At 61.9% G+C, this 113,446-nt stretch carries 116 protein-coding genes, 2 tRNA genes, 3 rRNA genes and 1 pseudogene (1 of these 122 cut by a window edge); 88 read left to right on the forward strand and 34 right to left on the reverse strand.

The features are described 5' to 3' along the window. The 5 genes and pseudogenes from HX613_RS03910 to HX613_RS03930 all read left to right on the forward strand — a co-directional run. A pseudogene (locus tag HX613_RS03910) lies at positions 1-532 on the forward strand (hypothetical protein); the annotation flags it as partial. Beyond that, positions 529-1,551 (forward strand): hypothetical protein, encoded by a 1,023-nt coding sequence (locus tag HX613_RS03915; protein ID WP_235344171.1) that lies wholly within the window; start codon positions 529-531, stop codon positions 1,549-1,551. The pseudogene HX613_RS03910 and the gene HX613_RS03915, both read left to right, overlap by 4 nt. 16 nt (positions 1,552-1,567) lie before the next feature. Next, positions 1,568-2,296, forward strand: a complete 729-nt coding sequence (locus HX613_RS03920; RefSeq protein ID WP_235344172.1) for a response regulator transcription factor — start codon at positions 1,568-1,570, stop codon at positions 2,294-2,296. Beyond that, complete coding sequence (locus tag HX613_RS22510; RefSeq protein ID WP_235344173.1) at positions 2,293-3,915, forward strand: sensor histidine kinase; 1,623 nt, start codon at positions 2,293-2,295, stop codon at positions 3,913-3,915. Before HX613_RS03920 ends, HX613_RS22510 begins: the two co-directional genes overlap by 4 nt. Before the next feature lie 110 nt (positions 3,916-4,025). Then, on the forward strand, positions 4,026-4,538 hold the full coding sequence (locus HX613_RS03930; RefSeq protein WP_235344174.1) for a hypothetical protein: 513 nt from the start codon (positions 4,026-4,028) through the stop codon (positions 4,536-4,538). 96 nt (positions 4,539-4,634) lie between these two features. Here HX613_RS03930 and katG read toward each other — a convergent pair whose 3' ends face one another. Both katG and HX613_RS03940 read right to left on the reverse strand, forming a co-directional pair. Further along, a complete protein-coding gene (gene katG, locus HX613_RS03935) occupies positions 4,635-6,845 on the reverse strand; it encodes a catalase/peroxidase HPI (protein ID WP_235344175.1) in 2,211 nt (736 codons plus the stop codon). Between the two features lie 77 nt (positions 6,846-6,922). Continuing rightward, positions 6,923-7,399, reverse strand: coding sequence for a Fur family transcriptional regulator (locus HX613_RS03940; RefSeq protein WP_235344176.1), 477 nt, complete (start codon positions 7,397-7,399; stop codon positions 6,923-6,925). Positions 7,400-7,925: 526 nt separating this feature from the next. Here HX613_RS03940 and rpsL point away from each other — a divergent pair. The 27 genes from rpsL to map all read left to right on the forward strand — a co-directional run bounded on the left by rpsL (position 7,926) and on the right by map (position 25,324). After that, complete coding sequence (rpsL, locus tag HX613_RS03945) at positions 7,926-8,300, forward strand: 30S ribosomal protein S12 (RefSeq protein WP_101621017.1); 375 nt, start codon at positions 7,926-7,928, stop codon at positions 8,298-8,300. Then, the gene (rpsG, locus tag HX613_RS03950; protein ID WP_009883572.1) at positions 8,300-8,770 is read left to right on the forward strand and encodes a 30S ribosomal protein S7; all 471 of its coding nucleotides are present in this window, start codon (positions 8,300-8,302) and stop codon (positions 8,768-8,770) included. The genes rpsL and rpsG overlap by 1 nt, the downstream gene beginning before the upstream one ends. A 98-nt stretch (positions 8,771-8,868) precedes the next feature. Continuing rightward, positions 8,869-10,974 carry an elongation factor G gene (fusA, locus tag HX613_RS03955; protein ID WP_235344177.1) on the forward strand — a complete coding sequence of 702 codons (2,106 nt, stop codon included), beginning with the start codon at positions 8,869-8,871 and terminating at the stop codon, positions 10,972-10,974. A 115-nt stretch (positions 10,975-11,089) separates the two neighbouring features. Continuing rightward, on the forward strand, positions 11,090-12,283 hold the full coding sequence (tuf, locus tag HX613_RS03960; RefSeq protein ID WP_235344178.1) for an elongation factor Tu: 1,194 nt from the start codon (positions 11,090-11,092) through the stop codon (positions 12,281-12,283). A 497-nt stretch (positions 12,284-12,780) separates the two neighbouring features. Beyond that, positions 12,781-13,089 (forward strand): 30S ribosomal protein S10, encoded by a 309-nt coding sequence (gene rpsJ, locus HX613_RS03965; protein WP_009379191.1) that lies wholly within the window; start codon positions 12,781-12,783, stop codon positions 13,087-13,089. 11 nt (positions 13,090-13,100) lie between these two features. Further along, positions 13,101-13,775, forward strand: coding sequence for a 50S ribosomal protein L3 (gene rplC, locus HX613_RS03970; RefSeq protein ID WP_143921955.1), 675 nt, complete (start codon positions 13,101-13,103; stop codon positions 13,773-13,775). 5 nt (positions 13,776-13,780) lie between these two features. Continuing rightward, a complete protein-coding gene (gene rplD / locus HX613_RS03975) occupies positions 13,781-14,434 on the forward strand; it encodes a 50S ribosomal protein L4 (protein WP_235344179.1) in 654 nt (217 codons plus the stop codon). Beyond that, a complete protein-coding gene (gene rplW / locus HX613_RS03980) occupies positions 14,431-14,730 on the forward strand; it encodes a 50S ribosomal protein L23 (protein ID WP_101621022.1) in 300 nt (99 codons plus the stop codon). The genes rplD and rplW overlap by 4 nt, the downstream gene beginning before the upstream one ends. Before the next feature lie 30 nt (positions 14,731-14,760). Beyond that, entirely contained in the window at positions 14,761-15,597 is an 837-nt protein-coding gene (gene rplB / locus HX613_RS03985; protein WP_009883566.1) for a 50S ribosomal protein L2, read from the forward strand. Between the two features lie 15 nt (positions 15,598-15,612). After that, positions 15,613-15,894: a 30S ribosomal protein S19 gene (rpsS, locus tag HX613_RS03990; protein WP_009883565.1), complete on the forward strand. Its 282-nt coding sequence runs from the start codon at positions 15,613-15,615 to the stop codon at positions 15,892-15,894. Between the two features lie 42 nt (positions 15,895-15,936). Then, positions 15,937-16,323: a 50S ribosomal protein L22 gene (gene rplV, locus HX613_RS03995; protein WP_009883564.1), complete on the forward strand. Its 387-nt coding sequence runs from the start codon at positions 15,937-15,939 to the stop codon at positions 16,321-16,323. Beyond that, positions 16,323-17,144: a 30S ribosomal protein S3 gene (rpsC, locus tag HX613_RS04000; RefSeq protein WP_009883563.1), complete on the forward strand. Its 822-nt coding sequence runs from the start codon at positions 16,323-16,325 to the stop codon at positions 17,142-17,144. Before rplV ends, rpsC begins: the two co-directional genes overlap by 1 nt. Before the next feature lie 3 nt (positions 17,145-17,147). After that, on the forward strand, positions 17,148-17,564 hold the full coding sequence (gene rplP, locus HX613_RS04005) for a 50S ribosomal protein L16 (RefSeq protein ID WP_009883562.1): 417 nt from the start codon (positions 17,148-17,150) through the stop codon (positions 17,562-17,564). Between the two features lie 2 nt (positions 17,565-17,566). After that, the gene (gene rpmC, locus HX613_RS04010; RefSeq protein ID WP_009883561.1) at positions 17,567-17,818 is read left to right on the forward strand and encodes a 50S ribosomal protein L29; all 252 of its coding nucleotides are present in this window, start codon (positions 17,567-17,569) and stop codon (positions 17,816-17,818) included. Continuing rightward, on the forward strand, positions 17,818-18,105 hold the full coding sequence (rpsQ, locus tag HX613_RS04015) for a 30S ribosomal protein S17 (protein WP_235344180.1): 288 nt from the start codon (positions 17,818-17,820) through the stop codon (positions 18,103-18,105). The genes rpmC and rpsQ overlap by 1 nt, the downstream gene beginning before the upstream one ends. A 144-nt stretch (positions 18,106-18,249) precedes the next feature. Continuing rightward, positions 18,250-18,618 carry a 50S ribosomal protein L14 gene (gene rplN, locus HX613_RS04020; protein WP_009883559.1) on the forward strand — a complete coding sequence of 123 codons (369 nt, stop codon included), beginning with the start codon at positions 18,250-18,252 and terminating at the stop codon, positions 18,616-18,618. 2 nt (positions 18,619-18,620) lie between these two features. Continuing rightward, positions 18,621-18,989, forward strand: a complete 369-nt coding sequence (gene rplX / locus HX613_RS04025; protein WP_101621025.1) for a 50S ribosomal protein L24 — start codon at positions 18,621-18,623, stop codon at positions 18,987-18,989. After that, positions 18,989-19,558: a 50S ribosomal protein L5 gene (gene rplE, locus HX613_RS04030; RefSeq protein ID WP_096161012.1), complete on the forward strand. Its 570-nt coding sequence runs from the start codon at positions 18,989-18,991 to the stop codon at positions 19,556-19,558. Before rplX ends, rplE begins: the two co-directional genes overlap by 1 nt. A gap of 69 nt (positions 19,559-19,627) precedes the next feature. Further along, positions 19,628-20,026, forward strand: coding sequence for a 30S ribosomal protein S8 (gene rpsH / locus HX613_RS04035; protein WP_009883556.1), 399 nt, complete (start codon positions 19,628-19,630; stop codon positions 20,024-20,026). A gap of 16 nt (positions 20,027-20,042) precedes the next feature. Then, positions 20,043-20,579: a 50S ribosomal protein L6 gene (gene rplF / locus HX613_RS04040; protein WP_235344181.1), complete on the forward strand. Its 537-nt coding sequence runs from the start codon at positions 20,043-20,045 to the stop codon at positions 20,577-20,579. A 2-nt stretch (positions 20,580-20,581) separates the two neighbouring features. After that, positions 20,582-20,962: a 50S ribosomal protein L18 gene (gene rplR, locus HX613_RS04045; protein WP_009883554.1), complete on the forward strand. Its 381-nt coding sequence runs from the start codon at positions 20,582-20,584 to the stop codon at positions 20,960-20,962. Beyond that, the gene (gene rpsE, locus HX613_RS04050) at positions 20,959-21,660 is read left to right on the forward strand and encodes a 30S ribosomal protein S5 (protein ID WP_235344182.1); all 702 of its coding nucleotides are present in this window, start codon (positions 20,959-20,961) and stop codon (positions 21,658-21,660) included. Before rplR ends, rpsE begins: the two co-directional genes overlap by 4 nt. Next, entirely contained in the window at positions 21,660-21,842 is a 183-nt protein-coding gene (rpmD, locus tag HX613_RS04055) for a 50S ribosomal protein L30 (RefSeq protein ID WP_143921951.1), read from the forward strand. The genes rpsE and rpmD overlap by 1 nt, the downstream gene beginning before the upstream one ends. A 1-nt stretch (position 21,843) precedes the next feature. Continuing rightward, positions 21,844-22,296 (forward strand): 50S ribosomal protein L15, encoded by a 453-nt coding sequence (gene rplO / locus HX613_RS04060; protein WP_101621031.1) that lies wholly within the window; start codon positions 21,844-21,846, stop codon positions 22,294-22,296. Positions 22,297-22,582: 286 nt separating this feature from the next. Next, a complete protein-coding gene (secY, locus tag HX613_RS04065) occupies positions 22,583-23,884 on the forward strand; it encodes a preprotein translocase subunit SecY (protein ID WP_235344183.1) in 1,302 nt (433 codons plus the stop codon). Between the two features lie 40 nt (positions 23,885-23,924). Then, on the forward strand, positions 23,925-24,491 hold the full coding sequence (locus tag HX613_RS04070; protein ID WP_235344184.1) for an adenylate kinase: 567 nt from the start codon (positions 23,925-23,927) through the stop codon (positions 24,489-24,491). Then, positions 24,488-25,324 carry a type I methionyl aminopeptidase gene (gene map / locus HX613_RS04075; RefSeq protein WP_235344185.1) on the forward strand — a complete coding sequence of 279 codons (837 nt, stop codon included), beginning with the start codon at positions 24,488-24,490 and terminating at the stop codon, positions 25,322-25,324. The genes HX613_RS04070 and map overlap by 4 nt, the downstream gene beginning before the upstream one ends. Positions 25,325-25,338: 14 nt before the next feature. Here map and HX613_RS04080 read toward each other — a convergent pair whose 3' ends face one another. After that, positions 25,339-25,584: a hypothetical protein gene (locus HX613_RS04080; protein WP_235344186.1), complete on the reverse strand. Its 246-nt coding sequence runs from the start codon at positions 25,582-25,584 to the stop codon at positions 25,339-25,341. Positions 25,585-25,662: 78 nt separating this feature from the next. On the opposite strand from HX613_RS04080, the gene HX613_RS04085 reads away from it, so the two are divergent. After that, the gene (locus HX613_RS04085; RefSeq protein WP_235344187.1) at positions 25,663-26,547 is read left to right on the forward strand and encodes a PaaX family transcriptional regulator; all 885 of its coding nucleotides are present in this window, start codon (positions 25,663-25,665) and stop codon (positions 26,545-26,547) included. Between the two features lie 51 nt (positions 26,548-26,598). Here HX613_RS04085 and HX613_RS04090 read toward each other — a convergent pair whose 3' ends face one another. Then, a complete protein-coding gene (locus tag HX613_RS04090) occupies positions 26,599-27,744 on the reverse strand; it encodes a MalY/PatB family protein (protein WP_235344188.1) in 1,146 nt (381 codons plus the stop codon). 162 nt (positions 27,745-27,906) lie between these two features. Here HX613_RS04090 and HX613_RS04095 point away from each other — a divergent pair, with 162 nt between their 5' ends. The 7 genes from HX613_RS04095 (at position 27,907) to rplQ (ending at position 32,546) form a co-directional block, all read left to right on the forward strand. Then, the gene (locus HX613_RS04095) at positions 27,907-29,130 is read left to right on the forward strand and encodes an MFS transporter (protein WP_235344189.1); all 1,224 of its coding nucleotides are present in this window, start codon (positions 27,907-27,909) and stop codon (positions 29,128-29,130) included. A 275-nt stretch (positions 29,131-29,405) separates the two neighbouring features. Beyond that, a complete protein-coding gene (gene infA / locus HX613_RS04100) occupies positions 29,406-29,627 on the forward strand; it encodes a translation initiation factor IF-1 (protein WP_101574514.1) in 222 nt (73 codons plus the stop codon). A gap of 61 nt (positions 29,628-29,688) precedes the next feature. Beyond that, on the forward strand, positions 29,689-29,802 hold the full coding sequence (gene rpmJ / locus HX613_RS04105) for a 50S ribosomal protein L36 (protein ID WP_009884960.1): 114 nt from the start codon (positions 29,689-29,691) through the stop codon (positions 29,800-29,802). Between the two features lie 188 nt (positions 29,803-29,990). Beyond that, positions 29,991-30,359, forward strand: coding sequence for a 30S ribosomal protein S13 (rpsM, locus tag HX613_RS04110; protein ID WP_092102951.1), 369 nt, complete (start codon positions 29,991-29,993; stop codon positions 30,357-30,359). 51 nt (positions 30,360-30,410) lie between these two features. Then, positions 30,411-30,815, forward strand: a complete 405-nt coding sequence (gene rpsK, locus HX613_RS04115) for a 30S ribosomal protein S11 (RefSeq protein WP_009884958.1) — start codon at positions 30,411-30,413, stop codon at positions 30,813-30,815. Between the two features lie 151 nt (positions 30,816-30,966). Continuing rightward, on the forward strand, positions 30,967-31,965 hold the full coding sequence (locus HX613_RS04120) for a DNA-directed RNA polymerase subunit alpha (protein ID WP_143921942.1): 999 nt from the start codon (positions 30,967-30,969) through the stop codon (positions 31,963-31,965). A gap of 23 nt (positions 31,966-31,988) precedes the next feature. Beyond that, positions 31,989-32,546, forward strand: a complete 558-nt coding sequence (rplQ, locus tag HX613_RS04125) for a 50S ribosomal protein L17 (RefSeq protein ID WP_235344190.1) — start codon at positions 31,989-31,991, stop codon at positions 32,544-32,546. A 267-nt stretch (positions 32,547-32,813) separates the two neighbouring features. On the opposite strand, the gene putP is transcribed toward rplQ, so the two are convergent. Together putP and purU are read right to left on the reverse strand one after the other, a co-directional pair. Next, positions 32,814-34,334 carry a sodium/proline symporter PutP gene (gene putP / locus HX613_RS04130; RefSeq protein WP_235344191.1) on the reverse strand — a complete coding sequence of 507 codons (1,521 nt, stop codon included), beginning with the start codon at positions 34,332-34,334 and terminating at the stop codon, positions 32,814-32,816. A gap of 111 nt (positions 34,335-34,445) precedes the next feature. Next, a complete protein-coding gene (gene purU, locus HX613_RS04135) occupies positions 34,446-35,297 on the reverse strand; it encodes a formyltetrahydrofolate deformylase (protein WP_235344192.1) in 852 nt (283 codons plus the stop codon). Between the two features lie 168 nt (positions 35,298-35,465). On the opposite strand from purU, the gene glyA reads away from it, so the two are divergent. Together glyA and HX613_RS04145 are read left to right on the forward strand one after the other, a co-directional pair. Further along, on the forward strand, positions 35,466-36,740 hold the full coding sequence (glyA, locus tag HX613_RS04140; protein ID WP_328284894.1) for a serine hydroxymethyltransferase: 1,275 nt from the start codon (positions 35,466-35,468) through the stop codon (positions 36,738-36,740). Then, positions 36,740-37,627 carry a bifunctional methylenetetrahydrofolate dehydrogenase/methenyltetrahydrofolate cyclohydrolase gene (locus tag HX613_RS04145; RefSeq protein ID WP_235344193.1) on the forward strand — a complete coding sequence of 296 codons (888 nt, stop codon included), beginning with the start codon at positions 36,740-36,742 and terminating at the stop codon, positions 37,625-37,627. Before glyA ends, HX613_RS04145 begins: the two co-directional genes overlap by 1 nt. A gap of 107 nt (positions 37,628-37,734) precedes the next feature. Here the strand turns inward: HX613_RS04145 and HX613_RS04150 are convergent, their stop codons facing one another. Next, complete coding sequence (locus HX613_RS04150) at positions 37,735-38,223, reverse strand: GNAT family N-acetyltransferase (protein WP_143921936.1); 489 nt, start codon at positions 38,221-38,223, stop codon at positions 37,735-37,737. A gap of 84 nt (positions 38,224-38,307) precedes the next feature. Between HX613_RS04150 and HX613_RS04155 the strand changes: the two genes are divergently transcribed. Beyond that, a complete protein-coding gene (locus HX613_RS04155; protein ID WP_268826604.1) occupies positions 38,308-39,120 on the forward strand; it encodes an exodeoxyribonuclease III in 813 nt (270 codons plus the stop codon). Positions 39,121-39,143: 23 nt separating this feature from the next. On the opposite strand, the gene HX613_RS04160 is transcribed toward HX613_RS04155, so the two are convergent. The 4 genes from HX613_RS04160 to HX613_RS04175 form a co-directional block, all read right to left on the reverse strand. Continuing rightward, on the reverse strand, positions 39,144-39,476 hold the full coding sequence (locus tag HX613_RS04160; RefSeq protein ID WP_268826605.1) for a DMT family transporter: 333 nt from the start codon (positions 39,474-39,476) through the stop codon (positions 39,144-39,146). Beyond that, positions 39,473-39,910, reverse strand: coding sequence for a DMT family transporter (locus tag HX613_RS04165; protein WP_328284895.1), 438 nt, complete (start codon positions 39,908-39,910; stop codon positions 39,473-39,475). Before HX613_RS04165 ends, HX613_RS04160 begins: the two co-directional genes overlap by 4 nt. Before the next feature lie 108 nt (positions 39,911-40,018). Next, positions 40,019-40,261: a CstA-like transporter-associated (seleno)protein gene (locus tag HX613_RS04170; protein WP_235344196.1), complete on the reverse strand. Its 243-nt coding sequence runs from the start codon at positions 40,259-40,261 to the stop codon at positions 40,019-40,021. 45 nt (positions 40,262-40,306) lie between these two features. Continuing rightward, entirely contained in the window at positions 40,307-42,571 is a 2,265-nt protein-coding gene (locus tag HX613_RS04175) for a carbon starvation CstA family protein (protein ID WP_235344197.1), read from the reverse strand. Between the two features lie 191 nt (positions 42,572-42,762). Between HX613_RS04175 and trpS the strand changes: the two genes are divergently transcribed. Both trpS and HX613_RS04185 read left to right on the forward strand, forming a co-directional pair. After that, the gene (gene trpS / locus HX613_RS04180; RefSeq protein WP_235344198.1) at positions 42,763-43,761 is read left to right on the forward strand and encodes a tryptophan--tRNA ligase; all 999 of its coding nucleotides are present in this window, start codon (positions 42,763-42,765) and stop codon (positions 43,759-43,761) included. A 52-nt stretch (positions 43,762-43,813) separates the two neighbouring features. After that, on the forward strand, positions 43,814-44,863 hold the full coding sequence (locus tag HX613_RS04185) for an App1 family protein (protein WP_204234718.1): 1,050 nt from the start codon (positions 43,814-43,816) through the stop codon (positions 44,861-44,863). A 14-nt stretch (positions 44,864-44,877) separates the two neighbouring features. On the opposite strand, the gene HX613_RS04190 is transcribed toward HX613_RS04185, so the two are convergent. The 5 genes from HX613_RS04190 to HX613_RS04210 form a co-directional block, all read right to left on the reverse strand. Then, positions 44,878-45,867, reverse strand: a complete 990-nt coding sequence (locus tag HX613_RS04190) for an NAD(P)H-dependent flavin oxidoreductase (protein ID WP_235344199.1) — start codon at positions 45,865-45,867, stop codon at positions 44,878-44,880. A 150-nt stretch (positions 45,868-46,017) separates the two neighbouring features. Beyond that, on the reverse strand, positions 46,018-46,794 hold the full coding sequence (locus HX613_RS04195) for an enoyl-CoA hydratase (RefSeq protein WP_235344200.1): 777 nt from the start codon (positions 46,792-46,794) through the stop codon (positions 46,018-46,020). Further along, entirely contained in the window at positions 46,791-47,849 is a 1,059-nt protein-coding gene (locus tag HX613_RS04200; RefSeq protein WP_235344201.1) for an enoyl-CoA hydratase/isomerase family protein, read from the reverse strand. The genes HX613_RS04195 and HX613_RS04200 overlap by 4 nt, the downstream gene beginning before the upstream one ends. Before the next feature lies 1 nt (position 47,850). Beyond that, positions 47,851-49,017, reverse strand: coding sequence for an acyl-CoA dehydrogenase family protein (locus tag HX613_RS04205; protein WP_235344202.1), 1,167 nt, complete (start codon positions 49,015-49,017; stop codon positions 47,851-47,853). Between the two features lie 146 nt (positions 49,018-49,163). Next, the gene (locus tag HX613_RS04210) at positions 49,164-49,679 is read right to left on the reverse strand and encodes a MarR family winged helix-turn-helix transcriptional regulator (RefSeq protein WP_235344203.1); all 516 of its coding nucleotides are present in this window, start codon (positions 49,677-49,679) and stop codon (positions 49,164-49,166) included. Between the two features lie 52 nt (positions 49,680-49,731). Here HX613_RS04210 and HX613_RS04215 point away from each other — a divergent pair, with 52 nt between their 5' ends. From HX613_RS04215 to rrf, 4 genes are all read left to right on the forward strand, one after another. Then, entirely contained in the window at positions 49,732-50,406 is a 675-nt protein-coding gene (locus tag HX613_RS04215; protein ID WP_235344204.1) for an SOS response-associated peptidase, read from the forward strand. 609 nt (positions 50,407-51,015) lie between these two features. Beyond that, positions 51,016-52,549, forward strand: a 16S ribosomal RNA gene (locus HX613_RS04220). Between the two features lie 435 nt (positions 52,550-52,984). Continuing rightward, positions 52,985-56,099, forward strand: a 23S ribosomal RNA gene (locus HX613_RS04225). A gap of 160 nt (positions 56,100-56,259) precedes the next feature. Further along, positions 56,260-56,378, forward strand: a 5S ribosomal RNA gene (gene rrf / locus HX613_RS04230). Together the 16S, 23S and 5S rRNA genes form the textbook arrangement of a ribosomal RNA operon. Positions 56,379-56,501: 123 nt before the next feature. Here the strand turns inward: rrf and HX613_RS04235 are convergent. Then, positions 56,502-57,101 carry a GNAT family N-acetyltransferase gene (locus HX613_RS04235; protein WP_235344205.1) on the reverse strand — a complete coding sequence of 200 codons (600 nt, stop codon included), beginning with the start codon at positions 57,099-57,101 and terminating at the stop codon, positions 56,502-56,504. Positions 57,102-57,295: 194 nt separating this feature from the next. Between HX613_RS04235 and gdhA the strand changes: the two genes are divergently transcribed. Further along, positions 57,296-58,642, forward strand: a complete 1,347-nt coding sequence (gdhA, locus tag HX613_RS04240) for an NADP-specific glutamate dehydrogenase (RefSeq protein WP_235344206.1) — start codon at positions 57,296-57,298, stop codon at positions 58,640-58,642. 142 nt (positions 58,643-58,784) lie between these two features. Here gdhA and HX613_RS04245 read toward each other — a convergent pair whose 3' ends face one another. Continuing rightward, a complete protein-coding gene (locus HX613_RS04245; protein ID WP_235344207.1) occupies positions 58,785-59,300 on the reverse strand; it encodes a flavin reductase family protein in 516 nt (171 codons plus the stop codon). Between the two features lie 31 nt (positions 59,301-59,331). Here HX613_RS04245 and HX613_RS04250 point away from each other — a divergent pair, with 31 nt between their 5' ends. Both HX613_RS04250 and HX613_RS04255 read left to right on the forward strand, forming a co-directional pair. Continuing rightward, a complete protein-coding gene (locus tag HX613_RS04250) occupies positions 59,332-59,586 on the forward strand; it encodes a DUF3039 domain-containing protein (protein WP_096160529.1) in 255 nt (84 codons plus the stop codon). Further along, complete coding sequence (locus HX613_RS04255) at positions 59,587-61,368, forward strand: DEAD/DEAH box helicase (RefSeq protein ID WP_235344208.1); 1,782 nt, start codon at positions 59,587-59,589, stop codon at positions 61,366-61,368. Positions 61,369-61,478: 110 nt separating this feature from the next. Here the strand turns inward: HX613_RS04255 and HX613_RS04260 are convergent, their stop codons facing one another. Further along, positions 61,479-62,798, reverse strand: coding sequence for a nicotinate phosphoribosyltransferase (locus tag HX613_RS04260; protein WP_235344209.1), 1,320 nt, complete (start codon positions 62,796-62,798; stop codon positions 61,479-61,481). A gap of 52 nt (positions 62,799-62,850) precedes the next feature. Here HX613_RS04260 and clpS point away from each other — a divergent pair, with 52 nt between their 5' ends. The 10 genes from clpS (at position 62,851) to HX613_RS04310 (ending at position 72,748) form a co-directional block, all read left to right on the forward strand. Then, positions 62,851-63,156 (forward strand): ATP-dependent Clp protease adapter ClpS, encoded by a 306-nt coding sequence (gene clpS / locus HX613_RS04265; protein ID WP_143921017.1) that lies wholly within the window; start codon positions 62,851-62,853, stop codon positions 63,154-63,156. Positions 63,157-63,159: 3 nt separating this feature from the next. Beyond that, positions 63,160-63,735 carry a DUF2017 family protein gene (locus HX613_RS04270; RefSeq protein ID WP_235344210.1) on the forward strand — a complete coding sequence of 192 codons (576 nt, stop codon included), beginning with the start codon at positions 63,160-63,162 and terminating at the stop codon, positions 63,733-63,735. After that, a complete protein-coding gene (locus tag HX613_RS04275; RefSeq protein ID WP_235344211.1) occupies positions 63,732-64,553 on the forward strand; it encodes an MBL fold metallo-hydrolase in 822 nt (273 codons plus the stop codon). Before HX613_RS04270 ends, HX613_RS04275 begins: the two co-directional genes overlap by 4 nt. A gap of 103 nt (positions 64,554-64,656) precedes the next feature. Beyond that, entirely contained in the window at positions 64,657-65,379 is a 723-nt protein-coding gene (gene rph, locus HX613_RS04280; RefSeq protein WP_235344212.1) for a ribonuclease PH, read from the forward strand. Beyond that, positions 65,376-65,981 (forward strand): RdgB/HAM1 family non-canonical purine NTP pyrophosphatase, encoded by a 606-nt coding sequence (gene rdgB, locus HX613_RS04285; protein WP_235344213.1) that lies wholly within the window; start codon positions 65,376-65,378, stop codon positions 65,979-65,981. Before rph ends, rdgB begins: the two co-directional genes overlap by 4 nt. Positions 65,982-66,162: 181 nt before the next feature. Next, positions 66,163-67,665: an ABC transporter substrate-binding protein gene (locus tag HX613_RS04290; RefSeq protein ID WP_235344214.1), complete on the forward strand. Its 1,503-nt coding sequence runs from the start codon at positions 66,163-66,165 to the stop codon at positions 67,663-67,665. 13 nt (positions 67,666-67,678) lie between these two features. Continuing rightward, complete coding sequence (locus HX613_RS04295) at positions 67,679-68,626, forward strand: ABC transporter permease (RefSeq protein WP_235344215.1); 948 nt, start codon at positions 67,679-67,681, stop codon at positions 68,624-68,626. Then, positions 68,623-69,525, forward strand: coding sequence for an ABC transporter permease (locus HX613_RS04300; protein WP_235344216.1), 903 nt, complete (start codon positions 68,623-68,625; stop codon positions 69,523-69,525). The genes HX613_RS04295 and HX613_RS04300 overlap by 4 nt, the downstream gene beginning before the upstream one ends. Then, the gene (locus HX613_RS04305; RefSeq protein ID WP_235344217.1) at positions 69,518-71,296 is read left to right on the forward strand and encodes a dipeptide ABC transporter ATP-binding protein; all 1,779 of its coding nucleotides are present in this window, start codon (positions 69,518-69,520) and stop codon (positions 71,294-71,296) included. Before HX613_RS04300 ends, HX613_RS04305 begins: the two co-directional genes overlap by 8 nt. 51 nt (positions 71,297-71,347) lie before the next feature. Next, positions 71,348-72,748 carry an amidase gene (locus tag HX613_RS04310; protein ID WP_235344218.1) on the forward strand — a complete coding sequence of 467 codons (1,401 nt, stop codon included), beginning with the start codon at positions 71,348-71,350 and terminating at the stop codon, positions 72,746-72,748. 116 nt (positions 72,749-72,864) lie between these two features. Here the strand turns inward: HX613_RS04310 and HX613_RS04315 are convergent, their stop codons facing one another. Then, positions 72,865-74,526 (reverse strand): hypothetical protein, encoded by a 1,662-nt coding sequence (locus tag HX613_RS04315; protein WP_235344219.1) that lies wholly within the window; start codon positions 74,524-74,526, stop codon positions 72,865-72,867. 116 nt (positions 74,527-74,642) lie between these two features. Between HX613_RS04315 and HX613_RS04320 the strand changes: the two genes are divergently transcribed. Continuing rightward, entirely contained in the window at positions 74,643-75,917 is a 1,275-nt protein-coding gene (locus HX613_RS04320) for a cell division protein PerM (protein ID WP_235344220.1), read from the forward strand. 33 nt (positions 75,918-75,950) lie between these two features. Here HX613_RS04320 and HX613_RS04325 read toward each other — a convergent pair whose 3' ends face one another. Next, positions 75,951-76,397, reverse strand: coding sequence for a hypothetical protein (locus HX613_RS04325; RefSeq protein WP_235344221.1), 447 nt, complete (start codon positions 76,395-76,397; stop codon positions 75,951-75,953). Positions 76,398-76,504: 107 nt separating this feature from the next. Between HX613_RS04325 and purN the strand changes: the two genes are divergently transcribed. From purN to HX613_RS04345, 4 genes are all read left to right on the forward strand, one after another. Further along, positions 76,505-77,125, forward strand: a complete 621-nt coding sequence (purN, locus tag HX613_RS04330) for a phosphoribosylglycinamide formyltransferase (protein ID WP_235344222.1) — start codon at positions 76,505-76,507, stop codon at positions 77,123-77,125. Between the two features lie 49 nt (positions 77,126-77,174). Further along, positions 77,175-78,758 (forward strand): bifunctional phosphoribosylaminoimidazolecarboxamide formyltransferase/IMP cyclohydrolase, encoded by a 1,584-nt coding sequence (gene purH, locus HX613_RS04335; protein ID WP_235344223.1) that lies wholly within the window; start codon positions 77,175-77,177, stop codon positions 78,756-78,758. A gap of 136 nt (positions 78,759-78,894) precedes the next feature. Further along, positions 78,895-79,104: a hypothetical protein gene (locus tag HX613_RS04340; protein ID WP_235344224.1), complete on the forward strand. Its 210-nt coding sequence runs from the start codon at positions 78,895-78,897 to the stop codon at positions 79,102-79,104. A 139-nt stretch (positions 79,105-79,243) separates the two neighbouring features. Continuing rightward, on the forward strand, positions 79,244-79,426 hold the full coding sequence (locus HX613_RS04345) for an antitoxin (protein ID WP_235344225.1): 183 nt from the start codon (positions 79,244-79,246) through the stop codon (positions 79,424-79,426). A gap of 150 nt (positions 79,427-79,576) precedes the next feature. Here the strand turns inward: HX613_RS04345 and pcrA are convergent, their stop codons facing one another. Together pcrA and HX613_RS04355 are read right to left on the reverse strand one after the other, a co-directional pair. Continuing rightward, positions 79,577-82,063: a DNA helicase PcrA gene (gene pcrA / locus HX613_RS04350; RefSeq protein ID WP_235344226.1), complete on the reverse strand. Its 2,487-nt coding sequence runs from the start codon at positions 82,061-82,063 to the stop codon at positions 79,577-79,579. Between the two features lie 134 nt (positions 82,064-82,197). Continuing rightward, positions 82,198-82,617, reverse strand: coding sequence for a hypothetical protein (locus HX613_RS04355; protein WP_235344227.1), 420 nt, complete (start codon positions 82,615-82,617; stop codon positions 82,198-82,200). Positions 82,618-82,680: 63 nt separating this feature from the next. Between HX613_RS04355 and HX613_RS04360 the strand changes: the two genes are divergently transcribed. From HX613_RS04360 to pth, 6 genes are all read left to right on the forward strand, one after another. Continuing rightward, positions 82,681-82,752, forward strand: a tRNA-Gln gene (locus HX613_RS04360). Between the two features lie 33 nt (positions 82,753-82,785). Next, positions 82,786-84,243 carry a bifunctional UDP-N-acetylglucosamine diphosphorylase/glucosamine-1-phosphate N-acetyltransferase GlmU gene (glmU, locus tag HX613_RS04365; RefSeq protein WP_235344228.1) on the forward strand — a complete coding sequence of 486 codons (1,458 nt, stop codon included), beginning with the start codon at positions 82,786-82,788 and terminating at the stop codon, positions 84,241-84,243. Continuing rightward, a complete protein-coding gene (locus tag HX613_RS04370; RefSeq protein ID WP_101569600.1) occupies positions 84,236-85,207 on the forward strand; it encodes a ribose-phosphate diphosphokinase in 972 nt (323 codons plus the stop codon). Before glmU ends, HX613_RS04370 begins: the two co-directional genes overlap by 8 nt. 128 nt (positions 85,208-85,335) lie before the next feature. Next, positions 85,336-86,376, forward strand: coding sequence for an alpha/beta fold hydrolase (locus HX613_RS04375; RefSeq protein ID WP_235344229.1), 1,041 nt, complete (start codon positions 85,336-85,338; stop codon positions 86,374-86,376). Between the two features lie 158 nt (positions 86,377-86,534). Next, positions 86,535-87,170: a 50S ribosomal protein L25/general stress protein Ctc gene (locus HX613_RS04380; RefSeq protein WP_235344230.1), complete on the forward strand. Its 636-nt coding sequence runs from the start codon at positions 86,535-86,537 to the stop codon at positions 87,168-87,170. 173 nt (positions 87,171-87,343) lie between these two features. Then, complete coding sequence (gene pth / locus HX613_RS04385; protein WP_235344231.1) at positions 87,344-87,943, forward strand: aminoacyl-tRNA hydrolase; 600 nt, start codon at positions 87,344-87,346, stop codon at positions 87,941-87,943. A gap of 30 nt (positions 87,944-87,973) precedes the next feature. On the opposite strand, the gene HX613_RS04390 is transcribed toward pth, so the two are convergent. Both HX613_RS04390 and HX613_RS04395 read right to left on the reverse strand, forming a co-directional pair. Then, complete coding sequence (locus HX613_RS04390) at positions 87,974-88,726, reverse strand: rhomboid family intramembrane serine protease (protein ID WP_235344232.1); 753 nt, start codon at positions 88,724-88,726, stop codon at positions 87,974-87,976. A 106-nt stretch (positions 88,727-88,832) separates the two neighbouring features. After that, entirely contained in the window at positions 88,833-90,293 is a 1,461-nt protein-coding gene (locus HX613_RS04395) for an arylsulfotransferase family protein (RefSeq protein ID WP_235344233.1), read from the reverse strand. A gap of 85 nt (positions 90,294-90,378) precedes the next feature. Here HX613_RS04395 and mfd point away from each other — a divergent pair, with 85 nt between their 5' ends. From mfd to eno, 5 genes are all read left to right on the forward strand, one after another. Continuing rightward, complete coding sequence (gene mfd / locus HX613_RS04400; RefSeq protein ID WP_235344234.1) at positions 90,379-93,972, forward strand: transcription-repair coupling factor; 3,594 nt, start codon at positions 90,379-90,381, stop codon at positions 93,970-93,972. Between the two features lie 157 nt (positions 93,973-94,129). After that, complete coding sequence (locus HX613_RS04405; protein WP_143921044.1) at positions 94,130-94,324, forward strand: CsbD family protein; 195 nt, start codon at positions 94,130-94,132, stop codon at positions 94,322-94,324. 73 nt (positions 94,325-94,397) lie between these two features. Then, complete coding sequence (locus HX613_RS04410) at positions 94,398-94,904, forward strand: MazG nucleotide pyrophosphohydrolase domain-containing protein (RefSeq protein WP_235344235.1); 507 nt, start codon at positions 94,398-94,400, stop codon at positions 94,902-94,904. Continuing rightward, positions 94,901-95,716, forward strand: coding sequence for a tyrosine-protein phosphatase (locus HX613_RS04415; RefSeq protein ID WP_235344236.1), 816 nt, complete (start codon positions 94,901-94,903; stop codon positions 95,714-95,716). The genes HX613_RS04410 and HX613_RS04415 overlap by 4 nt, the downstream gene beginning before the upstream one ends. Before the next feature lie 82 nt (positions 95,717-95,798). Next, complete coding sequence (gene eno, locus HX613_RS04420) at positions 95,799-97,079, forward strand: phosphopyruvate hydratase (protein WP_235344237.1); 1,281 nt, start codon at positions 95,799-95,801, stop codon at positions 97,077-97,079. A gap of 193 nt (positions 97,080-97,272) precedes the next feature. On the opposite strand, the gene HX613_RS04425 is transcribed toward eno, so the two are convergent. Continuing rightward, positions 97,273-98,310 (reverse strand): DUF559 domain-containing protein, encoded by a 1,038-nt coding sequence (locus HX613_RS04425; RefSeq protein ID WP_235344238.1) that lies wholly within the window; start codon positions 98,308-98,310, stop codon positions 97,273-97,275. 572 nt (positions 98,311-98,882) lie between these two features. On the opposite strand from HX613_RS04425, the gene HX613_RS04430 reads away from it, so the two are divergent. The 5 genes from HX613_RS04430 (at position 98,883) to HX613_RS04450 (ending at position 103,607) form a co-directional block, all read left to right on the forward strand. Beyond that, the gene (locus HX613_RS04430; RefSeq protein WP_235344239.1) at positions 98,883-99,374 is read left to right on the forward strand and encodes an FtsB family cell division protein; all 492 of its coding nucleotides are present in this window, start codon (positions 98,883-98,885) and stop codon (positions 99,372-99,374) included. Continuing rightward, entirely contained in the window at positions 99,374-99,904 is a 531-nt protein-coding gene (locus tag HX613_RS04435) for a DUF501 domain-containing protein (RefSeq protein WP_235344240.1), read from the forward strand. Before HX613_RS04430 ends, HX613_RS04435 begins: the two co-directional genes overlap by 1 nt. A 9-nt stretch (positions 99,905-99,913) precedes the next feature. Beyond that, a complete protein-coding gene (locus HX613_RS04440; protein ID WP_235344241.1) occupies positions 99,914-100,861 on the forward strand; it encodes a Ppx/GppA phosphatase family protein in 948 nt (315 codons plus the stop codon). 101 nt (positions 100,862-100,962) lie between these two features. Further along, the gene (locus HX613_RS04445; RefSeq protein ID WP_235344242.1) at positions 100,963-102,153 is read left to right on the forward strand and encodes a S8 family peptidase; all 1,191 of its coding nucleotides are present in this window, start codon (positions 100,963-100,965) and stop codon (positions 102,151-102,153) included. Between the two features lie 80 nt (positions 102,154-102,233). Next, positions 102,234-103,607 (forward strand): NAD(P)/FAD-dependent oxidoreductase, encoded by a 1,374-nt coding sequence (locus HX613_RS04450; protein WP_235344243.1) that lies wholly within the window; start codon positions 102,234-102,236, stop codon positions 103,605-103,607. A 172-nt stretch (positions 103,608-103,779) separates the two neighbouring features. Here HX613_RS04450 and HX613_RS04455 read toward each other — a convergent pair whose 3' ends face one another. Further along, complete coding sequence (locus HX613_RS04455; protein ID WP_235344244.1) at positions 103,780-104,385, reverse strand: NAD(P)-dependent oxidoreductase; 606 nt, start codon at positions 104,383-104,385, stop codon at positions 103,780-103,782. A gap of 79 nt (positions 104,386-104,464) precedes the next feature. On the opposite strand from HX613_RS04455, the gene HX613_RS04460 reads away from it, so the two are divergent. Beyond that, positions 104,465-104,854, forward strand: a complete 390-nt coding sequence (locus HX613_RS04460) for a winged helix-turn-helix transcriptional regulator (RefSeq protein WP_235344245.1) — start codon at positions 104,465-104,467, stop codon at positions 104,852-104,854. Positions 104,855-105,159: 305 nt separating this feature from the next. Here the strand turns inward: HX613_RS04460 and HX613_RS04465 are convergent, their stop codons facing one another. Then, the gene (locus tag HX613_RS04465) at positions 105,160-105,756 is read right to left on the reverse strand and encodes a TetR/AcrR family transcriptional regulator (protein WP_235344246.1); all 597 of its coding nucleotides are present in this window, start codon (positions 105,754-105,756) and stop codon (positions 105,160-105,162) included. A 151-nt stretch (positions 105,757-105,907) separates the two neighbouring features. Here HX613_RS04465 and HX613_RS04470 point away from each other — a divergent pair, with 151 nt between their 5' ends. Both HX613_RS04470 and HX613_RS04475 read left to right on the forward strand, forming a co-directional pair. Beyond that, a complete protein-coding gene (locus tag HX613_RS04470; protein ID WP_235344247.1) occupies positions 105,908-106,846 on the forward strand; it encodes an NADP-dependent oxidoreductase in 939 nt (312 codons plus the stop codon). A gap of 403 nt (positions 106,847-107,249) precedes the next feature. Then, positions 107,250-107,504, forward strand: a complete 255-nt coding sequence (locus tag HX613_RS04475; protein ID WP_235344248.1) for a hypothetical protein — start codon at positions 107,250-107,252, stop codon at positions 107,502-107,504. A 15-nt stretch (positions 107,505-107,519) separates the two neighbouring features. Here the strand turns inward: HX613_RS04475 and HX613_RS04480 are convergent, their stop codons facing one another. The 3 genes from HX613_RS04480 to HX613_RS04490 all read right to left on the reverse strand — a co-directional run bounded on the left by HX613_RS04480 (position 107,520) and on the right by HX613_RS04490 (position 108,648). Continuing rightward, positions 107,520-107,981: a hypothetical protein gene (locus HX613_RS04480; protein ID WP_235344249.1), complete on the reverse strand. Its 462-nt coding sequence runs from the start codon at positions 107,979-107,981 to the stop codon at positions 107,520-107,522. Positions 107,982-108,039: 58 nt separating this feature from the next. Then, complete coding sequence (locus tag HX613_RS04485; protein WP_235344250.1) at positions 108,040-108,480, reverse strand: dienelactone hydrolase family protein; 441 nt, start codon at positions 108,478-108,480, stop codon at positions 108,040-108,042. 94 nt (positions 108,481-108,574) lie between these two features. Next, a tRNA-Leu gene (locus tag HX613_RS04490) sits at positions 108,575-108,648 on the reverse strand. A 143-nt stretch (positions 108,649-108,791) separates the two neighbouring features. Here HX613_RS04490 and HX613_RS04495 point away from each other — a divergent pair. Further along, on the forward strand, positions 108,792-110,048 hold the full coding sequence (locus tag HX613_RS04495; RefSeq protein ID WP_235344251.1) for an MFS transporter: 1,257 nt from the start codon (positions 108,792-108,794) through the stop codon (positions 110,046-110,048). 104 nt (positions 110,049-110,152) lie between these two features. Beyond that, positions 110,153-111,055, forward strand: coding sequence for a polyphosphate kinase 2 (ppk2, locus tag HX613_RS04500; protein ID WP_235344252.1), 903 nt, complete (start codon positions 110,153-110,155; stop codon positions 111,053-111,055). A gap of 84 nt (positions 111,056-111,139) precedes the next feature. Here ppk2 and HX613_RS04505 read toward each other — a convergent pair whose 3' ends face one another. The 3 genes from HX613_RS04505 to HX613_RS04515 all read right to left on the reverse strand — a co-directional run. Continuing rightward, positions 111,140-111,448 (reverse strand): hypothetical protein, encoded by a 309-nt coding sequence (locus HX613_RS04505; protein ID WP_235344253.1) that lies wholly within the window; start codon positions 111,446-111,448, stop codon positions 111,140-111,142. A gap of 322 nt (positions 111,449-111,770) precedes the next feature. Next, positions 111,771-112,820 carry a TIGR01906 family membrane protein gene (locus HX613_RS04510; protein WP_235344254.1) on the reverse strand — a complete coding sequence of 350 codons (1,050 nt, stop codon included), beginning with the start codon at positions 112,818-112,820 and terminating at the stop codon, positions 111,771-111,773. A 174-nt stretch (positions 112,821-112,994) separates the two neighbouring features. Beyond that, on the reverse strand, positions 112,995-113,446 hold the final stretch of the coding sequence (locus tag HX613_RS04515; RefSeq protein ID WP_235344255.1) for an AEC family transporter. It continues 475 nt past the right edge of the window; the window shows 452 of its 927 coding nt (coding positions 476-927); its start codon lies off the right edge, out of view; it ends in the stop codon at positions 112,995-112,997.

Consider the following 113,446-nt stretch of genomic DNA (forward strand, 5'->3'; position numbering starts at 1 on the left):
GTCACGCTCATGGTGGGTGCGGTGGTGGCGACCCAGCATGCGCTGCGTCGCCGTGGGCAGCACCCGAAGTCCCGCGAGGCGGGCCGCCATCCTTTGGCTTGCGCTCGCCGGCGTCGGTCTGGGCCTGGGCTTCCTCACCAAACAGTTCCAGGTGCTGCTCATCGTGCCGGGACTGGCAGCGGCCTGGATGTTCTTCGCCCGCTGCTCATGGCTGCGTCGGGGACTCCTGCTGCTGGTCCCGATCGTGTCGATGGTGATCAGCGCCGGTTGGTGGATCGCCCTCGTCGAGCTCACTCCTGCAGCGAATCGTCCCTATGTGGGTGGCTCACAGAGCAACTCCTTCCTCGAACTGACTTTCGGCTACAACGGATTCGGGCGCCTGACTGGCGATGAGGCCGGGTCCGTAGGCGGTGGCGGAGGAGGTCAGGGCGGCGGAGGCTGGGGAGAGACCGGATCGCCCGACTGCTCACCGGCAGCTTCGGTGCCCAGATCGCCTGGCTCCTGCCGACGGCTCTGCTCCTGCTTGCCGTGATCGTCGTTGTGCTCTGCCGCGCCGAGGTGGCCCGCCGTCGCCGCCCCCGCAGCACGCAGCTCCCGGTCGAGCCCAAATCGGGCAGCTTAGCAGCGGCCGTGGTGATGTGGGGTGCGTGGCTCATGGTGACCTGGCTGGTGCTCAGCACCATGAACGGCATCGTCCACGAGTACTACACAGTGGCTCTGGTGCCGGCGATCGCCGTGATCGTCGCCATCGGTGTTGCTCTGCTCCTCACACGCGGAAGCTATGGTGGCATGCTGCTGTTGGCGCTGGCTTGGGCGCTGACGGGTGCGTGGCAGTTCATTCTCACAGCCTCGATGAGCGGGATCCCAGGTTTCCTGCGCTGGAGCGTGCTCGCGGTCTCCATCCTGGGTGCGCTGTTCCTGATCGGAGCAGGTCACAGGCTGCGAGCAGGCCACGACGGCCAGCGTCCGCATCGACTCCTCATCGCGGCGATCGCCTCGGTGGCCATCATCGCCAGCTTGGCGATCTCGGCACAGCTGAGTGCGCGCACGATCGCCGGCTCGACTCAGGGTTCGATCGTCACGATCGCCGGAACGAGTTCGGGCATGGGCGGCCCTGGCGGGGGCGGCCCCGGTGGTGAAGGCGGTCCCGGTGGTGGAGGCGGCGGCATGGGCGATCTGCTCAACGGAGTGACCCCAACGGCTGAACTCACCGAGCTCCTCGGGGAGGATGCGCCCGATTACACTTGGGTGGCTGCGGCGACCGGAGCCAACCAGGCCGCCGGCTATCAGCTGGCACTGGAAGAACCTGTGATGGCCATCGGCGGATTCAACGGCACCGATCCCTCTCCGACTCTCGAGGAATTCAAACGGCTCGTCTCCGAGGGCCAGATCCATTGGTACATCGGCTCCGGAGCCGACGGTCAGGGCGGCGGACCTGGGGGAGGCGGAAACGGGTCGTCCACCTCGGCGGAGATCTCCGAATGGGTCGAGGCGAACTTCGAGGCCACGACCGTCGATTCCGTTTCGCTCTACGATCTGAGTGACGGATGAGGGGGATAATCGAATCATGAATCCAACAGCCATAGGCACTGAGGCACAGCCGGCCCGCGTGCTCATCGTCGATGACGAGGCCAATCTGGCCGAGCTCCTGGTCATGGCCTGTCAGGTCAAAGCCTGGGAGGCGGTGAGCGTGGGCACGGGCAGAGAGGCGGTGGCGCGGGCCAGGAGCGAGCACTTCGATGCGATCGTCCTCGACGTCATGCTGCCGGACCTCGACGGATTCGCCGTGATCGAAAAGGTGCGCGGCGAGGGCATCGACACCCCAGTTGTGTTTCTCTCCGCTCGCGACGAGGTCGATGACCGGCTCACGGGGCTGCGCCTCGGCGGGGACGATTATGTGACGAAGCCATTCAACCTCGACGAAGTCATTGCCCGAGTCGAGGCCAGGCTGAGGCGCAGCGCTCCCGTTGTGCCGAGCGGTGATGAGGATCTGCTGCGGGTAGGCGATCTGGAGCTTGATGCTCGTTCTCATGAGGTGATCCGGGCCGGTCACCCGATCGATCTCACGGCGCGGGAGTTCGAAGTGCTGCTGCTGTTCATGCGCAATCCGCGCGCCGTGCTGTCGAAGGCGCAGATCCTCGACCGCGTCTGGGACTACGACTTCGGCGGCAACGGAAACATTGTGGAGTTGTACGTGTCGTACCTGCGGAAGAAGATCGACGCCCCGTTCGAGGATCTTCCGAACCTCTTCCACACCAAGCGCGGGGCCGGCTACATCCTTCGGGCCGATCAGTGAAGGTCGCTTCTCCCGTGCGCCGGTGGCGGCTGCAGACCCGTCTGATTGTTCTCGCCAGTCTCGTCCTGGTCCTGGTGGGAGCCGGGATCGGCGCCGCCTCATGGTGGAGTGTTCGCGCCTCTCTGATGTCCGATCTCGACAGTCAGCTGGCCGGGATGACCCATCATGCCCGCGTCGATTTCGGACCCGGGCAGAAGCCGGGGGACAGGCCGGCCTCGGAGGAAGGTGCTGCAGATGGAGTCGGCGCTCCCGCAGGCGGGAATGATGATTCGTCCACCCCGGTCGACCAGGCGCTGCGCTACCTATTCCAGCCGGGCGTGGGCGACGGTGCGCTCGTGGTCGTCGGCACCGGTGACTCCGCGGAGGGTTTGATCGCCGAGGCTGGGCGCACACAGCCGCAGACACTTCCCGCGGGCGCTGTGGATGCACTCCTCAACGTCGAAGCGGTGACCGGGGGTGAGACATCCGGTGACGGGTTCAGCGGTGAGCCTGGCGATCCGGCGTCGGGCAGCCCGGCCTCGGGCCATCGCTCTGTCGATGTTCCCGGCTACGGCACCTATCGAGTCGCAGCCTTCGACGATGAGGGGACGACGACCGTCTACGGCGTGCCGCAGAACAATGTCGACTCGGCACTTGAGCGCACGGCCTACACCACCGCTCTTGTGGTGCTCATCGGTGTGCTGGCCACGGCTCTGCTCATGGCCGTCATCATCCATCGGCAGCTGCGCGATCTGAGAGATGTCGCCCGCACCGCACGAGAGGTGACGGACCTTGAGCTGGGGGAGGGCGAACCTGAACTGGCGCTGCGGGTGCCAGCCGATCTCGCAATGCCCGGCACCGAGGTCGGCGACGTCGGTGCGTCGGTGAACCGGATGCTCGACCACGTCGGCTCCGCCCTGGACGAGAGGTATCGGGGGACGGAGCAGATGAGACGGTTCGTCGCCGATGCCTCGCACGAGCTGCGGACACCGATCGCGACGATCCGCGGATGGGCGGATCTGACCAGACCGTATCGGGGCGAACTTCCCGCTGAGGTGCAGACTTCGCTGGGACGGATCGACTCGGGAGCGATTCGGATGTCCTCGCTCGTCGATGACCTGCTCCTCCTTGCCCGGTTGGAAGCCGGCCGACAACCGACCAAGGAGGATACCGTCGACGTCTCTGCGCTGCTCCTGGAACTCGTCGAAGATGCCCATGTGCTCAGCCCAGAGCATACGATCCATCTGGATCTGCCTCCGGACGCCTTGGAGATCCGCGGTGCCGGCGACCAGGTGCGACAGGCGGTCGCCATCGTGCTGACCAATGCATGTGTCCATACGCCCACGGGCACACGGGTCCATGTCGAGGCCGAACTTGGTGACGAAGCTGAGTCCGAGCAGACGGTGAGCATCCGCATCAGTGACGACGGACCGGGAATCCCCGAAGAGATCCGCGAGACCGTCTTCGACCGTTTCGTCCGCGGCGACTCAGCACGAACCAGGGCCGAGGGAGTGCGTGGAGGCTCCTCAGGTCTGGGACTGGCGATCGCAGCCGGACTCGTCGAACTCATGCACGGCGCGGTGTCGATGACGACCTCCGACGCCGGCACCGCGTTCGAGCTGCGATTCCGGGCGGCCTGAGGGTCTCCCATCGGACTCGAACCCAACTGCACAGGCTGGACACAGCCTCGACTGGGACTCGCTACAGCACAGCACACGAGAGTGGAATCACTGACAACCAAGGAGATTCCATGACAGACAACCAGAATCCGAACCTTCCCAACCCCAACTCCGATCAGAACCCCGATCAGAATCGGACCATCCCCGCCGAGGCAGGACCGAGGGATCCCGATCATCCGGGCAACGCCGGTGTGAGTGGCGCGAACGGTGGAACTGGTCGGAGGAGGAGGCGTGTTCCGCTGGTTCCGGCCATCCTGGCAGGAGCGGCCCTGTTCATCGTCGGCGGTCTCGCCGGGGGAGCAGTAGGAGCCTCAACGGTTCTGATGTCGAATGAGAGCGGCACGAGCCAGGGGCCGGGCTCTCCCGGTGGCCAACAGGGAGGCGGACAACAGGGCGGTGCAGGCCCGGACGGAGGGATGCCTCCGGACGGGCAGGCCGGAGACGGGCAGGCCGGAGACGGACAGGGATCGGGCGACCAGACCGACGATGCCACCTCGGCGACGGATGACGGCAGCGAGGAGAACGTGGCGCTCTTCGGCATGAGCTCTCTGCCGCATGCCGCAGTCCTCAATCGAGAGGACTGATCCCGAACGCGGCGCAGCTGCCCGATTCCATCCCGGATACGAGTGTGCCCCCACCACGGATCGTGGTGGGGGCACACTCGTGCGTTCTCAGATCGCTCAGCGGTGCAGGTCGAAGCGGTCTGCTTCGACGAGCTTGCTCCAGGTCTTGACGAAGTCGTTGACGAACTTCTCCTGGGCGTCATCGGAGGCGTAGACCTCGGCGATGGCGCGCAGCTCGGAGTTGGCTCCGAAGAGCAGATCGATACGGCTTCCGGTCCACAGCTTCTCTCCCTCTGGGGAGAAGCACTCGTAGACAGTGGCGGATTCGGACGGTCCGATCGGCTTCCAGACGTTGCCCAGTTCCAGGAGGTTGACGAAGAAATCGTTCGTCAGCTCGCCGGGACGGTCGGTGAACACACCGAGCTCCGAATCTTCATAGTTCGCACCGAGGACCCGCAGCCCACCGATGAGCACGGTCAGCTCCGAAGGGGTCAGACCGAGCAGGCTCGCCTTGTCCAGGAGGAGGTACTCGGCCGACAGAGGGAGGTCCTCGGTGAGGTAGTTGCGGAATCCGTCGTGAGTCGGCTCCAGGTAGGAGAACGAATCGACGTCGGTCTGCTCCTGGGTCGCGTCACCGCGGCCGGTCGAGACCGGAACGCTGACATCATGGCCGGCGGCCTTCGCCGCGGTTTCGATGCCGACGCCGCCGGCGATCGCCAGGACATCGGCGAACGTTGCTCCGGTGTCCGCTGCGATGCGTTCGAGGACTGTGATGACCTCGGCCAGCTTCGCGGGCTCGTTGACTTCCCAGCTCTTCTGCGGTTCGAGGCGCAGGCGTCCGCCGTTGACTCCGCCGCGGAAGTCGGAGACACGGTGGGATGATGCTGCGGCCCAGGTGGTTGAGACGAGCTGGGAGACGCTCAGTCCGGATTCGCGCACGGCCGTCTTGACGGCCTCGAGCTGGCTCGCATCGAGCGGTGTGCCGGCCGGGACCGGGTCCTGCCAGATGAGCTCTTCGCTGGGGACCTCGGGTCCGAGGTAGCGAGTGGATGGGCCCATGTCACGGTGAGTGAGCTTGAACCAGGCGCGGGCGAAGGCATCCTCGAAGGCCTTCTGGTCGTCCTTGAAGCGGCGCGAGATCTCACCGTAGATGGGATCGAAACGCAGCGAAAGGTCGGTTGTGAGCATGCGGGGCTCACGGCGTCCGTCGCCCTGAGCCATCGGAACCATGTCATCGCCGCCGCCGTCGACTGGGCGCCACTGCAGGTGTCCGCCTTCGTTCTCGAAGACCTCCCATTCGTAGGCGAAGAGGATGTGGAAGAACTCGTTGTCCCACCGGGTGGGGTGGTAGGTCCACGTGACCTCGATGCCGCTGCCGACGGTGTCATTGCCCTGGCCGGTGCCGAAATCGGACTTCCAGCCCAGGCCCTGCTCCTCGATCGGTGCGGCTTCCGGATCTCCGCCCTTGTGCGACTCGGGTGCTGCGCCGTGGGTCTTGCCGAAGGTGTGTCCACCTGCGATGAGAGCGACGGTCTCCTCGTCGTTCATGGCCATGCGTCCGAAGGTCTCGCGGATGTCGATGGCCGCGGCCAGCGGATCCGGCTTGCCCTCTGGGCCCTCAGGGTTGACGTAGATGAGGCCCATGGTTGTTGCCGCCAGCGGCTTCTGCAGTTCGCGGTTGCCCACATAGCGCTTGTCGGTGCCCAGCCATTCGGTCTCGGAGCCCCAGTAGACGTCATTGTCGGGTTCCCACACGTCCTTGCGGCCACCGGCGTAGCCGAAAGTTTTGAAGCCCATGGACTCGAGACCCACGTTTCCGGCGAGGATGAATAGGTCAGCCCAAGAGATCTTCTTGCCGTACTTCTTCTTGACCGGCCAGAGCAGTCGACGGGCCTTGTCAAGACCCACGTTGTCGGGCCAGGAATTCAGAGGCGCGAAACGCTGCTGCCCTTCGCCGCCGCCGCCGCGTCCATCCTGGACTCGGTAGGTGCCGGCGGAGTGCCAGGCCATGCGGATCATGAACGGGCCGTAGTGACCGAAATCGGCCGACCACCAGTCGGCGTTCGTCTTCTGCAGCTCTTCGATGTCGGCCTTGAGCGCGTAGTAGTCGAGGCTGGCGAACTCGGCGTCGTAGTCGAAGCCTTCGTCCATCGGGTCGCGGGCAGGCTGGTTCTTGGCCAAGATCTTGAGGTTGAGGCGATTCGGCCACCAATGCGAGTTGGCATCGCCCTGGCTGGGATCGACCAGCGAGTCGGCATCGGGCGCCGTCGCCTCTGCCGAGGTGGCGTGGGCGACTGGACAGCCGCCGGCGGTGGAAGTATCGGTCATAGTGTTCCTTTCACTTTCGAGTCCCGTTTGGACCCGGTTGAAGACAAAGGTGTGGCTTTGTCATTGGGTGGATCGGCTCAGACCGCCGAGGCGGGTTCGGTGCTGCCCGAAGGCGCTGCAGACTCAGCGCAGTCAGGGCACAGGCCCCAGAAAGTGACTTCGGCCTGTTCGATGACGAATCCAGCGTCGCGTGAAGGGGTCAAGCAGGGGGCCTGCCCGACCGCACAGTCGACGTCGACGATGAGATTGCACGAGCGGCACACGAGGTGATGGTGATTGTCCCCTATGCGTCTCTCGTAACGGGCCACGGACCCGGACGGCTGAATGCACCGCACGAGTCCGACCTCGGTGAGTGTGTGCAGCGAGTCGTACACCGCCTGATGCGATACGTCGGGGAGGTTCTCTCGAACAGCGCGGATGACAGTCTCGGTGTCTGCATGCTGGTGGTCGCACACAGCAGCGAGAACCGCGACTCTCTGTTTCGTCACGCGAAGGGAACTCTCCCGCAGTGCTGCGGTCGGTTCCGATTCGTGTCTATCCTTGTTCTCAGCCACAGCAACAGCTTGCCGCCTTTTCTTGAATGAGTCAAGGAAGCGATAGCCTCGGGTCCGCGAGGTTATCGGCGGCTGGCGGCCTCGGACTTCGGTCCGGGAAGAGCTCGGACTTCGGTCCGCGAAGAGTAGGTGCACCCGGGGAGTGGGTTCCCTGCGCCGGGGTGGCGGGGGTTGTGTCGTGCAACGCACAGCAGCTGGTTTTGACCAGATGCGGGAGACCGCGATATTCTAGGATGCGACTGATTGTGTTATCTGCGTCGGCGAACGACCATACCGGATGTTTTGTGAGATCCGGACCCATTGTGAGAATTCGCCAGAGGCAGGCCGCCGACGTGTCATTCTGCATAGGTTCTGTGTCATTGCGACACACCCGAGTGCAGGGTTCAGGCCGTCGCGCGAATACTGGCATCGGGCGTGAAGCTTCACCCGGTGTTCAGTCGGATATGTCCCACGGTTCACAAACATGGCTGATGCCATGGCCAACGTTGGGAATTAGGTTTATCGAGAAGCAAATGGAGAACGCTTAGTGCCGACAATCCAGCAGCTCGTCCGCAAGGGACGACATGTCAAATCCGCAGGATCCGACGCTCCTGCTCTGAAGAGCAGCCCGCAGCGTCGTGGAGTGTGCACCCGTGTGTACACCACTACACCCAAGAAGCCGAACTCGGCTCTTCGCAAGGTCGCTCGTGTCAAGCTTTCGAGCCAGATCGAAGTGACTGCCTACATTCCAGGCGAAGGACACAACCTGCAGGAGCACTCGATCGTGCTCGTGCGCGGTGGTCGTGTCAAGGACCTGCCAGGTGTGCGCTACCGAATCGTTCGCGGTTCGCTTGACACCCAGGGTGTCAAGGGCCGCCAGCAGGCACGCAGCAAGTACGGTGCGAAGAGGGAGAAGAAGTAATGCCACGTAAAGGTCCTGCACCAAAGCGACCGATCGTCATTGACCCGGTCTTCAGTTCGCCGATCGTCACGCAGCTGATCAACAAGATCCTGCTCGACGGAAAGCGTTCGACCGCTGAGCGCATCGTCTACGGTGCTCTCGAAGGTACCCGTGAGAAGAACGGCAATGACCCAGTTGTCAACCTGAAGAAGGCTCTCGACAACATCCGCCCATCCCTCGAGGTTCGCTCTCGCCGTGTCGGTGGCGCAACCTACCAGGTTCCGGTCGATGTCCGTCCGGTTCGTTCGACGACTTTGGCACTGCGCTGGCTCGTGGCCTACTCCCGCCAGCGTCGTGAGAAGACGATGACCGAACGCCTCATGAATGAGATTCTCGACGCGAGCAACGGCCTCGGTGCCGCTGTGAAGCGTCGCGAAGACACCCACAAGATGGCCGAGTCCAACAAGGCCTTCGCCCACTACCGCTGGTAATCGTTCTTCTCCGGCACCCTGGCCGGCAGGCGTCATGCGGCGTCTGCCGGCCGGGCAGCGGGGGAGCCGATCACATCATCGAGTGAGAGAGAGACACCGTGGCACTTGACGTGCTCACCGACCTGAATAAGGTCCGCAACATCGGCATCATGGCCCACATCGATGCCGGTAAGACCACCACAACCGAACGCATCCTTTACTACACCGGTGTGAACTACAAGATCGGCGAGACCCACGACGGTGCCTCGACGATGGACTGGATGGACCAGGAGCAGGAACGCGGCATCACGATCACGTCGGCTGCCACCACCTGCTACTGGCACGACAACCAGATCAACATCATCGACACCCCGGGCCACGTCGACTTCACCGTCGAGGTTGAGCGCTCACTGCGCGTCCTCGATGGCGCCGTCGCCGTCTTCGATGGCAAGGAAGGCGTTGAACCGCAGTCCGAGACCGTGTGGCGTCAGGCTGACAAGTACGACGTGCCGCGCGTGTGCTTCGTCAACAAGATGGACAAGCTCGGTGCTGACTTCTACTTCACCGTCGACACCATCCGCGAACGCCTCGGCGCCAAGCCGTTGGTCATTCAGCTGCCTATCGGTTCCGAGTCGGAGTTCGCCGGGGTCGTCGACCTGCTTGAGATGAAGGCCTACATCTGGCCTGATGAGTCCAAGAAGGGTCAGGACATGACCGAGATCGAGATCCCAGAGGATCTCCAGGACAAGGCCGCAGAGTACCGCACCAAGCTCGTCGAGGATGTTGCTGAAGCCACTGACGAACTCATGGAGAAGTACCTTGAGGGCGAAGAGATCTCGATTGCCGAGATCAAGGAGGGCATCCGCTCTCTCGTCGTCAACTCCACGGCGTTCCCTGTCATGTGCGGTTCGGCATACAAGAACAAGGGCGTCCAGCCCATGCTCAATGCCGTCATCGACTACCTCCCTTCGCCTCTTGAAGTTCCTCCCATGATCGGTGAGAACCCTCGTGACGAGGACGAGAAGCTGACTCGCAAGCCTTCCAAAGATGAGCCTTTCTCGGCTCTCGCGTTCAAGGTTGCCACCCACCCGTTCTTCGGCACGCTGACCTACGTCCGCGTGTACTCCGGACAGGTGAAGTCGGGCGAGGCCGTTCTCAACTCGACGAGCGGCAAGAAGGAGCGCGTCGGCAAGCTCTTCCAGATGCACTCCAACAAGGAGAACCCTGTCGAAGAGGCCATCGCCGGCCACATCTACGCGTTCATCGGTCTCAAAGAGACAACCACCGGTGACACGCTGTGCGATCCGAGCGCCCCGATCGCTCTCGAGTCGATGACCTTCCCTGAGCCGGTCATCTCTGTGGCCATTGAGCCCAAGACCAAGAGTGACCAGGAGAAGCTCTCGGCTGCCATTCAGAAGTTCGTCAGGGAAGACCCGACATACCGGGTCGAACTTGATGTGGAGACGGGTCAGACCGTCATCCGCGGAATGGGCGAACTTCACCTCGACATCCTCGTCGACCGTATGCGTCGCGAGTTCAAGGTCGAGGCGAACGTCGGCAAGCCGCAGGTCGCCTACCGCGAGACCATTCGCCGCACTGTCGAGAAGTACGACTACACCCACAAGAAGCAGACGGGTGGATCGGGACAGTTCGCGAAGGTCCAGGTCACCTTCGAACCTCTCGAGGTCGAAGGCGATACGATCTACGAGTTCGAGAATGCCGTCACGGGCGGACGTATTCCGCGCGAATACATTCCGAGCGTCGACGCCGGTATTCAGGACGCCATGCAGCTTGGTGTGCTCGCCGGTTACCCGATGGTCGGCGTCAAAGCCACACTCATCGACGGCGCCTACCACGATGTCGACTCTTCGGAGATGGCATTCAAGATCGCCGGCTCGATGGTCTTCAAGGAGGCCGTTCAGAAGGCGAAGCCGGTTCTGCTGGAACCGGTCATGGACGTCGAGGTGCGTACCCCAGAGGAATACATGGGAGACGTCATCGGCGACCTCAATTCCCGACGTGGCCAGATCCAGTCGATGGACGACGCTTCCGGTGTGAAGGTCGTCAAGTCTGTGGTCCCGTTGTCGGAGATGTTCGGTTACATCGGTGATCTGCGGTCGAAGACCCAGGGCCGTGCGGTGTACTCGATGACTTTCTCCAGCTATGCGGAGGTCCCCAAGGCAGTCGCCGAGGAGATCGTCCAGAAGATGCGTGGCGGAGAGTAATCTCCGGTCCCCGGTCGCCACGGTGAGCAAGAACATGTTCACCGAAATGAAAGATAACCAACAAAGGTCTAAGATATGAACCGCATATCTTTTGCCAACCACGAGGAGGAACCCAGTGGCAAAGGCTAGTTTCGATAGGACTAAGCCGCACGTCAACATTGGCACCATCGGCCACGTTGACCACGGAAAGACCACCTTGACCGCCGCAATCACCAAGGTGTTGGCGGACAAGTACCCAGATCTCAATGAGGCTCGCGCCTTCGACCAGGTGGATAACGCACCTGAGGAGAAGGAGCGCGGCATCACCATCAACGTCTCGCACGTTGAATACCAGACCGAGAAGCGTCACTACGCTCACGTCGATGCACCTGGTCACGCCGACTACATCAAGAACATGATTACCGGTGCTGCTCAGATGGACGGCGCAATCCTCGTGGTTGCCGCTACCGACGGTCCGATGCCGCAGACTCGTGAGCACGTTCTGCTCGCACGTCAGGTTGGTGTGCCTTACATCGTTGTCGCACTGAACAAGTCCGACATGGTCGATGACGAGGAGCTCATCGAGCTCGTCGACTTCGAGGTCCGCGATCTGCTCTCGAGCCAGGACTTCGACGGCGACAACGCTCCCGTCATTCCTGTGTCCGCTCTCAAAGCGCTGGAAGGCGACGAGAAGTGGGTTAAGAGCGTCGAAGACCTCATGCAGGCCGTCGATGACAACGTTCCCGAGCCGGAGCGCGACATCGACAAGCCCTTCCTCATGCCTGTGGAAGACGTCTTCACGATCACCGGTCGTGGAACCGTCGTCACCGGCCGTGTGGAGCGCGGCGTCCTGCTGCCTAACGATGACATTGAAATCGTCGGCATCAAGGAGAAGTCGTCCAAGACGGCCGTCACCGCCATCGAGATGTTCCGCAAGACTCTGCCTGACGCACGTGCAGGCGAGAACGTCGGACTGCTCCTGCGCGGAACGAAGCGCGAGGACGTGGAGCGCGGACAGGTCATCGTGAAGCCAGGTTCGATTACGCCTCACACCGGCTTCGAGGGCCAGGTCTACATCCTGAGCAAGGACGAGGGTGGACGGCACAACCCGTTCTACTCGAACTACCGTCCTCAGTTCTACTTCCGCACCACGGACGTCACCGGCGTCATCACGTTGCCTGAGGGCACCGAGATGGTCATGCCTGGTGACAACACCGATATGTCGGTCGAGCTGATCCAGCCGATCGCTATGGAAGAAGGCCTCCGCTTCGCTATCCGCGAGGGTGGACGCACCGTCGGCGCTGGTCGAGTCACCAAGATCACCGCCTGATATACCTTCGATCGCTGAGGCTTCGGCCTTGATTTCAGGCCTTCGGTCCTGAGAGATCGATTCGGAACCCCGGTCCAATGGGCCGGGGTTCTGTGCATTCACAACGGGGCCAGCCTCGGCGAGTGGCCTGCCTGCCTTGCAGCGGAAGGCTATCATGAGATGCCTCACAAGTGAGATGCCTGGAATTGCGCCGATGAAGTGCTATGTGACAAGATAGTGAAGTTGCGTTTTGGACGTTGACCCCTGCACTGCGGTAGAGATACTGCGAACAGTCCGGAACACTATCGGATCGATGAATCTGCCTTGAGCGGGTTCGGACCGAGCAGCCAATGAGTAGAAGCGCCGTCGGCCCTCAATGAGAATTGAAAGATTCTCCGCCAGGATTAGCCGACACGCCCGACCTCGGGGGTCGGTCATGGTCAGCCGGCACAGACCACAGAACATTTCGATCGACTGTTGGTTGATGGCCGGAAGTAACTAAAGAAAGAGACGACGCCATGGCGGGACAGAAGATCCGCATTCGGCTCAAGTCGTACGACCACGCTGTGATTGACAGTGCTGCACGAAAGATCGTGGACACCGTCACTCGCGCAGGTGCGACTGTTGTGGGCCCCGTGCCGTTGCCAACGGAGAAGAACGTTTACTGCGTCATCCGTTCGCCACACAAGTACAAGGACAGCCGTGAGCACTTCGAAATGCGCACGCACAAGCGTCTGATCGACATCGTCGATCCGACGCCGAAGGCAGTCGATTCGCTCATGCGTCTCGACCTCGCTGACGACGTCAACATCGAGATCAAGCTCTAAGGGAGGCAGACATGGCGAACAATCGTTCATCAGCTCTCCCTACGACCCGCAAGGTCAAGGGCCTTCTGGGAACCAAGCTGGGCATGACTCAGGTTTGGGATGAGCAGAACAATCTCGTACCGGTGACCGTAGTGGCCGCCGGCAGCAACGTCGTGACACAGATCCGCAACGAGGAAACCGACGGTTACCCCGCACTGCAGATCGCGTTCGGCGAAATCGATCCTCGCAAGGTCAACAAGCCCACTGCAGGCCACTTCGAGAAGGCAGGCGTGACACCACGCCGTCACCTTGTCGAGCTGCGCACCGCAGACGCTGCTGACTACGCGCTGGGTCAGGAACTCGGAGTCGATACGTTCGACGCCGGGATCAAGGTCGATGTGACCGCAAAGACCAAGGGTAAGGGAACCGCCGGTGTCATGAAGCGTCATGGCTTCCACGGTGTCGGCGCCTCCCACGGTTCGCACCGCAACCACCGCAAGCCGGGTTCAATCGGCGGAGCCGCGACCCCTGGTCGCGTGTTCAAGGGTATGCGCATGGCCGGCCGTATGGGTGCAGTCAAGCACACCACCCAGAACCTCACGATCCACGCCGTGGACACCGAGAACAACTTCCTGCTCATCAAGGGTGCCGTACCTGGCCCCAAGGGTGCAGTCGTTCTCGTTCGCTCGGCCGCGAAGGAGGGCTGAACGTAATGACTGATGTCAAGACAGTCGACGTCGTCGATGCTGCTGGTGCGAAGACCGGATCAGTTGACCTGCCAGCCGAGATCTTCGGCGTGCAGACCAACGTGCCGTTGATCCACCAGGTTGTTGTCGGACAGCTGGCAGCAGCCCGTCAGGGTACACACAAGACAAAGACCCGCTCCGAAGTACGCGGTGGCGGTCGCAAGCCCTACCGCCAGAAGGGTACCGGTAACGCCCGCCAGGGTTCGATCCGTGCTCCTCAGTACAACGGTGGTGGAGTCGTGCACGGGCCGGTTCCCCGCGATTACTCGCAGCGGACCCCCAAGAAGATGAAGACCGCTGCTCTGCGCGGCGCTCTCTCGGATCGCGCACGTCTCGATCAGGTCTTCGTTGTGAAGAACCTGATCACCGGCGAAGCACCGTCGACCAAGCAGGCGAAGCTCGCTCTGGCCAGCCTCTCCGATCGCAAGAACACCCTCGTGGTGCTCAACCGTGACGACGAGCTCACCGAGCGCAGCGTTCGCAACCTGCCTCACGTTCACGTGCTCACCTCCGATCAGCTCAACACATACGATGTGCTGATCGCCGATGACATCGTGTTCACCGAGTCAGCGCTGGAGACGTTCCTGGGCGGATACCGCAAATCGGAGGACGCATCATGAGTCTGAACTTCAAGGACCCACGCGACGTCATCGTCGCTCCGGTCGTCTCGGAAAAGACCTACAGCTTGATGGACGAGGGAAAGTACACCTTCATCGTCGATCAGGGGTCGAACAAGACTGAGATCAAGAACGCCATTGAATCGATCTTCAATGTGCAGGTTGCCAAGGTCAACACCCTGAATCGTCAGGGCAAGCGCCGCCGCACTCGCACCGGTTGGGGAAAGCGCAAGGACACCAAGCGTGCCATTGTCGCCCTCAAGGACGGATCGATCGACATCTTCGGTGGATCGCTCTAAGCGATCCTTCGTAAAAGAAGGACAAGACTCATGGGAATCCGTAAGCACAAGCCGACGACCCCGGGCCGCCGTGGCTCATCGGTCGCCGACTTCGTCGAAGTGACCCGGTCTACACCGGAGAAGTCACTTTTGCGCCCACTGCCTAAGCGCGGTGGCCGCAACAGCCAGGGACGCGTGACCACTCGCCATCAGGGCGGCGGCCACAAGCGTCAGTACCGTGTCATCGACTTCCGCCGCCATGACAAAGATGGCGTACCGGCGAAGGTCGCACACATCGAATATGACCCGAACCGCACTGCGCGGATCGCTCTTCTGCATTATGCAGATGGCGAGAAGCGCTACATCCTCGCCCCGCAGAACCTCAAGCAGGGCGCACAGGTGGAAGCCGGTCTGGGTGCAGACATCAAGCCGGGCAACAACCTTGCCCTGCGCAACATCCCAGTCGGTACCGTGCTGCACGCAGTTGAAATGCGTCCAGGCGGCGGTGCCAAGATCGCTCGCTCTGCCGGTTCTTCCGTGCAGCTCGTTGCGAAGTACGGCCGGTTCGCTCAACTGCGGATGCCTTCGGGCGAAATCCGCAATGTTGATGCTCGCTGCCGTGCGACGATCGGCGAGGTCGGCAATGCCGAGCAGTCGAACATCAGCTGGGGTAAAGCAGGCCGCATGCGTTGGAAGGGCAAGCGCCCATCCGTCCGTGGTGTCGTCATGAACCCGATCGACCACCCACATGGTGGTGGCGAGGGCCGTACTTCGGGTGGTCGTCACCCAGTCAGCCCGTGGGGTCAGTCAGAAGGCCGCACACGCCGGCCGAACAAAGAGAGCGACAAGTACATCGTGCGCCGTCGCCGGACCGGCAAGAAGCGCTGATTGGAGTACTGACTTATGCCTCGTAGCCTCAAAAAGGGTCCTTTCGTCGATGAACACCTGTACCAGAAGGTGGCTCGTCAGAACGAGAAGAACTCTAAAAACGTAATCAAGACATGGTCTCGTCGCTCGATGATCATCCCGGATTTCCTGGGACACACCATCGCAGTTCATGACGGACGCAAGCATGTTCCAGTCTTCATCACTGAAGCCATGGTCGGACACAAGCTTGGCGAGTTCGCACAGACACGGACGTTCCGTGGCCACGAAAAGGACGATCGCAAGGGTCGCCGCCGCTGACGCGGGGCACTCTTACGATCCTAGACAAGAGAGAAGGAAGCGATGGAAGCCAAGGCTAAGGCGCGTTACCTGCGCGTCACGCCTCGCAAGGCTCGGCGCGTCATCGACCTCATTCGTGGTCAGCAGGCGACCGAAGCACTTGCAGTGTTGAAGTTTGCAGAACAGTCGGCATCAGATCCGATTTACAAGCTCGTTGCCTCCGGAATCGCCAATGCGCGTACCCGGGCCGACGAGGAGGGCATTGCGTTCGACGAGAACGAACTGGTCATCTCCGAAGCATTCGTGGACGAGGGACCAACCATGAAGCGGTTCCGCCCGCGAGCTCAGGGTCGCGCTTTTCGCATTGAAAAGCGCACAAGCCACGTTTCAGTGGTCCTGGCCAGCGGTGACGACCTGCCTCAGCGCAAGAGCCGGAAGGGGAACCGTTAATGGGCCAGAAAATCAATCCGAACGGATTCCGACTCGGAATCACGACGGATCACAAGTCAAAGTGGTTTGCTGACTCGACTAAGCCGGGACAGCGCTACAGCGACTACGTGCTCGAAGATGTGAAGATCCGACAGATGATGACCAAGGGCCTTGAGCGCGCTGGCATCTCCAAGGTGAACATCGAGCGCACTCGTGATCGTGTCCGAGTCGACATCCACACTGCCCGCCCGGGCATCGTCATCGGGCGTCGTGGAGCCGAAGCCGATCGCATTCGCGGTCAGCTCGAAAAGCTCACCGGCAAGCAGATTCAGCTCAACATCCTTGAGGTGAAGAACGCTGAGATCGACGCGCAGCTCGTTGCTCAGGGAGTTGCCGAGCAGCTCGCAAGTCGTGTGGCCTTCCGCCGCGCGATGCGCAAGTCGATCCAGAGCGCTCAGCGTGCAGGTGCCAAGGGCATCCGCGTGCAGTGCTCCGGCCGCCTCGGCGGTGCTGAGATGAGCCGTTCCGAGTTCTACCGCGAAGGTCGTGTGCCTCTGCACACCCTGCGTGCGAACATCGATTACGGCTTCCACGAAGCACACACCACATTTGGTCGCATCGGCGTCAAGGTGTGGATCTACAAGGGCGATATGACCGACAAGGAGCTTGCTGCCGAGCAGGCGAAGGCTCCTGCAGCTCGTGGCCCCAAGGGCCGTGGGCGCGGCCGTGGAGGCCGTGGTCGTGGACAGGAAGGCGCAGCAGCACCGCGCCGGAATGACGCAGCGCCGAAGACCGAGAACAATGCCGAGGCCCCAGCGGCTGAGGCCGGATCGGAGGGCTGACACATGTTGATCCCTCGTCGGGTTAAATACCGCAAGCAGCACCACCCCAAGCGGGGCGGCGCAGCCAAGGGCGGCACCAAGGTGTCGTTCGGTGACTACGGCATCCAGGCCACAGAGCCTGCCTACATCACCAACCGGCAGATCGAGGCCGCACGTATTGCCATGACGCGCTACATCAAGCGTGGTGGCAAGGTGTGGATCAACATCTACCCAGATCGACCGCTGACGAAGAAGCCTGCCGAGACCCGCATGGGTTCCGGTAAGGGTTCGCCTGAGTGGTGGGTCGCCAATGTCAAGCCGGGTCGGGTCATGTTTGAACTCGCCGGTGTGTCCGAGGAAGTTGCACGCGAGGCGCTGCGTCTCGCGATCCACAAGCTTCCGCTCAAGGCCCGTATCGTGGCCCGCGAAGGTGGTGAGTGAGTATGGCAATCGGTTCGAAGAACCTTTCCATGGACGCACTTGACGGTTATGACAACGAGCGTCTGCTCGAGGAGCTCAAGAAGGCTAAGGCCGAGCTGTTCAACCTGCGCTTCCAGTCGGCCACCGGCCAGCTGGAGAGCCACGGTCGGCTCAAGGCCGTGCGTCGCGACATCGCTCGTATCTACACCGTGCTCAATGAGCGGGAATTGGACATCCGTCCGAACCCCGCTGACGCTAAGGAAGAGGACAAGTGATGGCGGAGACCACCAAGCCCGAGGCAAAGCCTGCGGACCGTAACTCCCGCAAAACTGCGCGTGGTTACGTTGTTTCCGACAAAATGGAGAAGACCATCGTCGTCGAGGTGGAGGAGCGCAAGACGCACCGCCTGTACGGCAAGGTTCTTCGCCAGTCGGTGAAGTACAAGGTTCACGATGAGGAGAACGCCGCTGGTGTCGGCGACCTCGTCCTCGTGTCCGAGACGCGGCCGGTTTCGTCCGCGAAGCGTTGGCGGCTCGTCGAGATCATCGAACGCGCCAAGTAAGCCGACGCCACCCCTCCCACCCGGTCCCGCCCACGGTCTCCAGCAGATCGTGGGCGGCTACCGGGAACGGGGTGAAATGTCATTAATCCGTTCCGCAAGGCTCATCCAATCGTGTGAGAACCGGCGCGACGACAGGAGAAAATAGTGATTCAGCAAGAGTCGCGACTCAAGGTCGCCGACAACACTGGTGCCAAGCAGATCCTGGCAATCAGGATTCTGGGTGGTTCCGGTCGGCGTTACGCCTCGATCGGTGACACCATCGTGGCAACCGTCAAAGACGCAATTCCTGGTGGAAATGTGAAGAAGGGTGACGTCGTCAAGGCTGTCATCGTTCGCACCGCCAAGGAACGCCGTCGTCCCGATGGTTCGTACATCAAGTTCGACGAGAATGCGGCAGTCATTCTCAAGACTGATGGCGAACCACGCGGAACCCGTATCTTCGGACCCGTGGGACGCGAATTGCGCGACAAGAAGTTCATGAAGATCGTCTCCCTGGCACCGGAGGTGTTGTGAGCATGGCGAACAAGCTCAAGATCAAGAAGGGCGACCTCGTCCAGGTGATTGCAGGCGCCCGTCAGTCACGAGGTGGCGATCGTGGGAAGCAGGGCAAGGTTCTTGCCGTGTATCCGGAACGCAACCGCGTCCTCGTTGAGGGCATCAACCGCGTGATCAAGCACAAGAAGGCAACGCAGACTCAGGCCGGCGGCACTGCCGGTGGCCGTGAGACTCACGAAGCCCCAATCCACGTGTCCAACGTGGCGCTCGTTGATCCTAAGGACAACAAGCCCACCCGCGTCGGATACCGCGAGGAAACTGTGGAGCGCGATGGTCGCGATAAGACCGTCCGCGTCCGCGTCTCGCGTCGCACCGGGGAGGAGATCTGATGACGGAAACAACAACGAGCCGTCCAGCGCCACGCCTCAAGCAGGTTTACCGCGATGACATCGTGGCCAAGCTGCAGGACGAGTTCAACTACGCAAACCCCATGCAGGTTCCCGGTCTGACCAAGGTCGTCGTGAACATGGGTGTGGGTGACGCAGCACGCGATTCGAAGCTGATCGAAGGCGCAATCAACGATCTCACTCTGATCACCGGTCAGAAGCCGATCGTGACTCGGGCGAGGAAATCCATCGCCCAGTTCAAGTTGCGCGAAGGTCAGCCCATTGGAGCCCACGTCACCATGCGTGGAGCCCGTATGTGGGAATTCGTCGACCGTGTCATCTCTCTGGCTCTTCCGCGTATCCGCGACTTCCGCGGCCTCTCGGATCGTCAGTTCGACGGGAACGGTAACTACACCTTCGGTCTCACGGAGCAGTCGATGTTCCACGAGATCGATCAGGACCGGATTGACCGCGTCCGGGGTATGGATATCACAGTTGTGACTACAGCGAACACCGACGACGAGGGACGTGCACTTCTGCGTCACCTCGGGTTCCCGTTCAAGACCAAATAATCGCTACGTTGCAGGTCCAAGCACGCATTGCGTGGGCGGAAACCGTAACGAGGAAGGGCTAGAGCCCAAATGACAATGACTGATCCAGTCGCAGACATGTTGACACGTCTGCGGAACGCCAACTCGGCTTATCACGAGGACGTCAGCATGCCGTTCTCGAAGCTGAAATCCAACATCGCTGAGATTCTCAAGAGCGAGGGATACATCACCGGTTGGAGCGTCGAAGACGCTCAGGTCGGTAAGACCCTGCTCATGGACCTCAAGTTCGGTCCCAACCGCGAGCGTTCGATCGCCGGCCTGCGCCGTGTATCGAAGCCCGGACTGCGCGTCTACGCGAAGTCGACCAACTTGCCTAAGGTCCTCGGTGGACTCGGCATCGCCATCCTGTCGACCTCGTCAGGTCTCCTGACTGATCGTCAGGCCGCCAAGAAGGGTGTGGGTGGGGAAGTCCTCGCCTACGTCTGGTAAGGAAGGAGAGAAGAATATGTCACGTATTGGCAAGAACCCGATCTCCGTCCCGAATGGCGTAGAGGTCAAAATCGATGGCCAGGATGTCGCCGTCAAGGGACCTAAGGGCGAGCTGTCCGTCACCATCGCCGAGCCGATCTCCGTATCGCTCGACGAAGGCGTCGTAACAGTGGCCCGTCCGAACGAGGAGCGCGAATCGCGTTCGCTGCACGGACTGTCCCGCACGATGATCAACAACATGATCGTCGGTGTGACCGAGGGCTACTCGAAGGCTCTCGAAATCGTCGGCACCGGTTACCGCGTGCAGGCCAAGGGGTCGAACCTCGAGTTCGCTCTGGGCTACAGCCACTCGATCACCGTTGAACCAGCTGAGGGAATCTCCTTCACGGTCGACGGACAGACCAAGCTGGCCGTTCACGGCATCGACAAGCAGCTGGTCGGAGAGACCGCTGCCAACATCCGGAAGCTGCGCAAGCCTGAGCCTTACAAGGGCAAGGGTGTTCGCTACGTCGGAGAAAATGTCCGTCGCAAGGTCGGAAAGGCTGGTAAGTAGAGATGGCCTTTGGCAAAAAGGAAAGCTACGGCAAGGGCAGGGCCGCGGCCCGCAAACGTCGTCACGCTCGTCTGCGCAAGCATGTCAGCGGTACGCCGGAACGCCCACGCCTGTCAGTGACTCGCTCCACGCGCCACGTCTTTGTCCAGGTCATCGACGATACCGTCGGCAAGACCTTGGCATCGGCCTCCACCATGGAAGCCGACCTGCGCACACTCGAAGGTGACAAGACCGGCAAGGCCCACAAGGTCGGCGAACTGGTAGCCCAGCGCGCCAAGGAAGCCGGCATCGAAGCCGTTGTATTCGACCGTGGCGGCAACGCCTACCATGGACGTGTACAGGCAATCGCCGAAGGTGCACGTGAAGGAGGATTGGCCCTATGAGCACTGAAGAGAACAAGGAACAGCAGCCAGCTGCTGAGACCCGTACCGATAACAACAGTGATCGCTCCTCACGTGGCCGCGGTCAAGGTGGTCAGGGCGGTCAGGGCGGCCAGGGCGGCCAGGGTCGTGGACGCGGCGAAGGCCGTGGACGCGGCGGTCGCGGTGACCGTGAAGAGAAGAGCCAGTTCATCGAGCACGTCGTGACGATCAACCGTGTGTCGAAGGTCGTCAAGGGTGGACGTCGGTTCTCCTTCACCGCCCTCGTCGTCGTCGGTGACGGAGACGGCATGGTCGGCATGGGCTACGGCAAGGCTAAGGAAGTTCCTGCAGCCATTGCCAAGGGTGTTGAGGAGGCGAAGAAGAGCTTCTTCCGCGTCCCCCGCATCCAGAAGACCATTCCGCACCCGATCCAGGGTGAGACCGCTGCCGGTGTCGTCATGCTTCGGCCTGCCGCTCCCGGTACCGGCGTCATCGCCGGTGGTCCGGTGCGTGCGGTCCTCGATGCTGCCGGTGTTCAGGACATCCTGTCCAAGTCGCTGGGATCAGCCAACGCAATCAACATCGTTCGCGCGGCGATCAAGGCCCTCCAGGGCCTCGAACGCCCAGAGCAGGTCGCGGCACGCCGTGGACTGCCTGTGGACGAGGTCGCCCCTCACGCATTGCTGCGGGCGGCTGCTGAAGGCGAGAGGAAGTCCTGATGGCAAAGCTCAAGGTAACCCAGCGCAAGTCCGATATCGGTGGCAAGCCGAACCAGCGCGCGTCGCTGCGTTCGCTTGGACTGAAGCGGATCGACGATGTGGTGGTGTGCGAAGATCGCCCGGAAATCAGGGGAATGATCAACGTCGTGCGTCACCTCGTGACTGTGGAAGAGGTGGATTGATATGTCGAATGACGACTCACTGAAGGTCCACGATCTCCGTCCTGCCCCCGGAGCAAAAACCGCCAAGACCCGTGTCGGTCGTGGTGAAGCTTCGAAGGGCAAGACAGCCGGACGCGGAACCAAGGGCACACGTGCCCGCTACCAGGTTCCTCACGGCTTCGAGGGTGGACAGACTCCGATGCACATGCGTCTGCCTAAGCTGCGCGGGTTCAAGAACCCCGCAAAGGTGACGTTCCAGGTTGTCAATCTTGACAAGCTGTCGGCCTTGTACCCAGAAGGCGGCGACGTCACTGTCGCCGATCTGGTTGCCAAGGGCGCCGTGCGTCCAAAGCAGCCCGTGAAGGTTCTGGGCACCGGTGAGATCACCGTTGCTCTGAACATCACTGCAGACAAGGTCTCGGGTTCAGCACTCGAGAAGATCATGGCTGCAGGCGGAAGCGTCAGCGAAGCCTGAACAGCACTCGCACAGCGGGTCTGAACTCTCAGGGTTCCTCAGAAGGGGCGGTCACACTGTGACCGCCCCTTCTTCGTACCCGAATTCTCGAGGCTGCGACCTGGGCGAAGACGCCTCAGAGTCGGTTTCGACACAGTCCCGACGATATCGGGCTTGAGTAGTCGTCCAAGCGGCCTCTCGGTTTCAGCCTGACGGTCATAGCCTGGTAGTCTTTTGCAGGTATTTGTCTCATTCGCCAGGTCGCATCTTCGACCCTGACTTTTTCATCCCCCAATGAGGAGGACGCTTGATCGGCGCAATTCGGAGGGCTTTCAGAACGCCCGACCTGAGGAACAAACTCCTCTTCACCCTGGGCATTCTTGTCATCTTCCGCCTCGGTTCGTTCATTCCCTCGCCGGGAATCGACTACACCCAGGTTCAGGAGTGCGTGGCGTCCCCGCAGCTGAATGAGGGCGGGTTCGCGATGATCAACCTGTTCAGCGGCGGTGCACTGCTGCAGCTGTCGATCTTCGCTCTGGGCATCATGCCCTACATCACCGCCAGCATCATCGTGCAGCTTCTGCGCGTAGTCATTCCGCGCTTCGAGTCGCTCCACAAAGAGGGAGCCTCGGGCCAGGCGAAACTGACCCAGTACACGCGCTACCTGACCATCGGGCTGGCCGTGCTCAATGCCACGACCCTCGTGTCCACCGTGCGCTCGGGAGCGCTCTTCGGCCAGATCGAAGGCTGCACCGACCTCATCACCAACGACACCTGGTGGGGCATCGCCGTCCTCGTCATCACTTTGGTGGCAGGCACCGGCCTCATCATGTGGCTCGGCGAACAGATCACCGAGCACGGAGTCGGCAACGGAATGTCGCTGCTCATCTTCACCTCGGTGGCTTCGGCCTTCCCCTCGTCGCTGGGAGCGATCTTCCGCGAACAGGGCATCGACATCTTCCTCATCGTCATCGCCGTCGGTCTGGTGCTCGTGGCACTCGTCGTCTTCGTCGAGCAGTCCCAGCGCCGCATCCCGGTGCAGTACGCCAAGCGCATGGTTGGTCGGCGGATGTTCGGCGGGACCTCGACCTACATCCCGATCAAGGTCAACATGGCCGGTGTGATCCCGGTGATCTTCGCTTCCTCGGTTCTCTACCTGCCGAGCCTGATCTCGCAGTTCTTCGATCCCGAGAGCAAGTGGGTGGAGTGGATCAACACCTACTTCACACGCGGTGACCACCCCATCTACATCGCCACCTACGCCGTGCTGACGATCTTCTTCGCCTACTTCTACGTCGCGATCACCTTCAACCCGGAGGAAGTCGCCGACAATATGAAGAAGTACGGCGGCTTCGTCCCCGGCATCCGGGCAGGAAAGCCCACAGCCGACTACCTGAGCTTCGTGCTCAGCCGCATCAACTTCCCGGGCTCGCTCTACCTTGCCTTCATCGCACTGATTCCGCTGATCGCGCTGGTTCTCATCAACGCGAACCAGAACTTCCCGTTCGGCGGCACCTCGCTTCTGATCGTGGTGGGCGTCGGTCTGGAGACCGTCAAGCAGATCGATGCGCAGATGCAGCAGCGCCACTACGAAGGTCTGCTGCGCTGACCGACCCCGACCGCGGAAATCCATTGGAAGGAAATACCTTATGAGCTCACGCATCATTCTGATCGGCCCCCCTGGTGCCGGCAAAGGCACCCAGGCCGCACGACTGTCCGAGGCGCTGAACATCCCGGCGATCTCGACCGGTGACATCTTCCGAGCGAACGTGAAGGGCGAGACCGAACTCGGCAATTTGGCCAAGCGCTACATGGACGCCGGCGAGTACGTCCCCGACGAGGTGACCAATTCGATGGTCGCCGATCGACTGGGCCAGGACGATGCCGCTGAGGGATTCCTCCTCGACGGCTACCCGCGCACCAGCGCGCAGGTGGACGAACTCGATCGGATTCTCGCCGCTCAGGGCCACGAGATCGAGAAGGTCGTCGAGCTCACCGCCGATTTCGACGAGGTCGTCGCCCGCCTCCTGGCGCGCGCTCAGACCGAAGGCCGCAGCGATGACAGTGAAGACGTCATCCGTCACCGCCTGGACGTCTACGCCGAGCAGACCCAGCCCTTGACTGACATCTACCGCGAACGCGGCCTGCTGCGCCAGGTCGACGGACTCGGTGAAGTCGCAGAGATCACCGACCGAATCCTCGACTCCATTCGATGATCTTCGGTCCCAGGATCGAGCTGAAGTCTCCTGAACAGCTGGTCACGATGCGCCGGGCAGGCCTACTCACCAACGAGGTGCTGAAGGCTGCTCGCGCAGCAGCAGTCCCGGGCGCCACCACCGCCGAGGTGAATGCAGCCGCCGAATCTGTGATCACCGCGGCGGGAGCTCAGTCCAACTTCCTGGGCTATCAGGGGTTTCCCGCCGTTGTGTGCATCTCCGTGAACGAGGAGATCGTGCACGGCATACCGGGCGAGCGGGTCCTCGAGTCCGGGGACCTCGTGTCCATCGATGGTGGAGCCATCGTCGATGGGTTCCACGGTGATTCCGCCTTCACAATGATCATCGGCGGAGATGCCGCTGGGTCGAAGGCGGACATCGCACTGTCCCAGGCCACGGAGAAGGCCATGTGGGTGGGCATTGCTGCGTTCGCAGCAGGGAGCAAAGTCAGTGACATCGGGGATGCCATCGACGATCACGTCTCAAGCGAAGCCCCCGATCTGGGCCTCGTGGAGGAGTTCACAGGCCATGGCATCGGAACGGCTATGCATATGCCGCCTGAGGTCCTCAACTATCGGGCGCGTTCGAACGGGCCCAAGATCAGATCGGGAATGTGCCTCGCGATCGAACCCATGCTCACTGCCGGCAGCAGCGAGACGATCACCCTGGCCGACGACTGGACCATCGTGACCGATGACGGATCACGTGCCAGCCATTGGGAGCACAGCGTCGCCAGACATGATGGGGGAGTCTGGGTACTGACAGCTGAGGATGGAGGAGTGGCTGGTCTTGCACCCTTCGGAATCACTCCTGTGCCTGCGGCTGGTGCTTGAGGAAGATCGCCGCTTCAGGTCTGCGGCGTCGGCCGCTTTCGCTTCAGGTCATTCGTCGTCACGATGTGCATGATGACGAACAGCGCCGAGGCTGACATGAGACTCAGTGCGAACATCCATGCCGCGGTCTCCTGAATCCCGAAGCCAGCGCTCATGAACGCGGCGAAGGTGATGAAGGCCGTGATCGCTCCGCTCAGCACCGCGGCGGTGCGTGCGGTCTGGAAGACCCGCTGATTCTTTTCGTACACTTTGTCGTCCATGACGCTGCTCCTCGTACTTGTGACCGTCTTTTCGGCCTGCTCGACAGGATCCTTGCGCTTTCACGTTAGGATCTGGGCATGACGGGTGTCCACGATCACACGAAACGTCGGGAAGATGTGGGCGATCGATATCGTCTGACCCGCATCGCCTTCGACGTCATCTCCGTCTTCGGCTGTCTGCGCGCTCAGGGCCTGCCCGGGCCCGTGATCGTCGGTATCCTCGCCGAACACGGCTATTCGTCCTCGAGCGTGCACAATCAGCTGGTGCGGATGGTTCAGCGCAATATTCTGACCAGCGAGAGACTCGGACGAGTCTCCATCTATCGATTGAGTCCGCGCATACTCTCCGGCTTCATGGACATCGCGGGCGACCGCGAGGAACCGACTTTTGAAGGCCGGTTCCACTGCGTGATGTACTCGATTCCCGAGTCAGCGCGGATGCAGCGTGACCGGTTCCAATACGTGAGCAGAATGCTCGGGTACCGCCAGCTGCGCCCTGGACTGCTTTTGTCCTTTGCGGATCTCTCATCTGCATTGTCGGCTCAGCTGCCGGCAGTCATCGAGCCGGGCTGGTGTGAATACGCCACGATGCAACCTGCGGATATCGCCTCCGCGAAGCGAATGACTGCGCGAGCCTTCGACGTAGGGTCCGCGACTCTTGAGCTTCCACCGCTTGAGAGCGAGCTGGCTGCACTGAGCCAGGATGGCAGCCAACCGGGTGGTGGACACCCTGAGTTGCCGTTGGTGAAGTTCTTCGACGTCTATTTCCAGGTCGCGCGAGCAGTCATGACGCATCCGATACTTCCATCGGAGCTGGTCGGATCCGACCAGCCTGCCCTGCGTTTCCGCAATCTCATGGACCGCTGCAACCTGGAGTACTGCCTGAGATTCGACCAGCAGATCCTGGAGTGTGCTGGTTCGAGTTCAGCCTTCGACCTCATCGAGTGGCTGCCGAACAGCTGAACCGACTGTGTCCGATGACAGCACTGTGCCGGATGAGGCCATTGTGCTCGATCAGAGGGCGGAGGCGATGCGCTCGATCGCGTCGGTGAGCAGGGGGCGCGGCAGTGCGAAGTTGAATCGGATATGACCTGCGCCGACTTCACCACACAGGCGCCCCTCGGTGATCGCGACGTGGGCCTGGGCATTGAAATGTTCGGAAAGACCGGTCTCGAGCCCATATCCGCGCATATCCAACCACGCCAGGTACGTGCCCTGGGGAGGGAGGAACGTGGCATTGGGCAGATGTGTGGCCACGAGGTCGGTCAGAAGCTCACGATTGCCCTTGAGATAGGCGGTGATCTCGGCCAGCCAGTCACCTGACTGGGTGTACGCCGCTGTGGTGGCTAGGATGCCGGGGTTCGAAGCCGCACCCGAGACGAAGTTGCCCTTCTTCGCCCAGATCGCGCGGTCGTCTGCACTGGTGAAGATCAGCTGCGCGCATTTGAGTCCGGGAATGTTGAACGCCTTCGACGCAGCCGTTGCCGTGACCGTATGGGACGCGGTGGTCTCATTCAAGCTCGCGTAGGGAATGTGACGGGCCGGTTCGTAGACCAGCGGTGCGTGGATCTCATCGGAGAACACACGTGCATCATTGCGCTCGACGACCTCGGCGAGCTCCAGAAGCTCACTCTCCGTGTACACCTTCCCGATCGGATTATGGGGATTGCACAGAACCAGGGTGGCCCCGGGCACCAGCGCGGCATCGACTGCATCGAGGTCGACGGACCAGCCTGTCTCGGACCGGATCATCGGCACCTCGATGAGCTCTCGTCCTGTGACCGCGGCGACATCGAAGAAGGGCATGTAGGCGGGCGTCGGAAGGACGATCGGGGTATCGGCCGGGGTCAGGTGGGTGAGGATGCCCAGGAAGCTTGCGATGACATCGCTGGCGAGCTCGACATGCTGCTCCGGGAACTGCCAGCCGTAGCGTTCGGCGCAGAACGCCGAGGTGGCCGACTTCAGGTCGGAGACGATCGACTGCGGTGCATAGCCGAAGAGATCGCGCTCATCGACCTCGCGCAGAGCCTGGCGCACGCCCGGTGCGACACCGAAGTCCATCTCTGCGATGAACGCGCCGAGGCTGCCCGGGAAGCTTGACCACTTGCGTCCGCCTTTGGCGATGAGTGAGTCTTCTGAGATCGAATCCAGGTCCTGCACGTGATGCTCCTTCGTTGGCCGTTGCGAGACTGTCCGGTTTCACGCTAGCAGGGCAACCGCCGCGTACGCGGTCCGTTCTGACATGCACGGTCACGGACTAAAGTGGACCTTGCAACAGGATCTGGGCCCAGTCATTGAGACAATTGAGAGGTGGTGGTCGCGATGTCTGCACCGCCGCAGTCGGTGTTCCGCCGGAATCAATGGGCTCTGAGCCTGGCGCAGCTGTTCTCCGGCATCGGCATCGCCACAGGGTTCGCCGTCGGCGGGATCCTCGCGGAGCGTCTGACCGGACGCACGGAGCTCGCCGGATTCGCGCAGACTGCGTCCATCCTCGGCGCCGGACTGCTTGCCGTTCCACTGGCGAAGCTGGCCGAACGCAGAAGCCGGCGCCTGGCATTGGCCATCGCCTACGCGATCGCGCTCTGCGGTGCCATTCTCATCGTGGCCGCGATCCTGTTCGGCATCGACATCGCCTTCTTCATCGGCATGGGCTGCTTCGGGGCGGCGACGGCCGCGGGGCTGCAGGGCCGCTATGCTGCCACGGATGCGGCTCCCGACCATCTCAAGGGCTCAGCGATGTCCGTGGTCGTCTGGGCCACGACGATCGGCTCCGTCATCGGACCCAACCTCTCGGGGCCCGGTGCCGGAATCGGCCGAGCCCTGAACCTCGACCCGTTGTCGGGTCCGTTCGTCATCGCGATCGCGGGCTTCGCACTTGCCCTTCTCAGCGTCCTCTTCCTGCGCCGACTCACACCTGCCACACGGGATGAGTCCTCGACGTCCCCTCGCCGAGGTGGCACCTGGCAGGCCATCAGACGTTCCCCGAGCGCGCTCATGGGGCTGTTGTCCGTGGTCACCGGGCACATGATCATGGTGGCGACAATGGTCATGACACCGCTTCACATGGACCACCATGGGCTCGGCCTCGAACTGATCGGCATCACGATCGGCGGGCATATCCTCGGCATGTACGGACTCTCCCCGGTCTTCGGCTACCTCACCGACAGATACTCCGCCGGTCGTGTGATTCTCCTTGGCCACGGACTGTTCGCCGTGTCCTTGGTCCTCGGGTTCATCGATGCTCTCGGCGAGTCGTCGTTCGCCCGGCTGTCGGTGGCGCTGTTCGTCTTGGGTCTGGGCTGGAGCGCTTGCCTCATCGCTGGATCCACCCTGCTGACCAAAGAGATCGATCCCGCGCATCGCATGTCGGTGCAGGGACTCTCAGACGCAGGAATGAACTTCGGGGCCGCCGCGTTGGCAGCGTTGTCCGGGCCGCTGCTGGCCTTCGGCGGGTTCGCATCGATCGCCCTGATGGGCTTCGTCGTGCTCGCGATCGCCGTCATTGTGAGCATCCGGGCCGGGTACGGAACTCGACGCGCGATCTGAACCTGGGACCGCCTCGGCGAGGGGGGAGGTCGATTGTAGGGGACTTCACTCCCGTAAGCCAGCACCGTGTGGAAGAATCTTCGGCCATAGTGTAGGGTTGTTGATTGGTCTGTTCTCACTCAACTCACCCTTTTTCAGTTGTGGGCGGCATTTGCCATCCGCAACTTTTCATGTGGTGAGGTGGGCCACGGACCATGGGGTCGTCGGGGTAAATCGACGATACACGATTACGTCGAACGCGAAGTTTTCGCGGGAATACGAGGTTAGCGAACGATATGGCCAAAAAAGAAGGGGTCATTGAGATCGAAGGCGCCGTTGTCGAAGCCCTCCCGAACGCATCGTTCCGGGTTGAGCTGAGCAATGGGCACAGGGTGCTTGCGCATATCTCAGGAAAAATGCGACAGCACTACATTCGAATTCTCCCTGAGGACCGGGTCATCGTGGAGCTGTCTCCATACGATCTTTCGCGTGGGCGAATCGTTTACCGCTACAAGTAAGGATCTTCGATCATTCGTACCCGCCCCTGCGCAGGGGTAAGGGTCGGAAGAAGGAAAAACCATGAAGGTTAAGCCAAGCGTCAAGAAGATCTGCGAGAATTGCCAGATTACCCGCCGTCACGGTCGGGTCATCGTCATCTGCTCCAACCCGCGTCACAAACAGCGCCAGGGTTGAGCAGCTCTTCGAGCAGACAGAGGCACCCGAAAGGGGCTTCAGCAGCACCACACCCGCGCAGACCTCGCCATCTGCACTGCCTTTAGGGCAGCGTCAGGACGATACCTTCGGTCGGGGGCCGAGGACCTTGGGAAACCAAGGACAGGTCTGCATCAGCACCTCCGGAACTACAACAGGAGATAGTACCTATGGCACGACTTGCCGGAGTCGACATCCCGCGTGAAAAGCGCGTGGAAGTCGCCTTGACTTATATCTACGGTGTGGGCCGCACCCGTGCGCGCCAGACCCTGACGGAAACGGGAATCAGCCCTGATACCCGTGTGAAGGACTTGAGCGATGCCGAGCTCGTCCAGTTGCGTGACTTCATCGAGGGCACATTCCAGGTTGAGGGCGACCTCCGACGTGAGGTTGCTGCCGACATTCGCCGCAAGGTGGAGATCGGAAGCTACGAAGGCCTGCGTCACCGCCGCGGTCTGCCGGTTCGCGGACAGCGGACCAAGACGAATGCGCGTACCCGCAAGGGACCGAAGCGCACCGTGGCCGGTAAGAAGAAGTAACATGCTCACCCGGTTGACCAGCATCAGCCACCTCGATCAGGAGTAAAACACATGCCTCCCAAGTCACGCGCCGCTACAGTGCGCAAGCCTCGCCGCAAGCTCAAGAAGAATATCGTTGCCGGCCAGGCACACATCAAGTCAACTTTCAACAACACCATCGTGTCGATCACCGATCCGACCGGTGCTGTCATCTCCTGGGCCTCCTCAGGTGAGGTCGGCTTCAAGGGTTCGCGCAAGTCGACCCCTTACGCCGCGCAGATGGCCGCGGAATCCGCTGCCCGTCGCGCACAGGAGCACGGCCTCAAGAAGGTCGACGTCTTCGTCAAGGGACCAGGTTCGGGACGCGAAACCGCGATCCGTTCGCTGCAGGCCGCCGGTCTGGAACTGGGCACCATTCAGGATGTCACTCCAGTTCCGTTCAACGGCTGCCGTCCCACCAAGCGCCGCCGCGGCTGATCCTTCCGTGTATCTGCGACCGATGACGGGGCAAGCCCCGGCATCAGTCGCAGAGCGGATTCCAAGATAAACCGAACCGTTCTTCATGGCTTCAGGCCATGACGTGCAGTGCGAACGTCATATAGCGGATGTTCGCTGAAAGGAAGCCCACGTGCTCATTGCACAGCGCCCAACGCTCACGGAAGAAGTCGTCTCCGAGAATCGCTCACGGTTCGCCATCGAACCACTCGAGCCAGGATTCGGCTACACCCTCGGCAACTCGCTTCGTCGTACCCTGCTGTCGTCGATTCCAGGTGCCGCCGTCACATCCATCCGGATCGACGGTGTGCTCCACGAGTTCAGCACCGTTCCAGGAGTCAAGGAGGATGTCACTGAGTTCATCCTCAACCTGAAGTCCCTGGTCGTGTCCTCGGAATTCGATGAACCGGTCGTTGCCTACCTGCGCAAGCAGGGCCCCGGCACCGTGACTGCCGCCGATGTCTCTGCTCCTGCCGGAGTCGAGATCCATAACCCAGATCTGCATATCGCCACGTTGAATGGTGAAGGCCGTCTGGACATGGAGCTGACCATCGAACGTGGACGCGGATACGTTTCGAGCGCTCAGAACAAGAATGCGGATGCAGAGATCGGTCGGGTCCCCGTTGACTCGATCTACTCGCCGGTTCTCAAGGTCACCTACAAGGTCGAGGCCACTCGTGTTGAGCAGCGCACCGACTTTGATCGCCTGGTGCTCGACATTGAGACCAAGCCGTCGATGACCCCACGCGATGCGATTGCATCTGCGGGTAAGACACTGGTCGAACTCTTCGGCCTGGCTCGGGAACTCAACGTCGAAGCCGAAGGCATCGAGATCGGACCCTCGCCGGTTGACGCAGCTCTGGCTGCCGATCTGGCACTGGCCATCGAAGATCTCGATCTGACCGTGCGCTCCTACAACTGCCTCAAGCGCGAAGGAATCCACACCGTCGGCGAACTCGTTGCCCGCAGCGAAGCCGATCTGATGGATATCCGCAACTTTGGTTCGAAGTCGATCGACGAAGTGAAGGCCAAGCTCAACGAGCTGGGCCTGAGCCTCAAGGACAGTCCCGCCGGGTTCGAACCCGGTCTCGTTGATGAGGACCAGTCCTACGTCGAAGACGAACAGTACTGATTAAGACCTAGGAGTAAGACACTATGCCAACCCCAACCAAGGGTCCTCGTCTCGGAGGCTCCCCAACACACGAGCGCATGATGCTCAACAACATGGCTGCGGCCCTGTTCGAGCACAAGAAGATCACCACGACCGTGACCAAGGCCAAGCGCCTGCGTCCGGTGGCGGAACGTATGATCACTCATGCCAAGAAGGGCGACCTCGCCGCCCGTCGTCGCGTGCTCGGAAAGATCGGCGACAAGTCGATCGTGCACGAGCTGTTCACCTCGATCGCCGAAACCATGGCCGAGCGTCCCGGCGGATACACGCGTATCACCAAGATCGGTCCCCGTGCCGGTGACAATGCGCCCATGGCCGTCATCGAACTGGTTCTCGAGCCCTACTCGCCGAAGCAGGCAACTGTGAAGGAAGCCGAGCAGGCCACCGAGACCGCAGCAACGGCGAACACGAGCGAAGAGGTCGTCGAAGAGGCTCCTGCTGAGTCCACTGAGGAAGCAGCCGACTCGGCCGCAACCGAAGAGGTCGCAACCGAAGAGGTCGCTGAAGAAGCAACCGACGAAAGCGCCGAAGAGACCAAGTAAGACTCTTCAGTCGCAACAACTCAGGCGGGCACCCGATGGGTGCCCGCCTGAAGTGTATTCACAGGAGAGTGGTCGTGTACGGGATGCAAGAGGAGTCTCAGCACCTCCCGTCAGGACCATGTCGCACTCACTAGTCGGGCAGCAACCACTCAGCGGCTATTCCTCCCGGTGCTGGTGGAGGAATAGCCGCTGAGTGTAGGGCATGATGAAGGTGGCGGACTCAGCTCGCCCGACGCACTTGAGTCCGTCAGGCGAGCCGTTGGTCCCTCACTTCACTCGTGAGAGTTCAACTGATTCGTCGAATTCGCGGTCTGTGTCCGCATTGGGCTTGTACGTGAACCTGCTGACCACGACCGCCACAATGAGGTTGATGGCGAAGCCGGGAATGATCTCGTAGATCGATTCTGTCAGCGGTGTGCTGACCTGTCCCCAGATGAACGCTACTGCAGCACCCGAGATGAGTCCGAACAGCGCGCCCCAGTTGCTGAGCTTCTTCCAGAACAGGGTCAGCAGCACGATCGGCCCGAAGGAGGCACCGAAGCCGGCCCAGGCGAATGCCACCAGATCGAGGATACTGTTCGACGGCGATATCGCCAACAGTACGGCGATGATCGCGACGACCAGGATGCCGAGGCGACCGAGGAGGACATAGGTCTTGTCCTGCAGGGTGCGCTTGGAACCAGTGCGCAGCGCCGCGATCTTGTAGAGATCCTCGATGAGAGCCGAAGAGGTGACGACGAGCTGCGATGAAATCGTCGACATGATCGCCGCGAGCACCGCAGCCAGGACCAGTCCCGCGATGAATGGGTGGAAGAGGATCTGAGCCAGATCCAGGAACACCGTCTCCGGGTCGGTTGGTTCCATATCGGCATGCTCGGAGAAGTAGGAGATCCCGACGATCGAGGTGGCGATGGCCCCGAGAGCGGAGATTCCCATCCACCCAACACCGATCCGGCGAGCCACTTTCGCATCCGCAGGAGTCCGCAGCGCCATGAACCGCACGATGATGTGCGGCTGGCCGAAGTAGCCCAGACCCCAGGCGAGAGCAGAGATGACAGCCAGGTAGGTGCCACCGGCCCAGAACGGTCCGCTGCCGAAGACGTTGAGCAGGCTGGGATCGATCTCCTTGACGTTGGAGATCACATGTGACGGACCGCCAGCGTTGACCACCGCGACGATCGGGACCGCGATGAGTGCGGCGAACATCAGCAGGCCCTGGGCAACGTCGGTGAGTGTGGCACCGAGGAATCCGCCGAACAGCGTGTAGATCATGGTGATGGCCGCGACGATGAGCATGCCGGCGAGATAATTCAGGCCGAAGCTCGATTCGAAGAACTTGCCAGCTGCCACCATGCCGGAGGAGACGTAGAAGGTGAAGAAGACCAGGATGATGACACCGCAGACGATGCGCAGCAGGCGGGTGTTGTCCTTCAGACGCTGCTCGAAGAAGCTGGGAATGGTGATCGAGTCACCGGCCTTCTCCGTGAATGACCGCAGACGAGGGGCCACGAACTTCCAGTTCACCCAGGCTCCGGCGGTCAGACCCACAGCGATCCAAGCCTCGACCAATCCCGCCGCGTAGATGGCTCCGGGCAGCCCCATGAGCAGCCAGCCGGACATGTCCGAGGCTCCGGCGCTCAGTGCGGCAACGCTGGGGCGCAGCCCGCGGCCAGCCAACATGTAGTCGTCGAGGCTGTTCTTGGTTTTGCGGTACGCGAACCAGCCGATGGCCAGCATTCCTGCAAAGTACAGGACGATTGCAATTGTGCGGAAAGTGGTTTCCGTCATTAAAGTCGTCTCCTTTTGTAAACCGGGGCGACTCTACAACGGATTGCGCAACGGGTGTGAATTGCCTAAGAGAATGGTCAAGGCTTATTCAGGGTCGCCGAGGTGCTCCGATCAGTTGAAGACGACCGTGCGGTGCCCGTCCATGAGGACACGTCCTTCTGCATGCCAGGCCACGGCCCGTGCGAGCACCGCTGCTTCGACATCCTGGCCGCGCTGGACGAAGTCGGCGATATTGCGATTGTGATCGACGCGAGCGACATCCTGTTCGATGATCGGCCCCTCGTCGAGATCGGGGGTGACGTAGTGGGCTGTGGCTCCGATGATCTTCACTCCCCGGGCGTGCGCCTGGTGATACGGTTTTGCGCCCTTGAAACTGGGCAGGAACGAGTGGTGGATGTTGATGACCCGGCCCTCGAGCCGAGCACACAGATCGGGGGAGAGGATCTGCATGTACCGGGCGAGGACGATGAGCTCGACGTCAAGCTCATCGACGAGTCCGCTCAGTCGCGCCTCAGCAGCATCCTTGGTCTCACGAGTGATCGGAATGTGGTGGAAGTCGTGGCCGTGGAATTCGGCCAGTGGCCGCAGGGAGTCATGGTTGCCGGCCACACCGACGATATCGATGGGCAGCTGACCCGAGCTCTGCTGGAACAGCAGAGTGTTGAGGCAGTGCGCGGCCTTCGACACGAGGACGAGAGTTCTCGTCTTCTTCTCCACCGGCTGGAGACTGAGCGTCATATCGAAACGGTGAGCCGCCTCGGCGAGTGAAGACTCCAGGGCATCGGCATCGCAATCGCGGTTCGTGACGAACTGGACGCGGAGGAAGAACTGGAGGGAATCGGGGGAGGAGAACTGCTGGGACTCGGTGATGTTGGCACCGAGTGAGGCGAGGACCCCGGTCACGGCATGCACGATTCCGGTTGCGTCCGGGCAGGTGACTCGCAGGATCCATTCTCGACTCATGCGATCGATTCTAATGGTCGTACCCGGTGTGGCCCGAAACCGGCCCGTCATCCGGATGACGAACGGCTCATCGGTGTGATCTGGTTCGCTGTTAGCATTGTTTCCGGGTGCTCGCGGAGCCGATCGCGGCGTCCCTCTCATCACTTTGGATGCCACAGGAGTGTATACATGACTGATAACACGATGCAGGCTTCGCTTGCAGACATCGATCCACAGATCGCGGAAGTCCTCGACCAGGAATTGGGCCGTCAGCGTTCGACTCTCGAGATGATCGCCTCGGAGAACTTCGTGCCGCGCGCAGTGCTGCAGGCACAGGGATCCGTGCTGACGAACAAGTACGCCGAGGGTTACCCCGGGAAGCGCTACTACGGTGGCTGCGAGTACGTCGATGTCGCTGAGACTCTCGCCATCGACCGGGCCAAGAGCCTCTTCGGTGCCGAATACGCGAACGTGCAGTCACACTCCGGTGCCTCGGCCAACGCCGCCGTGATGCACGCACTCGCCCGCCACGGTGACAAGATGCTCGGCTTGTCGTTGGCCCACGGGGGTCACCTCACCCATGGCATGAAGATCAACTTCTCGGGACGCCTCTACGACGTCGCCTCCTATGAAGTTGATCCCGACACCTACCGCATCGACATGGACAAGGTGCGTGAGCGAGCACTCGAGCATCGCCCCGAGGTCATCGTTGCAGGCTGGTCTGCCTACCCGCGCCAGCTCGACTTCCAGGCCTTCCGCGACATCGCCGACGAAGTCGGAGCGAAGCTCTGGGTCGACATGGCCCACTTCGCCGGACTTGTCGCCGCCGGCCTGCACCCCAACCCGGTGCCCTTCGCCGATGTCGTGTCATCGACGGTGCACAAGACCATCGGCGGTCCACGCTCAGGCTTCATCCTCGGCAAGGAGGAGTACGCGAAGAAGCTGAACTCCGCCGTCTTCCCGGGACAGCAGGGCGGACCGCTGATGCACGTGATCGCGGCCAAGGCAGTGGCGTTCAAGCTCGCCGCGTCCGAAGAGTTCAAGGCCCGCCAGGAACGGACCGTGCGCGGAGCCCAGATCTTGGCTGAGCGACTCTTGGCCGACGATGTCGCCAAGGCTGGGGCAACGGTCCTGACCGGCGGAACCGACGTTCACCTGGTCCTCGTCGATCTGCGCAACTCGGCCTTGGACGGCCAGCAGGCAGAAGACCTCCTGCACGAAGTCGGAATCACTGTGAACCGCAACGCCGTTCCGTTCGATCCCAGGCCGCCCATGGTGACCTCCGGTCTGCGTATCGGCACCCCTGCTCTGGCCACCCGCGGGTTCGGCGATGCCGAGTTCACCGAGGTCGCCGATGTCATCGCCGAGGCGCTGAAGCCCGGTGCGAACGTCGACGCACTCAGCGCTCGGGTCAAGAAGCTCAGCGACAACTTCCCCCTCTACGAAGATCTGGAGCAGTACTGATGGCGGCACAGATACTTGACGGCAAGGCCTGTGCAAAGGAGATCAAGGAAGAGCTGAGGACGGCCGTCGCGGACCTGGCCGAGCAGGGCATCATTCCCGGCTTGGCCACGGTCCTCGTCGGTGAGGATCCGGGGTCGAAGTGGTATGTGGCGGGAAAGCACCGTGACTGCGCCGAGGTGGGCATCCATTCCATCCGACGTGATCTTCCGGAATCGGTGAGCCAGGACGAGCTCCTGTCGGTCATCGACGAGCTCAACGCCGATGACGAATGCACCGGATACATCGTGCAGCTGCCGTTGCCGTCTCATATCGACACGGACACGGTCCTCGAACGCATCGACCCGGCCAAGGACGCGGACGGGCTGCATCCGACCAACCTCGGCCGGCTCATGCTCAATGTCAACCGGGAGATCACCACTCCGCTGCCGTGCACCCCACGTGGAGTCATCGAGCTGATGGCGCGCAACGGGGTCGAACTGGCCGGCAAGCATGTGGTGGTCGTCGGCCGTGGTGTCACCGTCGGCCGGTCGATCGGTGCGCTGCTGACCCGCCGCGAGTACAACGCCACGGTGACGCTGACGCACACCGGAACGACGAATCTGCCCGAGCTGCTGGCTCAGGCCGACATCATCGTCGCCGCCGCGGGCTCGGCTCGGATCGTGACCGCCGACGCGGTCAAGCCTGGTGCGGTCGTCCTCGATGTCGGAGTCTCACGCGAAGAGGACCCGGAGACGGGGAAGTCGAAGATCGTAGGAGATGTGGACCCTGCAGTCGCCGAGGTGGCGGCTTGGGTGTCACCGAACCCCGGCGGAGTCGGGCCCATGACTCGGGCGCTGCTTCTGAAGAACGTCGTCGACGTCGCTCAGCGGGCGGTCGCAGCCGCCTGAACGGTTCAAGTTCTCAGACCGACGGCCTCCCACATCAGTGTGTGGGAGGCCGTCGGTCTCGGTTCTGCTGGTCCGGTCTCTGTTCGCTGGTCAGGCCGGTGTGTTCGTCATTCCTCGAGGAGTTTGAGCTCGAAGAACACCCGTGGATCTCCGGCACCCGCATAGTCTTCGATGAGTTCACCGGTGAACCCGAGTGAGGAATGGAACGAGATCGCTGCGGAAGAATCCGGCAAGGTTGTGGCCTGCACCGATGAGACTCCCAAGGTTCGCGAGTGTTCGATGAAGTGCTGGTACAGGTGACGGCCGATTCCCTTATGTCGGAAATCAGATCGGGCGGCAACCAGGTGGATGTAGGAAGGGCCATCATGGGGGATGACGCCGAGCAGATAGCCGACGATCTCCGAACGGTATCTGGCCACCAGACCCGAGGTCACGAACTGGCGGAACCAGTAGGCATCGTGATCGCCGCTCAGGTCCCGGTCTCCCCAGAAGTTCTCCTGCGCACCGAGCAGGAACTCGCGCATCTCACGGGCGTCTACTTCGTCAAGCGGGCTGATGCTCAGCTGCTCAGAATCGAAAGTCTCGTCAACAGCCATTACGCCTCCTGAAATATGTTTCTTTCCATCACTCTATAACGCCCAAGCCCGTATGAGTAGTGCGCTCATGCCATGATAGAACACATGATTCGGATTGCATCAGTCAACGTCAACGGAGTTCGAGCGGCATGGAGAAAGGGGATGCCCACCTGGGTGGACAGCGCGAAACCTGACTTCATCACACTGCAGGAAGTCCGGGCCGCCAACGACATCGCCCTCAAAGTGCTCGAGGACACCGAGTACACCACGATCAGCCACGACGCCGAGGCGAAGGGACGTGCCGGAGTCGCCGTCATGGCTCGCACGGAGCCGGCCGAGGTACGCGAAGGCCTCGGTGCGGACGGGTACTTCGACCGCGCCGGTCGGTGGGTGGAAACGGATTACCGCCTCGGTGACGGGTCGCTGCTGACTCTCGTATCGGCCTACGTCCATTCCGGTGAGGTGGACACTCCCAAACAGGAGGACAAGTACCGCTTCCTCGACCGAATGACCGTGCGCCTGCCCGAACTCGCACAGCACGCCGATCACGTGCTGGTCACCGGTGACCTCAACGTCTGCCACACCGAACGCGACCTGAAGAACTGGAAGGCCAACCGCAAGAAGGCGGGATTCTTGCCCGAGGAGCGTGCGTACTTCGACGGCTTCTTCGGCGATGTCGGCTTCGTCGACGTACACCGGAAGCTCAGCGGCGACGTCGATGGCCCCTACACCTGGTGGTCCATGCGCGGACAAGCCTTCGACAACAACGCCGGTTGGCGCATCGACTATCAGATGGCGACACCGGAACTTGCCCAGGCGGCAGTCAAAGCCACGGTCGACAAAGCTGACAGCTGGGCCGAGCGCTGGTCCGATCACGCACCGCTCGTGATCGACTACGACCTCCCCGCACCGAAGTAGCTCAGGCTCGACTGGCTGGTCGTCTAGGTGTGTGAGGAGCCGAGTTCGATGAGCAGCACGCCGATGAGGATGAGACCGATGCCGAAGAGCATCTTCCGCGTCAGCTTCTCCTTGAACAGCGCGCGACCGGCCAAGGCCGTCAGCGCCACCCCGGTGGCGGCCCAGATCCCGTAGGCCACGCCTAAGGGGATGCCGGTGCGCAGAGTCAGGCTGAGCAGGCTGAACGAGACGAGGTATCCGGCGGCGACTCCTGCATACCACCATCTGCTGCCGCCGACCGATGCCATGCGCAGACAGATCGTGGCCGCGACCTCGAGGACGATTGCGGTGACGAGCAGAATCCAGCCGATGATCATGACTCGTCTCCCAGCTCGCTCGACTCTCTGGGCTCGTTCGACTCCTCTGTCTCGCTCTGTGGCGTGTTCGGGACGGACTGGTGTGCGTCGTCTTCGCGGTTGCCGACCTCGACGAGGATGACGCCGGCCATGATGAAGACGATTCCGGTGATCATGACGGGTGTGAGCGGTTCGGCGAAGAGGACGTGGGAGAGGATCGCGGTGAGCGCGACTCCCGCTGCGCCCCAGATTCCGTAGGCGATGCCAAGCGGCATACCGACGCGGAGGGTGAGGCTGAGGAAGACGAACGCTGCGGCATAGCCGAGGCCGACGAGGATATAGAGGGCGGGGGAGTCAAGAGCTCCCTTCAGCGCCAGGGTGCCGGTCACCTCGGCGATGATGGCACCCATCAGAAATAGCCATCTGCGCACATGACAATTGTCGGCCATGGTCATCCGGCAGGGAAATCGGGCAGCTTCTTTCTCCCGCGAAGAGGCCCGGGTCTGCGCGGAGGAATCTCCACACGGACCCGGGCCACACTCAGGGCTCATCGGCGCTGAACGTCAGCAACATCGAACCTTCGGATTGCGGTCCTGTTCATCGGTGAGGTCACGCCAGAACTCTTTCTCTCCCATGGCACCCTCGCGAGTGCCGTGGCGGCGCTCGTAGGACTCCATGTAATGGATGTAGGCGTTCTCACCCATGACCTCCTTGAGGTACCACAGGAGTCCTGCCGCGCCTCGGCGAAGCGATCCCCATGGGTCCCTCACGAGACGCTCGAGCGGATGTGTGCTTGCGCTGGTCATGGTGTCGCTCCTTTCCGTGCCGCCGTCACGGCACATGGAACACGGTTATGGTCGTCTGTGTGGGGAACGCTCGTCCCACTGGGCCTGGACCTCGCGTTCGGCCTTTCGTGCGATGAGACCTGCCGGAGCGAATATCTTGGTCTCCGTGTAAGGCTCCTCAGAGGTGGGCAGCGATCCCTTCCTGATGGCTTCGACGGACTTCCACACGGCCATGATGACGACCATGGCAACGAGCAGTGCGAAGACGATGGAGAGAGTGCCCTGCACAAAGGTGTTGCGGACGACGGCATTCATCGCCGCCACGCCTTCGGTGTTGCCCAGAGAAGTCTCGCCGGATGCCAAGGCATCCTTGTAGGCGAAGTGCTGCGCCCAGTATCCGAGCAGGGGATCCGAGGAGAAGATCTTCTGCCAGGAAGCAGCCATCGTGACCACGAGGTCCCACACGAGCGGTATGCCTGGGATCCAGGCCCACCGGGCCAGCCCCATCTTGCACACAATGGCGAAGACCACCGCCAGGGCTATGGCGGCCAACAGCTGGTTGGAGATGCCGAAGAGCGGGAACAGCGTGTTGATGCCGCCGAGAGGGTCGGTGACTCCCATCAACAGGATCGACCCCCATGCCGCGACCATGATCGCTGTGGTCAGCCACGCCCCCGGGGTCCACGAGGGGTCTCGGAACTTCTTCGAGAAGTTGCCCAGTGCGTCGCTGAGCATGAAACGGGCGACGCGGGTACCGGCATCGATGGTGGTGAGGATGAACAGTGCCTCGAACATGACTGCGAAGTGGTACCAGAAGGACATCCATGCTGGACCGCCGAAGACATTGTGGAGAATTTGCGCCATGCCCATCGCCAGAGTCGGGGCGCCACCGGTGCGGGATACGATGCTCTCCTCTCCGACGTTATTTGCTGCCTGTTGGAGCACCTCGGGACTCGTTTCGACCCCGGACATGCCAAGAGAGTTGTTGATGAAGTCTGAGGCGCCCTGTGTTGTTCCGCCGGTGAGCGGTTCGGCGGCGTTCATCGCGAAGTACAGCCCTTTGTCGAGGCAGATCGCGGCCACCAGAGCCATGATCGCAACGAAGGACTCCATGAGCATTCCGCCGTAGCCGATGAGGCGGGCCTGGGATTCCTTCTCGATCAGCTTCGGCGTGGTGCCTGAAGAGATGAGCGCGTGGAATCCCGATAGGGCCCCGCAGGCGATGGTGATGAAGAGGAACGGGAACAGAACTCCGGCGAAGGCAGGGCCTTCGGAGTTGAAGGCGAACTCGGTCACGGCCGGCATCTGCACACTCGGGTTGACGATGAGGATGCCGACAGCCAGGAGGATGATGGTGCCGATCTTCATGAAGGTCGACAAGTAGTCACGCGGTGCCAGCAGCACCCAGACCGGCAGCACAGCGGCGAGGAAGCCATAGATCATCAGGCACCAGGCCAGTGTCACCTTGTCGAGGTGGAAGAACTCCGACCACACGGGCGAGTTGTGAACCCAGCCGCCGGCGACGATGGCCAGGATCAGGAGGACGACGCCGATGACCGAGACCTCGACGACCTTGCCCGGACGCAGGTAGCGCATGTAGATGCCCATGAACACGGCGATGGGAATCGTCATGGCGATCGAGAAGACACCCCAAGGGCTCTCGGCCAGTGCATTGATGATGACGACGCCGAGGACAGCGATGAGGATCACCATGATGAGGATGATGCCCAGCGAGGCGATGATTCCGCCAGTGCGACCAAGCTCATCACGAGTCATCTGACCTAGAGAGCGGCCATTGCGGCGCATCGAGAAGAACAGCACCAGGTAGTCCTGGACGCCGCCGGCGACGATGACGCCGAGAACGATCCACAGGGTACCGGGCAGGTAGCCCATCTGCGCGGCCAGGATCGGTCCGACCAGAGGCCCGGCGCCCGAGATGGCGGCGAAGTGGTGGCCGAAGAGCACTCGGCGGTCAGTGGGTGCGAAGTCGCGTCCATTGTCATTGAGCTCTGCAGGAGTGGCCCGTTTCGGGTCGGGGCGGCAGATCTTCCATTCGATGAACTTGGCATAGAAACGGAACGCGATGAGATAGCTGCCCACGGCAGCGGCGACGAACCAGCTGGCCGACATCTCCTCTCCGCGCACGAACGCAACCATCGCCCATCCGGCGGCCGCGACCAACGCGATGACCACCCAGATGACGATCTTCACCGGAGTCCACCGCGGCTTCTCGACCACAGCCACCGGTGGCAGCCCCTCTTCGGTTCTGACGTATTCGACAGACAAGATTTCCTCCTCGTTGAGCTCGATGACTTCGCACCGAATATTCATTGCCCATGACCACCGGTCACCGGCCGAACAAGACTGTTGATCGAACCATGTGAGATACCTCGATGAATCATGTGATCTGCTTCGTCACTATACCGTTTGCCGGTGGCGCGTAGGTGGCTGAGATCACCTGAGTCCTCGGCTCGCACGGGGTGGTCTGCGATGACGCGGGGTTGAAGTGGCATTATGGTTCTATGATGACTTCTTCTCTGCCACGCACCGTTTCCGGCATCCAGGCCACCTCTGACTCACTGCACCTGGGCAACTACATCGGAGCTCTGCAGCAGTTCGTGGCGCATCAGGAGTCGCACGATGCCTTCTACTTCATCGCGAACATGCACGCGATCACCGTCGAGCAGGACCCCAGCGACCTGCGCGAGCGCACCCTGCGCACCGCTGCGCAGTTCATTGCGGCGGGTATCGACCCGGAGAAGTCGACGATCTTCGTCCAGTCACAGGTCCCGGCACACCCGCAGCTGTCATGGGTCCTCGAATGCACCACGTCGATGGGTGAGGCCAGCCGGATGACGCAGTTCAAGGACAAATCGGCCAAGCAGGAGCATGTGTCCCTGGGCCTGCTCACCTACCCAGCGCTGATGGCCGCCGACATCCTCCTCTACAATCCGCAGATGGTGCCCGTCGGCGAGGATCAGCGCCAGCATCTCGAGCTGACCCGAAACTTGGCCGAACGCTTCAACTATCGGTTCGGAGAGACCTTCGTCGTTCCTGAGGCACAGATCCTCAAGGCCACCGCGAAGATCTACGACCTGCAGAACCCTTCGTCGAAGATGTCAAAATCTTTGCCCAGCCCGCTGGGTCGCATCGACCTTCTCGACGACGCGAAGTCACTGACGAAGAAGATCAAGTCAGCCGTCACCGACGATGGCAAGGAGATCGCCTACGACCCGGAGTCCAAGCCCGGAGTCTCGAACCTGCTCACGATCTATTCCTCTCTGACCTCGCGTTCGGTCGATGACATCGTCGCAGAGTACGAGGGCAAGATGTACGGTCACCTCAAGGTCGATCTGGCAGAGATCGCCGTCGAAGCCCTCACCCCTGTGCGAGAGCGCACCAATGAGCTCCTGCAGGACCGGGCGCAGCTCCAGGCCATCCTCGATTCGGGTGCGGCGAAGGCCAATGAGATCGCCGAGGTGACCCTGCGAGAGGTCTATGACAAGGTCGGCTTCGTCTGAGCCGACTGCAACCCGATCCGACCTGACGTGCGATGAGTGTGAAGGAAGAACCGTGGCGAAGAAGAAACCCGAAGAGGGACCGCTGAACCTCACCCCGGACATGCTGCACACCGCGGCACGGATGGAAGACCGGCTCAACGGCTGGCTGCAGAACCGCGCCACCGATCACACCTATCAGCGCACAGTCATCGCCTATGACACCTATGGCGGCACCGGGTGGGTGAGAGTGCTCGGACGTTTGGTCCTGACCCCCACAGGTCAGCCTGCGGCGGACCTGCAGGCGAGCATTCGGGGATGGAAGTCCTTCGTCAGTGTGCCTCTGCCCAACGACACGGCCTGGGTCCGCGTCAATGACGAAGAGCACATGGTCACCGCTGACAGGGGCGGCATCATCGACACTGTCATTCCCGGTGACTTTCAGCCCGGTGAGACGGAGATCGAACTGTGGACCGATGGCTCGCTCGTCGATTCCGCTGCCGTGCGGATCATCGGCGAGGACACGACGTTCGGCATCATCTCCGATATCGATGACACGGTCATGGTCACCTCACTGCCGCGACCATTTCTTGCCGCGTGGAACACCTTCGTCCTCAGCGAGCATGCCAGGTCGCCTGTGGCGGGAATGGCTGTGCTCTATGACCGGATCACCTATATGCGCCCGAATTCTCCGATGGTCTATCTGTCGACGGGAGCGTGGAATTCGGCCCTGACGATCAAGAGGTTCCTCTCTCGCAACCTCTACCCGATGGGGCCTCTGCTGCTCACCGATTGGGGGCCGACGACGACTCGCGTCTTCCGTTCGGGTAAGGAGCATAAACGCAACTCTCTGGAGCGCCTGTCGCGTGAGTTCCCGTGGATGAAATGGCTGCTCATCGGCGACGACGGTCAGAAGGACGAAGAGGTCTACGGAGAGTTCGTGGACAACCACCCCGACAATGTCGCGGCGGTCGCGATCCGCCAGCTCACCGTCGGTGAAGCGGTCTGGGCAGGTGGTCGTTCGAAGCGCCACGGTCGCGGCCAGGGCGTGCCGTGGATCTATGCCCCGGACGGTGCAGGACTGTCTTCGCGCCTGACCGAACGGGGCATCATCTCCACGATCTGAGAGTTCGGTGCGGCTCAGCCGACGCCGACAGCCGTATTCAGGCGAGCGTCGAGCTCCGTCTTCGCGGCCTCGAACTGCGCGGTAAGACTGTCGACGAGTTCGGCAGCGGTGCTCTTCTCGTGGAGCACGCCGATGCCCTGACCCGAGCCCCAGATGTCCTTCCACGCCTTCGAGTCCGACCCCTCCTTCGTGCCGAAGTCCATCTTCGTCGGGTCAGCCTCGGGAAGATCGTCGGGGTCGAGTCCCGAGGCAGTGATGGAACCGCGCAGGTAGTTGCCCTTGACTCCGGTGAAGTAGCTGGAGTAGACGACGTCCTCGGCAGCGGAGTCGACGATCATCTGCTTGTAGTCTTCGGTGACGTTGGCCTCTGCCGTCGACAGGAAGGCCGAGCCCACATAGGCGCAGTCGGCGCCGGCGGCGAGTGCTGCGAGGACCGAGCGGCCGTGTGCAATTGCGCCCGAGAGCAGCACCGGGCCGTCGAACCAGGACCGGATCTCCTGGACCAGCGCGAATGGGGAGAGCGCTCCGGCATGTCCACCGGCACCGGCGGCCACGGCGATGACACCGTCGGCGCCCTTCTCCACGGCTTTGTGCGCGAACTTGTTGTTGATGACGTCATGGAGGACGATGCCGCCGTAGGAGTGCACAGCCTCGTTGACCTCTTCTCGTGCGCCCAATGACGTGATCACGATGGGCACCTGGTGGCGGACCACCTCGGCGAGGTCGGCTTCCAAACGGTTGTTCGAGCGGTGAACGATGAGGTTCACAGCGAACGGTGCCGCCGGACGATCGGGATTCGCTGCGGTGAACGCGGCGTTGCTCTCTCGGATCTCGTCGAGCCAGTCGGTGAGCATCGAGGCCGGGCGGGCATTGAGGGTGGGGAAGGAACCGATGATGCCGGCCTGGCACTGGGCCTTGACCAGGTCGGGGCCCGATGCGATGAACATGGGGGAGCCGAGCACCGGAAGTCGCAGCTGGGGGAGAAGATTGGCGAAAGAATTCATTGTGCCTCCTTTGGGTGGATGAACGTTTCCACTCTAACTGAACGATTGTTAAAAGTGATCATGTGACCGAATACGCCGATGGCGCAGACGAGTTCGCCTCGCCTGCGCCATCGTTGCAGCCGTGTGCGGGCTGCCGCGTCATGCGGTGATTCAGGAATCTGTGAAGTTCGCGTCCCGCTTCTCGACGAATGCGGCCATTCCCTCGGACTGGTCGTTCGTGGCCAGGGAGGAGTGGAAGAGGCGACGTTCGTAGCGCAGTCCCTGCTCGAGCGTCGTTTCGAATGCGGTATTGACCGCTTCTTTCACCATCGCCGAGGCGATGCGGGACTTGGACGCGATCGTCTGCGCGATCTCGTTGGCCGTTGCAAGAAGTTCCTCGGGTTCGACGATACGTGCGACGAGGCCCGAGCGTTCGGCCTCCTCTGCGTCCATCATGCGTCCGGTCAGGCACATGTCCATGGACTTGGCCTTGCCGATCGCGCGAGTCAGACGCTGGGATCCGCCCATACCGGGGAGGACGCCGAGGTTGATCTCGGGCTGGCCGAACTTCGCCTTCGTCGATGCGATGAGGATGTCGCCCATCATTGCCAGCTCACAGCCGCCGCCGAGTGCGAAGCCGTTGACCGCGGTGATGACCGGTTTGCGCACGTCAGTCAGGCGGGTCCAGCCGGCGAACCAGTCGGCCTTGAACGCGGTGGCGAAGTCGAGGTCGGACATCTCCTTGATGTCGGCGCCCGCGGCGAAGGCCTTGCCGCTGCCGGTGATGATGATCGCCTTGACCTCATCGTCGGCATCGAATGCGGTGGCTGCGTCGGTGACGTCGGTGAGAACCTGCATGTTCAACGCGTTGAGAGCCTTCGGGCGATCGAGCGTGATGGTGGCAACACCCTGGTCGACGGATGTGAGGATTGTTTCGTAGTCGCTCATGCGAACACCTTCTCTTCGTGATCGGTGGTGAGGATGTCGTTGACTGTTTCGTCGCTGACCTCGTCGAATGCGGACGGGGACCACTGTGGGTTGCGGTCCTTGTCGATGACCTGCGCGCGGATGCCCTCCTTGAGGTCGGGACGACGTGTCAGCGCGACGGCTGCGCGATAGTCCTGTTCGAGGACTTCGGCCAGGGACATGTCTCGGGCTTTGCGCACGGCGGCCAGTGTCACCTTCACCGAGGTGGGTGCCTTGGTCCCGATCAGCTTCCCGGCGGCATTGGCATCGGGGTTCGCATGCGCGGTCAGCGCTGCGACGATGTCCTCTGCCCGGTCCCTGCTATAGCATTCGTCGATCCAGCCTGCTGCCTCGGCGAGTTCGTTCTCCGGAGCATCGGCGGCGTAGCGGTCGATCACTGTTTCCACGTCGCCGCCTGCTTCGAGGTCGGCGATGAGTCCCGGCACTTCAGCGTCCGGCACGTAGTAGTCAGCCAGTCCCATGGCCAGCGCGGCTCCTGCTCCGACCGGCAGTCCGGTCAGCGCCAGATGGGTGCCGAGCTCGCCCGGCGCATTGGCCAGCAGATGTGTGCCGCCGACGTCGGGGAACAGGCCGATCCCGGTCTCCGGCATTCCGATCTTGGTGGAATCGGTGACGATGCGGTGGGAGCCGTGGCCCGAGATTCCGACGCCGCCGCCCATCGTGATGCCGTTCATGATGACGACATAGGGCTTGGGGAATTCGGAGATCTCATGGTTCATCTTGTATTCGCGATTCCAGAATCGGGCGTTCTCATCGGTGCCGGCGACAATGTCGTTGTAGACGGCCTTGATGTCGCCTCCGGCGCACAGCCCGCGTTCGCCGCGTCCGGTGACAAGGACGGCCTTGATCGCGTCGTCATCGCGCCAGCTCTTCAGGGCGTCATCGATGGCGCCCACCATCTGCTGGCTCAGTGCGTTGATCAGCTTCGGCCTGTTGAGCTCTATCCGGCCCACTCCGTTGGTGATCGAGGTGATCACCGATGCTTCCGTCGGCGGTGCCGCGGTCTCTGTCGTCATATCAGCCCACTCCTGTGCTCTTGCGCGAAATGATCACGCGCATGATTTCGTTGGTGCCTTCCAGAATCTGGTGGACGCGCAGGTCACGCACCAGCTTCTCAATTCCATACTCTGTCAGATAGCCGTAGCCGCCGTGCAACTGGAGTGCCCTATTGGCGACGTCGAAGCCCGAATCTGTGGCTGTCAGCTTCGCCATTGCCGAGAGCAATGAGGTGTTGGGATCGCCTGCGTCGTAGGCGTTGGCGGCACGCCACAGGAGGGAGCGAGCCGCTTCGAGCTTGGTCTGCATCTCCGCGACCTCGAATCGCAGAGCCTGGAAAGCTGAGAGCTCGGTGCCGAAGGCCTGTCGTTCGCCCATGTAGTCGATGGCCTTCTCCAACGCAGATTGCCCGCCGCCCAGCGAGCATGCTCCGATGTTGAGCCGGCCTCCGTCGAGTCCGGACATCGCGATCTTGAAACCCTGACCGGGTTCGCCGAGGAGGTTCTCCTTCGGCACGCGAACGTTTTCCATGATGACCTGTCGGGTCGGCTGAGCTCGCCATCCCATCTTCTGTTCGTTGGGGCCGAAGGAGAGACCCTCCATGCCCTTTTCGAGGATGAATGCGGAGATTCCGCGCGATCCGTCCTGGCCGGTACGCGCCATCACCAGGTACGTTTCGCTGGTGCCGGCACCGGAAATGAACTGCTTGACGCCGTTGAGGACATAGGAGTCAACGTCCTCCCTCGCCGAGGTGCGCAGAGCGGCAGCATCGGAACCGGCATTGGGTTCCGTGAGGCAGTAGCTGCCGAGGTGATCCATCGAGACGAGCTTCGAGAGGTATTTCTCCTTCTGTTCGGCATCTCCGTATTTGTCGATCATCCACGCCACCATGTTGTGGATGGAGATGTATGCGGCGACCGAGGGGCAGGCGGTCGACATGGCTTCGAAGATGAGGGCTGCATCCATTCGCCCCATCCCGGTGCCGCCGGCTTCTTCGCTGACGTAGATTCCGCCCATGCCCAGGTCGGCGGACCTCTTGATGACGTCGACGGGGAAGTGGTGGTTGGCATCCCACTCCAGAGCATGCGGTGCGATCTCGGAATCGGCGAATTCGCGCACCATGCCGGAGATTGTCTGTTGTTCTTCGGTGAGACCGAACGGCAGGGCAGCTGCTGTGCTGCGGGACATTGTTCCTCCACGGTTTGGGCTATCCACGATCGAGGCTTATCGGATTCGTGATGACGTTCACTACGATACGGAGAAATTACTTGGACGTCCAACTAATTTTGCGCAGTCTGTTCGCCTGAAAATCGGTCAGCAGAAGAGAAGCAGCCTCAGGCGTGGTCTTCGAGCTCGGAGCGCAGTGATTCAAGGTGGGGGAGGAGTCCGCCCAAATCGGTCCCGGCCAGCGCGGGGGAGGTGAAGACCTCTTCATTGAGGGCGGCGGTTGCCCGTGACGAGAGTTCACGGCCGGACTCGGTGAGCTCGACGAGCGTGGTGCGACGGTCATCGGGGTGGCTGCGTCTCTTCACGAGACCGGCCTTCTCGAGTCGATCGACCGAGTTCGTCGTCGATGTGGCGTGGACCTGCAGGCGGGCCGAGATCTTCGACATCGGCAGTGTTCCCGACTTGGTGAAGGACAGGAGGGTAAGGACTTCGTACCGTGAGAACGTCAGCGCAAAGGGTTTGAGTGCGGCATCGACTTTGGCGAGGAACAGCTGATGGACTCTCATCACAGAGATCACAGTCGTCATTCCATCGGTGGAATCGTTCCAACCGTGGGCGAGCCACTGTTTCCTGGACTCCTCGATCGGGTCGAGTCTGCTCGCTGATGCCTTTTCCGCCGCCATTGTCGACAGTGTAGTGAAGTGAGAAGATAAGCGCATGTGTGGTCGACTCAATATGTCTCTCGATCCGGCAGATCTCGCCGATGAGCTCCGTCTCGACGTCATCTCCTATGACTACACGCCCAGGTACAACGTGCCGCCGGGCTCCTTCGTGCCGATCGTCGTCGAACGACTCGACGACGAAGGACAGCTGACACGTCGACTGGAGACCGCTTCGTGGGGGTTGGTCCCTGGATGGGCGAAGGACGCGAAGATCGGCTTCAAGGCATTCAACGCGCGTTCGGAGACTGTCCTCGAAAAGCCGATGTTCAGACAGTCCATCAAGAGGCGTCGCTGTGCGCTTCCGATCCCTGGCTATTACGAGTGGGAGACAACTGAAGCCGGAAAGCAGCCATGGATGATGTCGGCTGCGGGCACCGACCCGCTTTTCATGGCCGGCCTGTTCGAGTTCTGGAAGCAGCCGGACCAGTCCTGGTTGGTATCGACGACGATCCTGACGATGGAAGCGGCGGGACATCTGCGTGATGTTCACCATCGGATGCCGGTCTTCCTCAGCCGTGGGGGTATCGATCAATGGATCGATCCAGCGGTGCCAAGTGCCGAGGTCCCTCCACTCTTGGAATCGACACTCTCGCAAGTCGACCCCGCGAGCGTGACGCGACATAAGGTCGGCCAGAGCGTGGGCAACGTTCGCAACGACGGCCCAGAACTCATCACTCCAGTGGGCTGACCAGCTTCCACACGGTCGCGCGGACCCCGGAAGGTATCCGGTTCGGCTCCTGCGGCACAGCGGTCGCCGCGAAGTCCTCAACAGCCGCTGCGGGTGAGTCGAACGGGTCAGCATCATGAGGTCTATGCGGCAGAATCCACTCGTTTTGCACACCCCGCCAGATGTGTGTAGTGTGTACCGAGTTGCCAGCCCGCAAGGAACGGCAACGGTCGCTCTGACCAGGTTTGATCCCAGCAAATTGAAGATGAACTTCAAGTTGCGAAGGTCCAAACAACACTGTAGAGTGGATATCCGCTGGTACGGCGGGCCGCAAGGCAGAATGTACACAATTGAAACTGACACCCCCGGTGTACGCCGCCATGTTTGATGGTGTGTGGTGACGGGTGAGTGTGTGTGGTTTGAGAATCCAATAGCGTATTTGTTTGAACAGATAGTGATGCCAGAAACATTATTTCTGGTAAGACAATCACATGTTCACACACAAGTCACGGCCCCCTCGCCGGGGTGGTGACGCCAGCGTGTGTGAACATGATTTTTTTAAGCTGACCGCGGTCACCCCGTGACCGTAGTGTTGGCTGTCTTGCTGGGATTCATTCGTAACATAATTTTTTTATGGAGAGTTTGATCCTGGCTCAGGACGAACGCTGGCTGCGTGCTTAACACATGCAAGTCGAACGCTGAAGCCCGCAGCTTGCTGTGGGTGGATGAGTGGCGAACGGGTGAGTAACACGTGAGTAACCTGCCCCCGACTTCGGGATAAGCCCGGGAAACTGGGTCTAATACCGGATATGACAACCGAAGGCATCTTTGGTTGTGGAAAGTTTTTTCGGTTGGGGATGGGCTCGCGGCCTATCAGTTTGTTGGTGAGGTAATGGCTCACCAAGACGACGACGGGTAGCCGGCCTGAGAGGGCGACCGGCCACACTGGGACTGAGACACGGCCCAGACTCCTACGGGAGGCAGCAGTGGGGAATATTGCACAATGGGGGAAACCCTGATGCAGCGACGCAGCGTGCGGGATGACGGCCTTCGGGTTGTAAACCGCTTTCAGCAGGGAAGAAGCCCCCTTGGGGGTGACGGTACCTGCAGAAGAAGTACCGGCTAACTACGTGCCAGCAGCCGCGGTAATACGTAGGGTACAAGCGTTGTCCGGAATTATTGGGCGTAAAGAGCTCGTAGGTGGTTGGTCACGTCTGCTGTGGAAACGCAACGCTTAACGTTGCGCGTGCAGTGGGTACGGGCTGACTAGAGTGCAGTAGGGGAGTCTGGAATTCCTGGTGTAGCGGTGAAATGCGCAGATATCAGGAGGAACACCGGTGGCGAAGGCGGGACTCTGGGCTGTAACTGACACTGAGGAGCGAAAGCATGGGGAGCGAACAGGATTAGATACCCTGGTAGTCCATGCCGTAAACGTTGGGCACTAGGTGTGGGGGACATTCCACGTTCTCCGCGCCGTAGCTAACGCATTAAGTGCCCCGCCTGGGGAGTACGGTCGCAAGGCTAAAACTCAAAGGAATTGACGGGGGCCCGCACAAGCGGCGGAGCATGCGGATTAATTCGATGCAACGCGAAGAACCTTACCAAGGCTTGACATACACCAGACCGGGCTGGAAACAGTCTTTCCCCTTTGGGGCTGGTGTACAGGTGGTGCATGGTTGTCGTCAGCTCGTGTCGTGAGATGTTGGGTTAAGTCCCGCAACGAGCGCAACCCTCGTTCTATGTTGCCAGCACGTGATGGTGGGAACTCATAGGAGACTGCCGGGGTCAACTCGGAGGAAGGTGGGGATGACGTCAAATCATCATGCCCTTTATGTCTTGGGCTTCACGCATGCTACAATGGCTGGTACAGAGAGATGCGAGACCGCGAGGTTTTAGCGAATCCCTTAAAGCCAGTCTCAGTTCGGATCGTAGTCTGCAATTCGACTACGTGAAGTCGGAGTCGCTAGTAATCGCAGATCAGCAACGCTGCGGTGAATACGTTCCCGGGCCTTGTACACACCGCCCGTCAAGTCACGAAAGTCGGTAACACCCGAAGCCGGTGGCCCAACCCTTGTGGAGGGGGCCGTCTAAGGTGGGACTGGCAATTGGGACTAAGTCGTAACAAGGTAGCCGTACCGGAAGGTGCGGCTGGATCACCTCCTTTCTAAGGAGCACACATCAGAACCCCAACAGCAGACACCGATTGTGTGTCTGGTTGGGTAGCTCAAGGGTGGAACATCCCTATCTTCGCTCATCCAGCCAGCGGCGTTGAGGCACATGCCTTGTCGACGAGGGTGATCGGTGGGCTAGAACATTTACGTTATTGGGTCCTGGAATCACAGGCCCCACACACAGCACAGTCCTTTGTGGCTGCGGTGGTGTGTGGTGTGGTGGTTTCAATCAACGGACCGACCCAGACCATACGTGCGCTGCTATGCAGGGTGGGTGTGGGTGGTGTTTGGTAGTGGTTTGAGAATCGTATAGTGGACGCGAGCATCAACAACACAACTTTGTTGTGTTGTTATGTAATGTGATTTTTCTTGTGAAATCCGAAAGTGTTTTTTTCGCGCACACAATCATCAACCAACATGGTTGGTTGGTATGAGTGTGTAAGAGCGCATGGTGGATGCCTTGGCATCAGGAGCCGATGAAGGACGTGGAAATCTGCGATAAGCCTCGGGGAGCCGATAAACGGGCTGTGATCCGAGGGTGTCCGAATGGGGAAACCCCGCCACATGAGAGTGTGGTGACCCGCATCTGAATATATAGGATGTGTGGAGGGAACGCGGGGAAGTGAAACATCTCAGTACCCGTAGGAAGAGAAAATAAAATATGATTCCGGGAGTAGTGGCGAGCGAAACTGGAAGAGCCTAAACCGTGTCAGTGTCAAGCGTGCTGGTATTGCTGACTCGGTGTTGTGGGGTATGCGTGTCTCATCCAGCATGGTGGGGACGTTGATGTGTGTTGCGTGTAGTCGAAGCTGGTGGGAAACAGTACCGCAGTGGGTGAGAGTCCCGTAGACGAAACATGTGACCCCGACGTTATGCATACACCCGAGTAGCACGGTACTCGTGGAATGTCGTGTGAATCTGCCAGGACCACCTGGTAAGGCTAAATACTTCCTGATGACCGATAGCGGATAGTACCGTGAGGGAATGGTGAAAAGTACCCCGGGAGGGGAGTGAAATAGTACCTGAAACCATGTGCTTACAATCCGTCAGAGCCTCCTTTGTTGGGGTGATGGCGTGCCTTTTGAAGAATGAGCCTGCGAGTTAGCGGTGCGTGGCGAGGTTAACCCGAGAGGGGTAGTCGTAGCGAAAGCGAGTCCGAATAGGGCGTCCCAGTCGCGTGTCCTAGACCCGAAGCGGAGTGATCTAGCCATGGGCAGGGTGAAGCGTGTGTAAGAGCGCGTGGAGGCCCGCACCCACTTCAGTTGAAAATGGAGGGGATGACCTGTGGTTAGGGGTGAAAGGCCAATCAAACTCTGTGATAGCTGGTTCTCCCCGAAATGCATTTAGGTGCAGCGTTGCGTGGTTCTTGCCGGAGGTAGAGCTACTGGATGGCTGATGGGCCCCACCGGGTTACTGACGTCAACTAAACTCCGAATGCCGGTAAGGTTCAGCGTGGCAGTGAGACAGTGGGGGATAAGCTTCATTGTCGAGAGGGAAACAGCCCAGACCATCAACTAAGGCCCCTAAGCGTGTGCTAAGTGGGAAAGGATGTTCAGTTGCGAAGACAACCAGGAGGTTGGCTTAGAAGCAGCCATCCTTGAAAGAGTGCGTAATAGCTCACTGGTCAAGTGATTGAGCGCCGATAATGTAGCGGGGCTAAGTACACCGCCGAAGTTGTGGCAGCATCCCTTTATAGCCGTAATGGTGGGGTGTTGGGTAGGGGAGCGTCGTGCTGGCAGTGAAGTCGCCGTGTGAACGAGTGGTGGAGCCGGTACGAGTGAGAATGCAGGCATGAGTAGCGAAAGACGGGTGAGAAACCCGTCCACCGGATGACCAAGGGTTCCAGGGCTAGGCTAATCCGCCCTGGGTAAGTCGGGACCTAAGGCGAGGCCGACAGGCGTAGTCGATGGACAACCAGTTGATATTCTGGTACCGACGCTCAACCGTCAATACCAAAACACATGATACTAACTTTCTGGCTCGTCCTTTGCGTCTTCGGATGTGATGTTGGCGAGTTGGTAAGGACCTGAGTGTGGAGTCGGTAAGCGCGAGGTGTGACGCAGGAAGGTAGCCAGGCCACGCGATGGTAGTCGTGGTCTAAGGTCGTAGCACGTGGGGGTAGGTAAATCCGTCCCCACACGTAGTGTGAGAGCTGATGGGCGCCCCATTTTGGTGGGGTGATCTGGTGATCCTATGCTGCCGAGAAAAGCATCGGCGTGAGGTTGTGTGTTGCCCGTACCCTATAACCGACACAGGTGGTCAGGTAGAGAATACTAAGGTGATCGAGAGAATCGTGGTTAAGGAACTCGGCAAAATGCCCCCGTAACTTCGGGAGAAGGGGGACCATCCTGGTGAAGCCAACGTGCTTGGTGATGTGCTGGTGGTGGTCGCAGAGGCCAGAGAGAAGCGACTGTTTATTAAAAACACAGGTCCGTGCGAAGATGTAAGTCGATGTATACGGACTGACGCCTGCCCGGTGCTGGAAGGTTAAGAGGACTCGTTAACCCTTTAGGGGTGAAGCGGAGAATTTAAGCCCCAGTAAACGGCGGTGGTAACTATAACCATCCTAAGGTAGCGAAATTCCTTGTCGGGTAAGTTCCGACCTGCACGAATGGCGTAACGACTTCTCTGCTGTCTCAACCACGAACTCGGCGAAATTGCATTACGAGTAAAGATGCTCGTTACGCGCAGCAGGACGGAAAGACCCCGAGACCTTCACTATAGTTTGGTATTGGGATTCGGTGTGGTTTGTGTAGGATAGGTGGGAGACTGTGAGACCTCGACGCTAGTTGGGGTGGAGTCGTCAAGTGAAATACCACTCTGACTATACTGGATTTCTTAACTTCGGACCCTGATCGGGTTCAGGGACAGTGCCTGATGGGTAGTTTAACTGGGGCGGTTGCCTCCTAAAGAGTAACGGAGGCGCCCAAAGGTTCCCTCAGCCTGGTTGGCAATCAGGTGTCGAGTGTAAGTGCACAAGGGAGCTTGACTGTGAGACGGACGTGTCGAGCAGGAGCGAAAGCTGGGACTAGTGACCCGGCCATGGCTTGTGGAAGCGTGGTCGCTCAACGGATAAAAGGTACCTCGGGGATAACAGGCTGATCTTGCCCAAGAGTCCATATCGACGGCATGGTTTGGCACCTCGATGTCGGCTCGTCGCATCCTGGGGCTGTAGTCGGTCCCAAGGGTTGGGCTGTTCGCCCATTAAAGCGGTACGCGAGCTGGGTTTAGAACGTCGTGAGACAGTTCGGTCCCTATCCGCTGCGTGCGTAGGAAATTTGTGGAGGCCTGTCCTTAGTACGAGAGGACCGGGACGGACGAACCTCTGGTGTGCCAGTTGTACCGCCAGGTGCATGGCTGGTTGGCTACGTTCGGGAAGGATAACCGCTGAAAGCATCTAAGCGGGAAGCCTGCTTCGAGATGAGATTTCCAACCCCATTTTGGGGGTGAGGTGTCCTATAGATTATGGGTTTGATAGGCCGGGTATGGAAGCACTGTGAGGTGTGGAGTTGACTGGTACTAATACGCCGATCACTCATACAACCATTTTGTTGGTTGGTGTGTGGGAGTAACGTTTACGGGTTTTATAAGGCTTAACGGGTCATGTTGCATGATGGTGTTCGCGTTCGCTGTACGGTTCTTGGACTGCTACTACACTCTTTGAGCATTTGGTTGCTTGGGGTGGTGGTGGTTCGTGTGGTTTTGCGGTGGTGATAGTGGTGGGGAAACGCCCGGTTAACCGTTCCGATCCCGGTAGCTAAGCCCATTCGCGCTGATGGTACTGCAACTTGGTGGTTGTGGGAGAGTAAGTGACTGCCGCAATATTCTTTAAGAGTCAGGGGTCATTCCACTTTGTGGGGTGGCCCCTTTCTCGTATTCATATGTGGTGCGGGATAGCCCTTCTACAATTCATGGGTGCTGACGCTCAGCCGTTCGGGTGTGCGCTCATGCAGTGTCGAGTCCCAGGAAACGGCGAACCACCTCGGCGCCGGCGACCTCCACTGGATCCGGACCCCGGACGATGTCCGAAGCTGCCAGAATCACCTGGTGTTCGGCGTGTGCAAGCCCGTCCTGTGCGATGGTGGTCTTGACTCCGTTGGGGGAGTAGCCGAGCTTTTCTGAGACTCTGCGGCTCGCACCATTGCCCTCGAAATATCCGGAATGAAAAGCGGCGGCATCGAAATGATCGGCGAACGCCGTCACGACAGCCCTTCGCATCTGAGTTCCGTAGCCCTTGCCCTGCTCTTGCAGAGCCAACCACGAGCCTGTCGAGATTGATCGGGTGCGGACGAAGTCTTTCGCGCTTACCCCCTGTATCCCGACAGCGCGACCGTCGACCCTGGCGGTGAATTCAATCGTCCACTCATCGACTCGGAAGTTCGCCCGTGTGCTCCATTGATATTGTGCGATTGACCGTGCAATTTCCTCACGAGAACCCGAATCCCAATTGATGATAAAGGCTGGTGTGCCGTGCCTGCGCACACCTCCGTCGGCGATGACGGCCAATTCCGGATAATCGGACTCGCGCACCGGTGACAATTCCATATCGCCGCACCTGATTCTCAAGGCAAAAGGGGGCCAGGCTTCTTCTAATTCCATATGTCGAGCCTAAACTCGTAATGGTTTCGGCAACGCGAATTTCCGAAACTCGCACTATATCAAATGTGCGCCCCGACACTGCAGTGTCCATTATTCGGGCGTATCAGCTCATGTTATGCGGATCACGGTAAGTTGATCCCATGAGCTTACATCCATCACTGCAGCCAATCTTCGACACTGTGCTCCATCGCAATCCCGGAGAGTCGGAGTTTCATCAGGCGGTACAGGAAGTTCTCCATTCCCTGGGCCCTGTCGTTGACAAACACCCTGAATACCTCGAACTCTCAGCATTCGAACGCCTCTGCGAACCGGAACGGCAGATCATCTTCCGGGTGCCCTGGATCGACGATCAGGGAGTCGTGCAGATCAACCGAGCATTCCGAGTTCAGTTCAACTCTGCTCTTGGCCCCTACAAAGGCGGTCTGCGTTTCCACCCATCGGTGAACTTGGGAATCGTGAAGTTCCTCGGCTTCGAACAGATCTTCAAGAACGCCATCACTGGTCTGCCCATCGGCGGAGGCAAAGGCGGCTCGGACTTCGACCCGAAGGGGCGCAGCGACCTTGAGGTCATGCGCTTCTGCCAGTCATTCATGACTGAGCTCTCCCGCCACATCGGCGAATACCGTGACGTCCCGGCTGGCGACATCGGGGTCGGCGGCAGGGAGATCGGCTACCTGTTCGGGCAGTACAAGCGGATGAAGAACGAGTACGAAGCCGGGGTTCTCACTGGCAAGGGTCTGTCCTACGGCGGCTCCATGGTCCGCACCGAAGCAACAGGCTTCGGCGTCGTGTACTTCCTCAAAGACATGCTCGCCGCAGCTAAGAAGAACATTGACGGACGGACTGTTTCGATCTCAGGATCTGGCAACGTCGCTGTGTTCGCAGCAGAGAAGGTCGAGGCCTTCGGCGGTACCGTCATCACCATGTCCGATTCCGGCGGGTTCATCCATGACCCTGATGGTATCGATACGGAGATCGTCAAGCGCATCAAATTCGAAGAACGCGGTCGGATCTCCGAATACGTCGACGAACGCGGTGGCCGTGCCAAGTACTATGAAGGCGGCAACGTCTGGGACATCGAGGTCGACGTCGCGCTTCCCTGCGCTACGCAGAACGAACTTGATGAGGATTCGGCGAAGACTCTCGTCCGCAATGGCGTCATCGCTCTCGCAGAAGGCGCGAACATGCCCTGTACGCCAGGGGCGGTGAGGACCTTCTCCGAGGCCGGTGTGCTCTTCGCGCCCGGCAAGGCGGCCAACGCCGGCGGCGTGGCCACCAGCGCCTTGGAAATGCAGCAGAACGCCAGCCGCGACACCTGGGACTTCGACTTCACTGAAGCTCGTCTGGCCGAGATCATGGGAGACGTGCACGACAGCTGCGCCGTTGCGGCCGCGGAGTTCGGCTCACCCGGTGATTACGTCGCCGGGGCCAACATCGCCGGCTTCATCCGGGTCTCTGAAGCGATGCTCGCACAGGGAGTCGTCTGACCTAGCGACACGGCGCAGATAGGCAAGGCGCAGACAGCCTCCGGGACCAAGCAGCGCACCGCGGCCCTCCGACTCTCAGACAGCTTCGCACGAAGCCGTCACGAGCTCGGAGGGCCGCTGTCGTTGTCCCGGGTAACTCGGGTCAGCGGGGACCGATCGATCCGTAGGCCTTGCGCCACCTCAGCAGCGGTTTGTCCTTGCTGTTGTTCGCGCCGGCACCCAAGGATACGACCTCCCCGACGACGAGGCTGTGTGTTGCCACTTCGAGGACCTCCGTGGTCCGCAGCTCGAACCAGGCGATCGCATTCTTGAGCACAGGCTGACCCGAATGGGGTGCAGGAAACGTATCGATGCCTTTGAGTGAACCGTAGAGGGGCTGTCCGGACGCGCCCAGGCGTTCGGAGATGTCTCGCTGTGATGAGTTGAGCAAGGAGATGGCGTAATGCTCACTCGTCTCCAGGGTCTCCATCATGCGCGACCCGCCATAGATGCTGACTGCCATCGTCGGTGGATCATAGGACACGTCGAGGAACGAGTCGACGGTGATCGCGTGCAGGGCATTGCCGCGCTTGGCGGAGATCACAGCCACTGCGGCGGCAATATCGTCGCTGAGTTCGCGATAGCGTTCTGTGAGGGAATCCTCGTGAGTTCTGTCCATGGCACTCATTCTAGGGAACTACAATGGAGCTATGACCTATCCAGCATCAGGTGGTTCAGCAACAATCGAGCGTGAGCAGTCCGAACAACTTGTTGAACCCGGAGACCACGAACGTTTCAGCCACTACGCACCCAAAGACAAGATCATGGAATCCATGGTCACGGGCACACCGCTGATTGCCCTGTGCGGAAAGGTGTGGGTGCCTACCCGAGACCCGGAGCGGTTCCCCGTATGCCCGCGTTGCAAAGAGATCTACTCCACCATGTCTGAAGGACCCAAGGAGTAAATGGCCGCGGAACGTCTCCCAGGGACATCCGCCGCCGAACAACTGCCACCGGCCTTTCCCGAGCGTGCTGCTTGGGGAACGGCCGGAAAGTTGCGCGCCTGGCAGGCTGAAGCCCTGGAACAGTACTTTCGGGATCAGCCGAAGGATTTTCTCGCGGTTGCGACACCGGGCGCAGGCAAGACGACATTCGCTCTGCGAGTCGCTGCCGAGCTGTTGGCGCAGCGCGTCGTCAACCGAGTCACCGTCGTCGCACCCACCGAACACCTCAAGGTGCAGTGGGCTGATTCCGCCTCACGCGTCGGCATCAAACTCGACCCGCACTTCAAGAACGCCCAAGGCAAGCACGCCCCCGGCTATCACGGTGTGGCCATCACCTACGCGCAGGTGGCCGCAAAACCGGTGCTGCACCACAACCGCACTGCGGCAGGCCGCACCCTCGTCATCCTCGACGAGGTCCACCACGGAGGTGACGCACTGTCATGGGGCGATGCCGTGCGAGAGGCCTTCGGTCCCGCCGTGCGCAGACTCTCCCTGACCGGTACCCCCTTCCGGTCGGATACCTCACCGATCCCATTCGTCACCTATGCTCCCGACGAAAACGGCATCCGCACCTCGGTGGCCGACTATTCCTACGGCTATGGGCGGGCACTCAAGGACTCCGTCGTCCGACCCGTCCTTTTCCTCACCTACGCCGGCACCATGTCCTGGCGAACCAAGGCCGGCGACGAGATGTCGCACGTCCTCGGCGAAGAGACGACGAAGGACATCAACTCTCAGGCGTGGCGAACTGCTCTCGACCCCGGCGGCGACTGGATCCCAGCCGTGCTCAAGGCAGCAGACCGACGACTGACAGAGGTCAGGCGGACAGTGCACGACGCCGGAGGCCTCGTCATCGCGACCGACCAGGACAACGCTCGAGCCTACGCCAAGGTACTGCGCGAACTTACGGGCGAAGCACCCACAGTCGTCCTCTCCGACGAAGCAGGAGCTTCGGCACGGATCGAGAAGTTCCAGAACTCCACCGACCGATGGATGGTCGCCGTCCGCATGGTCTCAGAAGGCGTTGACGTGCCGCGACTGTGCGTTGGGGTCTATGCGACCTCCTCGGCGACACCGCTCTTCTTCGCTCAGGCCATCGGACGTTTCGTGCGTGCACGCAAACGCGGTGAGACGGCGTCTGTGTTTTTGCCCTCCGTCCCGATCCTCCTTGCCCTGGCCAACACGATGGAAGTTGAACGTGAACACGCCCTCGACCGGCCGAAGAATGAGGACGAGAACGATGTCGTCGTCTTCGACGACGAGGCCATGGAGCAGGCGAATCGCGAAGAGGGGGCCTCGGACCAGCTGGGCTCGTTTGAGGCACTGGGCGCCGAGGCGCTCTTCGACCGGGTGCTCTTCGACGGCGGCGAGTTCGGCACAGGCGGGGCGGTCGGCTCCGAGGATGAACTCGACTTCATCGGCATACCCGGACTTCTGGAACCCGACCAGGTCCACGAACTGCTGCGGACCCAACAGGCGCGTCAGGCGAAACGGAAGACGGATACGGCACCGCCGACACCGGAACCCGAGCTCAGCGAACTCGACCACCGGGCGATGAAAGAGGAGCGCAACCAGCTCCAGAGCCTCGTCGGTGCCTGGTCGCGCCGCACGGGAACACCACACGCAACAGTCCATGTCGAGCTGCGCAAAGCGTGCGGAGGTCCCGCAGTGGCACAGGCGACCCAGGAACAGATCCAAGCTCGGATCAAGAAGCTGCAGGGCTGGTTCGTCGGCAAGAAATGACGCCTGACCGACTCTGTGGGGAGACCACAGGTCAGACGGGCCGATCTCAGCTCAGACGAGTAGATCTGGAGTGAGACGGACCGACCTCAGCTCAGCTGGGTCCGGCCCGGTCATCTGGGATAGAAGACTGTGGGGATCGCCGGTTCGCCGTCCTGCATGCGACGGGCCGACCGTGGCAGCTCGGCCAAGGACTCATCATGTCGAGCGCAGGCCTTCGTGACTCCGTCGGCACCGATATAGGACTCGTCGATCTCACCGTCGACGACGAGGTCAACGGTCAACGATCGGCCATCGCCGAGATCGTTCGGCAGAGTCGGGATGCCGACGGCCTCTTCGACCGCGATCGCACCATCGATGAGGCGCAGAGCGTCCTTGTGTCCTCCGCGCGAGGGTTTGCCGGTGGAATTCTTCGCCACCGAGGTCCATGCCCCCGACTCGTCGGCACGAGCCACGAGCTTGTACACGAGTCCGGCGGCCGGAGCGCCCGAGCCGGTGACCACTCGAGTTCCGACGCCGTAGGAATCGACGGGGGAGGCAGCGAGAGCAGCGATCGCATATTCGTCGAGGTCGCTGGTGACCGTGATCGTCGTATCATGAGCGCCGAGGCGGTCGAGGCCGGCACGGACTTCGCTGGCCTGCTCGACGAGGTCGCCCGAGTCGATGCGCACCCCGCCCAGGTTCTCCCCGGCCAGGCGTACAGCCGTGGCCAACGCATCCTCGACGTCATAGGTGTCCAGGAGCAGCGTCGTATCGGTACCCAAGGATCTGAGCTGAGCGGCAAAGGCCTCCTGCTCCGAATCGTGGAGCAGAGTGAAGGAATGAGCAGACGTGCCGATGGTGCGCAGCCCGTACCTGAGTCCGGCGGCGAGATTCGACGTCGAAGCGAAACCGCCGATGACGGCCGCGCGCGCAGCAGCGACTGCGGCATGTTCGTTGGTGCGGCGACCACCCATCTCCGCGCAGGGCCGATCTCCTGCAGCCTGGGCCATACGCGAGGCCGCAGAGGCGACCGCACAGTCATAGTTCATCGCCGAGAGGATGAGCGTCTCGAGGATGACCCCCTCTGCGAAGGTGGATTCGATCGTCATCAGCGGCGAACCCGGGAAGTAGATCTCGCCCTCCGCGTACCCGCGGATGCTGCCGGAGAAGGAGTAGTCGGCCAACCAGTCGATGGTCTTCGAATCGACGATCTGCTCACGGCTGAGGAACGAGAGCTCCTCGTCGCCGAAGCGGAAGTCCCGCAGCATCTCGAGGATGCGGCCTGTGCCGGCAACGACTCCGTAGCGCCGACCGGCAGGCAGGCTGCGGCCGAAGACTTCGAACAGGCTTCTGCGGTGAGCGGCGCCTGATTCCAGGGCTGCCTGGACCATCGTCAATTCGTACTGATCAGTGTAGAAAGCCGTCGAACCGGACCGTGTGAGATCACTCATAGGCGCGATACTACGTCACGACAGCGTCAGTGTTCTGCCGTAAGGTGGAAACGTGAGCAATCCAACGACTCCAGTTCTGGAGCCGGATGTCGACATTCGGCCGGCGACAGAACAGGCAAAGCCATGGAAGACCGTCGTCTTCAACGACCCCGTCAACCTCATGAGCTACGTCAGTTACGTCTTCCAAGCCTACTTCGGATATTCGACGGAGAAGGCGCATTCGCTGATGCTTGAAGTCCATGAGAACGGTCGCTCCGTCGTTGCCACAGGCGGACGTGAAGCCATGGAGAGGGACACCCAAGCCATGCACGAGTACGGTTTGTGGGCCGCGTGCCAACCTGAAACAGGATCCGACTGACATATGGCAGCAATTGACGCTCGTGGGGACGATGTCGTCCTCAAACTCGAGGACAACGAACGATCCCTCATGCTCACCGTATTCACCGACCTGGCAGCACTCCTGGCAGAAGACGACAGCGAAGACGGCCGTCCGGACTCGGAGAACTGGGAGGCACGCCTGGGACTGGTCGACCGGCCACGACCACATGACCCGGCGCTGCTGCGCCTCTTCCCCGACGTCGACCCGCTCGATGAGGAACGTTCGCAGGAGTTCCGGCGGCTCACTGAGTTCGACCTCCAACAGGCGAAGGCCCATAACGTGCGCATCGTCCTCAACGGTCTGGCCAAGGGCCCGTCGATTGCATTGAGCCACGATGAGGTTCTGGCCTGGATGAAGGGCCTCAACGACCTGCGTCTGGTCCTGGCCGTTCGCATGGGCATCGACACGGAGGAAGCTCAAGAGGAGAAGTATGCTCACCGAGACGACCTTGACGAGTCCGAAGATCTGACACTGACCCTGTACGACTTCGTGACCTGGATTCAGGACCGACTCACCACCACCTTGCTCAGCGACCTGCCGGGGGACGACGACGAATGAAACTCACTGCCATCGGCACAGCCGGCTCCTTCCCCGGGCCCAACTCGGCAGCCAGCTGCTACCTCATCGAAACCGACGAGGAAACTCCGACGCGCATCGTGCTCGACCTCGGTTCCGGGGCACTGAGCCTCTTGCAGCGCGTCGTCGACACGGATGGGCTGACCGCCGTCGTGCTCAGCCACCTGCACCCCGACCACTGCATGGACATGACCGGGCTGTACGTCAAGCACTGCTACGACCCGAAGTTCTTCAACGGCAATATCTCCGACACCGGATCGATCCGCACGAGGACGAACGTCCTCGCCCCGGCCGGCGCACAAGAACGACTGACCCGGGCCTACTACACGGACCCCGGGAAGTCCCCAGTCGCCGCCAGCGCACATGACACCGACCTCAGCCATGCCTTCGACTTCGCCGACCTCGACCACGGGACCAGCCATCAGGTGGGAAGCCTGCGAATCGAATCGTTCCTCGTCGACCACCCGGTTGAGGCCTACGCCCTGCGAATCACAGACGCCAAGGGCTCGGTGATCACCTATTCCGGAGACAGCGACGAATGCGACAACCTCGTCGACGCGGCCCGTGGAGCAGACCTGTTCCTCTGCGAAGCTGCCTTCCAGGAAGACCGCGACAGCGCTCGCGGCATCCACCTCACCGGCAAACGTGCAGGACGAGTCGCTCAGGCCGCAGATGCCAAATCCCTCGTCCTGACTCACATTCCCTCCTGGACGGACTGCTCCATCGTCCGTGGCGAAGCCGCCCGCGAATACCGTGGGCCCATCGAACTGGCCAAACCGGGCAACAGTTGGACCGTGTGACACATCGCGGCGATCGACGCCGACGGGCCCGTTGAACGACCAGCCTGTATTCCCACAGACCAGATCAGCAAAGACCAGCACCGACTACCGAAAGAGGCACACAGTGCGCGCAGACGGACGAACCGCCGATGAACTCCGCGAAGTGACCATCACCCGCAATTGGATCAACACCGCCGAAGGATCCGCCCTGGTGGAATTCGGCAACACCCGCGTTCTGGTTGCGGCTTCGTTGACCGCGGGCGTGCCGCGTTGGCTCAAGGGGCAGGGCCGAGGCTGGGTCACCGCCGAATACGCGATGCTGCCGCGCGCTACGGATTCGCGCAACACCCGTGAGTCAGTCAAGGGCAAACTGGGCGGACGCACACATGAGATCTCGCGCCTCATCGGCCGCAGCCTGCGTGCTGTCATCGACTTAGAGAAGCTCGGCGAGAACACCCTCGTCCTCGACTGCGACGTCCTCCAGGCCGACGGCGGCACTCGAACCGCATCGATCACGGGCGCCTACGTGGCACTGGCCGACGCGATCGACAAGGGCCGTTCAACGGGAATCATCCCCGCCGCGAACAACCCGATCAAGGATTCGATCGCCGCGATCAGCGTCGGCATCATCGACGGTGAGCCCGTCCTCGACCTGCCCTACGTCGAAGATTCGCGTGCCGATACCGATATGAACGTCGTCATGACCGGCAGCGGATCGTTCGTCGAGGTCCAGGGCACCGCCGAAGGCGCTCCCTTCGACCGTGAGGAACTGGGTCGCCTGCTCGATCTCGCAGCCAAGGGCTGCACCGACCTCACCCGCATCCAGACCGAGGTTCTGGGCAGATGACCACCTTCGTGCTGGCCACCCACAACGATGGGAAGAGACGCGAACTCCTCGCGATCCTCCTCCCCGCAATAGGGGAGGACACCCACGTTATGACCGCCGCCGAGGCGGGTCTCGGCGACATCCCGGAAACCGGAGTCACCTTCGCAGAGAACGCCCTAATCAAGGCCCGGGCCGCAGCGCAAGCCACCGGCCACACCTCCATCGCCGATGATTCAGGGATCGCCGTGGACGTTCTGGGCGGGGCACCGGGAATCTTCTCCGCCAGATGGGCGGGCCGACACGGGGATGATCGGGCCAACCTCGAGCTTCTGCTCGCCCAGCTGTCGGACATCTCCAGCGAACATCGCGGGGCGCAGTTCCGCTGCGCTGCCGCAGCAGTCACCCCGGACGGTCGCGAATTCTCAGCCGAGGGAGTCATGCCAGGACGTCTGGCCACGAGCCCATCGGGGGAGCACGGGTTCGGCTATGATCCGATCTTCGTTCCCGACGGGGGCGACATCAGTGCGGCGCAGATGACACCCGAGGAGAAAAACTCCCGGTCACACCGGAGGGTCGCTTTCGACAAGCTCGCAGCAGTCCTCGCCGCACAGGCAGGGCTCTGAGGCAGGCTCGTCGAGTTCCGGACAGGTACCGGAGTCTGCTCGTTCGCTTTTCCACGATATGAACTCCGGCGCTTCAGCTGGTGAGAACTTCCGCTAAACTGGCGAGGCCGGTGCACATCTGTGCAACGTCCGGCCAGAGAAGACGTATGAGCCAGTGTGGGTTCGTGAATTTGGGAGAGCGATGAAGACTCCGCGTGTCAGTTCGTGGATGGCAGCCGTGGTTGCCTCGAGCCTGTTCCTGGCAGGCTGTTCGGCAGGAGCTTCGGACTCCGGCGAGCAGGCGAAGAAGGACTCGATGACCATCGCCTTCACCGCTGAACCCGTCAACCTCGATTTCACCTCCACCTCGGGGATCGCCATCCCTGAGGCACTGATGGAGAATGTCTACGAATCACTCGTCCGCGTCGACGGTGAGGGAGAGATCCAACCGGGCCTGGCCGAGGACTGGGACGTGTCCGAGGACCGCAAGACCTACACCTTCCATCTGCAGAAAGGTGTGAAGTTCTCCAACGGAGCCGACCTCACAAGCGAGGACGTGAAGTTCTCCTATGAACGAGTGCAGAACGATTGGAAGAACGCACTGAAGTCCAAGATGGACGTCGTCGACTCGATCGCGACCCCGGATGACCTCACCGTCAAGATCTCACTCAAGAAGCCCTCGAACACGTGGCTGTTCAATATGACCAGCCTCGTCGGAGCCGTCTTCGACGCCGAAGGCACCGACGACCTGGCCAACGAAGCCATCGGCACAGGACCCTTCGCCATCGAGAAGTTCAGCCGCGGTCAGTCGATCGACTTCGCGGCGCGCGACGACTACTGGGGCGAGAAGCCGGCAGTCAGCAAGGTCCAGTTCAAATACTTCAAGGATGCCGTTTCGGCCTCGAACGCCTTGAAGTCGGGAGAGATCGACGTCGTCTCCAATCTCCAGGCGCCCGAACTGGCCGGCGAATTCCAGAGCAGTGACTACCAGATCATCTCCGGCACCACGAACGGTGAAGTCGTGCTCTCAATGAACAACGCGAAGGGCATCTTCAAAGACAAGAAGGCGCGCGAGGCGGTCATGCATGCCATCGACCGCAAGGCAGTCCTCGACACCGCATGGGCCGGCTACGGAGAGCTCATCGGCTCAATGGTCCCGCCGACAGACCCGTACTACGAGGATCTGACAAAGGTCTGGGACTACGACCCGGCGAAGGCCAAAGACCTCGTCAGGGAAGCCGGCATCGAGGGGGAGACATTCGCCTTCACCGTGCCGAACCTGCCGTACGCGAAGGCGATCTCCGAGATCGTGTCCGCACAGCTTGCCGAGGTCGGACTCAAGGCCGACATCGAGACGCAGGAATTCCCCGCGGTCTGGCTGGACAAGACCTTCACCGAGCACAAGTTCGACATGTCGGTGATCAACCATGCCGAACCCCGTGACATCCTCACCGTCTTCTCCAACGACTACTACATCGGCTACGACGACTCGAAGACCAAGAAGATCGCGGAGAAGGCCGACACCGGCACAGAAGAGGAATATGTCTCAGGGATGAAGGAGATTGCGAAGACGATCACCGAAGACGCTGCCTCGGACTTCCTGTTCCTGTTCCCAAACCTCGTCATCGCCAAATCCGACGTCGCCGGAATCCCCGCAAACAGGGTCTCCGACTCATTCCGGATCGCGGATCTGAGCTGGAACTGAAGTACCCTCACCCATGATCACCTATGTGGCCAACCGTGCGATCCAGTTCGTTCTGGCGCTGATCGTCGCCTCGGTGGTGGTCTTCGCACTCATGAGCATCCTGCCCGGCAACGCCGCGCAGGTCGCCCTGGGAACGAACGCCACACCTGATGCGGTGGCGGCTCTCGAAGCTCAGTACGGACTCGATCAGCCGCCTCTCATCCGCTACTTCAATTGGGTCGTGGGCATGCTCAGCGGCGACTTCGGAACCTCATATGTGACCGAGGCCGCGATCACCCCGGTCATCGTCGGCAGCGTCCAGGTCACCGCGATCCTCGTCATCGCTGCGATCGTTCTCGCGATCGTCATCGCCGTTCCCTTGGGCACCTTCGCAGCCCTTGAACAGCGCAACTGGATCGGAGTCACGATCTCCGCGCTGAGCCAGATCGGCATCGCCGTGCCGAACTTCCTGGCCGCCATCATCCTCGTCATCATCTTCTCCCTGACGCTCGGCTGGTTCCCCTCCCAGGGGTGGATGGCCCCGGTCGAGGGATTGGGCGGGTTCCTCATCCGCCTGGTGCTGCCCGTCGTGTCTCTGGCACTCGTCCAGGCCGCGATCCTCACCCGGTATGTGAGATCGGCGGTCCTCGACGTCATGCGCGAGGACTACATCCGCACCGCCCGGGCCAAGGGCCTGACCCGCGCCAAGGCCCTGTTTATCCATGGTCTGCGCAATGCCGCCATCCCTGTCATCACCGTGGCCGGGGTTCAGCTCGCGACGCTCCTCGTCGGTGCCGTCATCATCGAACAGATCTTCGTCATCCCCGGCATCGGTTCCGAACTCGTCCGAGCCGTGGCCAACCGCGACCTCGTCACAGTCCAGGGAATCGTCATGGTCCTCGTCTTCCTCGTGCTCATCATCAACCTCATCGTCGACGTGCTGTATCCGATCGTCGACCCTCGGATCAGGAACGCGTCATGAGCGGGAACCCGAGCACCACCTCGGCGGGGGATGCCTCTGTGGATCGGGGCAGAGGCGCGACGCTTCGGCTCAACGCCTCGATGATCATCGGTGCCATTCTCATCCTCCTCATCGTCGTGCTCGCACTCGTGTCCTTCGTGTGGACACCCTACGGTCCCAGCGCAGTCGATCCGGCCGCACGGCTGCAGGCATCGAGCCCCGAGCACCCCTTCGGCACCGACAAATTCGGCCGCGACACGCTGACCTGGATCATGTACGGTGCCCGAATCACCCTCATGGTCGGAATCGTGGCCGTCGGCATCGCCGTGCTCATCGGCACACCCATCGGCATCATCGCCGCGGTCTTCGCGCAGTACCCGTGGGGCGCGTGGCTGAGTGCGGTCATCATGCGCGCCAACGACATCCTGCTCGCCTTCCCTGCACTGCTGCTGGCGATCGTCTTCGCCGCCGTCTACCAACCGGGCACGGGGCCGGCAATGGTGGCCGTGGGAATCGCTGCGATCCCCGGGTTCGCCCGCGTCGCCCGCTCCGGCACGATGCAGGTGCTCGGCTCCGAATACGTGCGCGCGGCCAAGGCCTCGAACCGGAGCGCCCCTGCGATCGCCATCGTCCACGTCCTGCCCAATATCGCGGGCATGGTCATCGTGCAGGCCTCTGTGGCATTCGCGATCTCCGTCCTCGCCGAGGCGGGCCTGTCCTTCCTGGGACTGGGCACGCAAGCTCCAGTGCCGTCCTGGGGGCGGATGCTGCAGGAGTCCCAGCAGTTCCTGTCCACCCAGCCGCTGCTTGCGCTGTGGCCCGGACTGTTCATCGCCCTTGCCGTGCTCGGGTTCAACCTCCTCGGCGATGGACTCCGCGACCGATTCGACCCGAAGATGGAGGCTCGCGGCAATGGCTGAGAATCTGCTCGAGGTCCGCAACCTCACCATCACCCCAGCAGGCGCCGAGGCACCTGTTCTCCATGACGTGTCTCTGAGCCTGGCCCTCGGTGAGAGGGTCGGACTCATCGGCGAATCAGGATCGGGAAAGTCACTGACGGCACAGTCCGTGATGGGACTGCTGCCCGAAGAGCTGCGGGCGCAGGGCACCGTGTCGCTCCAGGGCTTTGCCGGAAACATCCTTGACGCGAAGGAGAGGACCCTCGCCAAGATGCGTTCGGACCTCGTGTCCATGGTGTTCCAGGAGCCGATGAGCGCACTCAACCCGCTGATGCGCATCGGCGACCAGATCGCCGAGGTGCTTCGCATCCATGGTGAAGTGGCCCGCGGTGACATTCCCGGACGAGTCCTCGACCTGCTGACAAGCGTGCACATGCCCGATCCGAACAGTGCCCGTTACGCCTACCCGCACCAGATGTCGGGCGGTCAGCGACAGCGTGTGATGTTGGCCATCGCCCTGGCGAACTCGCCGCGGCTGCTCATCTGTGACGAGCCGACCACAGCACTCGACGTCACGGTGCAGAAGCACATGCTCGACCTCATCTCCGAACGCGTCGCCGCCGTGCAGGCAGGACTGCTCTTCATCACCCACGACCTGGCCGTCGTCGCCGGAGTCTGTGACAGGGTCATCGTCATGTACGCCGGTCGCATCGTCGAGACCGGCAGCGTGGCGCAGATCTTCACCGACCCACAGCACGAATACACTCGCGGACTGCTGGCCTCCTCCGACCTCGACGCCACCGACGCGCACGGGAAGCTCTTCACTCTCAAGACCGCACTGTCATACGCGGGACCGATTGACGAGGCCGGACCGATTGACGAGGCTGCGCCGGACGACGAGGGCGAGCAGTCCTCCGCTGCTGATCGGCCGGCCGATGTGCGAGAGCCGGCACCCGCCTCGGCGGGGGAAGCATCCACAGGCGACGGATCCGCACCGCTCATCGACGTCAGCGGAGTCTCGAAGCACTTCCGCTCGCGAGGCCTGCTGCTGCGACGACGCTCCCCGGTTCGCGCACTCGATGACATCAGCTTCAGCGTCGCTTCCGGGCAGCGCCTGGGAATCGTAGGGGAGTCGGGGTCGGGCAAATCGACCTTGCTCAACCTCCTCTCCGGATTGGATCGTCCGACCTCAGGACATGTGCGGGTCGGCGATATCCGTGTGGAGTCGGCGAGCTCATCGGCGCTGAGGTCGCTGCGCGAGGATCTGCAGATCGTCTTCCAGGACCCCTTCGCCTCCCTCGACCCCCGCATGCGGGTCGAGGACATCGTCTCCGAGCCCCTCATCGCCCGCGGTATCGCTCGAGTTGAGCGACTCGCCAGGGTCGAGGAGATGCTGCTGGCCGTGGATCTGGACACGAAGGCGATGCGCCGCTATCCGCACCAATTCTCCGGCGGACAGCGACAGAGGATCTCGATCGCCCGGGCGCTGGTGACCCGGCCGCAGATCCTGGTCGCCGATGAACCCGTCTCCGCCCTCGACGTCTCCGTGCGCTCCCAGGTCCTCAACCTGCTCACCGACCTCGTCGATGACTACGCGCTGACCCTGCTCTTCGTCTCCCACGACCTCGGCGTCGTCAGACACCTGTGCTCCGACGTCATCGTCATGAAGGACGGGCACATCGTCGAATCAGGGTCGACAGAGGACATCTACGCCCACCCGCGTGAGGAATACACCCGCAGCCTCATCGCGGCCACCCCCAGCCTGGCCGCAGCGCTCGCCTCAGCCACCTGAGCCGGCCCCTGCGCCACTGACCTCAAGATGCCACAGAAGAAAGGACGGCAGATGAGCCACACCACGCTTGCCGACCACACAGCAGAAGCCATGACCAGCGGTTACACCTCGGGAGACTTCGATCCACTCGAGGTCCTCTCCGCCGTCGTGGACCGGATGGACGAATGCGAACCCGTCATCAACGCCCTCCACCACCGCGACGATGAGCGCTCCCGAGCTGCGGCAGAAGCCAGCACCACCCGTTGGCGCGAGGGCCGATCTCTGGGCCCCCTCGATGGGGTCCCGGTCACGATCAAGGAGAACGTCGCACGCAGGGGAGTGCCGCTGCCCAGCGGGCATGCCTGGGTCGAGGTGCCGGTGTCGACTCACGACGCCCCCATCACGCAGCGCCTCGAAGAGGCCGGCGCGGTCATCGTCGGATCGACGACGATGCCCGACTGGGGCATGCTCTCCTCCGGCGTCTCCTCGCTGCACGGCATCACCCGCTCGCCCCTTGACCCGAGCCTGACCACCGGCGGATCGAGCGCAGGCGCAGGTGCCTCTGCCGCTGCCGGCTACGGTCCCATCCACATCGGCTCCGACATCGGCGGCTCGATCCGCCTGCCCTGCACCTGGCTGGGACTGGCTGGCCTCAAACCCAGCTTCGGTCGGGTCCCGCTCGACGCCCCGTACATGGGTCGATGCGCCGGGCCGCTGGCCAGGACGATGGCCGATGTCAAGGCCGCGATGGATATCATCTCCGCCCCCGACGACCGTGACTACTCCAGCCTGCCAGTCTCCGCCGACGAGGCTTCCGACCGTCCCGACTTCGACCCGAAGGGGCTGAAGATCGGACTCCAACTCGATGCCGGATGCGGAGAACCCGTCAACCCGGAGATCGCGGCCACCATCGCCGAGGCTGCTGACCGCTTCGCACGAGCCGGAGCCCTCGTCGACACCGTCACCCCGTTCATCGATGATGAGCTGCTCAGAGACATGGACCTGTTCTGGCGTGTGCGCTCTTGGAGTGACCTCCGCGCCCTGCCGGTGGAGGAACAGGCCCTCATCCTGCCCTACATCCAGCGATGGGCCCAGGGCGGGGCCGACGTCACGGGACTGCGCCTCATGGAGTGCTACCACAGCGTGCAGGAGATCAGACGTCGCAGCGTGGCAGCCACAGCAGCCTACGACCTTGTCATCTCGCCAGTCTCACCCGATGCAGCGTTTCCGGCCGAACAGCCCATGCCCTACCCGAAGGTCGACGAACCGATGGGACACATCGGCTTCACCATGCCCTACAACATGTCGGAACAGCCGGCAGGCACCGTCCTGGCCGGCTACACGAAGGACGGGCGCACCATCGGCGCTCAGATCTCGGGACGTCGCTTCGCCGATGCGCTCGTGATGGCAGCCGGCTCCTGGTTCGAACGGGCAGCAGGAGTGCCGGCGCCTGTCCGGGCTTCGATGAGCTGACGACGACACAAAGGAGGGCCTGAGTTCTGCAGAACTCAGGCCCTCCTTTGTGCGCGTACTCACTGTGGTGGAACCACCTCGGTGGGAGCGGCGACGAACGTCATCGACGAATCGGATCAGAAGTCGAAGAACTCAACCGAGAGCTTGTCCCCGTCGATCTTGACGCTGCCGGAGACCGACAGCGTGTTGCCGTTGGAGAAGTACGAGGAACCGGCCTTCTGGCCCTGCACAGTGAAGTCGAACTTGCCCGGCTTCTTGGTGAAGAACGAACCGGTGTTCGTGTCACCTGAACCGAAGCTCGCCTCAACCTCTGGCATGTCCTTCATGTCCCACTTCGCGGTGTTCTTCTTCGCCAGATCAGCCAGTTTCTTATCGGAGCCGCCGACAGGGATCTCAGTCGGATCGAACTTGATGAACTTGCACTTGGGCTTGATGTCCTTGTTGTCGAAGCACTTCTTGAGCTCCTTCTCGACCTGCTTCTGAACTTCCTTCTGGAAGGCACCGGTCGGTGCGAGATCAAGATTGAGCGTCGTCGGAGCGACCTCTTCGTTGTTCGGCTTATCACCCGGGGCGAAGGCCTGCGGGAAATTCACCGCTGCAGTGTCTTTGGCTTCACCGACCCATTTGCTCTTGGGGATCGAGAAATCGTAGCTGCCCGGGTATACGGCGAATGAGGTGGTGCCCGCCTTCGCCTTGTAGTCGTTGCCATTGACGCTGAGGCCATCGGACGCAGGGATGTCGAGTGCGATGACGTTGAGCGCAGGCCCGGCCAGCGACCATTTGTCGAAGAAGAGATCCTGTTTGCCGTCCTTCTTCGCCTTCAGCTCAACGTTGTATTTGGAACCGTCGAGATCGTAGGAGACGACGACCGTGCCCTTGTCGCCATCGACCTTCGAGGACTCGACCTTTGCATTCTCGACCTTCGCCGAGGACGCGTCGGTGAAATCCTTGGACAGGAGGTCCAGGTTCGTTCCCTCCGGACGAGGAGAGGGCGCGATCTTCTCAGCAGCCGCGAAGTCGCCTTTGCTCAGGGCCGATACGTAGTCCTCGGCAACCTTGTCGGGGCCGTAGTTGTTCTTATTGACCGTGTTGACGACGAGGAACCCGACGAGGACGAGAACGATGACGAGCGCCACAGAACCCAGAGCGATGAAGAGAGGCATCCTGCTTTTCTTCTTCTCAGGGGTGGCGTCGGCACGCGCAGCGGTGGCTGCAGAGCCGGCGAATCCAGGAGCTGGCGCCGGCTGGGGGATCGCCTGGGACTGGCCGGGGCCCGAACCCGTCCGCTGTCCGTTGGGGCCCGAACCGGTCTGGTACTGGCCTGGCTGAGCCGACTGACCTGGCTGGCCGGACTGATGGGGCGAATTCTGTGCCGAGCCCGACTGGTACGGACCGCCTGGGTAGGGTGCGCCGCCCTGGTACTGGCCACCCTGGTACTGGCCGGGCTGCTGGCCGCCGGGCTGCTGGCCGTTGTAGTTCGGAGCCTGATTCGAGCTGGCCTGCTGGACCTCGGGGCGCGGCGGCTGGGGCTGCTCGGGCCCAGGGGGCTGTGTGCTGTTGGGCTGACCGTTTGCAGCGAGTGGAGGAGCCTGGTCGTCGCGGTAGGACGGAGCCTGTTCGGGACCGCGGGCAGGCGCCTGCGATCCGGAGCTGCCTGTGTCCACCGAATCACCAGTGCTGTTGTCCGCCGACGTCTCCGAACCCGATCCCGTTCTGTTGTTCTCGGGTGGGTTCTTGGGAGGTGGCGGGAAATTCGGTTCGTCGTTCCCGTTGCTCATCGTTGGCCGCATCCTTCTTGTCTACAAGCGTGTCCTGGCGCAATTGTACTTCCCACTGCAGAGAATCGCGCGGTCAATACCAGGAAGAGGGCGCCGAGTCAGCGAAAATGATAGAGATGCACACTTCTCCTCACCCTCGGACCCATCGCCATCCAGTTCTGTTGGGACTGCTGGAGGCACTGCGAATCGACCTCATCGTCGTTCCCGCGGCCTTCGTCATCGCCACCGTCTTCTGGATCATCGGACTCGGCTCACAGTTGCCGTATTCGATCATCCCGGAGTGGGCGTTCGCCCTGTGGGGCGTCGTCCACGGGCTGAGCGTGTCGACGATGGGCTTCGACTTCTCTCTGGCGCCGAGCCTGGTCACGTTGGGTGTGTGGTTCTTCTTCGCTGCAGGTGCCAAGCGGTTGGTCGCGCGCTTCACAGAAGCGGACCCCGCTGACGCCGATGGCCCGGACACATCCTGGTGGAAGCAGGTTCTCATCGCGTTGGCGACCTACGTCGTCGCCTATGCCGTGCCTCTGAGCGTATTGGCTCTTGTTGTGGGGGAGGGGGCGTTGTCACCATGGGGCTTCTTCCGACTTGCCCTCATGCTGCTGTCCGCCTCGGCGGCCGGCTTCCTGTGGGTCCGCGGTGTCGACGACATCCCACGGTTGCAGGATCTCGACAGCGAAGTGTGGGACGCCGGGGCCCGTCTGGTCAAGAGACTGCTCTGGGGAGCCGCCTTCCTCTCGGTCCTCGTCATCGCCGTCGGCATCGTGCTGAGGTGGGACGAATTGGCCCAATCGCTGCAGGGTTACAGCTCCCCGCTGTCTGCCGGTGTGGGTCTGCTGGTCGTTCAGATTCTCTTCGCTCCGGGAATCCTCTTCGCCTCATTGTCCTGGATCGCAGGCACAGGCGTGAGTGTGGGAGACGGAGCCCCGAGTTCGGTGTTCCATGCTGCGGCAGGACCAGTTCCGCACGTTCCGGTGCTCCAGCTGCTCGTCGGCGACTACCCAGAGTGGACGAACGCGGCGCCGGTGCTGCTCGTACTGCTCGGAATCCTCAGCGTCATCCTCGGGCGAGATCATGCCCGCCTGGTGATGCTGGCTTCATGGCCCGGGCTGGCCGCTGCGGCAGTCAAGCTCTTCGTCGTGCTCCAGGTCCTTGCGATCTTCGCTCAAGGTGCCATGGGGCCCGTGGGTCTTTCGACGTTCGGGCCCTCGCCGCTGACATCTGCGGTGGTCATCACCGCATGGGTGGCGCTGGGGATGGCCGGGGGGCTGCTCCTGACCAGGCTCTCGGATATGCAGGCCGGGGCCAGGGCTGCCGATGAGGAAGACGGTATCGACGACGAGCCCTTCGGCCACATCGCCGATGAACGAAGCGCTGACTATTCAGACGAAGACTGAGCCGGATGACCGAGGATTCGGTCAGCGGAGGTCTCAGTTTGTTCCGGGCAGTTCCTGTCCGGTCAGCTGCTTGAACCAATCGCCGAGGCCGGTCTGATATTCCGTCGTGCAGGAGAGCTGGGCCTGCTGCGTGATGGCATCGCGCACGCACTCCTCATACTTCGACTGGACTGGCCAGAGGACAGCAGACGACAGCGTCGAGAAGATGAGGTAGAGGCTGAGCAGACCGCCCAGAATGCCCAGGGACATGTTGCGCTTCTGCTTCGTCCTGACCACGGCGATGATGTAGCGGATTGACCACACGATGGCGGCAATGGCGAATGCGATCGCCGCGACCTTGAACGGAAGCGGATACGTGAACGTCAGGACCGAGGCGAGGATCAGCAGGATCAGGACCAGGCCGTGTCGAGCGGGCGCGGCCTGCTTCTCCTCTTCGGGAGTGGGGGCGCTTTTCTCTTCAGTATTGTTTGGTGACGTCACAGCAATAGTTTGTCACAGTCCACTGACAAAAGCCTTGACGGAGGTCAGCGTCCGCATTCTTCCGGCCCGCGACCGACAGCAGATGATTCAAACGTTAGAATGGGTCCGTGCGCATCGTTCTTCTGGCATCCGGCTCGGGTACCCTCACGCAGGCAGTCATCGACGCATTCGCCGAATCGGAGCGTGGAGTCGAGATCGTCGGGGTCGGTTCCGACTCACATGCGGCGGGTGTGCTCGACCGGGCGAAAGCTCACTCGATCCCCACCTTTGTCGTGCGACCCAAGGACTGCGCGAGTCGTGAGGACTGGAACATCCAACTGCGCGACGCCGTCGCAGACCTGTCGCCCGATTGGGTGATCTCCGCAGGATTCATGCGGATCCTCGGCCCGGATTTCATTGCGGCCTTTCACAACAGGATCATCAACACACATCCGGCCCTGCTGCCGGCGTTCCCCGGCGCCCACGGAGTCCGTGATGCGCTGGCCCACGGTGTGCGCATCACCGGAGGCACCATCCACCTCGTCGACTCCGGGGTCGATACGGGCCCGATCATCACCCAGTTCGCGGTTCCCGTCGGCGACGAGGACACAGAAGACACGGTGCACGAACGCATCAAAACCCAGGAGAGAACCGAACTCGTCCGCCTCCTGACCCACCTCGCCCATAACGACCTCGTCATCGATGGACGGCATGTCAGCGGATATGCCACCTCGGCGTCCCCAGCCTGACCCACACACCAACCGCACGAAACGGCAATCGAGCCTTCAAGGAGGACTTGTGACAGGAACCCGCGCGATCAAGAGAGCGCTCGTCAGCGTCTACGACAAATCGGGATTGGAGGACCTGGCCCGCGGACTGCAAGCCGCCGGTGTGCAGATCGTGTCCACCGGTTCGACAGCAGCGAAGATCGCCGAGGCGGGCGCTGCGGTCACGAAGGTCGAAGAGCTGACAGGATTCCCCGAATGCCTGGAAGGCCGGGTGAAGACACTGCACCCGCGAGTCCACGCCGGCATCCTCGCCGATTCGCGCAAGCCGGATCACATGAGCCAGCTTGACGAGCTCGAGATCGAGCCCTTTGACCTCGTCATCGTCAACCTCTACCCCTTCGCTGAAACCGTGGCCAGCGGAGCCGGCTTCGACGACTGTGTGGAGCAGATCGACATCGGTGGACCTTCCATGGTGCGGGCGGCGGCGAAGAATCACCCGAGCGTCTCCGTCATCACTGATCCCAGCGATTACGCTGCTGTCATCGAAGCGGCACAGGGACAGGGCTTCGATCTCGACGCCAGGCGAGGCTTCGCCGCCCGCGCATTCGCCCACACCGCTGCCTATGACACGGCCGTTGCTTCCTGGTTCGCCTCCGAACTCACTTCCGGTGTACAGGAGGCAGAGGCCGAGGATGCAGCCTCGGCCGCGGGCAAGCCCGCCTTCGCCGGTGTGACTGGGGAGAAGCTGAGAGACCTGCGCTACGGCGAGAACCCTCATCAGGCAGCGGCAGTGTATGCCGATGGCACCCGTGGAATCGCCGGTGCGAAGCTGCTGGGCGGCAAGGCGATGTCCTACAACAACTACACGGACACCGATGCTGCGATCCGCGCGGCCTTCGACTTCGACCGTCCGGCAGTGGCGATCATCAAACACGCCAACCCCTGCGGAATCGCCGTGGCTGACACTGCGGCCGCCGCACACAAAGCCGCCCACGAATGCGACTCGCTGTCCGCCTACGGCGGTGTCATCGCGACCAACCGCGAGGTCGACGCCGAGCTGGCTGCATCGATCAAGCCGATCTTCACCGAGTGCCTGGCCGCACCTTCCTTCTCTGCCGAAGCACTGGAGCTGCTGTCGAGCAAGAAGAACCTGCGCCTAATCGAACTCGGCGACGTCGACTTCGCACCCGCGGAGATCAAACCGATCACCGGCGGGTTCCTCGTCCAAGACCGGGATGCGTTCCAGGCCGACGGTGATGCCTCGGAGAACTGGACCCTGGCCGCAGGCGCAGCCGCGACCGCAGCGGTTCTGGCCGATCTGGAATTCGCCTGGAAGGCCTGCCGTGCAGTGAAGTCCAACGCCATTCTCGTGGCCAAGGACGGCGCGTCCGTGGGCGTGGGAATGGGCCAGGTCAACCGAGTCGACTCGGCGAAGCTGGCTGTCGAACGTGCAGGGGAGGAGAGGGCCACCGGCGCCGTGGCTGCCTCGGATGCCTTCTTCCCCTTCGCCGACGGACTGCAGATCCTCATCGATGCTGGTATCAGTGCGATTGTGCAGCCGGGTGGCTCGATCCGTGATGATGAGGTCGTCGAAGCGGCCGAGAGGGCGGGGATCACCATGTACCTGACCGGGAGTCGCCATTTCTTCCACTGAGAAGACGAGGGCCCACCCACCACGCCATGCCAGGCGTGGGCGAGGCCCGATCGCCAAGCGCTGGATCTATTGGAAGCGGCGCTACTCGAACCCCGTACTCCGCGACTGGGCTCTCCTGGGCTGTCTGCTGGGCATCTTGATTGCGGCCGCATGCACCATCATCGACTTTCGTCTCGGCGCGATCGTCATGGCCGTCGTGCCGGCTGGGCTGGCGACGATGCGTGCGATGCCCCCGCCCTGGGACGAGGTCTGGACCAACCGATCGAAGAGCGTCGACATTGGAACGGGCCTGTTCTTCGCCCTGGTTCTCGTGGCGTTGGCGTTCGTTGTTCCGGAGTCACGCTGAAGCTGCCGACAGTCGAAATATGGTTACTTTGTGCATTCCCTGAGAAACCCGAAGGTTCGGTTACACCGGAGCAGAATAAGTGGCAGGGTGAGTGGTGTAAGAAGGTTCGAAAGGACCTTTTCCATTGAAGGGAGACAGTATGGGACTCGACGATCTTACAAACAAAGCCAAGGACGCCGTGAATAGCGAAAAGGGTGAAGAGTTCAGCGATCAGGGTCTTGATAAGGCTACTGACTTCGCCAATGACAAGACCGGCGGCAAGTTCGAAGACCAGATCAACAAGGGTCGCGACGGAGTCGACGGAAAACTTGGCAACGACTGACTTTTAAATCCATCGCCGCGTCCGGCATGGAGAAGCGCCGAGGTGAATGTATTTTCACCTCGGCGCTTCATTTATGTCTGCGGGCCTGCGAGCCGAAGGTCGGCAGACGGTCGGAAGAGCGGGAGCGGGAGGCTCCCCGTCGTGGTCATCTCAGCCGAGCTTTTCGATGGGGGCGTAGCGCAGCAGGAGACGCTTCGTTCCCAGGGAGCCGAAGTCGACGACCGCTACTGTCTTGTCTCCGACGCCGTTGACCTCTGTCACGGTTCCGAGGCCGAAGGACTCGTGTGAGACCTTCTCGCCCACCGACACGGTGATGACCTCTCGGTTGGGTCGGATCCGATTCGGAAAACCGGCCACAGGAGACGAGGAGTTCGCGGACCCTGAGCGTGAGCGAGACGAATCGCCCGATCCCCGAGAGGAACCGAATCCGCCGCCGCGCGAGCCGCTGTAGCCATGGCCGCCCCCGCCGTAGCCGCCGGAAGAGAAGCCGCCGCCGACACTGGATGAGAAGGTACCGGTGTTCTCCCATTCGATGAGGTTCTCGGGAATCTCGGCGAGAAACCGGCTCGGCGGGTTGTACTGCGGCTGACCCCACATGCTGCGCGTCTCCGCGCGAGTGACGATCAGACGTTGCCGGGCTCGGGTCAGACCCACATAGGCAAGACGACGTTCCTCTGAGAGCTCATTGGGATTCTCGAAGGAACGGGCATGCGGGAAGCCACCGTCCTCGAGGCCGGTGAGGAAGACGACCGGGAACTCCAGACCCTTCGCTGTGTGCAGGGTCATGAGCGTAACCTGTCCCAGTTCGGCGTCGGGGATCTGATCCGTGTCGGAGGCCAGTGCCACCTGCTCGAGGAAGGCCTCGATCGACGAATTGCCGGCCGCAGCACTCGCTGGACTCTGCACATCCGCATCGTCCTCGGTGCTCCCACCGTCAGCTTGGGCTTCGCCCTCTGTGTCGGCTTCATCAGCGTCATCACCCGTTTCAGCGAGGGCCTGTGTGGCGACGAAGTCTTCGGCCACGGCCACGAGCTCGGCGAGGTTGTCGACACGCGACTCGTCCTGCGGGTCCGTGCTCTTCTGCAGTGACTCGAGGTAACCGCTCTGCTCGAGGATCGCCTCGATGACGCGCGACAGCGGGGCCGCCTCGGCGGTGGCTGCCAGATCACGCATGAGGTCGTAGAACTTCGACACGGAGGTCTTCGCCCGGGCAGACAGATGGACGATCTCATCAAGACGCCCCAGCGCCGTGTAGAAGCTGATGCCCTCACGATCGGCGAAGTCCGCGACGATGCCCTCGGTCCGGTCGCCGATGGAACGTTTGGGGACATTGAGGATGCGGCGCAGGTTCACATCATCATCTGGATTGGCGACCACGCGCAGATACGCGAGGGCGTCCTTGATCTCCTTGCGCTCGTAGAATCGGGTGCCGCCGACGACCTTGTACGGGATGCCCGAGCGGACCAGGGCATCCTCAATAGCGCGGGACTGAGCATTGGTGCGGTAGAAGACGGCGAAGTCACCATAGGTGTACTTGTCGTTGTCGATGAGCTCATCGACCCGGTCGACGATGAAGCGGGCCTCCGACTGCTCGTTCTCCGCGACCCAGCCGACGATGGATTCGCCCGTGCCTTCCGAGGTCCACAGCTTCTTGTCCTTGCGGTCCTGATTGTTCGAAATCACAGCGTTCGCAGCATCGAGGATGTTCTGCGTGGAGCGATAGTTCTGCTCCAGCAGAATCGTCTCCGCATCGGGGAAGTCCTTCTCGAACTCCACGATGTTGCGCACGGTCGCCCCACGAAAGGCGTAGATCGACTGGTCTGCGTCACCGACGACGGTCAGTTCGGCGCCGGTGGCACCACCGGCGCCGTCGCCGGCCAGAGACTTGATGAGAGCGTATTGGGCCGGGTTCGTGTCCTGGTACTCGTCGACGAGGATGTGCCGGAACCGTCTGCGGTAGAAATCTGCCACTTCGGGGAAGGCACCGAAGAGATGAACGGTCTCGGCGATGAGGTCATCGAAGTCGAAGGCATTGGCCAGACGCAGGCGAGAGGTGTAGCGCCTGAACACATCGGCGAGGACTTCATCAGCGGGGTTGTTCGGCCGGGGAGTGAAGTCATCCGGCGTCTGCAGGTCGTTCTTGAGATTGGAGATCCTATGCAGCATCGACCGAGGCGTGTACTTCTTCGTGTCGATTCCGAGTTCCTTGAGGATCTGGGACACGAGCCGCTGAGCATCCTGGGCATCGTAGATCGTGAAGTTGGTCTTCATGCCGAGCACCTTGGCCTCACGGCGGAGGATGCGCACACATGAGGAGTGGAAGGTCGAGACCCACATCGCTCGCGAAGCCGGTCCGACGATGGAGCGCACTCGCTCAGCCATCTCCTTGGCCGCCTTGTTGGTGAATGTGATCGCCAGGACCTCACCGGGGTGTGCCCGACCGGTGGCCAGAGCAAAGGCGATGCGCCTGGTCAGCACGGTAGTCTTGCCCGAACCGGCGCCCGCCACGATGAGGAGCGGTGACCCCGTATGGGCAACGGCCTCGCGCTGTCGCGGGTTGAGTCCGGTGAGGAGTTCGGCCGCACGTGAGTCGGCTCCCGGAGTGGCTTCTTCGATGTTTTCAGCTGCAGCAGTCATGTCCGGAACAACGATACCGTCAGCGACTGACGCAGAGAAAAGGGCAGTGAGATAGGCAGAGAAAAAGCTCCGCCGGCGGCCCGGGCCAACTGCACGGGTCGCCGGCGGAGCCGGATTCGTCTGGGACGAGAACCTCAGGGGACGAAGACGGCCACCAGCACGTTGATGATCGCGCCGGCGAAGACCAGGTGAGCCATCGTCGCCGAGGGATTCTTCACCGCTGTCGCCACGGCGGTGTCGGCGTCGCCTCCCGTCGGGGCGGCCCCCGCAGCCGGGGCGGAGGCGATGGCCTTCTGCTTCTTATTGCCGATGAATGCGAAGACGGTGACGAGAATCGCAATGAGGAGCTTGATGCCGAGCTTCATGTGGTTGACTTCGTCGTCGCCCATCTCTGCCAGACCCATCAGCAGAAGCCCGGTGATCAGCTGGAGGTAGGCGCCGTGCAGCATGCCGGGTGCAACTTTGGGAGAGCGGATGAGGGTGAAATAGCCGCCCACAATGATCGCCATTCCGATCAGATGCAGGGCCACTAGAATCTCGCGAAGAATTTCCATACGGTTGATCGTAGTGGCATGATGGTGTCTCGTGAGCGCGGGCCCTCAACTGGTGCACGCTGTTCCGCCCTGGTGTAATGGCAGCACGCCGGCCTTTGGAGCCGTGTGGTATAGGTTCGAATCCTATGGGCGGAGCTGGCCCAATCCGACTTGCGAAGGATTCAACACATGTCGCAGACCAGACCCATCGCCGTCATCGTTCTGGCCGCTGGCCAGGGCACCCGTATGAAGTCGACCCTGCCGAAGGTGCTGCACCCGATCGGCGGTCGTTCCCTGCTCCACCACTCGATCGCGGCAGCGGCAGGAGCCACTCCCGAACACTTAGTCGTCGTCGTCAGGCACGAACGCGACCAGCTCGTCTCCCATCTGGACTCACTGCCGATCAGTTCGACGCAGACTGTGCTCATCGCCGATCAGGATGAGGTTCCCGGCACCGGCCGCGCCACTGAATGTGCGCTGACCCAGTTGCCCGACGATCTCTCCGGCACCGTGGTCGTGACCTATGGCGACGTGCCCCTGCTGACTGCTGACACGATCAACAGCCTCGTCGAGGTCCACGAGTCCTCGCGCAATGCCGTCACGGTCCTGTCCGCCGAGGTGGACGATCCCACCGGCTACGGACGCATCGTCCGCGACGCCTCCGGAGCCCTGCTGCGCATCGTCGAGCAGAAGGATGCCAGCGATGACCAGCGCAGCATCCGGGAGATCAACTCCGGCATCTACGCCTTCGACGCCTCGGCACTGAGGGACGGTCTCGCCTCACTGACCACGGATAATGCGCAGGGTGAGAAGTACCTCACCGACGTCATCGGATTCTCTCGCGAGGCAGGTCAGTCCGTCGCCGCCACCGCCACCCAGGATCTGTGGCAGGTCGAGGGCGCCAACGACCGCGTGCAGCTGGCCAATCTCGGCAAGGAGCTCAACCGCCGCGTCTGCGAGAAGTGGATGCGTGCCGGCGTGAGCATCATCGACCCCGACACCACGTGGATCGACATGGACGTGTCCCTGGCTGAGGACGTTACGATCCTTCCCGGAGTCCAGCTCCTGGGTGCCACCGACATCGGCACCGGTGCCGTCGTCGGCCCCGACTCAACTCTCAAGGACACCGAGGTGAGTGCCGGGGCACAGGTCGTGCGCACCCATTCGGAGCTGGCCGTCGTGGGAGTCGGCGCCAAGGTCGGACCGTTCGCGTACCTGCGACCTGGGACCAGCCTCGGCGAGGATGGAAAGATCGGCACCTTCGTGGAGACGAAGAACGCTGACATCGGACGGGGCGCGAAGGTGCCGCACCTGTCCTACGTCGGCGACGCCGAGATCGGTGAGGGCTCCAACATCGGTGCGGCATCGGTCTTCGTCAACTACGACGGTGTCAACAAGCACCGCACCGTCGTCGGAAAGCACGCACGCATGGGCTCGGACAACATGTATGTCGCCCCTGTCACGGTAGGCGACGGCGCCTACTCCGGCGCGAGCACAACGGTGCGCAAAGATGTCCCTGCGGGAGCGCTCGCCATAACCGTGGCGCCACAGCGTAACCTGGAGGGCTGGGTCGTCAGCAACCGCCCCGGCACACCTGCAGCGCAGGCAGCCGAGGCCGCATCTGAAGGGGAACCGGCAAGTGAATGAAATTACGACGGCGAGCGAAAAGAAGCTCGTCCTGGTCAGCGGGCGCGCGAACAATGAGCTCGCTGAGCAAGTCGCTGAGAACCTGGGGACGGAACTTCTCCCCACTGACATTTACAACTTTGCCAATGGAGAGATCTACGTCCGGTTCTCCGAATCGGTCCGCGGCTGTGACGTCTTCGTCCTCCAGTCGCACTGTGCACCGATCAACGAATGGCTGATGGAACAGCTCATCATGGTCGACGCACTCAAACGTGCCTCGGCCAAGCGGATCACGGTCATCGCACCGTTCTTCCCCTACGCGAGGCAGGACAAGAAGCACCGCGGACGTGAGCCCATCTCGGCTCGCCTCGTGGCCGATCTGTACAAGACGGCCGGTGCCGACCGCATCATCACCGTGGACCTGCACACCGCGCAGATCCAGGGCTACTTCGACGGACCGGTCGACCACCTCATCGCGATGCCGATCCTCGCCGGCTACGTCAAGGACAAGTACCCGACCGAGCTGGCAGTGGTCTCACCCGACGCCGGCCGCATCAAGGTCGCCGAGAATTGGTCGAACTCCCTGGGCGGAGTGCCGCTGGCATTCATCCACAAGACTCGGGACATCACACGACCGAATGAGACCAAGGCCAACCGCGTCGTCGGTGAGGTCGAAGGCCGAACCTGTGTCCTCGTCGATGACATGATCGATACGGGAGGCACGATCGTCCAAGCGGCCGACGCCTGCATGGCCGCCGGAGCCACCGGAGTCATCGTCGTCTCGACACACGCGGTCTTCTCCGGACCGGCCGTCGAACGTCTGTCGAACTCCGTGGCGCAGGAGGTCATCGTGACCAACACGCTGCCGCTGACCGAGGACAAGATGTTCGACAAACTCACCGTGCTCTCGATCGCGCCGCTGATCGCCCGCGCCGTGCACGAGGTCTTCGAGGACGGATCGGTCACCAGCCTCTTCGAGGTCTGAGCCACCTTCTGCGAGAGTTCCATCCGAACCGAACCCCGAGCCGATCTTCCGGCTCGGGGTTCGATCTGTTTCATCGGAAGCCCCGCCTGCCGGGGACTCGACCGACGCTCTACACTGGAGACAACCGAGTGAAGGGAACCGTGACGATGTCGTCCCATGATTACAACCGGTACCGGGTCAGCGTCTCCGGCGGTGAACTGTCCGTCGGCGTCTGGGAGCCTGTGGCCTATGGGCCAGGCCGTGTTCCCACCATCTGCGTCATCCACGGCATCACCTCGAACCATCTGTTCTTCGCCGGTCTGGTCGCAGCGCTTCCCGGGGTGCGCATCATCGGGCCCGACCTGCGCGGACGTGCTGACTCCCGTCTGCTGGGCGGACCGTTCGGGATGAGGGCCCATGCCGAAGACGTCCTCGTCGCCATCGACACCTTCGCCGAGCCTGGGCCGGTCACTCTGGTCGGACATTCGATGGGCGGTTTCGTCGCCATGACCTTGGCCGGCATGGGGGCAGGTGTCGATTCCGACGCCGAGGTGGCTGATCGTTTCCGTGGCCCCGTCCTCATCGACGGAGGGCTTCCCCTGCCGGTGCCTCAGGTCGGGGGAGACGAGGACACCGGGGCACTCGATGATCTCAACGACCGTGATCTCGACACCGACGACCTCATCGCCGCGGTGCTCGGGCCAGCGTCCGAACGGCTGTCGATGTCATTCGGGTCGGTCGAAGAGTACCTTGCATTCTTCGCCGCACATCCTGCCTTCGTCGACGGCCTCGACACCGTGGCCACGGAGAGCTTCGTCTACGATCTCGCGGCCAAGGACGATCACAGCTTCCAACCCTCGACGTCGATCGAGGCGATGCAGGCCGACTCGGCGGATATGTACACCGGCGGTGCCTTCCGGAACGCACTCGCCCAGATCATGAGCAGCCAGCGGCGGCAGGCCGAGGTGACGTTCCTCTTCGCCGAGCGTGACCTCATCGCATCCGAGCCCGGTCTCTACCCACCGGAACTCGTCGTCTCCTACCAGCAGCGGTGGGAGGATCTGACCGTCGTCGAGGTGCCCGGTACGAACCATTACGACATCCTGCTCACGGAGACAGGCATCGACGCCTGCACCGAGGCTGTGACCGCCCGACTTGGCGCCACCGACGACGGTGGCATAGAATCGTAGGGTTGCCTCGGCGAGGGAAACACAGGTTTCCGTTATCGACGCGGTCCTGACCCACAGCGCTGACCGGCCCTTCGGAGCCGAATTGAGACAGCGACAGTGCGGTTGAAGGCTGTTTCGCCGTGGTGCTTGCAAGATAAGTTCACCACGAAGGAGAGAAAATGGCTGACTTCAAACTCATCGCCGAACCCCGCAATGAATTCGGCAAGGGCGCTGCCCGCCGGACCCGCCGCGCAGGACGCATCCCTGCAGTCGTCTACGGTCACGGCGGAGATCCTGTGCACATCTCGATTGACGGCCACGCCACCATGATGGCCCTCAAGCACGCCAACGCCCTCTTCGAGATCGAAAGCACCGACGGTGCCAAGAATGTTCTCGCAATCGCTCGCGACGTGCAGACCGACCCGGTCACCCGTCAGATCGAGCACCTTGACTTCATCATCGTCAAGCGCGGCGAAAAGGTCGAGGTCGACGTTCCTGTCCACATCATCGGCGAATCCGCTCCAGGCACCATGGTGCAGCAGGAGGAGTCGACGATCCTCATCAAGGCAGACGCCACCAAGCTGCCTGAGTACATCGAGGTCACCATCGACGGGCGCGCCGCCGGCGAGCACGTTCTGGCCGGACAGATCGAGTTGGCTTCGGGCGTCGAGCTCGCTGCCGATCCCGAACTTCTCGTCGTCAACGTCTCGGAAGAGGCCGAGATGGACACCGAGTCGGATGCAGACGAGACCGACGAAGAGTCGACCGAGGAGTCGACCGAGGCAGCAGCTGAGGAGAAGTCCGAGGACGAGTGACCTTGACTTCTTCCGTCTGCGCCCAGCTTCTGGGCACAGCCTGAGGCGTGAATTCGGTGGGTCGTTGGAGAAACGGCCCACCGAATTCGTTCTGTGAGCGCATATGGTGCAAGAGTTCCTGGCTGATCGGGTGATCTCGATGAGCAGCGAGAGAGAATGAACGAAGGACGACGATGACGAACGAAGCTTGGCTGGTCTTCGGTTTGGGCAATCCCGGCCCCAAATACGAATCGACGAGACACAACATCGGGCAGATGGTCATTGCCGAACTCGCACATCGCATCGGCGTCAATCTGACACGTACCAAACTGCGCTCCAACGTCGGCACATCTCGGCTGCCCTCAGGTTCAGTCCCCGGAGTTCCTGGGCCGCGAGTGGTGCTCGCGACATCGACGGGGTATATGAACGAATCCGGTGGGCCGGTCAGGCAGCTCGCCGATTTCTACTCGATCGACACCGACCGGATCATCGCCGTCCACGACGATGTGGACATCGCCTTCGACACGATCAAGGCCAAAGTCGGTGGGGGAGAGGGCGGACACAACGGACTCCGGTCGATGACCTCGGCGCTGGGGACGAAGAACTATCCCCGCATCCGCGCCGGCGTCGGCCGACCCATGGGTCGACAGGACACCGCAGACTACGTTCTGGGGCCCTTCTCTAAGGACGAACGCGCCACGCTGCCGATCTTCATCTCGGATATCGCAGATGCCGTCGAGACGTACATCGTCGACGGCCTCGAGAAGGTTCAGCTCAAATACCACTCGAAATGAGAATGGCGGCGGTCACCACTGAGGAACAGGTCACCGCTCGGCGGCAGGTCGCTTCTCAGCCGCGGAGCCCGGACGCCTGCGGTGGATGAGCCAGGCGGCGAAGATGCCGCCGGCGAAGCCGAACAGATGGCCCTGCCATGAGATCCCGTTGTCCTGCGGCAGCAGTCCGAAGATCATGGATGCGCCGTAGGTGATGAAGACGAAGAACCCGATGGCGAAGTAGACGATCTTGCGGAGCACGTCCTCGGTGAACCAGGTGCGCACCGCCAGGTAGGCGAAGAAGCCGAACACGATGCCGGAGGCACCGACGACGTGCTGGCCCACAGGCAGCGTCGTCAGCCAGGCGCCGAGCCCGGAGACGACGGCAGTGATGACGGTGACGAGCCAGAAGCGGCGTGCCCCCTCGACGGCGATGCACAGGCCGAGGATGAGGAATGGGAACGTGTTGGCCATGAGGTGCCCGAATCCCGAGTGCAGGAGGGGTGACGTGACCACTCCGTAGAGGGACAGAGGGGTCCAGGAGGCCAGGCTGAACATGTCGAGATCGACTGGCAAGAGTGTGTCGACGATCTCAATGGCCCACATGATCGCCAGCAGCACGAGGACAGGGACGAAGCGCGAGAGCCGGTGATCGCGGCTGACGGTGGTCCGCAGACTGGCGACTTTGGGCTGGCCTGCGGGTGGGCGACCGCCTGACCTGGGCGAATCGGGGGCTGTTGAACCGTTGCCGAAGATGAACTGGGATTCTTCGGGGGTGAAGCGAGGGGACTGGTTGGAACTCATGTCTCAATTGTCGGTGATGAAGCTTGGAGAACCCCGAAGAACCGGGGCCTGCGGGCAATCGTGTCCGATCCGTTAGTCCCGTTACTGTCTTGAGATCTCCGGTGCCTCAGTCCACGGTTGTGCTGCCGATGCGCTCCTTGTCCTCGTTCACGGCCTCGACGACGATCCGGGAGCCGGCAGGGGTGATATCGGCTGCGGTTTCAAACCCTGTGCGATCGACGACTGCGGTCTCCTCGAGCTGCTCCTCGCTGTCGCCGCTGAGGATGCGCCAGGCGGCGACGTCGCTGGCTCCGTTCCAGCTCATGTGCACTCGTGTGATGCCCTCACCGGGCTCAGATCTCGTCGCGGTGGGCGGTGCTGACGGAGTCGCCTGCCAGTCGAAGCGATAGGCCCGGTAGTTCGATCCGCCCGTGAAGGTGGCATCGTAGAGCAGCTTGCCATCGTTGGTGAACTCCGAGAAGTACGGTTCGGAGCCCCAGCCGATGAACACATTGCCGTTGTCGAGTTCCTGCAGGTTGCCCTGACTTCCCGACGAGCGGTCATCGGGGGCCGGGTACTCGGTGTCGACGCTGGCCTTCTGCGCTTCCTCATCGACGTCGAGGCGCAGACCTCTGGTATCGCCGAGGCGGGGCGCAGCGTGGTTGTCGAAGAGGGTGATCATGCCGTCGTCGCGGCGGACAGCGTCATGCTGCCAAGCGAAGGCAGCACCCTCGCCCATCTCGAAGTCGCTGGCAGACCCGCCCAGCACCCAATTCAGGTCGGCGCTCTTCCGATCCAGCTGATAGATCGCATGTGTGTTGCGGGCGGAGACGAGCAGCGAATCACCTTCGTCGTCGACGGACACCGAGTTCAGATGGATGTAGTCGAAGGGCTCCTCCTCGGTGCCCTCGTCGTCCTTGAGCTTCGACTGCGTCTGGTCGACGGGAACGTCGTCGAGTGATCGCCATTCGACAACGGGATCACCGGAGGCGATGTCGACCTCCTGGACCACTCCTTCCCAGGCCCAGCCGTCCTTCGGGCCGCCGACGGAGCTGAGATCCGTCTGGGTCTTGATATAGGAGAGGAGGAGCATCGTGCCGTCTTCGGTGATCGTCGTTTCGTGCAGATCGGCGGTCGTGTGGGCGAGGTCCCCGCCCATGCCGACACGGGCGATCTCGTTGTAGCTGTCGTCGAGCATGACGACCTCCCCGGCTGTTTCGGGCGTTTCTGCCAATCCCTCCCACCAGGTGAGGACGGGCTCGTTCCTGTACTCCTGAACCCGCAGGTCCCACATCTGGCCCGATCCCTGTCGGATCCAGACCGGCTCTCCGTCTGGGTCGAGGATGAGCCCGCCGACCCAGGACTCCCCGTCATCGGCGGTCTGACCCTTGGGGGCGAGGAATGTCTCGAGGTCATTGTCGTCCTCGGGCTGCTGTGAGCTGACGTCGATGTCGATCTTCGGCGGGTTCAAGTCGGGCCTGGTGTGGAAGTCCCAGCGTTCGGGTTGGGGGACTTCCTCTTCAGCGGTGCATCCTGCCAGGAACAGCGTTGCGGCCGCCACAGTCGCGAACAGAGTGCGGTGGGACATGTCCTCATCTTCACACGTTTCCACGAAGAGTGCTCTGAGTACGGTCGCCGCCGCTTCTCGTGTCAGGCCAGTGGCTTAGAATTGCATGGTGCTCAACGGACTCGATCTCACACGCCAGAACTCCACCATCACTGACCTCGTCGGCGCGTTCAACGACCCGGAGACAGCAGGTGGGACGATCGATGCGATCAGAGGTCTGTGGCCATCGATCCTGCGCCGAACGCTGGTGTCGGGCGACAACGATCCGTCCACCTCGGCGCCGCAGCTCATCGTCACGGCCACCACGCGTGAGGCTGAAGACCTGGCCCGGGCGCTGGCGGACTGGGTGCCCGAGGACTCGATCGCGATCTTCCCCAGCTGGGAGACCCTCCCACACGAAAAGCTCTCACCTCGGTCTGACACCGTCGGGCAGCGTCTGCAGATTCTGCACCGCCTGGCCCACCCGAGCCCGGATCGGCACCTGGCCTTCATCATCGCCCCCGTCCGCGCATTCCTGCAGCCGCTGGTCAAGGGGCTCGGCGACATCGAGCCGGTGGAGTTGGCCGTCGGCGATGAATACGAGATCGACCAGCTGTCCCACCGCCTGACCGAACTTGCGTACTCACGCGTGGACATGGTCTCCCGCCGAGGCGAATTCGCCGTCCGCGGTGGCATCGTCGATATCTTCCCTCCGACGGAGGATCATGCACTGCGCATCGAATTCTTCGGTGACGAGATCGATGAGATCCGCGAATTCTCCGTCAGCGACCAGAGATCCATTCCCGCCGAGGCGGAGGCGCAACCGCTGAAGCTCTCGGCTCCACCCTGCCGGGAGCTCCTGCTCACCGACTCAATCCGGGAGCGAGCGGCCACACTGTCGCAGACGCTGCCGGCAGCAACGGACATGCTCGACAAGATCGCCGGTGGAATCGCCGTCGAAGGCATGGAATCACTCTCGGCGGTGCTGGCAGACGGCATGGAGCCGATTATCGCGCTGCTGCCCGAATCCACGAAGATCATCATCACCGAACCCGAACGTGTCCACGCCAGGGCCGCCGACCTCGTCGTGACGACGAACGAATTCCTCGAAGCCGCATGGTCAGGAGCCGCGGCCGGCGGCGAATCCCCGATCGACCTGTCCGCCGCGACTTTCCGGACCATGGAAGAGATGGAAGAAGGCGCTCGCCTCATCGGCTTGGCCTGGTGGGAGCTCGGCGGATTCGCCACCGACGAAGAGCTCGTCTCACCCGCGGAGAATCTGTTCTCCGTTCCGGCGCGCGCACCTCGAGGATATGCAGGTGACGTCGAGGCGATCCTCGCCGATGTCAAGGGACTCATCCACGACAGGTGGCGCATCCTCGTGCTCACCGAAGGGCAGGGACCGGGCCAGCGGATGGTCGAGGTGTTCTCGGAGGCTGGGGTGCCTGCGACCTTCGTCGATGACCCGACGGACATCGCCGATGCTCTGGTGACCGTCACCACGGCCGCGCCCTTCGGCGGATTCGTCTTCGACGACCTCAAATTGGCCGTGCTCACCGAAGCCGATGTGCTCGGTCGCGCGGCAGCCACCTCGACGAGGGACATGCGGCGCCTGCCCACCCGGCGCAAACGCAACCAGGTGGACCCGCTCAACCTGGCGCCCGGGGACTTCGTCGTCCACGACCAGCACGGCGTCGGCAAGTTCATCGAGATGACCCAGCGCACCACCGGCAAGGGTGCGAACAAGCACACCCGCGAATACCTCATCGTCGAATACGCCCCGGCCAAACGCGGTCAGCCCGGCGACCGACTGTACGTGCCCAGCGATGCCCTCGACCAGGTCAGCCGCTACGTGGGTGGGGAGAGTCCGACCCTGAACAAAATGGGCGGCTCCGACTGGTCGACGACGAAGGCCAAGGCCAGGAAGGCGGTCAAGGAGATCGCCGGTGAACTCGTCCGCCTCTACTCGGCCCGACAAGCCACCGTCGGCCACACCTATGGACCGGACACACCATGGCAGCGCGAACTCGAAGACGCCTTCCACTACGTGGAGACCGCCGACCAGCTCACGACCATCGACGAGGTCAAGGGCGATATGGAGAAGGCAGTCCCAATGGACCGTCTGATCTGCGGCGACGTCGGCTACGGTAAGACCGAGATCGCAGTCCGAGCGGCATTCAAGGCGATTCAGGACGGCAAGCAGGTCGCTGTGCTGGTGCCCACGACTCTGCTCGTCCAGCAGCACTTCGAAACCTTCGCCGAACGCTACTCGGGCTTCCCAGTCACCGTCGGTGCGCTCTCTCGCTTTCAGACGAAGAAGGAATCGGACAAGGTCGTCGAAGATCTGGCCGCCGGCAAGCTCGACCTCGTCATCGGCACGCACCGCCTGCTCAGCGGCGAGGTGAGGTTCAAGAGCCTGGGTCTGGTCATCATCGACGAGGAGCAGCGCTTCGGCGTCGAGCACAAGGAGACGCTCAAGGCGATGCGCACGAACGTCGACGTGCTCGCGATGTCGGCTACGCCGATCCCGAGGACCCTGGAGATGGCCGTGACCGGCATCCGAGAGATGTCGACCTTGGCCACCCCTCCCGAGGAGCGCCATCCGGTGCTGACCTACGTGGGTAAGAAGGAGGACAAGCAGATCAAGGCCGCGATCCGTCGCGAACTCATGCGCGAGGGCCAGGTCTTCTACATCCACAACAGAGTCAAGGACATCGAATCCGTGGCCGGCCACATCGCCGAACTCGTTCCCGAGGCCAGGATCGCGATTGCCCACGGAAAGATGAACGAACAGCGCCTGGAGCAGGTCATCGTCGACTTCTGGGAGAAGAAGTTCGACGTGCTCGTGTGCACGACGATCGTCGAGACCGGCATCGACATCTCCAACGCCAACACGCTCATAATCGATCACGCTGATCGCTTCGGACTCTCCCAGCTGCACCAGCTGCGCGGTCGGGTCGGTCGAGGCAGGGAACGGGCCTACGCCTATTTCCTCTACCCGGCAGACACGACACTCACGGAGACTGCCCACGACCGTCTGACGACGTTGGCCGCCCATACAGAGCTCGGCGCCGGCATGCAGGTGGCCATGAAGGACCTCGAGATCCGCGGTGCCGGCAACCTCCTCGGCGGTCAGCAATCCGGACAGATCGAAGGGGTCGGATTCGACCTCTACGTGCGGCTTGTGGGGGAGGCCGTCGCGAACTTCCGCGGGGAGGACACCGAGCCCGAAGCAGATATGCGCATCGAACTGCCCGTCGACGCACACCTGCCGGCAGAATACGTCGACCACGAACGACTGCGGCTCGAGGCCTATCGGAAACTGGCTGCCGCGGCGAACGAGAGCGAACTGCAGGAGGTCCTCGACGAACTCGTCGACCGGTACGGACCCTACCCGGAGGCTGTGGGTGTGCTCGCCGATGTCGCCAGACTGCGGATCAGGGCCAAAGCCTCGGGCATCAACGACATCGTCGTCCAAGGCAACTTCGTCCGCTTCGGTCCGCTTGAGCTCGAGGATTCGCAGGTCGTGCGTCTCAAACGCCTGTACCCGAAGTCTCTGCTCAAGCCCGCAATCCGGTCGGTGCTCGTGCCCAAGCCGATGACCGGAAACGGCTTCGATGCGAAGGAGATGACGGATTCCGACATCCTGCGTTGGGCCCACCAGTTCCTCGACGCGATCGTCCCAGTCGTCGCCTCAGATGTCGTCGAAGCTGGCGTCTGAGGCCGGGGTTGAATGCGAAGAGGCGGTAATGACTCAACCGATCTGATCGACGCAGAATGAATCTGCACGTATTCTGAGAGTTCACATTCTTCCGCCATTCCTGGCGTAGAGTGCGAATACGAGTACAGACGTACCGTGAGACTTAAGGAGAGACACCATGGGTTTTGACGACAAGTTCGACAACAAGACTGAAGAATTCTCCGGTAAGGCCAAGGAGACAGTCGGCGACATGACCGGCGATGACGAGCTCAAGGCCGAGGGCTCCGCTGACCAGCTCAAGGGCAAGACCAAGCAGGTCGGCGAGAAGGTCAAGGACCTCGGCAAGGACGTCAAGGACAAGTTCAGCAAGTGATGAAGAATTCGACCCCCATCGCGCCCGCGGTGGGGGTCATTCTTATTGTTCGACCCTCATAGTTTGTCGAGCAGTGAGTCGAACCGTCACAGCGGTGCAGGAATCGGAAGGTGTCACGACAGTGGAGCAGGCAGAGACAACGGGCGTCATCGGTGCTCGAACCGAGGGAGCACTTGGGGCGATGGCGACACTGCGGCGCCGGTGCCCGTGGTCGAGCCGGCAGGACCACGGAAGCCTCGAGAAGTATGCGCGCGAGGAGACCGAGGAGCTCATCGAAGCACTCGAAGACTACCGAGCTGATTCGAATCCGGACCACCGCGCCGCCGTCGTCGAAGAACTCGGCGATGTCTTCTACCAGGTGCTCTTCCACTCCGCGCTGTTGGACGAGAGTGCCTCCGCCCCCTACGGGCACACACTGGGGATGGTCATCGAAGGGCTGGAGGCAAAACTCATCCGGCGTCATCCCCTGGCCTTCGGCGAGGGCGCCAGTGATAAGCACATGGCCTCCCTCGAAGACGTCGAGGCCGAATATCGCCGGATCAAAACAGAAGAGAAACAGCAGAGAGACACGAATCAGTGAGCTTGGATCGCATCGATATCGAAGGCACATTCAACTTCCGTGACATCGGAGGACCCCCCACCTCGGCGGGGGAGTCGAGCGTCGGAAAGGGGAAGGTCTTCAGGTCCGACGGTATCGCCCAACTGACAGACAGGTCGCGGGCCGACATCAGAGCACTCGGCATCAGAACCGTCGTCGATCTGCGTGACATCGGGGAACGATCCAAGCTGCCCGACGCACTCGAGGGACTCGACGTGGAGCACATCGAGCTGCCCATCTTCGACGATGATTTCTTTCCTGAGAAACAGCTCAGCCGCGAGGAGATGCGAGAGGCCGCCGAGGCGACCGGAATGGACCTCTCCGATCGCTCGCTGAGTAAGATCTACGAGCTGATGATCAGCCATTTCGGAACGCGACTGGCCAAGGCCGTCGATGTCATTGCGCAGAGCTGCGAAGGCGGAGTCGTCTTCCACTGCTCTGCCGGCAAGGACCGGACCGGCATGGTCGCCGCCTTCATCCTCGCACTCCTCGGCGTCGGGCGTCATGAGATCCTCGAAGATTACGCGATCACCTCCCATCATCTGTCGGGAGGATTCCTCGAGAACATCACCCGGAATTTTGCCGACGCCGGCATCTCCGGCAACCTCGCCGAGACGGCAACAGCGGCACCGCCGGAGCTCATGGCGAAGATCCTCGACTCCATCGACGCAGAATATGGCGAGAACGGTGTCGAAGCCTATCTGCTCGAGCATGGAATGGATCCGGCGAGCCCGGATAGGCTGCGCGAACAGCTGTTGACGTCTGCTGACAGGGAAGAGGCCGTCCGGGACTGAGAATGAGCTCGGTCCTCCGGTGCATTAAGCTGTCCTGCAGGCACATGTTCCCCATGTGAAACCAATTGCGAAGGAGTAATCAGTGGCTGAGATTGTTGCCGCAAACGCCCGTGAAATCCTGGATTCCCGGGGAAATCCCACCGTCGAGGTGGAAGTGCTGTTGGCCGACGAATCCGTCGGTCGTGCTGGTGTCCCTTCCGGTGCCTCCACCGGTGAGTTCGAAGCCGTCGAGCTGCGCGACGGAGACCCGGAACGTTACCTGGGCAAAGGCGTCACCAGTGCTGTTGACGCAGTCGTCGACGAGATCCACGAAGTCATCGTCGGTCTCGAAAGCGATGATCAGCGTCTGGTCGACCAGGCACTGATCGAGCTCGACGGAACCGAGAACAAGTCCCGCCTGGGTGCCAATGCCCTCCTGGGCACCTCGCTGGCAGTGGCTCGTGCGGCCGCGGTGTCTGCGGACCTGCCGCTCTACCGCTACCTGGGCGGACCGAATGCCCACGTCATGCCCGTTCCGATGATGAACATCCTCAACGGTGGATCGCATGCCGACTCCAACGTCGACATCCAGGAATTCATGATCGCTCCCATCGGCGCGGCCAGCTTCCACGAGGGTCTGCAGTGGAGCGTCGAGGTCTATCACGCGCTCAAGGGCGTGCTCAAGGAGCGCGGTCTGTCGACCGGGCTCGGCGATGAGGGCGGGTTCGCACCGAACCTCGATTCCAATGCCGCGGCACTCGACCTCATCCTCGAGGCCATCGAACTGGCCGGGCACCGGCCGGGCCGCGATATCGCGGTGGCACTGGATGTGGCCTCTTCCGAGTTCTACTCCGATGGGGCCTACGAGTTCGAAGGCGAGAAGAAGTCCGCGCAGGACATGGCCGCATACTACGAGGGTCTGCTCGCCAAGTACCCGCTGGTGTCCATCGAAGATCCACTCGACGAGAACGACTGGGAAGGTTGGGCCACCCTGACTGAGTCCATCGGCTCCAAGGTTCAGCTCGTCGGCGACGATCTGTTCGTGACGAATCCCGAGCGCCTCCAGCGCGGCATCGACACAGGCACCGCCAACTCGCTGCTCGTCAAGGTCAACCAGATCGGCACCCTGACAGAGACCCTCGATGCGGTTTCACTGGCACAGACCAACGGCTACACGACGATGATCTCGCACCGTTCAGGCGAAACCGAGGACACGACGATCGCCGACCTGGCCGTGGCAACGAACGCCGGCCAGATCAAGGCCGGTGCTCCGGCACGGTCCGAGCGCGTGGCCAAGTACAACCAGTTGCTGCGCATCGAAGAGCAGCTCGGCGATGCCGCCCGCTACGCCGGACGCGGAGCCTTCCCGCGCTTCGACGGCTGAATGGCTTCGTCCCCGAGGCGGGTGTCAGGTGATCATCAACGGTCATCCGGCCCCCGCCTCGGCGGCATTCATCGACAAGACCTCCTGTCGATGAAAAACCACCTGCCCCGCGCAATTCATACAGCTGCAGAGGTTGTTTATGCGGCTGCGGGTGAGGGGCCCTGCCGCGTCTGCCGAGCGCATCCTCGGATAATCACCTCGTGCCCATGAGGATTCGTCTGATCTCTTCGAACTTCGCCTCCGTGAATAGCTCTTTCCAACTGATTCTGATGACTCGCCACCCTTGACCGCGCAGCCATTGTTCTCTGCGCCTTTCGCGTTCGAGTTCGTCACGGGGCACCCCCGAGCCGAGATACAGCTTTCCGAGTCCATCGATTTCAACGATCAGCCGGGCTGCCTTGTGGCAGAAGTCGACGCGAATCTGACGTCGCAGCGAGGTCGAGTCGAACACGATTTGAGGGACGAATCCGACGAATCCGTGTTGAAAGAATCTCACCGCAGCGATCGACTCGGCGGGGGACTCGCGACGGGCATCGGCCAAGTCGAGAGCGAGTTGAACCTTCTTGGTGTTCTTGGTCTCCAAGCATTGAGCCAGCGTCGCGAGGATCTTCTCCCTCGTCGTCAGGCCTCGGTGCAGAGCGTTGTCGAACATGGAAACCGAAATATCTGGATTGTATGTGCGAGCCACATCAATGAGCGTGCGTTCGAGCGTCGTCACCTCGGTCCCGCGAACTCCCTGCCGGTGCTGCTTCGGGATCGTTACGCCCCTGACATGGATGCTCTTGAATCTGCGGTTGACTCCGGGGCGCACCACCTCCACCTGGTGGGTGACGGGGTATGCAATCGGCAGGCCATGGATGAGAGCAGCGGAGATATGTGAGAACACCTCGGCCGGAGGCGTTGCCGACGACGTTCGAGTGTCTGCGGTTGACTCAGAGGAGGTGCCAGTTTCCCCCTGACGCTCCTGCTGTCCCTGCTTCTGAAATCTGACTTCGCATCGTGCCATGACTGCGGCGTCGAGTTCTTCAATCTGATCGCGGATGTCTCCGTGCTCCGTGAACTCCGAATGCGTTCCCTCATCGATGCTCGCCCACAGCCTCCGGTGGTCTTCCACGGTGCAGACGTGTCTGACCGAATAGACGCCGCGAGACAACCGACGAACGCAGCAGCTTCGGGCCCGCCGAATGTCTGCGTGAGTGAATCCGAGCCGGATGATCTGTTGTGTGGTCATAATTTTGTACATGAAATTAAAATGCATCAAAACAGACAACATAGCAATGAATGGCGTTAGAGATGTGTATAACTCTGTGGATAAGTCCAGTTTGAGGTGGAAGCTGGGAGGAGAGTGGTGAGCTGCGGAGCGCTGACTTCCGGAGCATTGGACCCCGGTATCTGCACCCTGCACTGTGAGCGCCAAATCACCCAATAGCAACGGGAGGGTTCAGAACCAACGGTGCCGGGGGCTGAACTAGTTGTAGGACGTAGAGGCAAGGGTAGGACGTGCACCCCGGGCGACGGGCCAGTTGAAGATTCGAGCGGCGATCGGCGGAGCTGCGCGCCGAGCTGCCAAGCGGCTGGAGTGGGCGCCTTGGGGCGGTCGGGGCGAGTGCCCGGGGCAGCCGGGACTGGCGGGTGAAAGACGCGTGACGGGTGCGCGACGGCAGCGAAGGAGCCCGGCGGATACGGGCTTTCGAAAAATAGAACACGCCACGACACCCAAATCCTCGCAGTCCGGATGATGACACGGCAGACTTAGACGTGTTGCGACAGCCTTCCCCATCCCCGGTCGCAGAGGAAAGAGACATGGTTCCGAGCAAGCCCAGAAACAGTGCCCCCAAATCGGCTCCGGGCAGAGCCGCTCCCCGTCGACGCCCTGCGCCGGTCGTCGAGGCTAAGCCCACCGAAGACACTCGCAAGCGGAAGCTGTCCTGGCAGACGGGAGTATTCCTCCTCGTCATCGCCATCGTGCTCGTCACCTTCCTGCCCTCGATCAATTCGGCCCTCAAGCAGGCACAGCAGATCGCCGCGCTCAACAGCGAGATCGAATCGACGAAGTCCGAAGTCCAGGGACTTGAAGAGAAGAACGAGAACCTCAAGGACCCCGCATACATCAAGCGCAAGGCACGCAAGGACCAGTACTACGTCGAAGAGGGCAAGAACGCGGTCATCGTCACCAACCAGGAGGCGATCAACGGTGACGATTCGGATACGGACCGCCCGCAACGCAAACAAGCCTGGTACCTTGAGTTGCTGGAGTCGATTCAAGAGGTCGGCAATACCGTGGAGAAGGGCTGATGATCACAGAGTGCACCGAGGCGGACTTCGCCATCCTGAAGGACCAGCTCGGGCGGATTCCGCGCGGCGTCGTCGGGATTGCCGCCCGCAGCACTTCGGGTGAGCCTCTGGTGGTCGCCACCGCTCCGAGGCTCGAGGACGGCACGCCGTTCCCCACCGCCTTCTACCTCACCCATCCCGCCTTCGTCACGGAATGCTCGCGTCTCGAGGCTTCGGGGATCATGACCGACTGGTCCGCTGAGCTCGCCGAGGACGAGGAGCTCGCAGCCTCCTATGCCAAGGCCCATACCGCTTACCTCGCGACGCGATCCGAGATCGGCAACGCGGCTGGCCTCGCCGAGGTGGAGGAGATCAAGGACTACTCCGCCGGCGGCATGCCCAACCGAGTGAAATGCCTGCATGCCTTGGTCGGCCACTCGCTGGCCGCCGGACCTGGGGTCAACCCGATCGGTGATCGCGCAATCTCCTTCATGACCGACGTCCCCACCCCGGCGGGCGCAGAGAACGCCTCGGCCGAGGCAAGCGAATAGGAGAGACTCATGCGAGTTGCTGCCTTCGACTGTGGGACCAATTCCCTGCGTCTGCTCATCGCCGACGTCGACGCGCACGGACAGATGACCGAGCTTCGTCGTGAGACCCGGATCGTGCGCCTCGGCCAGGGAGTGGACGCGACGGGTGAGTTCGCCCCCGAAGCCTTGGACCGTACTTTCGCCGCAGCCCGGGAATTCGCCGAGGTGGCTGCCGAGTATTCACCGGAGAAGCTGAGATTCGTCGCCACCTCCGCCAGCCGTGACGTGAAGAACCGAGACGAGTTCTCCGCGGGCATCTTCGGCATCTTGGGCGTCGTGCCCGACGTCATCACCGGTGACGAAGAGGCTCATCTGTCATTCCTCGGCGCGACCGTCGGACACGGTGCCGACAGCGGACCGTTCCTCGTCATGGACCTCGGCGGGGGCTCAACCGAACTGGTCCTCGGCACCGAAAGCGTCACCTCGGCGGTTAGTATGGATATCGGATCCGTGCGCCTGACCGAACGCCACATGTCCGTTGACGTCCCCGACCGCGCACAGATCCAGGCGGCCATCGACGACATCGACGCCAACCTCGACAAGGCCGCCGAGATCGTCGATCTCACCGCCCCGCGGACGATGATCGGAGTCGCGGGCACTGTCACCACACTGGCCGCGGGAATCCTCGACCTGGACAGCTACCAGCGCGAACGCATCCACGGCACCCATCTGCGCGTGGCCGACATCGACGGCGAAGCAAGCGAACTGCTGCGGATGGGGCGTGAGGCTCGTGCGGCACTCCCGTACATGCACCCCGGACGCGTCGACGTCATCGCGGCGGGGGGACTGCTGTTCGCTCGAATCGCGGCCCGCATCGACTCCGCAGCCAGGAGCGCGGGAGCTGAACTCGACATCATGGTCTCGGAGACGGACATCCTCGACGGCACCGCGCTCGACCTAGCGCGACCGCAGTCGTGAGGCCCGCCGCGCCGCGGACACCGACAGCTTCCCAGCGCCCACGCGCTGGAAGGCGCACCGCAAAGCTCGCCGTCGTCGGTTCTCTAGTGCTGGGGCTGGTCATGGGCACGACTCAGCCGGCACTTGCCGCGCCCGAGCCGGGACCCGGACAGTGGTACATCAAGAAGTACGGCATCGATGACATGTGGAAGAAGTCCACGGGCAAAGGCGTGAAGGTCGCCGTCATCGATTCCGGCGTCAACACCAAACATGAGGACCTCAAGGGCGTGGTCAGCAAGTCAAAGGACTTCAGCGGACTCGACAAGGACGGCAAGACCCCGATCGGAGGCAAGACGACGATCCACCACGGCACCGCCGTCTCCGGAGTCATCGCCGGCCAGGGGCAGGGCGCCGGACCTACCGGTGTCGCACCCGACGTCGACATCCTGTCTGCCTCGATGTGGTTGGGCCCCGACCGCCCGAAGGAATCAGGCTCCACTCGTGAGCAGGCCGACAAAGCAATCCGCTGGGCCGTCGACTCCGGAGCCAAGGTCATCAACATGTCGCTGGGCTGGGACGATCCCGCCTGGCCCTCCAGCTGGGACGAATCCTTCGCCTACGCCTATGAGAAGGACGTCGTCGTCGTCGCCTGTGTCGGCAATGCCTCCCAAGGCGCGACGCAGGCGTGGTCACCGTCGACTGTGCCCGGCGTCATCGGCGTCGGCGGACTGGGCAAGAACAACCGAGTTCTCTCCGAGTCAACTGCTCCTGGAACAGCTGTGGACCTCATGGGGCCGGCGGCAGACATTCCGATCCCGTACTACTCGGGAGGCTACGCAGAGGGACAGGGATGTTCCTTCGCCTCACCGATCATCTCCGGAGTGGCAGCGCTGATCCGGGCCGAGGACCCAGATCTCAGTGCCGACGAGGTCACCGCCAAGCTGACCTCGACGGCCAAGCCCGTGCCCGGACATAAGGGGCAGAGCAAAAAGGGCAAGCCGGATCCCATCGTCGGCTGGGGTCGCCTCGATCCGAAGGCCGCGATGAAGGCCGACGTCCCGAAGTCTGTTCCCAGCTCAGCCGACGCTCTCGCCGACTGGGTGACGATGCACCGGCGCGCGCAGTCCGACCCGGCTGAGACGGAGAATGCGGCACCAGCAGAGGACAACAACCCGAAAGCAGTCGCGCCCAAGGACGTTGTCTCATCACAGTCCACGCCCAAGCTGGGTTTCTCGGTTCTGGGTGCCGGAGGCCTCATCGCAGTCGCCCTCTTCGTGCTCTCAGCAGTGGTTTTCATCCGCCGCAGACGCTGATAGAACCCGGTGCTGAACCTCTGATCTGGAGCGTCGAGATGCAATTAGTGAAAGTTTTCACAAGGGCCTAAGATGGGAATATGGCACTCATCAGAAACTCAAAACTGCGTCCTCGAATCCTCGTCGTTGGTGGCGGCTACCTTGGTCTCGTTACCGCTCAGAATCTGTTGAAGAACCTCGGTCGTGGCGAAGCCACAGTGACCGTGGTCGATCCCAATCCCTACATGACCTACCTGCCGTTCCTCCCCGAGGTGGCAGCCGGGTCCATCGAACCACGTCACGCCGTCGTGCCGCTGCGCCGCAATCTCTCCGGCGCTGAGGTCATCACCGCGAAGGTCACGTCGATCAACCACGGCGACAAGTTCGTCACCGTCGAGCCGGAGAACGACGAAGCGTTCGAGCTCGACTACGACCACATCATCATGGCCGCCGGTTCGGTGGCGCGCGCTCTGCCGATCCCCGGCCTCAAGGAGAACGCCATTGCGCTCAAGCGCATCGAGGAAGCCGTCGCACTGCGCGATCACCTTCTCAGCCGCTTGTCCGATGCCTCGCTGATGGAAGATGACGACGAGCGTCGCAAGGCGCTGACCTTCGTCTTCGTCGGCGGCGGATTCGCCGGCATCGAACTCCTCGCCGAACTCGAAGACGTCGTCCGCTCCGCAGTGGCTCAGTACGAGACGCTGACAGAAGCCGACGTCCGCTTCGTCCTCGTCGAGGCACTCGATCGCGTTATGCCCGAGGTCGGCGAAGCTCAGGCCCGCTGGGTCGTCGAGCACATGCGCGAACGCGGCATCGATGTGTACCTCGAGACCTTCCTCCAGGACTGCACCGACAAGCACATCAAGCTCTCCAGCGGCGAAGAATTCGACGCCGACACCATCGTGTGGTCGGCTGGCGTCAAGGCCAACCCGATCCTCGTCGACTCCGACCTGCCTCTCGATGAGCGCGGCCGTGTCACTGTGCGCGCCGATCTGCGCGTGGAGGGCGACAATGGTGTGGTCGAAGGCGCATGGGCCGCCGGTGACAACGCTGCCGTTCCTGATCTCTCCGGTGGCGGCGTGGGTGGCTACTGCGTGCCCAACGCTCAGCACGCCGTGCGCCAGGCGCCAGTGCTGGCTGCCAACGTTCTCGCCGCACTGCGCGGAGAGACCGAGTTCAAGCAGTACTTCCACAAGACCATCGGCACCGTGGCAGGCCTCGGCCTGTACAAGGGCGTTTCGCAGATGGGTGACTTCGAAGCCCGCGGCGTCCTCGCCTGGCTGATGCACCGCGCCTACCACGGCTACGCGATCCCGACAGTGGACCGCAAGGTCAAGGTCTTCGGCAACTGGATCCTCAACGCCATCGTCGGCCGCGACGCCATGCCGCTGGCCGATCTCGATGTTCCTCGTAAGAACTTCGTCGAGGCAGCCAACTCAAAGCCGGCTCCCAAGAAGGAGACCGCAAAGGCCTGACACCTGAGTGCAGGATCCGCGTCCGGTCATCACCGTGATGTGAACCTTGATGAGGTCTGAAGAACGCCGGGAGTGCAATTGCACTCCCGGCGTTCTTGTCATTGACGAGAGTCGGAATCAGAGCACCCGAGGCCCGAATACCGAGAAGGTGGGCCTCTGGGCTCCGAGTACCTCAGTTCGCGACGGTGAAGCGAGAGTCGATGTGCTTTGCATCGACGATCTCGTCAACCATGGCCACCGCGAAGTCTTCTGCTGAGATCGAATCGCCGGCGGGCGTCTCGAGTTCGGTCTTGTAGGTTCCCGTACGTTCGCCGGGGCCGATCTCAGGGGCGGGGGAGATCAGAGTCCAGGGGGAGTAGCTGCCTGCACGCATCAGCTCGAGCGCCCTCGTGCCGGTCTCCGATTCGGCCTTATAGGCTTCTGGGAATCCTTCGGTGTCCTTGAGCATAGTGTCGCCGACGAAGAGTGATCCGGCACCGCCGACGACGAAGACGCGCTTGTCTCCGCTTGACTGAGCCAGTGTCTCCAAAGCTTTCAACCACTCTTCGTGGGGTCCGCCGGTGCGGCTGGGGCCAGTTGTCGAGACGATGACGTCATGATCGGCGACGACCTGTCGGTCGAACTCGGCGTCTCCCATGTCGCCCTGAAGGTTCGCTGCGGCTCCCGGGACCTCGGCGCCGGTTCGAGTGATGGCCGTGACCTCGAGGCCGCGCTCGGCGGCTTCCTTGGTGACGCGGGATCCGATCATTCCGGAAGCTCCGAACAATGCGATCTTCATGGTGTGTCCTTTCGTTGAAGCGGCTGTCGCCATAAAGATACCCTTTGGATATTGAGTACCTCAAAGATACTATTGGGATATGAGTATGAGCAGTTCCTGGGAAGGCGATGCCTTCGATCCCGAATGTCCCACCCGAGTCGTCCTTGACCGCGTCGGTGACAAATGGACGGTCCTCATCATCGGCGTCCTCGATGAGGGTCCGAAGCGCTTCAGCGAGATTCGGGTGGCGATAGGCGGGATCACACCGAAGGTCCTCACATCGACCTTGCGGTCGCTGGTGGCAGACGGGCTGGTGACCAGAGAGGTCTTCGGCGAGGTTCCTCCACGAGTGGAATATGCGTTGACCGAACTGGGGCGGTCCCTTCAGGAACCCGTCGCCGCCCTGCGTCGGTGGGCGGAGCTCAATGTGGCAGCCATTTCGGATAGCCGAGACCGGCAGGCGAACGCGGGTACGCTGCACAGTTCCTGAAGCAATTCGATCTTGCTCCGATCAGTCATGCGCTTCGTCGTTTTACCGGTACGATCGGGTCACTTCTGCTCGACGGTCAGGAGCAACTGACATCTCACAAAGGAGTGTGCACGCGCAAGGTCAACTGGGACATCGAGTTAGCTGCGCGCTCGGGCTGGTCCCGAGCGGATGTGGTCACGACTGTGCGGGCATTGCCCACTGAGAGTGGCGGGCCGACCAAACGGAACTCGACAGCCTCCTTACCGATCTCAGCGGACGGCCGGAGCACTGGCGGTTGATGTCGCCGCCGATAGAGGTGGCACGACCTAGTCTGGGGCCTGCGTTTCCGCTTTCGATATGAGCGGCATGGCGGACTGCACCTCGGCGAGTACCTCTCGCGCCTTTCGACCGTAATCATCTTCGACGCTTCCCTGAATCCAGCGCTCGAAGGCGATCGCGGAGGTAACACTGCCCAGCTGTGCGGCCACCCGAGCAGAGACGTCAGAGGCCCCGCGACGCTTGAGCGCCTCGCTTATCGTCGTGATCAGGCGGTCGTTCTTCAGGGCTTCGCGCTCTTGCAGCTCGGGGTTGGCGAGGATCACCGCCTGTCGTCGTGCAACGAATTCACGCCGCGCCGAGGTGAATACCTCTTGTCCGACCGCGTCCAAGGCCTGGGCAACTGCTTCGAGATCTGTAGCTGCTGAAGACGCCGAGGTGATGGCCTCGGCGAGCAGTTCATCGACGATTCCACCACCGAAGAGCACTTCCCGTTTGTCCGGGAAATGCCGGAAGAAGGTTGTCTTCCCCAGGCCAGCGCGTCCGGCGATATCGATCACGGTCGTGTTCTCGTAACCGCGCTCGGCAAACAAGTCGAGCGCGGCTTCTACGAGTCGCTCTGCTGGGTTCGGCTTCCATCGGGGCATTACCACAGTGTACGGGACTTGGTCCCGTCACTTGTGATACTTTGATAGAACCAAGTCCCGTCACAGATGCAGCGGGACCCGCCGACCGTATTGATCTTCCGTGATCGCACTCGACGGCCCTTTGAGGGAAACGATGAAAGGTACAAGGACGATGAAGCGAATTCAGTACCACCAATATGGCGGCCCGGAAGTCCTGCAGCTCGAAGAGTTCGAGCCGGCGCCGCTGGGTGCGAGCGATGTGCTCGTCCGAGTCCGGGCGGCCTCGGCCAATCCGATGGATTTCGGGATTCGCAGCGGCGGCATGAAGGTGGTGACTGGTCGCAGTTTTCCACGAGCCCTGGGTTATGACTTCGCCGGTGTTGTCGAGACGGTCGGTCGCGGTGTCACAACTCTTCGCGTCGGCGATGAGGTGTTCGGCGGGACACCGATCAAGTCTGCAGGTGCCTTTGCCGATGCGGTCGTGACCAAAGTTGAGTACGTCGTACGCAAACCGGAAGGGCTTTCGTTCGAGGACGCAGCCACAATCCCGACGGTGGGAATCACCGCATATCAGGCCCTGTTCACCAAGGGGAAGCTACAGCCGGGCCAGGACGTATTCGTGCACAGCTGCCTTGGCGCAGTCGGGCGCGGAGCCGCACAGCTCGCCCTCGCGCACGGGGCTCAGGTCTCTGGCAGCTGTCGCGACACCGCTCACCAGGAAGCCCACGACTTGGGAATCGACCCTGTAGTCGACTTCGACTTCGGTCCCACCTCGCTCGCAGGTCGATTCGACCTCGTCATCGATACCTCTGGCAACCTCAAGGTCAAGACCGCGAAGGCAATGCTCAGGCCCGGTGGTCGCATTGTCGGCATTCATCCGTCGCCGGTGACTCTGGCGAGAAGCTATCTTCCGGGGCCCTTCCACGTGCTGTTTGCCCAACCGGTCACCACGGACCTCGAAATACTCGCGAAGGCCGCCGATGAGGGAAGGCTGCAGCTGCCGATTGCCCGGACAGTACCGCTGTCGCAGGCGATCCCGGCGCTGAACGATCTGGAACTCAACCGCCTCGGCAAGCGCGGCAAACTCATCATCACACCAGATCAGGCCTGAATCGGGCTGAAAAATCGCGGAACTCGGTTCAGCCCGCAAGCTCAAGATCGGTGTATCGATGAGACGCCTCGTATCCCTGGGGATATAAGACTCCGAGGGCAATAGTCGGGCGAACGCCATCGCCGAGGCGACCTTGACTGAAGCACGGGAAGCGATGGGCATGGTCTACTGATCAGTATTCGTCCCCTCGAATTCAGCGCCCTGAAATGATCTGACCGAGGGCGTCGTTGACTCTTCAGTCAGGTGCCTCAGGCTGTTGGCCGCCACAAAGCGATGTCAGAACGCCGCCAGTCACCAGTGAACCTCATCGTGGCAGGCTGCACCATCAACGACAACCGCAAGAAGATCGTGGACTTCGCCGGCCCCTGTTACCGGTCCCTATTACACGACAGGGCAAGATCTCATGGTCCGTTCCGATTCAGACATCGCTGGCCCCGACGACCTCGGCGACAAGACTGTGTGCGCCACCGTCGGGGGAGTACCAGAACAGAGGATGGCGAAAGAGCATCCTGAAGCAGAGCTCGTCAGCGGGGACGAGCTGACTGTCGTCGGTCAGCCCTTCTCCGAAGACCACTGCGGAATCGGCCTGCCCAAGGGTGAAGTCGAACTCCGCGGTGCCGTCAATGATGCCGTTGAGCTAACCGTCGATCGATACTAGTCGCGCCGACAGAAGTCAGTCACCGGTGATCTCCGCGAGCACCTCGGCGAGTTCGCGAAGCTCACCCGCGACGCGGTACATGCGAGGAGAGCCGGAGTAGGTCCAATTGCTCGTGATCATCGACGCGCTCGCACCGCTGGTGGTGGCGGAGTACTCCTCACGGCTGAGCTGCGCCGTTCGGTCGGCGATCAGCCGCTGGCGCAGTCCGGGGGAGAGGCCTTCCCAGTGGTCGGCTGCCTCGTATCCGAGCTCGTGCCAATCGGCGCCGGCCTCACGGTAGGCGAGCGGGCGATTCGATCCTGTGGCCAGAGTGCTCCCTGTCTGGGATGTCTCAGGTGCTGAAGCTTGGCCGGCCTCGCCTGAGGTAGCTGAATTCGCGAAGAGCACGGCAGGTCCCGGCGCGGCAGCGACGCGGGGATCTCCCATACCGCCGACGGACAGAGGCGGATCCTGCGGAGTGAGCAGCACATTCGTCATGTCACCATCTTGCCCGGGCGAACGGCAGGATGCGAACCTTCGGGCTCGCGCAGGACGTTCAGATGGCTACGAAGAACTCACGGACCCGTTCGAGCAACAGCTCAGTCGCGCCTGCGTCGAAGGAGACCAAGGACGAATCGGCGAAGAGATGCTGATCGCCAGGGTAGACGAAGAGTTCTGCCGAGGGCGCGGAGTCGGCTAAGTCGCGGGCGTCGTCCTGAGTTTGGGCGAGCCTCTGGGCGATGGTCACTCCGAAGGAGAAACCCGCGTAGACGAGCCCGGAACTCGACTCTGGTGTGTCCGCGACGCCACGCTGCCGGATAGTGTCGAATCCGGTCTCGCCGGCACAGGCGAAACCCTCCTCGATGGATCCGAACGTACGGCCCTCGAACATGTCGGGCACGTGCACCGTATGTCCCGAGCCTCTCAGCTCCTCGGCGAATGCTGCGATCCCGTCGGTGAGTCCCTGTATGTGATGGTAGAGCACGATCTCGGCCATGGCGACGAATTTCCTTTGATTGCCTTCGGCGAATGATCCGATTGTACGCAGGAGTGCAGCGCCTGGCGGGCAGAGAATGACGGGGCGGAAAATGTCCCCCCAGTGGGACTCGAACCCACACTTGATCGATTTTAAGTCGACTGCCTCTGCCGATTGGGCTATAGGGGGATTTGCCGGCGCTGCTATCGCGGCGTCAGCACTCACTTTATAGGGTACCGGGAACTGCCGCGATCCGAGACATGGCAGCGCGGCATCAGCCGCGATCTGAGACACCACGCCCCATAGTATGTGAGACGGCTAGTCTCAAACTCATGACAGAGAACCCGCCCAGCAGACAGGCTTGGGTGATCCTCGTCATCGGAGTGCTGTCACAGATGGCAGCCACTGTCGCGATCACCGGTCCGGCCTTCCTGATTCCGTATATGCACACGGACCTCGGCTACACGCTGACTCAAGCCGGAACCGTCGCCGCAGCCCCGAGTTTCGGCCTCATCCTCACCCTCATCGCCTGGGGTGCCTTCGCCGACAGATTCGGCGAACGACTGGCCATGACGCTGGGCATCGCACTGACTGCTCTGGCCTCGGGCCTGGCCGTGGCTGTGGTCGGCTCACCAGTGTGGATGGTCGTCATCATCGCGGCTTCCGGAGCGGCCGCCGCGTCGGTGAACTCGGCCAGCGGGCGCGTGGTCATGGGGTGGTTTCCCCGCCACCGGCGTGGGTTGGCCATGGGCATCAGGCAGATGTCGCAGCCGCTGGGCACCAGTGTGGCCGCCCTGAGCGTCCCACCCATCGCCTCATCCAGCGGGTTCACCGGGTACCTGTGGTTCATCGTCATCGTCACCGGTGTCATGGCCGTGATCTGCTTCGGGCTCGTCCGGGATCCTCCCCGCGCCGAGGTGGCCCCCACCCCCGTCCCCACGTCCGCCGATGATGCCCGGCCAGGGCCCACCTCGGCGTCGGGAGAGGTGGAGGCGCCCACCTCGACGAGCAATCCCTACCGGATGGATTCGTTCCTGTGGCGAATCCACGCCGTCTCTGCGCTGCTGGTGATCCCGCAGTTCGCGTTCTCCACCTATGGCCTCATCTGGCTCATCGCGAACCAGCACATCAGCGTCGGCATCGCCGGCGGCATCGTCGCGGCCTCTCAGATCGTGGGAGCGATCGGGCGCATGATCGTCGGCGGCCTCTCCGATCGGCTCGGCTCCAGGGTCGGACTGATGCGGATCGTGGCCATTGCGGCCGTCGTTCTAGTGGCAGCGATCGCGTTGATCTCACTCACACCGATGCCCGCAGTGGCGACAGTGGTGTTCATTCTGGCGTCCACGGTCTCGGTAGCAGACAACGGGTTGGCCTTCGCCTCGGTCGCCGAGGCTGCCGGCCCGCAATGGTCGGGCAAGGCCATGGGGACGCAGAACACCGGGCAGTTCGTCGTCTCCGCGATCTTGGGTCCAGGATTCGGAGCGCTGATCACTGTGTTCGGCTACCCGCTGTCATTTGCCATCGTCGCGGCAGCGCCCCTCCTCAGTCTTGGGATCATTCCAAAACAGGACATCGATCGGATAACCTGATGTTCATCTTTGCTCAGTACTGTGCCTGAAGACTGGTGACGACCGCGAGATGACGAGGCCAAGCCGCTGACGAAGACTGTTGCTGTCGATGTGAAGGAGCGCCCGTGAACAACCTGCTCAACGAGAATCTGCGCGAATACATCGACAAGCTTCGAATCGAGGGCTATCAGGTCGAGGATTCACACACAGCGGACCCGCATCTCATCGATCCGATGGGGCGTGCGGTCGAGACCTGGCGTGAAGGCTACCCGTACCCGGAGCTTATGGGCCGGGAGGAATACGAGCTCGAGAAATATCAGCTGCAGGTTGAGCTGCTGAAATTCCAGTACTGGGGGCAAGACACCGATCGTAAGCACGTCATCGTCTTCGAAGGCCGTGACGCTGCCGGCAAGGGTGGGACGATCAAGCGCTTCACCGAGCATCTCAATCCGCGTGCGGCACGCGTCGTGGCCCTGAACAAGCCCTCGGACAAGGAAGCGGGGCAGTGGTATTTCCAGCGCTACATCAGCCATCTGCCCACCAACGGTGAGATCGTCATGTTCGACCGGTCCTGGTACAACCGGGCCAACGTCGAGCGGGTCATGGACTTCTGCACGGACTACGAGTACGAGACGTTCATGGAGCAGGCGCCAGTTTTCGAGAAGATGCTCATCGACTCCGACATCCACGTCACCAAGTTCTGGTTCTCCGTGACCCAGCGGGAACAGCGGACCCGTTTCGCGATTCGCCAGATCGACCCGGTCAGACAGTGGAAGCTGTCTCCCATGGACCTCGAGTCCCTGGATCGCTGGGACGACTACACCGCGGCGAAGGAAGAGATGTTCCGTCGCACGGACACCGATCATGCTCCGTGGATTACCATCAAGAGCAATGACAAGAAGCGGGCACGACTCAACGCGCTGCGCTATTTCCTCAACCAGTTCGACTACGAGGACAAGGACACCTCGATCGTCTACGAACCCGACCCGATCATCGTCCGCCGCGGACGCGACGCCGTCGACGACTGAGCAACCGCCGTCGAGTGAAACCCGATCGCCGGCGCGCCAATTACTGCTGTCCGACCTGAAACCGACTGTTTGGGAAGGGCTTTCTCAGTCCGGTGGTTCCCACGCCGTGTCCTCTTCCTCCTTCGTGTCCCCGCCGCGGACATCGCGGTCTTCGTCTTCTGTTGAGTCCTGATCCAGCGAGCGCTCTGCTTCAGCCTGGACGTCCTCCGGATCCGTGTCGATCGATACGTCGTGCTCGGTGGCAATGCGCTCGAGCTTGTCCTCGGGTGTCTCCGAGCTGCCCTCCGCTTCAGCGTCGGAGCCGACTCCGACATTGAAGTCAGTCACCTCCTGCTCGGTGGGCTCATCCATGCTGGGGGCGCCGTCTGGCAGGTTCTTCTTCTCGTCACTCATGGTCCTCTGCTCCTCTCGTTGTTCGAAGCGATCTAGTCGTTCGATCATCGACCGGGTGTCCACGGGAGGGACATCACGAGCCGTATCTTCGACGCTAGTCATGCTGCAGCGTTCCATCAAGGCCGTGACCTGCGATCGGCGGGAACTGGCATGTGCCGCCAAGGCGGCATCCATCCGCGTCCATTCTCGATATGACGTCCCAGAGCGGACGGACAGACGCAGGACGGAGAATGCGGCCGGGTGGAAGGGGAAAGACCACCCGGCCGTAATCGTGGAGCGGACAGAGTCCGCAGGTTTCACTTGGGCGCGATGCCCATCGTGCTCAGGCTTCTCGCCGGGCCTTCTTCAGTGCACGGCGTTTCTTGTGGCCGGCAAAGCTGAGCCAGAAGAGGACGATGGCCAGGAGGACGAAGAGTCCGCCTCCGGCAATTCCCGCGTCGACCCAGAACTGGGGCGGGAAGAGTCGGATAAGGGAATCGTCGCTGTAGAACTCCCAGGTCCCGTCGGAGAAGAAGACTTTGTGGAATCCACGGAAGAAGGTATCCCACCCGAGGAATGCCAGCACTGCCGCGGCGGCCATGGCGATGATGCTGATGATGGTGCCCAAACGCAGCCCGACGTGGATTCCCATGCCGTGCCTGCGTGACATGTAGAGGCCGAAGAGGACCGCGCCGATGAGGCCGATCATCGCAATCAGGTACAGCAGTGAGATGAGGTCCTTGACGTCGGCCATGTGATTGAGCTCTTCGGAGATGAAGATGGGCTCGCCATTGGGCATGATCACATCGGCGAGGTAACGCCGAGAGTCGAGGTTCGCCAGGTAGTCGATGACGTAGGTGGCGTAGTGTTCGCGGTCGGCGCTGCCGAAGCCGAATTGGTCGGCCGGGAATCCGGGTCGGAAGTACTCGAACTTGATGAACAGTCCGGAGGCGACGAAGCGCACGGCCAAGGCCAGGAGGATGAACGGTATGGCCAGTGTGATCCAGATGGTGCCGATGACATCGAGGACGCTGCGACGGCGTTCGGGCACCTCAGGGTCATGAGTCTCGGTGGACGTCGCGGCTTGAGTCACGGCGGCCCAGTCCGCTTCGCTCATCACGGCAGTGCGAGCGTTGGCAGGAACCTCGCGGGTCCGGGCGGTCTCGGGGGGATGCGACGAGTGAGCAGGCGCGACGCGGACAGGCCCGGTTGAGGGCTTGGGTTCGTCCTTGGGGATCGGCTCCCGGATCGGATCGAACGCCTCGGTGTCGGTCGAAGGATCGTTCGCGGCCTCCAGCGGAGGCTCAGTCTGCTTTTCGGCAGCACTACTGGATCCTGAACTCATCCGCCTGCTCAGGAGGTCTTCGGTCTCGTTCTTCTTGTCTCCAGCCACGTTCCCATTGTCAGTGACCCGGGTGGGCAAGCGGGCTCCGACACGCCACAGACCCCCAGATCACCGAGGCCAACGGGATCGCCGAGGTGGCCCGCCGTCCCGAATTCTGCCCTGCAGCCCGCCCGCATGGGCAGTCCAGCAGGGCCTGGCGGTCAACCCAGTGGGGCTGGGCAGTCAGCCCAGCAGAGCAGCGATGATGACGAGTGTCGGCACTGCCAGCACGGTGGTGATGAAGACCGCATCACGCATGAGCGCCTCGGACTGTCGGTACTGCATGGAGTAGATGTAGACGTTCTGCGCCGTCGGCAGAGCCGAAGTGACGACGATGGCGAACAGAGCGATGCCGGAGTATCCCAGCAGGGGACCGCCGATGACCCAGGCCAGGGCAGGCTGGATGACCTGCTTGGCGATGGTGATGTACGTCAGCTGCTTCCTGGATCCGGGAGCTGGAAGCCCCCAACCGTCCTTGAGCGAGATGCCGAAGGCCAGCAGTGCTCCCGGGACCGCAGTGGCACCGATCATGTCGATGGGCTCGAAGATGAAGCGCGGAAGTTCGAAGCCCGTCGCTGAGGCGGCCACACCGGCGGCAGCACCGAGGACAATGGGGTTACGGAGGATCTGGAGCA

Origin of the sequence: Brevibacterium sp. UCMA 11754 (genome assembly GCF_021532275.1) — a bacterium.
Taxonomy (GTDB): domain Bacteria; phylum Actinomycetota; class Actinomycetes; order Actinomycetales; family Brevibacteriaceae; genus Brevibacterium.

Coding starts and splice junctions, on each gene's coding strand:
- HX613_RS04450 (WP_235344243.1), top strand. CDS start 102,234: ATGGCACTCATCAGAAACTCAAAACTGCGTCCTCGAATCCTCGTCGTT.
- HX613_RS04195 (WP_235344200.1), bottom strand. CDS start 46,794: ATGAGCGACTACGAAACAATCCTCACATCCGTCGACCAGGGTGTTGCC.
- mfd (WP_235344234.1), top strand. CDS start 90,379: ATGGTGCTCAACGGACTCGATCTCACACGCCAGAACTCCACCATCACT.
- HX613_RS04405 (WP_143921044.1), top strand. CDS start 94,130: ATGGGTTTTGACGACAAGTTCGACAACAAGACTGAAGAATTCTCCGGT.
- HX613_RS04345 (WP_235344225.1), top strand. CDS start 79,244: ATGGGACTCGACGATCTTACAAACAAAGCCAAGGACGCCGTGAATAGC.
- rplR (WP_009883554.1), top strand. CDS start 20,582: ATGGCCTTTGGCAAAAAGGAAAGCTACGGCAAGGGCAGGGCCGCGGCC.
- rpsJ (WP_009379191.1), top strand. CDS start 12,781: ATGGCGGGACAGAAGATCCGCATTCGGCTCAAGTCGTACGACCACGCT.
- HX613_RS04210 (WP_235344203.1), bottom strand. CDS start 49,679: ATGGCGGCGGAAAAGGCATCAGCGAGCAGACTCGACCCGATCGAGGAG.
- rplD (WP_235344179.1), top strand. CDS start 13,781: ATGACTGATGTCAAGACAGTCGACGTCGTCGATGCTGCTGGTGCGAAG.
- HX613_RS04315 (WP_235344219.1), bottom strand. CDS start 74,526: ATGAGCAACGGGAACGACGAACCGAATTTCCCGCCACCTCCCAAGAAC.
- rplQ (WP_235344190.1), top strand. CDS start 31,989: ATGCCAACCCCAACCAAGGGTCCTCGTCTCGGAGGCTCCCCAACACAC.
- HX613_RS04275 (WP_235344211.1), top strand. CDS start 63,732: ATGAAACTCACTGCCATCGGCACAGCCGGCTCCTTCCCCGGGCCCAAC.
- rpmD (WP_143921951.1), top strand. CDS start 21,660: ATGGCAAAGCTCAAGGTAACCCAGCGCAAGTCCGATATCGGTGGCAAG.
- HX613_RS04295 (WP_235344215.1), top strand. CDS start 67,679: ATGATCACCTATGTGGCCAACCGTGCGATCCAGTTCGTTCTGGCGCTG.
- HX613_RS04485 (WP_235344250.1), bottom strand. CDS start 108,480: ATGGCCGAGATCGTGCTCTACCATCACATACAGGGACTCACCGACGGG.
- HX613_RS04390 (WP_235344232.1), bottom strand. CDS start 88,726: ATGAGTTCCAACCAGTCCCCTCGCTTCACCCCCGAAGAATCCCAGTTC.
- HX613_RS04480 (WP_235344249.1), bottom strand. CDS start 107,981: ATGACGAATGTGCTGCTCACTCCGCAGGATCCGCCTCTGTCCGTCGGC.
- rplE (WP_096161012.1), top strand. CDS start 18,989: ATGACGGAAACAACAACGAGCCGTCCAGCGCCACGCCTCAAGCAGGTT.
- rpsC (WP_009883563.1), top strand. CDS start 16,323: ATGGGCCAGAAAATCAATCCGAACGGATTCCGACTCGGAATCACGACG.
- HX613_RS04445 (WP_235344242.1), top strand. CDS start 100,963: ATGGGCACGACTCAGCCGGCACTTGCCGCGCCCGAGCCGGGACCCGGA.
- purU (WP_235344192.1), bottom strand. CDS start 35,297: ATGAGTCGAGAATGGATCCTGCGAGTCACCTGCCCGGACGCAACCGGA.
- HX613_RS04455 (WP_235344244.1), bottom strand. CDS start 104,385: ATGAAGATCGCATTGTTCGGAGCTTCCGGAATGATCGGATCCCGCGTC.
- trpS (WP_235344198.1), top strand. CDS start 42,763: ATGATGACTTCTTCTCTGCCACGCACCGTTTCCGGCATCCAGGCCACC.
- HX613_RS04380 (WP_235344230.1), top strand. CDS start 86,535: ATGGCTGACTTCAAACTCATCGCCGAACCCCGCAATGAATTCGGCAAG.
- rpsE (WP_235344182.1), top strand. CDS start 20,959: ATGAGCACTGAAGAGAACAAGGAACAGCAGCCAGCTGCTGAGACCCGT.
- rpsQ (WP_235344180.1), top strand. CDS start 17,818: ATGGCGGAGACCACCAAGCCCGAGGCAAAGCCTGCGGACCGTAACTCC.
- HX613_RS04465 (WP_235344246.1), bottom strand. CDS start 105,756: ATGCCCCGATGGAAGCCGAACCCAGCAGAGCGACTCGTAGAAGCCGCG.
- HX613_RS04475 (WP_235344248.1), top strand. CDS start 107,250: ATGGTCCGTTCCGATTCAGACATCGCTGGCCCCGACGACCTCGGCGAC.
- HX613_RS04430 (WP_235344239.1), top strand. CDS start 98,883: ATGGTTCCGAGCAAGCCCAGAAACAGTGCCCCCAAATCGGCTCCGGGC.
- HX613_RS04080 (WP_235344186.1), bottom strand. CDS start 25,584: ATGGACGACAAAGTGTACGAAAAGAATCAGCGGGTCTTCCAGACCGCA.
- pth (WP_235344231.1), top strand. CDS start 87,344: ATGACGAACGAAGCTTGGCTGGTCTTCGGTTTGGGCAATCCCGGCCCC.
- rplO (WP_101621031.1), top strand. CDS start 21,844: ATGTCGAATGACGACTCACTGAAGGTCCACGATCTCCGTCCTGCCCCC.
- HX613_RS04165 (WP_328284895.1), bottom strand. CDS start 39,910: ATGACCATGGCCGACAATTGTCATGTGCGCAGATGGCTATTTCTGATG.
- HX613_RS04255 (WP_235344208.1), top strand. CDS start 59,587: ATGGCCGCGGAACGTCTCCCAGGGACATCCGCCGCCGAACAACTGCCA.
- HX613_RS04505 (WP_235344253.1), bottom strand. CDS start 111,448: ATGAGTGACGAGAAGAAGAACCTGCCAGACGGCGCCCCCAGCATGGAT.
- HX613_RS04160 (WP_268826605.1), bottom strand. CDS start 39,476: ATGATCATCGGCTGGATTCTGCTCGTCACCGCAATCGTCCTCGAGGTC.
- HX613_RS04495 (WP_235344251.1), top strand. CDS start 108,792: ATGACAGAGAACCCGCCCAGCAGACAGGCTTGGGTGATCCTCGTCATC.
- rpsH (WP_009883556.1), top strand. CDS start 19,628: ATGACAATGACTGATCCAGTCGCAGACATGTTGACACGTCTGCGGAAC.
- HX613_RS04300 (WP_235344216.1), top strand. CDS start 68,623: ATGAGCGGGAACCCGAGCACCACCTCGGCGGGGGATGCCTCTGTGGAT.
- HX613_RS04190 (WP_235344199.1), bottom strand. CDS start 45,867: ATGAATTCTTTCGCCAATCTTCTCCCCCAGCTGCGACTTCCGGTGCTC.
- rplW (WP_101621022.1), top strand. CDS start 14,431: ATGAGTCTGAACTTCAAGGACCCACGCGACGTCATCGTCGCTCCGGTC.
- HX613_RS04355 (WP_235344227.1), bottom strand. CDS start 82,617: ATGGAAATTCTTCGCGAGATTCTAGTGGCCCTGCATCTGATCGGAATG.
- HX613_RS04290 (WP_235344214.1), top strand. CDS start 66,163: ATGAAGACTCCGCGTGTCAGTTCGTGGATGGCAGCCGTGGTTGCCTCG.
- rpmC (WP_009883561.1), top strand. CDS start 17,567: ATGGCAATCGGTTCGAAGAACCTTTCCATGGACGCACTTGACGGTTAT.
- HX613_RS04070 (WP_235344184.1), top strand. CDS start 23,925: ATGAGCTCACGCATCATTCTGATCGGCCCCCCTGGTGCCGGCAAAGGC.
- HX613_RS04215 (WP_235344204.1), top strand. CDS start 49,732: ATGTCTCTCGATCCGGCAGATCTCGCCGATGAGCTCCGTCTCGACGTC.
- rplB (WP_009883566.1), top strand. CDS start 14,761: ATGGGAATCCGTAAGCACAAGCCGACGACCCCGGGCCGCCGTGGCTCA.
- glmU (WP_235344228.1), top strand. CDS start 82,786: ATGTCGCAGACCAGACCCATCGCCGTCATCGTTCTGGCCGCTGGCCAG.
- HX613_RS04235 (WP_235344205.1), bottom strand. CDS start 57,101: ATGGAATTGTCACCGGTGCGCGAGTCCGATTATCCGGAATTGGCCGTC.
- HX613_RS04395 (WP_235344233.1), bottom strand. CDS start 90,293: ATGTCCCACCGCACTCTGTTCGCGACTGTGGCGGCCGCAACGCTGTTC.
- HX613_RS04170 (WP_235344196.1), bottom strand. CDS start 40,261: ATGACCAGCGCAAGCACACATCCGCTCGAGCGTCTCGTGAGGGACCCA.
- rpsM (WP_092102951.1), top strand. CDS start 29,991: ATGGCACGACTTGCCGGAGTCGACATCCCGCGTGAAAAGCGCGTGGAA.
- katG (WP_235344175.1), bottom strand. CDS start 6,845: ATGACCGATACTTCCACCGCCGGCGGCTGTCCAGTCGCCCACGCCACC.
- HX613_RS04085 (WP_235344187.1), top strand. CDS start 25,663: ATGACGGGTGTCCACGATCACACGAAACGTCGGGAAGATGTGGGCGAT.
- rdgB (WP_235344213.1), top strand. CDS start 65,376: ATGACCACCTTCGTGCTGGCCACCCACAACGATGGGAAGAGACGCGAA.
- putP (WP_235344191.1), bottom strand. CDS start 34,334: ATGACGGAAACCACTTTCCGCACAATTGCAATCGTCCTGTACTTTGCA.
- map (WP_235344185.1), top strand. CDS start 24,488: ATGATCTTCGGTCCCAGGATCGAGCTGAAGTCTCCTGAACAGCTGGTC.
- rplC (WP_143921955.1), top strand. CDS start 13,101: ATGGCGAACAATCGTTCATCAGCTCTCCCTACGACCCGCAAGGTCAAG.
- HX613_RS03920 (WP_235344172.1), top strand. CDS start 1,568: ATGAATCCAACAGCCATAGGCACTGAGGCACAGCCGGCCCGCGTGCTC.
- HX613_RS04460 (WP_235344245.1), top strand. CDS start 104,465: ATGAGTATGAGCAGTTCCTGGGAAGGCGATGCCTTCGATCCCGAATGT.
- HX613_RS04250 (WP_096160529.1), top strand. CDS start 59,332: ATGACCTATCCAGCATCAGGTGGTTCAGCAACAATCGAGCGTGAGCAG.
- HX613_RS04260 (WP_235344209.1), bottom strand. CDS start 62,798: ATGAGTGATCTCACACGGTCCGGTTCGACGGCTTTCTACACTGATCAG.
- gdhA (WP_235344206.1), top strand. CDS start 57,296: ATGAGCTTACATCCATCACTGCAGCCAATCTTCGACACTGTGCTCCAT.
- HX613_RS04310 (WP_235344218.1), top strand. CDS start 71,348: ATGAGCCACACCACGCTTGCCGACCACACAGCAGAAGCCATGACCAGC.
- HX613_RS04145 (WP_235344193.1), top strand. CDS start 36,740: ATGGCGGCACAGATACTTGACGGCAAGGCCTGTGCAAAGGAGATCAAG.
- rpsK (WP_009884958.1), top strand. CDS start 30,411: ATGCCTCCCAAGTCACGCGCCGCTACAGTGCGCAAGCCTCGCCGCAAG.
- HX613_RS04425 (WP_235344238.1), bottom strand. CDS start 98,310: ATGACCACACAACAGATCATCCGGCTCGGATTCACTCACGCAGACATT.
- rpsG (WP_009883572.1), top strand. CDS start 8,300: ATGCCACGTAAAGGTCCTGCACCAAAGCGACCGATCGTCATTGACCCG.
- rplX (WP_101621025.1), top strand. CDS start 18,621: ATGGCGAACAAGCTCAAGATCAAGAAGGGCGACCTCGTCCAGGTGATT.
- HX613_RS04320 (WP_235344220.1), top strand. CDS start 74,643: ATGCACACTTCTCCTCACCCTCGGACCCATCGCCATCCAGTTCTGTTG.
- rplP (WP_009883562.1), top strand. CDS start 17,148: ATGTTGATCCCTCGTCGGGTTAAATACCGCAAGCAGCACCACCCCAAG.
- rpsS (WP_009883565.1), top strand. CDS start 15,613: ATGCCTCGTAGCCTCAAAAAGGGTCCTTTCGTCGATGAACACCTGTAC.
- rpmJ (WP_009884960.1), top strand. CDS start 29,689: ATGAAGGTTAAGCCAAGCGTCAAGAAGATCTGCGAGAATTGCCAGATT.
- glyA (WP_328284894.1), top strand. CDS start 35,466: ATGACTGATAACACGATGCAGGCTTCGCTTGCAGACATCGATCCACAG.
- HX613_RS04150 (WP_143921936.1), bottom strand. CDS start 38,223: ATGGCTGTTGACGAGACTTTCGATTCTGAGCAGCTGAGCATCAGCCCG.
- HX613_RS03930 (WP_235344174.1), top strand. CDS start 4,026: ATGACAGACAACCAGAATCCGAACCTTCCCAACCCCAACTCCGATCAG.
- HX613_RS04305 (WP_235344217.1), top strand. CDS start 69,518: ATGGCTGAGAATCTGCTCGAGGTCCGCAACCTCACCATCACCCCAGCA.
- HX613_RS04435 (WP_235344240.1), top strand. CDS start 99,374: ATGATCACAGAGTGCACCGAGGCGGACTTCGCCATCCTGAAGGACCAG.
- infA (WP_101574514.1), top strand. CDS start 29,406: ATGGCCAAAAAAGAAGGGGTCATTGAGATCGAAGGCGCCGTTGTCGAA.
- pcrA (WP_235344226.1), bottom strand. CDS start 82,063: ATGACTGCTGCAGCTGAAAACATCGAAGAAGCCACTCCGGGAGCCGAC.
- HX613_RS04470 (WP_235344247.1), top strand. CDS start 105,908: ATGAAGCGAATTCAGTACCACCAATATGGCGGCCCGGAAGTCCTGCAG.
- HX613_RS04095 (WP_235344189.1), top strand. CDS start 27,907: ATGTCTGCACCGCCGCAGTCGGTGTTCCGCCGGAATCAATGGGCTCTG.
- HX613_RS04270 (WP_235344210.1), top strand. CDS start 63,160: ATGGCAGCAATTGACGCTCGTGGGGACGATGTCGTCCTCAAACTCGAG.
- HX613_RS04155 (WP_268826604.1), top strand. CDS start 38,308: ATGATTCGGATTGCATCAGTCAACGTCAACGGAGTTCGAGCGGCATGG.
- HX613_RS04200 (WP_235344201.1), bottom strand. CDS start 47,849: ATGACGACAGAGACCGCGGCACCGCCGACGGAAGCATCGGTGATCACC.
- rplV (WP_009883564.1), top strand. CDS start 15,937: ATGGAAGCCAAGGCTAAGGCGCGTTACCTGCGCGTCACGCCTCGCAAG.
- HX613_RS04245 (WP_235344207.1), bottom strand. CDS start 59,300: ATGGACAGAACTCACGAGGATTCCCTCACAGAACGCTATCGCGAACTC.
- HX613_RS04205 (WP_235344202.1), bottom strand. CDS start 49,017: ATGTCCCGCAGCACAGCAGCTGCCCTGCCGTTCGGTCTCACCGAAGAA.
- rplF (WP_235344181.1), top strand. CDS start 20,043: ATGTCACGTATTGGCAAGAACCCGATCTCCGTCCCGAATGGCGTAGAG.
- HX613_RS04440 (WP_235344241.1), top strand. CDS start 99,914: ATGCGAGTTGCTGCCTTCGACTGTGGGACCAATTCCCTGCGTCTGCTC.
- HX613_RS04175 (WP_235344197.1), bottom strand. CDS start 42,571: ATGAATATTCGGTGCGAAGTCATCGAGCTCAACGAGGAGGAAATCTTG.